General features: G+C 66.1%; 115 protein-coding genes and 1 riboswitch (2 of these 116 running past the window's edge). Of the genes, 67 read left to right on the top strand and 48 right to left on the bottom strand.

The features are described from left to right. From ACQP1G_RS41310 to ACQP1G_RS41290, 5 genes are all read left to right on the top strand, one after another. Positions 1-136: the 3' end of a hypothetical protein gene (locus ACQP1G_RS41310; protein ID WP_433195420.1), read on the top strand. Its footprint begins 1646 nt before the window's first position; the window shows 136 of its 1782 coding nt (coding positions 1647-1782); its start codon lies off the left edge, out of view; it ends in the stop codon at positions 134-136. 146 nt (positions 137-282) lie between these two features. Next, positions 283-726, top strand: a complete 444-nt coding sequence (rplM, locus tag ACQP1G_RS41305) for a 50S ribosomal protein L13 (protein ID WP_040686710.1) — start codon at positions 283-285, stop codon at positions 724-726. Then, a complete protein-coding gene (rpsI, locus tag ACQP1G_RS41300; protein WP_433195418.1) occupies positions 723-1268 on the top strand; it encodes a 30S ribosomal protein S9 in 546 nt (181 codons plus the stop codon). The genes rplM and rpsI overlap by 4 nt, the downstream gene beginning before the upstream one ends. Before the next feature lie 208 nt (positions 1269-1476). After that, positions 1477-2853, top strand: a complete 1377-nt coding sequence (gene glmM, locus ACQP1G_RS41295; protein WP_433209269.1) for a phosphoglucosamine mutase — start codon at positions 1477-1479, stop codon at positions 2851-2853. 476 nt (positions 2854-3329) lie between these two features. Next, the gene (locus ACQP1G_RS41290; protein WP_433195416.1) at positions 3330-3980 is read left to right on the top strand and encodes a hypothetical protein; all 651 of its coding nucleotides are present in this window, start codon (positions 3330-3332) and stop codon (positions 3978-3980) included. A gap of 235 nt (positions 3981-4215) precedes the next feature. Here the strand turns inward: ACQP1G_RS41290 and ACQP1G_RS41285 are convergent, their stop codons facing one another. After that, positions 4216-5868, bottom strand: a complete 1653-nt coding sequence (locus ACQP1G_RS41285) for an ABC-F family ATP-binding cassette domain-containing protein (RefSeq protein WP_433195414.1) — start codon at positions 5866-5868, stop codon at positions 4216-4218. A 181-nt stretch (positions 5869-6049) separates the two neighbouring features. Here ACQP1G_RS41285 and ACQP1G_RS41280 point away from each other — a divergent pair, with 181 nt between their 5' ends. The 5 genes from ACQP1G_RS41280 to ACQP1G_RS41260 all read left to right on the top strand — a co-directional run bounded on the left by ACQP1G_RS41280 (position 6050) and on the right by ACQP1G_RS41260 (position 9453). Further along, positions 6050-6247, top strand: coding sequence for a PspC domain-containing protein (locus ACQP1G_RS41280; RefSeq protein WP_433195412.1), 198 nt, complete (start codon positions 6050-6052; stop codon positions 6245-6247). Positions 6248-6362: 115 nt separating this feature from the next. Beyond that, positions 6363-6671: a DUF6802 family protein gene (locus ACQP1G_RS41275; RefSeq protein WP_433195410.1), complete on the top strand. Its 309-nt coding sequence runs from the start codon at positions 6363-6365 to the stop codon at positions 6669-6671. Between the two features lie 343 nt (positions 6672-7014). After that, on the top strand, positions 7015-7338 hold the full coding sequence (locus tag ACQP1G_RS41270; RefSeq protein WP_433195408.1) for a hypothetical protein: 324 nt from the start codon (positions 7015-7017) through the stop codon (positions 7336-7338). 44 nt (positions 7339-7382) lie between these two features. Further along, the gene (locus tag ACQP1G_RS41265; RefSeq protein ID WP_433195406.1) at positions 7383-9017 is read left to right on the top strand and encodes a hypothetical protein; all 1635 of its coding nucleotides are present in this window, start codon (positions 7383-7385) and stop codon (positions 9015-9017) included. A gap of 52 nt (positions 9018-9069) precedes the next feature. Further along, a complete protein-coding gene (locus tag ACQP1G_RS41260) occupies positions 9070-9453 on the top strand; it encodes a hypothetical protein (RefSeq protein WP_433195404.1) in 384 nt (127 codons plus the stop codon). 71 nt (positions 9454-9524) lie between these two features. On the opposite strand, the gene ACQP1G_RS41255 is transcribed toward ACQP1G_RS41260, so the two are convergent. From ACQP1G_RS41255 to ACQP1G_RS41240, 4 genes are all read right to left on the bottom strand, one after another. Beyond that, on the bottom strand, positions 9525-10295 hold the full coding sequence (locus ACQP1G_RS41255; protein ID WP_433195402.1) for an ESX secretion-associated protein EspG: 771 nt from the start codon (positions 10293-10295) through the stop codon (positions 9525-9527). Positions 10296-10523: 228 nt separating this feature from the next. Then, positions 10524-11681 (bottom strand): WXG100 family type VII secretion target, encoded by a 1158-nt coding sequence (locus tag ACQP1G_RS41250; protein ID WP_433195400.1) that lies wholly within the window; start codon positions 11679-11681, stop codon positions 10524-10526. A 15-nt stretch (positions 11682-11696) separates the two neighbouring features. After that, on the bottom strand, positions 11697-12188 hold the full coding sequence (locus ACQP1G_RS41245) for a hypothetical protein (protein ID WP_433195398.1): 492 nt from the start codon (positions 12186-12188) through the stop codon (positions 11697-11699). A 36-nt stretch (positions 12189-12224) separates the two neighbouring features. Beyond that, positions 12225-12797 (bottom strand): DUF3558 domain-containing protein, encoded by a 573-nt coding sequence (locus ACQP1G_RS41240; RefSeq protein ID WP_433195396.1) that lies wholly within the window; start codon positions 12795-12797, stop codon positions 12225-12227. Positions 12798-13048: 251 nt separating this feature from the next. Here ACQP1G_RS41240 and ACQP1G_RS41235 point away from each other — a divergent pair, with 251 nt between their 5' ends. Then, positions 13049-13510: a DUF6640 family protein gene (locus ACQP1G_RS41235; RefSeq protein ID WP_433195394.1), complete on the top strand. Its 462-nt coding sequence runs from the start codon at positions 13049-13051 to the stop codon at positions 13508-13510. Between the two features lie 31 nt (positions 13511-13541). Beyond that, entirely contained in the window at positions 13542-14111 is a 570-nt protein-coding gene (locus tag ACQP1G_RS41230; protein ID WP_433195392.1) for a TetR/AcrR family transcriptional regulator, read from the top strand. Positions 14112-14438: 327 nt separating this feature from the next. Here ACQP1G_RS41230 and ACQP1G_RS41225 read toward each other — a convergent pair whose 3' ends face one another. Next, the gene (locus ACQP1G_RS41225) at positions 14439-15296 is read right to left on the bottom strand and encodes a dienelactone hydrolase family protein (RefSeq protein ID WP_433195390.1); all 858 of its coding nucleotides are present in this window, start codon (positions 15294-15296) and stop codon (positions 14439-14441) included. 36 nt (positions 15297-15332) lie between these two features. Between ACQP1G_RS41225 and glmS the strand changes: the two genes are divergently transcribed. Beyond that, positions 15333-17213 (top strand): glutamine--fructose-6-phosphate transaminase (isomerizing), encoded by a 1881-nt coding sequence (glmS, locus tag ACQP1G_RS41220; protein ID WP_433195388.1) that lies wholly within the window; start codon positions 15333-15335, stop codon positions 17211-17213. Positions 17214-17935: 722 nt separating this feature from the next. Here the strand turns inward: glmS and ACQP1G_RS41215 are convergent. After that, entirely contained in the window at positions 17936-19129 is a 1194-nt protein-coding gene (locus tag ACQP1G_RS41215; RefSeq protein WP_433209266.1) for an MFS transporter, read from the bottom strand. Positions 19130-19270: 141 nt separating this feature from the next. Here ACQP1G_RS41215 and ACQP1G_RS41210 point away from each other — a divergent pair, with 141 nt between their 5' ends. Beyond that, positions 19271-19738 (top strand): MarR family winged helix-turn-helix transcriptional regulator, encoded by a 468-nt coding sequence (locus ACQP1G_RS41210; RefSeq protein ID WP_433195386.1) that lies wholly within the window; start codon positions 19271-19273, stop codon positions 19736-19738. A 340-nt stretch (positions 19739-20078) separates the two neighbouring features. Here ACQP1G_RS41210 and ACQP1G_RS41205 read toward each other — a convergent pair whose 3' ends face one another. Next, a complete protein-coding gene (locus ACQP1G_RS41205; protein WP_433195384.1) occupies positions 20079-20504 on the bottom strand; it encodes a cupredoxin domain-containing protein in 426 nt (141 codons plus the stop codon). Between the two features lie 131 nt (positions 20505-20635). On the opposite strand from ACQP1G_RS41205, the gene ACQP1G_RS41200 reads away from it, so the two are divergent. From ACQP1G_RS41200 to tsaD, 7 genes are all read left to right on the top strand, one after another. Beyond that, positions 20636-22099 carry an NAD(P)H-hydrate dehydratase gene (locus ACQP1G_RS41200; protein WP_433195382.1) on the top strand — a complete coding sequence of 488 codons (1464 nt, stop codon included), beginning with the start codon at positions 20636-20638 and terminating at the stop codon, positions 22097-22099. Between the two features lie 145 nt (positions 22100-22244). Next, positions 22245-23387: an alanine racemase gene (gene alr / locus ACQP1G_RS41195; protein ID WP_433195380.1), complete on the top strand. Its 1143-nt coding sequence runs from the start codon at positions 22245-22247 to the stop codon at positions 23385-23387. Next, positions 23384-24466: an alpha/beta fold hydrolase gene (locus tag ACQP1G_RS41190; RefSeq protein ID WP_433195378.1), complete on the top strand. Its 1083-nt coding sequence runs from the start codon at positions 23384-23386 to the stop codon at positions 24464-24466. The genes alr and ACQP1G_RS41190 overlap by 4 nt, the downstream gene beginning before the upstream one ends. Then, the gene (tsaE, locus tag ACQP1G_RS41185; protein WP_433195376.1) at positions 24459-24911 is read left to right on the top strand and encodes a tRNA (adenosine(37)-N6)-threonylcarbamoyltransferase complex ATPase subunit type 1 TsaE; all 453 of its coding nucleotides are present in this window, start codon (positions 24459-24461) and stop codon (positions 24909-24911) included. The genes ACQP1G_RS41190 and tsaE overlap by 8 nt, the downstream gene beginning before the upstream one ends. A gap of 89 nt (positions 24912-25000) precedes the next feature. Beyond that, positions 25001-25714, top strand: a complete 714-nt coding sequence (tsaB, locus tag ACQP1G_RS41180; protein WP_433195374.1) for a tRNA (adenosine(37)-N6)-threonylcarbamoyltransferase complex dimerization subunit type 1 TsaB — start codon at positions 25001-25003, stop codon at positions 25712-25714. 26 nt (positions 25715-25740) lie between these two features. Further along, on the top strand, positions 25741-26262 hold the full coding sequence (gene rimI, locus ACQP1G_RS41175) for a ribosomal protein S18-alanine N-acetyltransferase (RefSeq protein ID WP_433209263.1): 522 nt from the start codon (positions 25741-25743) through the stop codon (positions 26260-26262). Beyond that, entirely contained in the window at positions 26259-27302 is a 1044-nt protein-coding gene (gene tsaD / locus ACQP1G_RS41170) for a tRNA (adenosine(37)-N6)-threonylcarbamoyltransferase complex transferase subunit TsaD (RefSeq protein ID WP_433195372.1), read from the top strand. Before rimI ends, tsaD begins: the two co-directional genes overlap by 4 nt. Here the strand turns inward: tsaD and ACQP1G_RS41165 are convergent. Together ACQP1G_RS41165 and ACQP1G_RS41160 are read right to left on the bottom strand one after the other, a co-directional pair. After that, a complete protein-coding gene (locus ACQP1G_RS41165) occupies positions 27286-27849 on the bottom strand; it encodes a DUF6817 domain-containing protein (protein WP_433195370.1) in 564 nt (187 codons plus the stop codon). The genes tsaD and ACQP1G_RS41165 overlap by 17 nt on opposite strands. Before the next feature lie 67 nt (positions 27850-27916). Further along, a complete protein-coding gene (locus ACQP1G_RS41160) occupies positions 27917-29518 on the bottom strand; it encodes an Hsp70 family protein (RefSeq protein ID WP_433195368.1) in 1602 nt (533 codons plus the stop codon). A 725-nt stretch (positions 29519-30243) separates the two neighbouring features. Between ACQP1G_RS41160 and groES the strand changes: the two genes are divergently transcribed. Together groES and groL are read left to right on the top strand one after the other, a co-directional pair. Beyond that, entirely contained in the window at positions 30244-30543 is a 300-nt protein-coding gene (gene groES, locus ACQP1G_RS41155; protein WP_014981824.1) for a co-chaperone GroES, read from the top strand. 88 nt (positions 30544-30631) lie between these two features. Continuing rightward, positions 30632-32242: a chaperonin GroEL gene (groL, locus tag ACQP1G_RS41150; protein WP_433195366.1), complete on the top strand. Its 1611-nt coding sequence runs from the start codon at positions 30632-30634 to the stop codon at positions 32240-32242. A gap of 151 nt (positions 32243-32393) precedes the next feature. Here groL and ACQP1G_RS41145 read toward each other — a convergent pair whose 3' ends face one another. From ACQP1G_RS41145 to ACQP1G_RS41135, 3 genes are all read right to left on the bottom strand, one after another. Next, on the bottom strand, positions 32394-32645 hold the full coding sequence (locus ACQP1G_RS41145; RefSeq protein WP_433195364.1) for an RskA family anti-sigma factor: 252 nt from the start codon (positions 32643-32645) through the stop codon (positions 32394-32396). A gap of 1 nt (position 32646) precedes the next feature. After that, a complete protein-coding gene (locus ACQP1G_RS41140) occupies positions 32647-33222 on the bottom strand; it encodes a sigma-70 family RNA polymerase sigma factor (protein WP_433209260.1) in 576 nt (191 codons plus the stop codon). A gap of 329 nt (positions 33223-33551) precedes the next feature. Beyond that, positions 33552-33845, bottom strand: coding sequence for a WhiB family transcriptional regulator (locus tag ACQP1G_RS41135; RefSeq protein WP_014981828.1), 294 nt, complete (start codon positions 33843-33845; stop codon positions 33552-33554). Positions 33846-34479: 634 nt separating this feature from the next. Here ACQP1G_RS41135 and ACQP1G_RS41130 point away from each other — a divergent pair. The 3 genes from ACQP1G_RS41130 to ACQP1G_RS41120 all read left to right on the top strand — a co-directional run bounded on the left by ACQP1G_RS41130 (position 34480) and on the right by ACQP1G_RS41120 (position 37163). Beyond that, complete coding sequence (locus tag ACQP1G_RS41130; RefSeq protein WP_433195362.1) at positions 34480-35355, top strand: hypothetical protein; 876 nt, start codon at positions 34480-34482, stop codon at positions 35353-35355. Between the two features lie 127 nt (positions 35356-35482). Beyond that, a complete protein-coding gene (locus ACQP1G_RS41125) occupies positions 35483-36061 on the top strand; it encodes a sigma-70 family RNA polymerase sigma factor (protein ID WP_433195360.1) in 579 nt (192 codons plus the stop codon). Further along, on the top strand, positions 36054-37163 hold the full coding sequence (locus ACQP1G_RS41120) for an anti-sigma-D factor RsdA (protein ID WP_433195358.1): 1110 nt from the start codon (positions 36054-36056) through the stop codon (positions 37161-37163). The genes ACQP1G_RS41125 and ACQP1G_RS41120 overlap by 8 nt, the downstream gene beginning before the upstream one ends. Positions 37164-37379: 216 nt before the next feature. On the opposite strand, the gene ACQP1G_RS41115 is transcribed toward ACQP1G_RS41120, so the two are convergent. Next, positions 37380-37793 (bottom strand): DUF5319 domain-containing protein, encoded by a 414-nt coding sequence (locus ACQP1G_RS41115; RefSeq protein ID WP_040686729.1) that lies wholly within the window; start codon positions 37791-37793, stop codon positions 37380-37382. Positions 37794-38017: 224 nt separating this feature from the next. Here ACQP1G_RS41115 and guaB point away from each other — a divergent pair, with 224 nt between their 5' ends. Together guaB and ACQP1G_RS41105 are read left to right on the top strand one after the other, a co-directional pair. Beyond that, positions 38018-39562: an IMP dehydrogenase gene (gene guaB, locus ACQP1G_RS41110; protein ID WP_433195356.1), complete on the top strand. Its 1545-nt coding sequence runs from the start codon at positions 38018-38020 to the stop codon at positions 39560-39562. A gap of 368 nt (positions 39563-39930) precedes the next feature. Then, positions 39931-41103 carry a GuaB3 family IMP dehydrogenase-related protein gene (locus ACQP1G_RS41105; protein WP_433195354.1) on the top strand — a complete coding sequence of 391 codons (1173 nt, stop codon included), beginning with the start codon at positions 39931-39933 and terminating at the stop codon, positions 41101-41103. A 31-nt stretch (positions 41104-41134) separates the two neighbouring features. On the opposite strand, the gene ACQP1G_RS41100 is transcribed toward ACQP1G_RS41105, so the two are convergent. Beyond that, positions 41135-41971, bottom strand: coding sequence for an alpha/beta fold hydrolase (locus ACQP1G_RS41100; protein WP_433195352.1), 837 nt, complete (start codon positions 41969-41971; stop codon positions 41135-41137). A gap of 213 nt (positions 41972-42184) precedes the next feature. Here ACQP1G_RS41100 and guaA point away from each other — a divergent pair, with 213 nt between their 5' ends. Together guaA and ACQP1G_RS41090 are read left to right on the top strand one after the other, a co-directional pair. Next, positions 42185-43759, top strand: coding sequence for a glutamine-hydrolyzing GMP synthase (gene guaA / locus ACQP1G_RS41095; protein ID WP_433195350.1), 1575 nt, complete (start codon positions 42185-42187; stop codon positions 43757-43759). A gap of 73 nt (positions 43760-43832) precedes the next feature. Beyond that, positions 43833-44288, top strand: a complete 456-nt coding sequence (locus tag ACQP1G_RS41090; RefSeq protein ID WP_433195348.1) for a hypothetical protein — start codon at positions 43833-43835, stop codon at positions 44286-44288. Between the two features lie 27 nt (positions 44289-44315). On the opposite strand, the gene ACQP1G_RS41085 is transcribed toward ACQP1G_RS41090, so the two are convergent. The 4 genes from ACQP1G_RS41085 to ACQP1G_RS41070 form a co-directional block, all read right to left on the bottom strand. Beyond that, positions 44316-44498, bottom strand: coding sequence for a hypothetical protein (locus tag ACQP1G_RS41085; RefSeq protein ID WP_433195346.1), 183 nt, complete (start codon positions 44496-44498; stop codon positions 44316-44318). A 74-nt stretch (positions 44499-44572) separates the two neighbouring features. Further along, a complete protein-coding gene (locus ACQP1G_RS41080; RefSeq protein WP_433195344.1) occupies positions 44573-44785 on the bottom strand; it encodes a hypothetical protein in 213 nt (70 codons plus the stop codon). After that, positions 44778-46535 carry a PspC domain-containing protein gene (locus ACQP1G_RS41075; RefSeq protein WP_433195342.1) on the bottom strand — a complete coding sequence of 586 codons (1758 nt, stop codon included), beginning with the start codon at positions 46533-46535 and terminating at the stop codon, positions 44778-44780. Before ACQP1G_RS41075 ends, ACQP1G_RS41080 begins: the two co-directional genes overlap by 8 nt. 420 nt (positions 46536-46955) lie before the next feature. Beyond that, a complete protein-coding gene (locus ACQP1G_RS41070) occupies positions 46956-47600 on the bottom strand; it encodes an MspA family porin (RefSeq protein WP_433195340.1) in 645 nt (214 codons plus the stop codon). A 377-nt stretch (positions 47601-47977) separates the two neighbouring features. Here ACQP1G_RS41070 and ACQP1G_RS41065 point away from each other — a divergent pair, with 377 nt between their 5' ends. The 3 genes from ACQP1G_RS41065 (at position 47978) to ACQP1G_RS41055 (ending at position 51628) form a co-directional block, all read left to right on the top strand. Next, positions 47978-49126, top strand: coding sequence for an FG-GAP repeat domain-containing protein (locus tag ACQP1G_RS41065; RefSeq protein ID WP_433195338.1), 1149 nt, complete (start codon positions 47978-47980; stop codon positions 49124-49126). A 110-nt stretch (positions 49127-49236) separates the two neighbouring features. Beyond that, positions 49237-50652, top strand: a complete 1416-nt coding sequence (locus ACQP1G_RS41060) for an ATP-binding protein (RefSeq protein WP_433195336.1) — start codon at positions 49237-49239, stop codon at positions 50650-50652. A gap of 340 nt (positions 50653-50992) precedes the next feature. Next, positions 50993-51628 carry a response regulator gene (locus ACQP1G_RS41055; RefSeq protein ID WP_433209257.1) on the top strand — a complete coding sequence of 212 codons (636 nt, stop codon included), beginning with the start codon at positions 50993-50995 and terminating at the stop codon, positions 51626-51628. Positions 51629-51661: 33 nt separating this feature from the next. Here the strand turns inward: ACQP1G_RS41055 and ACQP1G_RS41050 are convergent, their stop codons facing one another. Genes ACQP1G_RS41050 through ACQP1G_RS41040 form a run of 3 tightly spaced genes read right to left on the bottom strand, consistent with a single transcriptional unit; the run spans position 51662 to position 54288 of the window. After that, positions 51662-52783, bottom strand: a complete 1122-nt coding sequence (locus ACQP1G_RS41050; RefSeq protein ID WP_433195334.1) for a serine/threonine-protein kinase — start codon at positions 52781-52783, stop codon at positions 51662-51664. A gap of 54 nt (positions 52784-52837) precedes the next feature. Next, entirely contained in the window at positions 52838-53689 is an 852-nt protein-coding gene (locus tag ACQP1G_RS41045; RefSeq protein WP_433195332.1) for a phytanoyl-CoA dioxygenase family protein, read from the bottom strand. Beyond that, a complete protein-coding gene (locus ACQP1G_RS41040) occupies positions 53686-54288 on the bottom strand; it encodes a TetR/AcrR family transcriptional regulator (RefSeq protein WP_433195330.1) in 603 nt (200 codons plus the stop codon). Before ACQP1G_RS41040 ends, ACQP1G_RS41045 begins: the two co-directional genes overlap by 4 nt. A gap of 380 nt (positions 54289-54668) precedes the next feature. Here ACQP1G_RS41040 and ACQP1G_RS41035 point away from each other — a divergent pair, with 380 nt between their 5' ends. Further along, entirely contained in the window at positions 54669-55442 is a 774-nt protein-coding gene (locus ACQP1G_RS41035) for a hypothetical protein (protein WP_433195328.1), read from the top strand. Between the two features lie 165 nt (positions 55443-55607). Then, complete coding sequence (locus ACQP1G_RS41030; protein WP_433195326.1) at positions 55608-57194, top strand: DNA polymerase Y family protein; 1587 nt, start codon at positions 55608-55610, stop codon at positions 57192-57194. 151 nt (positions 57195-57345) lie between these two features. On the opposite strand, the gene ACQP1G_RS41025 is transcribed toward ACQP1G_RS41030, so the two are convergent. Further along, entirely contained in the window at positions 57346-58239 is an 894-nt protein-coding gene (locus ACQP1G_RS41025; protein WP_433195324.1) for a class I SAM-dependent DNA methyltransferase, read from the bottom strand. Between the two features lie 15 nt (positions 58240-58254). On the opposite strand from ACQP1G_RS41025, the gene ACQP1G_RS41020 reads away from it, so the two are divergent. The 3 genes from ACQP1G_RS41020 (at position 58255) to ACQP1G_RS41010 (ending at position 60595) form a co-directional block, all read left to right on the top strand. Continuing rightward, complete coding sequence (locus tag ACQP1G_RS41020; RefSeq protein ID WP_433195322.1) at positions 58255-59034, top strand: alpha/beta fold hydrolase; 780 nt, start codon at positions 58255-58257, stop codon at positions 59032-59034. A gap of 80 nt (positions 59035-59114) precedes the next feature. Continuing rightward, complete coding sequence (locus ACQP1G_RS41015; RefSeq protein WP_433195320.1) at positions 59115-59681, top strand: YdeI/OmpD-associated family protein; 567 nt, start codon at positions 59115-59117, stop codon at positions 59679-59681. Further along, on the top strand, positions 59681-60595 hold the full coding sequence (locus ACQP1G_RS41010; RefSeq protein ID WP_433195318.1) for a sucrase ferredoxin: 915 nt from the start codon (positions 59681-59683) through the stop codon (positions 60593-60595). Before ACQP1G_RS41015 ends, ACQP1G_RS41010 begins: the two co-directional genes overlap by 1 nt. 178 nt (positions 60596-60773) lie before the next feature. Here ACQP1G_RS41010 and ACQP1G_RS41005 read toward each other — a convergent pair whose 3' ends face one another. Continuing rightward, a complete protein-coding gene (locus ACQP1G_RS41005; RefSeq protein ID WP_433195316.1) occupies positions 60774-61817 on the bottom strand; it encodes an SDR family NAD(P)-dependent oxidoreductase in 1044 nt (347 codons plus the stop codon). Positions 61818-62048: 231 nt separating this feature from the next. On the opposite strand from ACQP1G_RS41005, the gene ACQP1G_RS41000 reads away from it, so the two are divergent. The 5 genes from ACQP1G_RS41000 to ACQP1G_RS40980 all read left to right on the top strand — a co-directional run bounded on the left by ACQP1G_RS41000 (position 62049) and on the right by ACQP1G_RS40980 (position 67591). After that, positions 62049-62504, top strand: a complete 456-nt coding sequence (locus tag ACQP1G_RS41000) for a hypothetical protein (protein WP_433195314.1) — start codon at positions 62049-62051, stop codon at positions 62502-62504. Between the two features lie 67 nt (positions 62505-62571). Further along, a complete protein-coding gene (locus ACQP1G_RS40995; protein ID WP_433195312.1) occupies positions 62572-65934 on the top strand; it encodes an error-prone DNA polymerase in 3363 nt (1120 codons plus the stop codon). Between the two features lie 118 nt (positions 65935-66052). Beyond that, on the top strand, positions 66053-66355 hold the full coding sequence (locus ACQP1G_RS40990; protein WP_433195310.1) for a hypothetical protein: 303 nt from the start codon (positions 66053-66055) through the stop codon (positions 66353-66355). Further along, complete coding sequence (locus ACQP1G_RS40985; RefSeq protein WP_433195309.1) at positions 66331-67404, top strand: DUF4349 domain-containing protein; 1074 nt, start codon at positions 66331-66333, stop codon at positions 67402-67404. Before ACQP1G_RS40990 ends, ACQP1G_RS40985 begins: the two co-directional genes overlap by 25 nt. Continuing rightward, positions 67361-67591, top strand: a complete 231-nt coding sequence (locus tag ACQP1G_RS40980) for a DUF167 domain-containing protein (RefSeq protein ID WP_433195307.1) — start codon at positions 67361-67363, stop codon at positions 67589-67591. The genes ACQP1G_RS40985 and ACQP1G_RS40980 overlap by 44 nt, the downstream gene beginning before the upstream one ends. Positions 67592-67611: 20 nt before the next feature. Here ACQP1G_RS40980 and ACQP1G_RS40975 read toward each other — a convergent pair whose 3' ends face one another. The 4 genes from ACQP1G_RS40975 to ACQP1G_RS40960 all read right to left on the bottom strand — a co-directional run bounded on the left by ACQP1G_RS40975 (position 67612) and on the right by ACQP1G_RS40960 (position 69509). After that, a complete protein-coding gene (locus tag ACQP1G_RS40975; protein ID WP_433195305.1) occupies positions 67612-68076 on the bottom strand; it encodes a tRNA (cytidine(34)-2'-O)-methyltransferase in 465 nt (154 codons plus the stop codon). A 48-nt stretch (positions 68077-68124) separates the two neighbouring features. Beyond that, complete coding sequence (locus ACQP1G_RS40970) at positions 68125-68538, bottom strand: type II toxin-antitoxin system VapC family toxin (protein ID WP_433195303.1); 414 nt, start codon at positions 68536-68538, stop codon at positions 68125-68127. Beyond that, a complete protein-coding gene (locus tag ACQP1G_RS40965; RefSeq protein WP_433195301.1) occupies positions 68535-68786 on the bottom strand; it encodes a hypothetical protein in 252 nt (83 codons plus the stop codon). Before ACQP1G_RS40965 ends, ACQP1G_RS40970 begins: the two co-directional genes overlap by 4 nt. A 177-nt stretch (positions 68787-68963) precedes the next feature. Further along, positions 68964-69509 (bottom strand): carboxymuconolactone decarboxylase family protein, encoded by a 546-nt coding sequence (locus tag ACQP1G_RS40960; RefSeq protein ID WP_433195299.1) that lies wholly within the window; start codon positions 69507-69509, stop codon positions 68964-68966. A 286-nt stretch (positions 69510-69795) separates the two neighbouring features. Between ACQP1G_RS40960 and ACQP1G_RS40955 the strand changes: the two genes are divergently transcribed. Continuing rightward, a complete protein-coding gene (locus tag ACQP1G_RS40955; RefSeq protein WP_433209254.1) occupies positions 69796-70041 on the top strand; it encodes a DUF3017 domain-containing protein in 246 nt (81 codons plus the stop codon). A 43-nt stretch (positions 70042-70084) separates the two neighbouring features. On the opposite strand, the gene ACQP1G_RS40950 is transcribed toward ACQP1G_RS40955, so the two are convergent. Beyond that, positions 70085-70600 (bottom strand): hypothetical protein, encoded by a 516-nt coding sequence (locus tag ACQP1G_RS40950; protein ID WP_433195297.1) that lies wholly within the window; start codon positions 70598-70600, stop codon positions 70085-70087. 316 nt (positions 70601-70916) lie between these two features. Next, positions 70917-71561, bottom strand: coding sequence for a nitroreductase family protein (locus ACQP1G_RS40945; RefSeq protein ID WP_433195295.1), 645 nt, complete (start codon positions 71559-71561; stop codon positions 70917-70919). 69 nt (positions 71562-71630) lie between these two features. On the opposite strand from ACQP1G_RS40945, the gene ACQP1G_RS40940 reads away from it, so the two are divergent. After that, on the top strand, positions 71631-72020 hold the full coding sequence (locus ACQP1G_RS40940) for a winged helix-turn-helix transcriptional regulator (protein ID WP_433195293.1): 390 nt from the start codon (positions 71631-71633) through the stop codon (positions 72018-72020). Here ACQP1G_RS40940 and ACQP1G_RS40935 read toward each other — a convergent pair. Beyond that, entirely contained in the window at positions 72017-72964 is a 948-nt protein-coding gene (locus ACQP1G_RS40935) for an oxygenase MpaB family protein (protein WP_433195291.1), read from the bottom strand. The genes ACQP1G_RS40940 and ACQP1G_RS40935 overlap by 4 nt on opposite strands. 163 nt (positions 72965-73127) lie before the next feature. Between ACQP1G_RS40935 and ACQP1G_RS40930 the strand changes: the two genes are divergently transcribed. Then, positions 73128-73787, top strand: a complete 660-nt coding sequence (locus ACQP1G_RS40930) for a TetR/AcrR family transcriptional regulator (protein WP_433195289.1) — start codon at positions 73128-73130, stop codon at positions 73785-73787. Between the two features lie 101 nt (positions 73788-73888). Continuing rightward, the gene (locus ACQP1G_RS40925; RefSeq protein ID WP_433195288.1) at positions 73889-74311 is read left to right on the top strand and encodes a hypothetical protein; all 423 of its coding nucleotides are present in this window, start codon (positions 73889-73891) and stop codon (positions 74309-74311) included. 51 nt (positions 74312-74362) lie between these two features. Here the strand turns inward: ACQP1G_RS40925 and metX are convergent, their stop codons facing one another. The 3 genes from metX to ACQP1G_RS40910 all read right to left on the bottom strand — a co-directional run bounded on the left by metX (position 74363) and on the right by ACQP1G_RS40910 (position 77921). Further along, entirely contained in the window at positions 74363-75475 is a 1113-nt protein-coding gene (gene metX, locus ACQP1G_RS40920; RefSeq protein WP_433209251.1) for a homoserine O-acetyltransferase MetX, read from the bottom strand. A 106-nt stretch (positions 75476-75581) separates the two neighbouring features. Further along, positions 75582-76931 carry a bifunctional o-acetylhomoserine/o-acetylserine sulfhydrylase gene (locus ACQP1G_RS40915; protein WP_433195286.1) on the bottom strand — a complete coding sequence of 450 codons (1350 nt, stop codon included), beginning with the start codon at positions 76929-76931 and terminating at the stop codon, positions 75582-75584. An 83-nt stretch (positions 76932-77014) separates the two neighbouring features. After that, a riboswitch (SAM riboswitch) is annotated at positions 77015-77125 on the bottom strand. Between the two features lie 43 nt (positions 77126-77168). After that, positions 77169-77921 carry a TetR family transcriptional regulator gene (locus tag ACQP1G_RS40910; RefSeq protein WP_433195284.1) on the bottom strand — a complete coding sequence of 251 codons (753 nt, stop codon included), beginning with the start codon at positions 77919-77921 and terminating at the stop codon, positions 77169-77171. A 134-nt stretch (positions 77922-78055) separates the two neighbouring features. Here ACQP1G_RS40910 and ACQP1G_RS40905 point away from each other — a divergent pair, with 134 nt between their 5' ends. The 3 genes from ACQP1G_RS40905 (at position 78056) to ACQP1G_RS40895 (ending at position 82610) form a co-directional block, all read left to right on the top strand. After that, complete coding sequence (locus tag ACQP1G_RS40905; protein WP_433195282.1) at positions 78056-79549, top strand: MFS transporter; 1494 nt, start codon at positions 78056-78058, stop codon at positions 79547-79549. Positions 79550-79839: 290 nt separating this feature from the next. Then, on the top strand, positions 79840-81057 hold the full coding sequence (locus tag ACQP1G_RS40900) for an NADP-dependent isocitrate dehydrogenase (protein ID WP_433195280.1): 1218 nt from the start codon (positions 79840-79842) through the stop codon (positions 81055-81057). A gap of 419 nt (positions 81058-81476) precedes the next feature. Continuing rightward, the gene (locus tag ACQP1G_RS40895; protein ID WP_433209248.1) at positions 81477-82610 is read left to right on the top strand and encodes an MFS transporter; all 1134 of its coding nucleotides are present in this window, start codon (positions 81477-81479) and stop codon (positions 82608-82610) included. A gap of 12 nt (positions 82611-82622) precedes the next feature. Here ACQP1G_RS40895 and ACQP1G_RS40890 read toward each other — a convergent pair whose 3' ends face one another. The 5 genes from ACQP1G_RS40890 to ACQP1G_RS40870 form a co-directional block, all read right to left on the bottom strand. Then, on the bottom strand, positions 82623-83033 hold the full coding sequence (locus ACQP1G_RS40890) for a nitroreductase family deazaflavin-dependent oxidoreductase (protein ID WP_433195278.1): 411 nt from the start codon (positions 83031-83033) through the stop codon (positions 82623-82625). A gap of 66 nt (positions 83034-83099) precedes the next feature. Continuing rightward, the gene (locus ACQP1G_RS40885; protein WP_433195276.1) at positions 83100-83996 is read right to left on the bottom strand and encodes a LysR family transcriptional regulator; all 897 of its coding nucleotides are present in this window, start codon (positions 83994-83996) and stop codon (positions 83100-83102) included. Between the two features lie 53 nt (positions 83997-84049). Then, positions 84050-84622, bottom strand: a complete 573-nt coding sequence (locus ACQP1G_RS40880; RefSeq protein ID WP_433195274.1) for a hypothetical protein — start codon at positions 84620-84622, stop codon at positions 84050-84052. A 3-nt stretch (positions 84623-84625) separates the two neighbouring features. Then, positions 84626-85765 carry an epoxide hydrolase family protein gene (locus ACQP1G_RS40875; RefSeq protein WP_433195272.1) on the bottom strand — a complete coding sequence of 380 codons (1140 nt, stop codon included), beginning with the start codon at positions 85763-85765 and terminating at the stop codon, positions 84626-84628. A gap of 97 nt (positions 85766-85862) precedes the next feature. After that, positions 85863-86447 carry a TetR/AcrR family transcriptional regulator gene (locus tag ACQP1G_RS40870; RefSeq protein WP_433195270.1) on the bottom strand — a complete coding sequence of 195 codons (585 nt, stop codon included), beginning with the start codon at positions 86445-86447 and terminating at the stop codon, positions 85863-85865. Between the two features lie 126 nt (positions 86448-86573). Here ACQP1G_RS40870 and ACQP1G_RS40865 point away from each other — a divergent pair, with 126 nt between their 5' ends. From ACQP1G_RS40865 to ACQP1G_RS40835, 7 genes are all read left to right on the top strand, one after another. Further along, positions 86574-87131 (top strand): TIGR03086 family metal-binding protein, encoded by a 558-nt coding sequence (locus ACQP1G_RS40865; protein WP_433195268.1) that lies wholly within the window; start codon positions 86574-86576, stop codon positions 87129-87131. A gap of 48 nt (positions 87132-87179) precedes the next feature. Next, positions 87180-87839, top strand: a complete 660-nt coding sequence (locus tag ACQP1G_RS40860; protein ID WP_433195266.1) for a TetR/AcrR family transcriptional regulator — start codon at positions 87180-87182, stop codon at positions 87837-87839. Positions 87840-88102: 263 nt separating this feature from the next. Continuing rightward, positions 88103-89308 carry a lipid-transfer protein gene (locus ACQP1G_RS40855; RefSeq protein WP_433195264.1) on the top strand — a complete coding sequence of 402 codons (1206 nt, stop codon included), beginning with the start codon at positions 88103-88105 and terminating at the stop codon, positions 89306-89308. A gap of 56 nt (positions 89309-89364) precedes the next feature. Then, entirely contained in the window at positions 89365-89799 is a 435-nt protein-coding gene (locus ACQP1G_RS40850; RefSeq protein ID WP_433195262.1) for a type II toxin-antitoxin system Rv0910 family toxin, read from the top strand. 17 nt (positions 89800-89816) lie between these two features. Continuing rightward, the gene (locus ACQP1G_RS40845; protein WP_433195260.1) at positions 89817-90695 is read left to right on the top strand and encodes a MaoC/PaaZ C-terminal domain-containing protein; all 879 of its coding nucleotides are present in this window, start codon (positions 89817-89819) and stop codon (positions 90693-90695) included. A gap of 27 nt (positions 90696-90722) precedes the next feature. Further along, the gene (locus ACQP1G_RS40840) at positions 90723-91601 is read left to right on the top strand and encodes an SDR family oxidoreductase (RefSeq protein ID WP_433195258.1); all 879 of its coding nucleotides are present in this window, start codon (positions 90723-90725) and stop codon (positions 91599-91601) included. Positions 91602-91627: 26 nt separating this feature from the next. Beyond that, positions 91628-92923 carry an acyl-CoA dehydrogenase family protein gene (locus ACQP1G_RS40835; protein WP_433195256.1) on the top strand — a complete coding sequence of 432 codons (1296 nt, stop codon included), beginning with the start codon at positions 91628-91630 and terminating at the stop codon, positions 92921-92923. Positions 92924-93023: 100 nt separating this feature from the next. On the opposite strand, the gene ACQP1G_RS40830 is transcribed toward ACQP1G_RS40835, so the two are convergent. After that, positions 93024-93884, bottom strand: a complete 861-nt coding sequence (locus ACQP1G_RS40830) for an alpha/beta fold hydrolase (protein WP_433195254.1) — start codon at positions 93882-93884, stop codon at positions 93024-93026. A gap of 62 nt (positions 93885-93946) precedes the next feature. On the opposite strand from ACQP1G_RS40830, the gene ACQP1G_RS40825 reads away from it, so the two are divergent. The 3 genes from ACQP1G_RS40825 (at position 93947) to ACQP1G_RS40815 (ending at position 95967) form a co-directional block, all read left to right on the top strand. Next, on the top strand, positions 93947-94762 hold the full coding sequence (locus ACQP1G_RS40825) for an exodeoxyribonuclease III (protein WP_433195252.1): 816 nt from the start codon (positions 93947-93949) through the stop codon (positions 94760-94762). A 186-nt stretch (positions 94763-94948) separates the two neighbouring features. Further along, a complete protein-coding gene (locus ACQP1G_RS40820) occupies positions 94949-95437 on the top strand; it encodes a ribonuclease domain-containing protein (protein WP_433195250.1) in 489 nt (162 codons plus the stop codon). Between the two features lie 167 nt (positions 95438-95604). After that, positions 95605-95967, top strand: a complete 363-nt coding sequence (locus ACQP1G_RS40815) for a barstar family protein (protein WP_433195248.1) — start codon at positions 95605-95607, stop codon at positions 95965-95967. Between the two features lie 31 nt (positions 95968-95998). Here ACQP1G_RS40815 and ACQP1G_RS40810 read toward each other — a convergent pair whose 3' ends face one another. Further along, on the bottom strand, positions 95999-96784 hold the full coding sequence (locus ACQP1G_RS40810) for a TetR/AcrR family transcriptional regulator (protein WP_433195246.1): 786 nt from the start codon (positions 96782-96784) through the stop codon (positions 95999-96001). Positions 96785-97008: 224 nt separating this feature from the next. Here ACQP1G_RS40810 and ACQP1G_RS40805 point away from each other — a divergent pair, with 224 nt between their 5' ends. From ACQP1G_RS40805 to yhjD, 3 genes are all read left to right on the top strand, one after another. Beyond that, on the top strand, positions 97009-97941 hold the full coding sequence (locus ACQP1G_RS40805) for an oxygenase MpaB family protein (protein ID WP_433195245.1): 933 nt from the start codon (positions 97009-97011) through the stop codon (positions 97939-97941). Positions 97942-98106: 165 nt separating this feature from the next. After that, positions 98107-99141, top strand: coding sequence for a tryptophan--tRNA ligase (gene trpS / locus ACQP1G_RS40800; protein ID WP_433195243.1), 1035 nt, complete (start codon positions 98107-98109; stop codon positions 99139-99141). 37 nt (positions 99142-99178) lie between these two features. Beyond that, positions 99179-100198 (top strand): inner membrane protein YhjD, encoded by a 1020-nt coding sequence (yhjD, locus tag ACQP1G_RS40795; RefSeq protein ID WP_433195241.1) that lies wholly within the window; start codon positions 99179-99181, stop codon positions 100196-100198. Between the two features lie 383 nt (positions 100199-100581). On the opposite strand, the gene ACQP1G_RS40790 is transcribed toward yhjD, so the two are convergent. Beyond that, entirely contained in the window at positions 100582-101937 is a 1356-nt protein-coding gene (locus ACQP1G_RS40790; RefSeq protein WP_433195239.1) for a D-alanyl-D-alanine carboxypeptidase family protein, read from the bottom strand. A gap of 141 nt (positions 101938-102078) precedes the next feature. Between ACQP1G_RS40790 and ACQP1G_RS40785 the strand changes: the two genes are divergently transcribed. Next, positions 102079-103623: an MFS transporter gene (locus ACQP1G_RS40785; protein WP_433195237.1), complete on the top strand. Its 1545-nt coding sequence runs from the start codon at positions 102079-102081 to the stop codon at positions 103621-103623. Next, entirely contained in the window at positions 103613-104218 is a 606-nt protein-coding gene (locus ACQP1G_RS40780) for a TetR family transcriptional regulator (protein ID WP_433195235.1), read from the top strand. The genes ACQP1G_RS40785 and ACQP1G_RS40780 overlap by 11 nt, the downstream gene beginning before the upstream one ends. A gap of 21 nt (positions 104219-104239) precedes the next feature. Here ACQP1G_RS40780 and ACQP1G_RS40775 read toward each other — a convergent pair whose 3' ends face one another. From ACQP1G_RS40775 to ACQP1G_RS40765, 3 genes are all read right to left on the bottom strand, one after another. Then, a complete protein-coding gene (locus tag ACQP1G_RS40775; protein WP_433195233.1) occupies positions 104240-104911 on the bottom strand; it encodes a SnoaL-like polyketide cyclase in 672 nt (223 codons plus the stop codon). Positions 104912-105012: 101 nt separating this feature from the next. Continuing rightward, positions 105013-105945: a phenylalanine 4-monooxygenase gene (locus ACQP1G_RS40770; RefSeq protein WP_433195231.1), complete on the bottom strand. Its 933-nt coding sequence runs from the start codon at positions 105943-105945 to the stop codon at positions 105013-105015. 127 nt (positions 105946-106072) lie between these two features. Beyond that, positions 106073-106633 carry a DUF4396 domain-containing protein gene (locus tag ACQP1G_RS40765; protein ID WP_433195229.1) on the bottom strand — a complete coding sequence of 187 codons (561 nt, stop codon included), beginning with the start codon at positions 106631-106633 and terminating at the stop codon, positions 106073-106075. A 118-nt stretch (positions 106634-106751) separates the two neighbouring features. Between ACQP1G_RS40765 and ACQP1G_RS40760 the strand changes: the two genes are divergently transcribed. Next, a complete protein-coding gene (locus tag ACQP1G_RS40760) occupies positions 106752-106955 on the top strand; it encodes a type II toxin-antitoxin system VapB family antitoxin (RefSeq protein ID WP_433195227.1) in 204 nt (67 codons plus the stop codon). Between the two features lie 9 nt (positions 106956-106964). On the opposite strand, the gene ACQP1G_RS40755 is transcribed toward ACQP1G_RS40760, so the two are convergent. Further along, complete coding sequence (locus ACQP1G_RS40755; RefSeq protein WP_433195225.1) at positions 106965-108503, bottom strand: alpha/beta hydrolase; 1539 nt, start codon at positions 108501-108503, stop codon at positions 106965-106967. Positions 108504-108647: 144 nt separating this feature from the next. Here ACQP1G_RS40755 and ACQP1G_RS40750 point away from each other — a divergent pair, with 144 nt between their 5' ends. Further along, the gene (locus ACQP1G_RS40750; RefSeq protein ID WP_433195223.1) at positions 108648-109334 is read left to right on the top strand and encodes a JAB domain-containing protein; all 687 of its coding nucleotides are present in this window, start codon (positions 108648-108650) and stop codon (positions 109332-109334) included. A gap of 195 nt (positions 109335-109529) precedes the next feature. Here the strand turns inward: ACQP1G_RS40750 and ACQP1G_RS40745 are convergent, their stop codons facing one another. Next, on the bottom strand, positions 109530-110300 hold the full coding sequence (locus ACQP1G_RS40745) for a succinate dehydrogenase iron-sulfur subunit (RefSeq protein ID WP_433195221.1): 771 nt from the start codon (positions 110298-110300) through the stop codon (positions 109530-109532). Continuing rightward, positions 110300-111968, bottom strand: partial view of a succinate dehydrogenase flavoprotein subunit gene (gene sdhA / locus ACQP1G_RS40740; RefSeq protein ID WP_433195219.1) — the 3' portion only. 98 nt of this gene lie beyond the right edge of the window; the window shows 1669 of its 1767 coding nt (coding positions 99-1767); the start codon falls outside the window, past its right edge; it ends in the stop codon at positions 110300-110302. The genes ACQP1G_RS40745 and sdhA overlap by 1 nt, the downstream gene beginning before the upstream one ends.

The following is a 111968-nucleotide window of genomic DNA, read 5'->3' as shown; positions in this document are numbered from 1 at the left end:
CTCGGTTCTGGAATCGGAAGATTCCAGCTACGACGCGGCCGGAGCACAGTGCGCGCAGCCGAGCATCGATGTTCCCCGCTATGTGGTTCCCGGCCCGCCCGGCGCCATCGATCACGGTCCGCCGGTCGAGATCTGACCGGTTTCATACCGCTGGGGCATGGCTGGTATCGTTGCCCGTTGGCGTGTGGAAAGTATGTCGAGCCCTGGGTCTCCACCGGCCGCCGGGAACTCACTCGACTGCACGCCGTGGCTGGCAACACCGACTACAGACAGGGAACCACTGTGCCTACGTACAGCCCCAAGGCGGGTGACGTGACCCGGAAGTGGTACGTCATCGACGCCACTGACGTAGTGCTCGGCCGTCTCGCCGTCCAGGCAGCGAATCTGCTGCGCGGCAAGACCAAGCCGACCTACGCGCCGAACTTCGATGGTGGCGACTTCGTCATCATCATCAACGCCGACAAGGTTGCCATCTCCGGCAACAAGAAGGCGGACAAGCTGATCCACCACCACAGCGGACACCCGGGCGGCCTCAAGTCGCGCACTGTCGGTCAGGTGTTGGAGTCGCGCCCCGATCGTCTCGTGGAGAAGGCCGTCAAGGGCATGATCCCGAAGAACAAGCTCGGCAACGCCATCGCGGGCAAGCTGAAGGTCTACGCGGGCCCGACGCATCCGCACGCCGCCCAGCAGCCCATTCCGTTCGAGATCAAGCAGGTGGCCCAGTGACCGCTCCTGAGGAATTCAACGAGGACTTCGCCGACGACGCGGTGGTCGAGGACGCGGTGGTCGAGGACGCCAACGTCGAAGACGCCAACGTCGAGGTTGTCGACGAGGAGTACGGCTACGAGGCCGAGCCCACCACCTTCGCCCCGATCGTGATCGACCGCCCGGTGCAGACCGTCGGTCGTCGCAAGGAGGCCGTCGTTCGCGTGCGCCTGCTGCCGGGTACCGGCAACTTCGTGCTGAACGGCCGCACCATCGAGGACTACTTCCCGAACAAGGTGCACCAGCAGCTGGTCAAGTCGCCGCTGGTGACCGTCGAGCGGACCGAGTCCTTCGACATCCACGCGCGTCTCGTCGGCGGTGGCCCCTCGGGCCAGGCCGGTGCGCTGCGTCTGGCCATCGCCCGTGCGCTCATCGAGGTCACGCCGGATGACCGTCCCGCACTGAAGCGGGCCGGATTCCTCACGCGTGACCCGCGTGCCACCGAGCGTAAGAAGTACGGCCTCAAGAAGGCCCGCAAGGCGCCTCAGTACTCGAAGCGCTGATTTGGCTGCGTCGGCCGCCGTCTTCGGTCACCCTGGAGGTGTCGGAGACGGTACGGTCGGCGGGGCACCTGCACGAGAGCAGGCTCCCAGCACCGCTGGGCGCCTGCTCTCGTGCTGTATATAACTCGAGGCATTCGCGGGGCATTTTTCGGCCGCACAGGCCGTCGCTTTCGGGCGCGCCGCGGATCCACCGATGATGGGCGAGGGTATGGGACGTTTGTTCGGCACCGACGGAGTCCGCGGGCTTGCCAACGGATCACTGAGTCCGGAACTGGCGCTACAAGTTTCCGGAGCCGCGGCGCAGATCCTGAGCCGCGGCAAGAAGCGCGCGCTCGCTGTGGTCGGTCGCGATCCACGCGCCAGCGGCGAAATGCTCGAGGCCGCGGTGACCGCTGGTCTGACCGCCGCGGGTGTAAATGTGCTTTCGGTGGGGGTACTTCCGACGCCTGCCGTGGCGTATCTGACCGGTCTGTACGACGCCTGCCTCGGCGTAATGATTTCGGCCTCACACAATCCCATGCCGGATAACGGGATCAAGATCTTCGCGGCGGGCGGGCACAAACTCGATGACGCGATCGAGGACCGGATCGAGGCGCTGATCGCCGAGGACGCGCCACTGCGCCCGGTCGGCGCCGCCATCGGTCGGGTGCTGAACGCATCCGGCGCCCGGGACCATGGGCTGGTCATACCCGATCAGTACAGCCTGGCCGGAACACACGAGCGCTACGTCGAGCATCTGGTCGAGGCGACCGGACAGGATCTGTCCGGGCTGACCGTCGTGGTCGACTGCGCGCACGGCGCGGCCGCCGAAGTCGGTCCTGCCGCGTACCGCGAGGCCGGAGCCACGGTGGTCGCGATCAATGCGGAGCCGGACGGGCTGAACATCAATGATGGTTGTGGCTCAACCCATCTCGATCAGATCCAGCGCGCGGTGCGTGAGCACGGCGCGGACCTGGGCATCGCACACGACGGCGACGCCGACCGTACGCTGGCGGTCGACGCCAACGGTGCGATCGTCGACGGCGACGCGATCCTGGCCATCCTCGCACTGGCCATGCACGAAACCGACGCGCTCGCCCAGAACACCTTGGTCGCCACCGTCATGAGCAACCTCGGCCTGCACATCGCAATGCGCGAAGCCGGAATCACCCTGCGCACCACCGCCGTTGGCGACCGGTACGTACTCGAGGAACTGCGCCGCGGTGGTTACAACCTCGGCGGCGAACAATCCGGCCACGTGGTGTTCCCCGATTACGGCACCACCGGCGACGGCATCCTCACCGGACTGAAACTGATGGCCCGCATGGCGCAAACCCGCCGCCCCCTGGCCGATTTGGCGTCGGTACTGCAGACCGTGCCCCAAGTTCTGGTGAACGTTCCGGTTGCCGATAAAGCGACGGTCGCGGCCGCCCCCGAGATTCGCGAGGCGGTGCAGGAAGCCGAACGAGTCCTCGGCGACTCCGGCCGAATCCTGTTGCGCCCCAGCGGAACCGAACAGCTGGTACGGGTAATGGTCGAGGCGACCGACCCGGTGCAGGCTCAGCAATTGGCCGACGATCTGGCCAAGCGCGTCGCCGCGGTGTAGTCGCATCGCGCGATCGGCCTACTACCTCCGGAGGTCGGATTACGCGGCTGAGTAGCGCTCGGGATATCTGCTCCTTGGAATCCCCGAAACGGGGCAGCCCAGTCGACCCGGTCGGAACCTGCTGTCTGCCTGGCTGCGGAGAGTAAGCCGCAGCACATGGCGTACCGAGCACTGCCTGGTAACCCGGTCGGCAGATTATCCCGAACCCGCGCCGCCACTGCCTCCCCTGGAATGCCGCTGGTCAGCGAGGTGAGTCGAATGGTGGCTCTCGTTAACGCGGAGCCACCATTCGACTCACCTCGATGGTTCGAAAGTGACCGCCGGATGCCACGGGGCGCGCGCGATCGACCGACGGGTCTCAGGCAGTACAAGGTCTGGCACGACGAGTTGTGCACAGGAAAGCGGCTATCCACAGACTTTCTGTTTGCGCTGGTCGGGCTCCGAGACCGAGGTGCGGTTGGGGCGATAGTTGGCACATGCGACCAGGTCTGGAAGAAGTACGGGACAAGCAATTCGGGGTATTCACCTCATGGCAGGTGCTGTGCGAATACACCCGCGCGGAAATGCGTGCCTTGCTCGACCGAGGCGAGTGGGTGCGAGTCTTTCGCGGCGTGTACCGCGAGGCCGCCACCCCATCCTCCGCGCGGCTCCGCGTCGAGGCGGCACGACTGTCCATGGGAGTGCCGACCCTGATCGCCGCCTACGCCACCGCCGCCGAACTACACGGTTTCGCAGTGCCGCACAGCCAGCCCACCCACGTACTCGGCGTTCAGGATTCGCGCTCCTGCCGCCTGATCGTCCATCGCGACCACGTCGACAAAGCCGAACTCGAACTGATCCACGGCACCGTCACCACCAACGCCACCCGCACCGCAGTCGACGTAGCCCGCACCGTCAACCGATCCGAAGCGTCAGCAACCCTGGAAGCCGCACTGCGCCTCGGCGTTTCGCGCACAGCCCTCACCATCGAAGTCCAACGCCACCGCAGACGCCGCGGCTACACCCAAGCCGCCGAACTGATCGGACTGCCCATCACCCGCGCCAAATCCCCACTCGCCGCCCGCCAGCACTGCACCAACGCCGAACTATCCAACCCCGAGCGCGACGGTCCAACCGTTCCGACATAGCACCAGACGTAGCCCGGCCCGAGCGCATCTGATCTGCTGCGCTTTTCGATATATCTCACTGTGTTCCACGGGAAATGAAACACCAACCGCGATCGGATGTGAACTCGTCGTCGAAGACTGCGGCCGGACGGGTTGTAGTATGCGAGCAGGTATTCCTCGGCCTTTATGCGAGCCTCTTTGATTTCTGAATCACTCCGCCTGGTTGGTTCGAGGGAACTCGAAGGCCCCTAACGCTTCAGCTTTCGATGAGTCGGCCATCGTCCATGTGCCAGCGGCGAGTTGCCGTGACCGAGTCGAGCATGCGGCGGTCGTGGGTGACGAGAAGCAATGTGCCTTCGAAGGATTCGATGGCTTGCTCGAGTTGTTCGATGGCGGGTAGGTCGAGGTGGTTGGTCGGCTCGTCGAGGACGAGCAGGTTTACGCCGCGGGCCTGGAGCAGCGCAAGGGCGGCACGGGTGCGTTCACCGGGGGAAAGGGTTTCGCAGGGGCGTAACACATGTGGGCCGCGTAGGCCGAATTTGGCGAGGAGGGTGCGGACTTCGGCGTCCGGCCAGTTGGGCATCTCGGTGCTGAAAGTGTCGGCGAGGGCGGCACTTCCGCGGAACAGGCCGCGCGCTTGGTCGACCTCGCCGATCTCGACACCCGAGCCGAGGGCGGCAGTGCCGTTGTCCGGCTGGATCTTTCCGAGCAGCAGGGCGAGCAGCGTAGATTTTCCCGAACCGTTGGCGCCGGTCAGCACGATGCGGTCGGCCCAGTCGACCTGGGTGGTGATCGGGCCGAGGGTGAATTCTCCTCGGGTGACTGTGGCATTGGCCAGGGTGGCGACCACCGAGCCGCTGCGCGGGGCGGCGGCGATGGTCATGCGCAGTTCCCACTCCTTGCGCGGTTCGTCGATCACGTCCAGGCGTTCGATACGGCGCTGGGTCTGGCGGGCCTTGGCCGCCTGCTTCTCGGTGGATTCCGCGCGCATCTTGCGGCCCGCCTTGTCGGAGTCGACCTTCTTGGGGTCGCGCGCCTTTCTGCGGGCATTGCGAACCCCGTGCTCGAGCCAATTGCGCTGCATTTGGGCGCGGGCCTCGAGTCCGGCCTTGGTGTCGGCGTACTCATCGTAGGCTTCGCGGGCATGCTGGCGGGCGATCTCGCGCTCCATCAGGTACGAGTCGTAACTGCCGTCGTAGATCCCGACCTGTTGCTGCGCGAGATCGAGTTCGACGATGCGATTCACGGTGCGCGCCAGGAACTCTCGGTCGTGGCTGATGACCATCAGCGGTACCCGCACGCCGGTCACGAACTGTTCGAGCCGAGCCAGGCCGTCGAGATCCAGGTCGTTGGTCGGCTCGTCGAGCAGCAGAATATCGAAGCGGGACAGCAGCACCGATGCGAGTCCGGCCCGTGCCGCCTGACCGCCGGAGAGCCCGGTCATCGCAGTGTCGAGGCCGTTCGGAAGGCTTTCGGTGAGACCGAGATCCGCCGCAACCTCCTGGGCCCGCTGGTCCAGATCGGCGCCACCGAGTGCGAGCCAGTGTTCGAGGGCCGGCGAATATTCGTCCGCGCCGCCGTCTGCCAAACTCTCCGCCGCCGTATCCATGATCCGCTGTGCCTCGGCGACCCCCGTACGGCGGCAGAGGAATTCGAGCACCGTCTCCCCGGGAATCCGCTCGGGCTCCTGTGCCAGGTACCCGACCGTCGCGTCGGGCGGTGACAACGTGATGCTGCCGGTAGGGGTGGATCGGTTCGCGAGCATACGCAGCAGCGTCGATTTGCCCGCGCCGTTCATGCCGACCAGGCCGATCACGTCACCCGCGGCAAGGGTGAAGTCCAGGTCGTCGAACAGGGTTCGTTCGCCGTGGCCCGCGGACAGTCCGCGGGCGTGCAGAGTGGTGCTCACCCGAACGAGTCTGCCGTGCTCGGCCAGCGCGTCCGCATCGGGTCCCGTTGTCGGCTCGGGGTTGCACCCTGAGTGTCGACCTGCGGAAATCAGGGTCGGGATAGGTCATGCGACCGATGTCCGGCGCGGTTTGCTTCGGCAGAGTTGATGTCGTACCGAACATCACCAGAGAGGGAATTCCATGACCGCCCCCGCCCCCACCCGCCGCCTGACCCGCTCCAACAACGACAAGTGGATCGCCGGTGTCTGCGGCGGCATCGCCGAATACTTCGGCTGGAACGCCAATGTCGTTCGCCTGCTCTTCGTACTGTCCTGCCTGCTCCCCGGCCCGCAGTTCATCGTCTATCTGGTGCTGTGGCTGATCATTCCGAAAAAGTGATTGTCCCCAACAAATAGGGCTGGGAGCTGCGCTCGGGACTCGCGGATGACACTATGGACCGGTACCCACCGATCGACCGCCGTGTCACCCACGCGAGTCCCGACCAGGAGGAGTCATGATCACCTCAGGTGAATTTCCGGGCATGGATCTACCCGGCATCGACGCATCCTCCTCCCTCGACGGCCTCGGCGAAGTCGAACTGCACCACCCCACCCAGGACATCGACGGCGACGGCACCCTGGACACCGTCACCACCACCGGCCCAGAGGCCATGCAGGTGTGGACCGATTGGGACCACGACGGCATCGCCGACCAGGTGACCGCCGTGGAGAAGGACGGTGACTACTCCGCGTGGGAGTTCCATCGGCACCCCGATGGGTCGTCGGAGTGGGTGCGGACCGATCAGGGGAAGATCGGTAACTAGCCGCTGGCCCAATTACACTGTCCGACAACGGCCCCCACACCTCAGACCCTTCGTGGGTACCGTCGGCCGCAGGCTGCACTGATCCGCGCGGCAGACGTGCGGATCAGTGGAACCTGCGGACCCGTCCGCCTTCGGCCATCACGGATACGGTGACGGCCGCTCGCTGGGCCGATGGCCGGTTGTTGCCGATAGACCTACCTACTAGATTTCTGCTGATACAACCTGGGACGACGGATCCGATGGAACCGAATGCGTGTCGCGTGCGTCGAAGGAAGTATGGCGGCGTCAGTGTTTCCAGCTGAGGTCGGTTGGTCGGCAACTCGGAGAAGGAGGGGACTGGACGATGAGCGATTCGAGCATGCTCGGTGTCGAAACGGGGGAGCTCGGGCGATTCGCGAACGACCTCGGGGGGTCGGGACAAACGGTGCGAAATCGTGCCAAGGATGTGGCCGACAATTTGTTCGGGCCTGCCGATGCCGGTGAAAACTATCATGACCGGGGAAAGAAGATCCAGGACGGACTGGAGAAGATCTACACCTGGTTGGGGAACTGGTCCGAGGCGACAATGGCGACATCGGATGTGATCGGGGCATCGGTCGTCAAGTACTCGAACACTGACGACGAAAACTCGCACGACATAGCAAAGCTTGGCAATGACAAGAAATAGCTTTTGTCCGGATATGCACGGAACGGCCCGATGGGGTGGATACTATGGCGTTCAGCGTCCCTGCGAATGCGACCGTTAAGGAATATCTCGACATCGGTTCTCGAAGTTTGCTGTACTTCGAGTACTTCGAGCCGAGGTACCGGCGGGCATTCGGTGACTTGCCTGCTGGGTTTCCAGCCTATGCCCAGTTGCATAAACGTTTCTATGAGCAGAACGGGTTGAACGAGGACAAACTGCTGAACACGTCTTCGAAGCTGCAGACGGTCCTCCAGGAAGCTGGCGCCCAGTTGGACGTGCAGCGTGGGTATTCGACGACTCTTCCGTCGCTTTGGACCGGGCAGGCGGCCAACGCGGCGCTCGACATGCTCAACAAGCAAATCGGTCAGGCGGATACCAACTGGAAAGCGGCGGGGGAGGCTTGGAAGTCCATTGCTGGTTCCTTTGATGGGTTGCGCGCGGCGACGAAGCTGAAGGCTGAGGCTGTCCGCTATATCCTCGAGAACGGTGAAGGCATCAGGATTGCAGAAAAAACTCCTGAAGATATCGACAACATAATCTCTGGCAAGAGTATTGCCTGGAGTAACACCACCGAAAACAGCTTGCTCAGCAAGTTGTGGCGCGTCTTTCCGGATCTGACGGGCGGGGTTGATGCTTGGGAAATCAGGCAGGCTGGTTATGTCCGGCCGGGATCTGATTACAGCCATCGGGTTCAGGATCGGTGTAAGCATTGGCTCGACAACGTATTCAAGTCGGACTATTCGGCCAAGATCAAGACTTTTACCGATGCATGCGATTCGGCTGATCTTGGCGTCAAGCAGGTGTACGACAAGATAATCCAGGATCTGGACAAGGTCTCGGACGCGCGGTACGACCGTCCGACAGGTGCGCCGACCGAAACCCCGAGCACTCCGGGTACGCCGAGTACTCCGGGTACGCCGAGTACTCCGGGTACGCCGAGTACTCCGGGTACGCCGAGTACTCCTGGAACGCCGAGCACTCCCGGAACGCCGAGCACTCCCGGCACCCCGGGCACAACAACGAACCCGACTTCGACGAACACCACGACAAGCAGCTTGCTGTCTGGGCTGTCCTCCCTGACCTCGGCGGCGTCACAGTTGACCTCGCTCGGTGAATCCGTTGGTTCAGGACTCACGTCACTCGGCACCTCGATCAAGGACAGCGTCGACAACGCGATCGAGCAGCTGACAAAGACCTTGGAGACGAAGCAGACCGAGGACAAGGATGGCGACGGCAAGCCGGACGGCGACAAGGACAAGACCGCGGCCGAGTTCGATCTGGGTGGTAAGCACGTCAAGGTCGAGATCGGTGCGGATGGGCAGCCGAAGCTCGTGATGACCGATGCGGACGGTAGGACGCACGAGTACGGCGTGAAGCTGGATGAGAAGGGCATTCCGATCATCTCGACCGATGAGTCGAAGGGAGATGGCAGCACATCCGGCGACGAGCCAACGCAGGAAGGCGATCCCGAGAAGTCGGCCGCAGGCAACCCCTCGACCGAGGAGAATTCAACCGGCAGCCCGGGCGCCGTTCCGGGAACTCCCACCGGCAAACGGGAAGATGATGGCGAGCACACTCCGCAGCCGATGCCGGACGGGAATCCGCAACCGGAAGAGCCTGCCGACAGCGGTGCTGAACTGGCCGAGGCAGGCCCACTGTGAGCTGGTTCTTGTGTGTCAACGTAATCACTGACCGTCGAGGAGGGGCGTCATCGTGAACTACTCGGACGATATGGAGAACATCGTCGACGAGATACGCCGACGTTCGACGATGCTGTTGGACGAGTTCGAGGAGATCAACAAGCGAACCGCGGACAAGGACCGCGAACTTGCCGAACAGTCCGCTAGAGAAATGCGCCAATTCTGGGAGGACCACGCCGAAGAGATAGCGAAGGCGACGGCCGAGGTAGCGGAGCAGGAGCGGCTGGAGGTCGAGGCACGGGCGGAGCAAGAGCGTTTGGCGGCCGAGGCTCGTGAGCAGCGGGAGGCGATTGCGCGCTCGATTGCCGCTCGCAAAGCGCACGATGTTGTCACACCGATCGACGACGAGGGCGATGAGGAATCGGAGTACTACCGACGTAAGAGTTGGTTGGTCTGAAGACGGGCGACGGTTTGCGGTTCACCGAGAATGTGACGCCGCTATTGGTCCGTCGGCCTAGGCACTTGGCGTTACCAGCGGTCTTCTTCCACTTCGCGCAGGCGTTGGGTTACGTGGTCGATCCAGTCGGTGAAGTGGGTCGTTAAGTCGGAGGGGGTGGTGGGGCGGATGGTTATGTGCTGGGCGCGGAGTTCGGTGTAGCGGCCGTCGTTGGTTATGTCGTGCCATTGGACGGTGGTGAGGGGGGAGGTGAGTTTGTTGACGGGGCCGGTGTGGAGGAGGGCGGAGCCGCCGCCGTCGGCTGGGCGGTTCAGGAGGCGTTGGTAGCGCTCGCGGGGGGAGTTCCGGGTGACGCTTTCCAAATGGCCGTTGGGGCGGCGGTAGATATCGTCGGGGTGAAAGCTGGCGGCCGGGTGCGTACCTGGCGTGCAGGGTGGGAGGGAGCTGGTGAGTTGGGCGGGGAGGTGGTCGACGGGGAACAGACGGCAGCGGATGGGGCCGTTGGTGTCGCCGAAGGTGGCTTGCGCCAGTGACATTGCGTGATGGTCGGTGCGGGCGCCGACCATGCGGTAGACGCGGACGCCGCCGTTGGGGTTCTTGTGTTGGGTTGTGCCGCCGAAGATTTGGATGCGGATCGTCGAGGTGGTCAGGGTGTGCAGTGCGAGTTGGATCTCGTCGAGTTCGTCACGGGAGTAGCGCTCGCGCATGGTGACCCGATGGCTTTCGAAGTCGTCGCGGTAGACGAAGCGGCTGGTGAAGCGGAGTGGATTGGGGAAGCGGTCGTTCGCGGGGCTGAACCACAGTGCGGCGAAATCGTCGGGCTCCCAAGTCCATTCAGCCATCTAGAGATTCCCATCGATCGTGCGGTGTGCGCGGCGGACGCGGTGTGTCCGGCGCGGAATACGTATTCCTGTTGCTGCCAGTAGGTTTGTCGGCGATGCGCCGCAGGAGTCTGCTGGTCGCGTTGAGTCCCAGCAGTTGCACCGAGTGAGCCGACGAGGCCGCGGCCCGGTGGCTGCCGACACTGCATGAGAAGGTGTCGCGGACAGCCGGATCGGCTGTCCGCGCGATCAGTTGCGGGCGGGCGGAGGGGCTTCGGGGTTTTCGCCGATCACGCCACCCTCGACGGTCCTCGTGACTTCGCCGAGCAGTTCTTCGGTGTTGGCGGCGTTGATGAGGTAATCCGGTATCTGGTGGGTGCTGTCCTCATCGGATTTACCCCGGCCCGCCCCGGCCCCCATACCGCCCATTCCCATTCCGCTACGTCCGGACGAGGAGGATGTAGTGGCCGCGGCCGCAGCGGGATTGGTCGTAGTCGTGCCGGGGGTACCGGAGACGGTGCGACCAGGGCTCGGTGTTGTCGAGGTGGAACTGCCCGGGTAGCCCGGCGAGCCCGTGCTGGTCGGTGTCGAGCTCGGCGTTGTTGCGGTGCTCGGCATTGTTGCTGTCGGGGTGGTGGGAGTCGTTGTTGGCGTGGTGGGTGTGGTGGTGCTCGGATTGGTCGAGCTCGAGGTGGTATCGGTCGGGTCGGTGTCGGTGGACGTCGGCTCTTCGGTGGTCTTGCCATCGGTCTTCTCTGGACTTTCGCCGCCTGGGGTGGACGGACCGCCGGTCGTGCCGGGGCCTCCCGTTCCGCCAGGGCCGGACGATCCCGGATCGTTGCCTCCGGACTTGATCGGTCCGGAGATATCCAGAGGATTGGTCGGGTCCAATGCGGTGGGCAGCACGGGGACTCGGCCGTCGAATTCGGCGAATTTGTTCACGTAGTTCGTGAGCATGGCATTGCGGGCGCCAGCGGTTGCCTCGTTCTTGGTGCCTTCCTCCTCGTGAGCGCGGGGCGGCCAGACGTTCGCGGTCCAGGAGTGGTGATTGGCTTCGGGGATCCCGTTGGCGACCGCGCGAACTCCCTCGGCGGCGGACTGCATGTCGTTGGACATTTGGGTGATCAGTGGAGTCAGTTTGTGGGCATCGGTGACGTAGCGGGTGATGGCGTCTTTGGCTTTGTCGGCGGCCGAACCTTCCCATGCCTCCGCGATGGAGCCTTGGACGGAACGGGCGAAGGTCTCGAGCCCCTGGTCCCATTGGGTGGCTACGTTGGAGTACGTCATGGCCGCGTCGTGGGCATATTTGGGATCCAGTGGCTTGAACGCTTCCTCGATTTCGGTTCGCTCCCAATGGAATACGTTCTCGCCGTGCGGAGGGATTCGGGTGGGCTCATTGCCTGTCAACGGATCGCCCTTTCCTTACAAACCTGGCCAGGAGAAGATTTTCGGCGTCGCCGGAGCCTGCTGCGGCAGGTTCGTCTCCAAGTCCTTGTAGCGGGCCGATTGGTCGGTGTCGACGCCGGTGATGCGTTCGCGGACTGTCCGGAACAGGGTCTGGAAGTCTTCGATGACCTTGTAGTGCGATTCCATCACCGCGTAGACACTGTTATCCGAACTATTGGAGCTACCTGTGTCCTTGGACTTGTCCCGCCAACGTTTGACCATTGTCTTGGCGGACACCAGATCTCGGTCTCCCTGCGCCGTGAAATGCTCACCAAGATTCCACTTGTCCTGCCTGGAGACCTCGGTCATTCTCGTCTGGATGTCGCGGATCTGGTCTTTGAAGTATTGGCAGTCTCGGTCGATGTAGACGAATTTCTCGAGATCCAGCCGCACCGTCAGCCGACCCTCGCGTGCCTCGGTGATCAAGTTCGCCAACGGGCTCGGTGAAGTCTTGTCATCGTTCGCCATGTTGTTCCCCTCCCGGTTCGGTCCGTGAAGCTGTAGTCAGGCTGTGGCGGGCAGGCTGGGCACAACCTTTTCCGCAAGGCCTCGAGCCAGTACGCACGAGTCAGTGCTGCCTGTGTCGCGATTCGACTGCGGATTGTTCAGATTGAAATCGAGGCTGCCGTCCTTCATTTCCACGTTCACGGTGCATGCCTCTTTGATGTACTGGCCGTCGAACTGGCGGGTTGAAATCGCTCGTCTGCCATTAACGGTGAACTCGGTGGTCTCGGGAAAGTTGCGACTGCGGGTGGCATCCACGGTGAGATTGGTGGTGGTAATACTCACTCCATAGCCGTCCGACCGTATGAATGCACAGCCTCGCCATTTGACTCCAGCGCTCGTGTCGTCATTGACGACGCGAGTTCGGCGCAGCTTTTCCGAGTCCAGCACAGCCTGCGGAACGTCCTTGCATGGGTCGTAACTACTCGGCGCATCAGCGGCCATCGACGACCCCGCACCAGTAGTAGCCGTTGCGGGCTCGGCTTTTCCATCAGTCGACGCCCCACACCCCGCCAACACAACAACACCAACCGCAAACGCAGAACCGAGCACGAGCTTCCCCCTGCTGGCCATGTGAGTCCTCCCGGTCGCCGGGTGTCGATGACATCGAACAGGGCCGGACCGGCTCCCCGCCCCCTATTCAGCTGGATCGACCGTACCGAGCGCTCCACCACCGTGCAAGCGCCCCACAAGCCGGTTCCCACTGGTCGCCCACGGTCGACGATCGCGGAACACACACAGTCCGTTGACAGTTCGCGCACGACAGCTCTACGGTGAAACCGGAATCGGATTCCGATTCACTCACTCCTGACCGATAGGCCCCGATGACCACCCCAACCCACTGGACCCTCCCACGCATCCTCGTCGGCGCAGTCCTCCTCAACACCCTCGTCGGCCCCCTCCTCGCCGACCTCGTCATCCCCGGCATCGCCGACCTCCACCTCCACAACCCCGCCTGGCCCCCACACGCCAAATTCCATGACGCCCAATACATCGGCATGGGCGCACTGATCGGCGCGATCGGCCTGGTCGTCCTCTGGCAGCGCACGGGAAGCCTCCGCGCCCGGTTCTTTTTGGCCGCCGCACTCGGATCGGTCACCTGGCTGGCCATGTTCGGTGCGCTGCTCTTCCCCGGCACCGCCGCGCAGGATCCGGAGCACGCGGCCGACGCCACCAAGGTCATCGGCATGGATCCGCAACTGTTCATCGCCTTGGTGATGCTCGTCGTCCTGGCCGCCGCGATCGTCGTCGAGCGCACCCGCGCACCGATCCCGAGCCCCGTCTAACCTACGCTCCGCCAGTAGATATGGGAGATCGATGACCGACCCGAACGCCCGCAAGCTCCGCACCGACGCCGCCCGCAACCGCGACCAAGTCCTCGCAACCGCGACGGCGCTGTTCACCGAACACGGTGACGAGGTGCAGATGGCTGATGTGGCGCGCGCCGCCGGGGTCGGGGTCGGCACCGTCTACCGCCACTTCCCGACCCGCCGCGCCTTGATCGAGGCCGCCGCTGAACAGCGCTTCGCCGGAATTCTCGAGTATGTCCGCCGCACCTGCCTCCCGAATCCGGATACGAGGCAGGCGCTGGCAGGTTTCCTCGGCCATGTCGCCGAAGTGCACGAGCAGGGGCGTGTGCTGTCCGGCACCATCGAGTCGGTACTCGGTGACACCGAGCCGCGCGGCACCGTGCGCGACGATCTGGCTGAACTCGGTGCGGAACTACTGGCCAGGGGCCGGGCCGACGGCAGCATTCGCGCGGATGCCACGGTCGCCGACCTCTATATGCTCGTCGGCGCGGTCGCCACGGTCAGCCGTGACGGGTTCGGCGATTGGCGGCGGTTCATCGAGCTCGCGCTGGACGGTCTACGGCCGCCTGTCCAGTAACTATCCGCGTTGCGTGTGCCTATTGGGCGATGACGGCGGCAGCCCACGCGGATGGGGTCGTGTCGGCTACGAGGCGCGACGGTGCAGGTGTGCCCTCGAGCCACGTCGGACAGAGGGGATGGCCTCGATGACGACAGGCTTCGCCGCTGGCGACTGGCGGTTCCGACTGGGCAACAGGGGGCGGCGTGGCCGAGGTCAGCGTCTACCGGGCGGTGATGACGATCCCGGCGCGAGCGCTCGAGCGTCCGGGGTACGAGGCCTGCCCGGCAGGCTGTGATGCGGCGGCGGACTGACAAACGCGATACCGGCGGGCGCTTGCCCTTCGACCTACTTGCGCAACAGTTGCGCGAACTGAACGACCGAGAGCTTCGGCTTCTCCTGCTCACGCGTCGCTTCCGGATCGACCACCGTGGTGTGCGGGATGAGCGCTTCCGGATCGGAGAACGCCGCATATGTCTTGTCGCGCGACAGTTTGTGCAGCAGATAGCCGGTCAGGATGGCCCGCGTAGTCCGCGCGGTCTTGGCCTCATGCTTGCCGGCACCCAACGCGGCCAGCGCGCGGCGGCCTTCGATGATGCCGTTATGTGAAGCTCCATCGACTGCCCGCAATACGACCGGCCCGGCCCAAGCGGCGGCCAACGGGATCGCATTCGAGCTGACGGATTCGATATCGGTGGCTCCCGCCAGCACCAACGCGGGCGTGTCGATATCGGGCGCGATGGATTCGGCGGTCGGCGCGGTCGGCGCTGGATAGAGGGCGGCGACCGCGGCGACGCGGCGTTGTCCGGCGGCGATGACCGCCGCGCCCGCACCCATCCCGTGCCCGACCAGGGCCAGGCGGTCGGGATGCACGCTGATCGCACCGTCACCCAACCGGACGCCGGTGCAGATATCCAGGGTGGTGAGCAGATCGGTGGCCAGCCCGAGATGTGACGGGATCGGCCCGCGCTCGGTATCGGGGCCCGCGGCCACAAAACCCCAGGACGCGAGGTGTTCGAGGGTGGCGCGATAGTTGGCGGTGCCGGTCAGCCAGCTGTGGCCGAACGCGACCGCGGGCAGGTTCAGTCCGGACTCCGGGGTGAACACCACGCCGGGCTGACCGGCGATGGCGAGATTGCCGCGTAGTACGCGGTGGGGCCCCCGGCTGGTCAGGGTGCTCAGGAGTGATTTCACAGACGCCGACACGACGTGAACGTTATCCGATAAGTACTCTGGTGAGCCATGTGCGGAATCGTGGGGTACGTCGGGTACCGGGACGCCCTGGGCGTTGTCGTTGACGCGTTGCGCCGCATGGAATATCGAGGATACGACTCCGCGGGCGTCGCGATCCTGGATGGTGCGGGCGTGTTGGCGGTGGAACGCAAGGCGGGCAAACTGGCCAATCTCGAGGCCGAACTCGCCGAAATCGGGACCGACCACTTCGCGGGCACCACCGGCATGGGTCACACCCGCTGGGCTACCCACGGCGCGCCGACCGACCGCAACGCGCATCCACATCGCGACACCACCGACAAGGTGGCCGTGGTGCACAACGGCATCATCGAGAACTTCGTCCCGCTGCGCCGGGAACTCGAGGAGGCCGGGGTAGAGCTGCGCAGCGATACGGATACCGAGGTCGCCGTGCACTTGGTGGCGCGCGCGTATGCCGAGGGTTCGACCGTCGGGGACTTCGCGGCGAGTGCACTGGCCGTGCTGCGTCGGCTGGAGGGTGCTTTCACGCTGGTCTTCACCCATGCCGACCACCCGGACGTCATCGTGGCCGCGCGCCGCTCGACGCCGCTGGTCATCGGTGTCGGCAAGGGTGAGATGTTCATCGCCTCCGACGTCACCGCGTTCATCGAGCACACCCGCGAGGCCGTCGAACTCGGCCAGGACCAGGCCGTGGTGATCACCGCCGACTCCTACACGGTCACCGACTTCGCTGGCAACGACGCGCTGGCGCGCACCCGTCCGTTCACCATCGACTGGGATCTGGCCGCCGCCGAGAAGGGCGGCCACGACTTCTTCATGCTGAAGGAGATCGAGGAGCAGCCAGCCGGTGTCGCCGACACGCTGATCGGGCACTTCACTCATGACGGGGCCGGTGGCCGGATCGTGCTGGACGAGCAGCGCCTCGCCGATCAGGAACTGCGCGACGTCGACAAGGTGTTCGTCGTCGCCTGTGGCAGCTCCTATCACGCCGGACTGCTGGCCAAATATGCGATCGAACACTGGACCCGACTGCCCGTCGAGGTGGAGCTGGCCAGTGAATTCCGCTACCGCGACCCGGTTTTGGACCGTTCGACGCTGGTGGTCGCGATCTCGCAGTCCGGGGAGACCGCCGACACACTCGAGGCGGTGCGGCATGCGAAGGAGCAGAAGGCGCGCGTGCTCGCCATCTGCAATACCAACGGCGCACAAATTCCGCGCGAGTCCGATGCGGTGCTCTACACCAGGACCGGACCCGAGATCGGCGTCGCGTCGACCAAGGCGTTCCTGGCGCAGGTGGCGGCGAACTACCTGGTCGGACTGGCCTTGGCGCAGGCACGCGGCACCAAGTATCCCGACGAGGTGGCGCGCGAGTTCGCCGAACTCGAGGCGATGCCGCAGCTGGTGCAGCAGGTGCTGGAGACCGCGCCGCAGGTGCGTGCGATCGCGCGGGAGCTGGCGCAGGTGCCTACCGTGCTGTTCCTGGGGCGCCACGTCGGCTACCCGGTGGCCTTGGAGGGTGCGCTCAAGCTGAAGGAACTGGCGTACATGCACGCCGAGGGATTCGCGGCGGGTGAGCTCAAGCACGGTCCGATCGCGCTGATCGAAGAAGGGCTGCCGGTCATCGTGGTCATGCCCTCGCCCAAGGGCCGCGCGGTCCTGCACTCCAAGCTGCTCAGCAATATCCGCGAGATCCAGGCCCGCGGCGCCCGCACCATCGTGATCGCCGAGGAAGGAGATGACACGGTGCGTCCGTTCGCCGACGACCTCATCGAAATCCCTTCGGCACCAACACTGTTCCAGCCACTGCTGTCCACCGTTCCCCTGCAGGTCTTCGCCGCCGAGGTAGCGCAGGCCCGCGGCTACGACATCGATAAGCCCCGCAACCTGGCCAAGTCCGTCACGGTCGAATAGCCCACCCCGCTGAACCCCATCAGTCCAGTGCCCTGGCCCCGGTAGCAGCCCACCCCACCGAGCGCAGTCAACTGGTGGCCAGCCCCCACCGAGGGGCATATGGCGGCTCCGCCCCCGACCACAACAACCATATGACTACCCTCAACATCGAAAGCCCTACAACGCAACCACAGCCAGACGACCACGCTGGAAGCTGCTGCCTGTCCACCTGACTGCGGAAAGCCGGGTACGGCACCCGACGCGCCCAGCACTGCCGCGGCAAAACCATTGGACGTCAGCTGATCTGGGGTGGTCGATCTCGGAAGTCTGTGCAGGACAACAGGACCCACTGCAGCCCGGCGAGCCACCGCACCCCCGTGGCCGCGGCAAAGCCGCTGGACGTCAGCTGATCTGAGTCGGCCGACCTCGGAAGTTCAGGACAACAGGACCCACCGCAGCCGACTGGCTGCCGCCCCCATAGCCCCGGCAAAACCGCTGGACGGCACCGGGACGGCGGACCTCGGAAGTCAGTGCGGGACAACAGGACCCACCGCATCCCGACCAGCCACCGCCCCCAGCCCCGGCCAATGCCGCGTTCCGGCGATCGACGGTAGTCAAATGGTCGCGGTACCCAGCCGCGCAAGCTGCCATCTGACTACCGTCGGCGAGTGTTCCGACCAGACCGACGGGCGTTCGGAAGGAGGGTGCGACGGCGATCCAGGGACGGTGGGTTGGGGAGGTAGTCAGGACAGCGCTGCCACCAGGGGGTTGGTTGCGTTGGCTGATCGTGCGGTAGTGCGGCGTTCCAGGCTGCCCGACAGTATCGCGAGGCCGAGGGCTGTCACCACCAAGCCGCCGCCGATCCAGTTCGGTGCGGTGTATCCGTACCCCGCGGCGATCACCACGCCGCCGAGCCACGCCGACACCGCATTACCGAGGTTGAACGCACCGATATTCAGCGCCGAGGCCAGGGTGGGGGCGGATCCGGCCTGGTCCAGCACTCGCTTCTGCAGCGGCGGCACGGTCGCGAAGCCGAGCGCGCCGATCAAAACGACGGTGATCGCCGCGGCGAACTTGTTGTGTGCGGTGACAGTGAACAGCGCGAGTACCACCGCGAGACCGCCGAGTGAGGTGTAGAGCATCGGCATCAGGTGCCGGTCGGCGAATTTGCCGCCGATCAGGTTGCCGAGGAAGAAGCCGATGCCGAAGAGGACGAGCAGCCAGGTGACCGAACTCTCCGCATAGCCGGTGACCTCGGTCATCATCGGCGCGAGGTAGGTGATCGCCGCGAAGACACCGCCGAAGCCGAGCACCGTCATGGCCATCGCGAGCAGCACCTGCGGGTTGGCGAGTACGGCGAGTTCGTGACGCAGGCGGGCGTTGTGCGGTGCGGGCTGTTCGGGGACGAGTGCGGCGACGCCGAGCAGTCCGGCCGAGCCGACCAGTGCGACGAGCAGGAAGGTGAGCCGCCATCCGAACTGCTGGCCGAGCAGGGTGCCGAGCGGCACACCGACGATGGTCGCGACGGTGAGTCCGGTGAACATCATGGCGATCGCACCGGCCTTGCGGTCCGGGCGCACCAGATTTCCGGCGACCACCGAGCCGATGCCGAAGAAGGCGCCGTGGGCCAGCGACGCGACGATGCGCCCGGTCAGCATGAGGCCGAAAGTCGGTGCGAGCGCGGACAGTACGTTGCCCGCGATCAAGAGCAGCAGACTGACGAGCAGCATGCGCTTGCGCGATACCCGGGTGCCGAGTCCGGTCATGATCGGCGCGCCGACCAGCACGCCGAGCGCGTAACCGGTGACCAGCAGACCTGCCGTGGGGATCGACACCGTGTAGGTGTCGGCGATGTCGGGGAGTAGTCCGACGACGACGAATTCGGTGGTGCCGATTCCGAAGGCCCCGAGTGTCAGAGCGAGTAGTGCGAGCGGCATGTGCATGAGCCTCCACGTGATGTTGCGCCTGAGCTTTACGAGCGTCAACAATAATTGCAGACGCGTGATAATTGCAAGCGCGGGCTATTGCGTCGTTCATCTATCCTGGAGAGGACGAGCCACGACACAGAAGGACTCTCAATGACCGCGGATGCCGCGCTGACCGGCCTGGCCGATGGTTGGTACGCACTGTCGCTGCTGCACGATCGGATCGAGGCGCATATCGAACGCGCCCTGCAATCCGGTCACGAGTTGAGCGTGCGCGAGTACTCGTTGCTCGTCGTGCTCAGCCGCCAGCACGACGGACCCGGCGGGCACCTGCGCATGAACCAGGTCGCCGAAGCCGTGGTGCTGAGTCAGAGCGCGACGACCCGACTGGTCACGCGCCTCGAAGACCGCGGCCTGCTGCAGCGTTATCTATGCCCGGACGATCGCCGCGGCATCTACACCGACGTCACCCCCACGGGCTTGGAACTGCTGGCCCGAGCGCGCCCCACTCACGATGCGGCCCTATCGAGCGCTCTTGGCCAAGCCGCCGCCGACCCGGAATTGGCCCCCCTGGTCGCAGCCGTGGAGGCGATGAACACTGGCGCGGCACGCGGCGTGTGAATCCCACAGGCGTAGTCCATCATCGGGTCGCCGGTCGGTAGGCGCGATGACCTGGCCGTATTCGGCACGACTGCGCATCGCAGGCGATGCGCAGTCGGGACGCGTACGCGCGGTACGAATGCTGCGGACGCGGCTCATCAGCGGTACGAATGCTGCGGATGCAGCCCATCATTGGTGCGCCGGTCGATCGCTGCGATGAATCGGCCGCGCTCGGTGCGGGTGTCGAGTGCCGTTACCGGCCTGGGCCGTGTGCGCCGATGCGTGGTGGTCCTTGCCGAAGCGGCCGACAGGGCACCGTGGTTGTGCAGACCGTGCTGGAGAAGGGCTGACCGGGGCGGGGCTACTCGACAGTGACGGTGCCGCGCATCTGCGGATGCAGCGAGCACAGGTAGCGGTAGGTGCCAGGGGCGATGAAGGTGTAGCTCCACTCGCCCCTGTCGAAGATCGGGCTGTTGATGCCCATCGCCCTATCGCCGATGCCCTGCACGGTGTGCGGGACGCTGTCCTTGAACTTCCAGGTCACGGTGTCGCCGACCTTGACGGTGACGTCGGCGGGGGAGAACTTCATCTCCGCGACATCAACGGTGACGGCGGCGGTTTTCGTCTCGCCGGACTTGGTACCGGGTGCTTGGCTGTTCGCCTTCGCCGTGGTGGACAGTGTGGGTGAATTCGTTTCGGTGGAGCCGCAGCCCGACAGTAATAGTGTCGCCGCCAGGACGAACCCGGCCCCGACCTGGGTGGACATCGCGCGGCGCACCATCGGCATGACGGCCAAGCGTAGTCTGCTGACCGTGCGGGACCGCACAGCGCCATGGCGGTGCCGGTTCGACCGCGACGGCGATGCCCCCGCACCGGCGGAACCGCAGTGTCCGATCGACGCAGTGGAGGGGAGTGTTCATGTCCAGCCAGCGGGGCTATTTCACCGCCGATGCAGTGCGCGTGGCCGAGGCCGAGCTGTTCACCCGCGTTCCCGAAGGCATGCCCATGCACCGGGCGGCATACGGATTGGCGACGGTGGTCGCGGGCGAATTGCGCGCCCGGACCGGCGGTATCGCGGGCCGGTCGGTGCTGCTGCTCGTCGGCTCGGGCGATAACGGCGGTGACGTGCTCTGGGCGGGATCCATGCTGCGCCGCCGCGGCGTCACCGTGACCGCGGTGCTGCTGAATCCGGAACGTGCCCACTCGAAAGGCCTTGCCGCACTGCGCAAGGCAGGCGGCCGGATCCGAACCGCGTCGGACGCCGAAGCGTCGAGTTCGGGCGCACCTGATCTTGTGATCGATGGCATCGTGGGTATCTCCGGCCGCGGTCCACTGCGCCCCGCGGCCGCGGAACTCGTTGCCGCTCTGAATGTTCCGATCATCGCGGCGGATCTGCCCAGTGGAGTGGATCCGGATACCGGTGCGGTCACCGGCCCCGCTGTTCGCGCCGACGTCACTGTCGCATTCGGCGCTTACAAGCCGGTGCATGCGCTAGCCGCGCCCTACTGTGGACGAATCGAGCTGGTGCCCATCGGTTTACGCCTACCGGAACCGAATCTCGCGGCCTTCGAGCCAGCGGAGATCGGCGCGCACTGGCCGGTCCCGGGGCCGAGCGACGACAAATACACCCAGGGTGTCACCGGTATCTGCGCGGGCAGCGCCACCTACCCCGGAGCTGCGGTGCTGTGCACCGGCGCCGCAGTCGCGGCCACCTCCGGTATGGTCCGCTATGCCGGAACCGGTGCGGCTGAGGTGCTCGATCACTTCCCAGAAGTCATTGCCGCCCCGACGATCTCGTCCACCGGCCGAGTTCAGTCCTGGGTATTCGGCCCCGGCGCTGGCACCGACGCCGATGCCAGCAAACGGCTCGCCGAAATCCTGTCCACCGGCCTTCCCGTCGTGGTCGACGCCGACGGCCTGACCTTGCTCGCCGCCGATCCCGACCTGGTCCGCGGCCGCACCGCCCCCACCGTATTGACCCCGCACGCGGGTGAGTTCGCCCGCTTGACCGGATATGAGGTCGGCCCGGACCGCGTATTCGCCGTGCGTGGCCTCGCCGAATCCTGGCAACTCACCGTCCTGCTCAAGGGCCGCGCAACCCTGGTCGCCACCCCGGGCCGCCCGGTACTCGTCAATGAAGCGGGCGGCTCTTGGGCCGCTACCGCGGGCGCTGGCGACGTCCTTTCCGGCATCATCGGCGCCCTGCTCGCCGCGGGCCGCGATCCGGCCTGGTCCGCGGCCGCCGCCGCCCGCGCCCATGCCCTGGCCGCTAACCTCGCCGCCCACGAAGACCACCTCGACGCCGCCCCCATCTCCGCAACCCCCCTGCTCGACCACCTCCGCCCCGCCATTCGCATCCTGCGCGCACTCGCCGCTCGCTGACCGCCGCATGAGCGGCGCTGGCTCCCGCCGCCAGCGCGGCCGTGCCGGGTACTTGATCCTGGAACCTTTCCGTCCGCATTCGCGGCGCTGACGTTGAGCTCGCGGCCGTCGGATTACCAACGCGCTCGCGCGAGCGCTTCGGCGAATGGCAGGATCAGTAACCGTGGAGGCCCAAGTGGAGACGGTTGTCGATCTGGATGCCATCGCCCACAACGTGCGGATCTTGCGTGAATACGCGGGGGATGCCGCGGTGATGGCGGTGGTCAAGGCCGACGGCTACAACCACGGCGCCGTGGAGGTCGCTCGGGCTGCACTGGCGGCGGGGGCCGTGGAACTCGGTGTCACCACGGTCGCCGAGGCGGTGCAGTTGCGCGAGGCGGGCATTACCGCCCCGGTTCTGTGCTGGCTCAACAATTCCGATGCCGATTTCGGTGCGGCGATCGAGCACGATATCGAGATCGGCGTCTCATCCCTGGCCCATCTCCGGGCCGTCGAGGCCGCGGCACGCGGCACCGGCCGGACCGCCATCGTCACGCTCAAGGTCGACACCGGCCTCAATCGCAATGGCGTTTGGTCGCTCGAGTACCCGGCGGTGCTCGCGGCACTGCGGGCGCTGGTGGACGAGCAGGTGGTGCGGTTCCGTGCGATCTTCTCCCACCTCGCCCACGCCGACGAGCCGGAACACCCTTTTATCGACGTCCAGCGCGACCGTTTCGTCGATGCCATCGCCGCCGCCAAGGAATACGGCCTCGAACCGGAGCTGGTCCACCTCGCCAACTCGGCTGCCACCGTCACCCGTCCTGATCTCGCCTTCGATATGGTCCGCCCCGGCATCGCGATGTACGGCCTCACCCCGATACCCGAACTCGGCGACTTCGGCCTGCGCCCCGCGATGACCTTCCGAGCCCGCGTCGCACTGGTGAAGCCGGTCGCCGCCGGAGAGGGCGTCTCCTACGGCCACCAATGGATCGCACCGCACGACACCACCGTCGCCCTCATCCCGGCCGGATACGCCGACGGCGTGTTCCGTCCGTTGAGCAACCGATTCTCGGTGTGGCTCGGCGGCGCGTTGCGCCCGAACGTCGGTCGCATCTGCATGGACCAATTCGTCGTGGACCTGGGCGATAACGCGGCGGGCGTCACCGAGGGCGATACCGCGATCCTGTTCGGTGCGGACCAACCGCGGGCCCAGGACTGGGCGGATCTACTCGGCACCATCCACTACGAGGTCGTGTGCGCACCACACGGCCGAGTGGCTCGGCGCCATATCGGACGAGGTATCAGATGAGAAACCGCAGCACCGTCATCGGCGGCGGACTGGCCACCGCAGGTGTAGTCGGCGCGCTGGCGGGCGCACACGCCTTGCGGCGCATCGGTGCCCGGGTGCTCTGGCCGCCCCGTGCCGACGAATACCGTGACGAGAACTTCGACCTGCTCGACGAGGACCGCTCGGGCGCCGTGATCACCGAAGACGGTGTGCGCCTGGCCACCAGGGAGTGTGGTCCGCCCGACGCCCCGGTGACCGCGATTTTCGTGCACGGCTTCTGCAACACCATGGAGTCCTTCCACTTCCAGCGCCGCGGTCTGGAAAAGGTATGGGGCCCAAAGGTTCGCCTGGTCTTCTTCGATCTCCGCGGCCACGGTCGCTCCGGCACACCGGCCACCGAGAGCTGTACCGTCGCCCAACTCGGCCGCGATCTGGCGGCCGTCATCGAGGCGACCGCGCCGACCGGTCCGGTGGCCCTGGTCGGTCATTCGCTCGGCGGTATGGCGATACTGGCCGCGGCCGCGCAGTTCCCGGAGTTGTTCGCGGCGCGGGTGATCGGGATCGGTCTGCTCTCGACCGCGGCGGCCGAGGTCACCTCGGCGGGCATCACGCAGCTGTTACGCCACCCCGCGGTCGACGGCTTCCGGTTGGCCGTGCATACCGCGCCCGCGTTGGTGCAGGCCGGGCGCAGCACCGTCCGGCATGTGATCGCGCCGATACTGCACGTCAGCTCGTATCACGGGCATGCGAGCCCCACGCTGTCGCGATTCACCACGCTGATGATCGACCGCACGCCCGTCGAGACGATCGTGAAATTTCTCCGGGCCTTCGAACTGCACGACGAATCGGCGGCGCTGCCGACGCTGGCGGATCTGCCGGTGCTGGTGCTCGGCGGCGCGCACGATGTCGTCATTCCGTTCCGCAATTCGCGGGCGCTGGTGCGCGAATTGCCCAATAGCGAACTCATCCGCCTCGATGACGCCGCGCATATGGCGCACCTGCAATTCCCGGATATCGTCAACGCGGCACTCGACCGGCTGCTGGTACGCGCCGGTGTGATCGAGCACACCCCATCGATCTCGGAGGTCGCCGGTGGCTGAACGGCAGCAGCGGATCCTGCCCACGGTCGCCGATACCGAGGCCTTCGGCCGCGAACTCGCCGCCGGACTCGTCGCGGGTGACCTGGTGGTGCTCGACGGACCGCTCGGCGCGGGCAAGACCGCGCTCACTCGCGGCATTGCCGAGGGCCTCGGCGTGCAGGGCCGGGTCAGCTCACCGACCTTCATCATCGCCCGCCAGCACCGGGCCGGGCAGCGCGTCGGCGCGGCACCGGTGCCGCTGGTGCACGTGGACGCCTATCGACTCGGCGGCGATCTGGACGAGCTGGACGCGCTGGATCTCGATACCGATCTGCATCAGGCGGTCGTGGTGGTGGAGTGGGGCAAGGGTGTCGTGGAACACCTCGCCGAGCGACATCTGTACGTGATGCTCTCGCGCGAACCGAATTCCGATGTCCGCACCGCGATCTGGGAATGGGTCGGATAGTCCGCGGTCGTAGCCGATTATCGCGCTGATATAGCTACCGCGTAGCTCCGCACCGCGCGCAGGTACCACCCGGTATCGTTGGGTCAATCATGCTTGTACTAGCCGTCGACACCGCGACACCCGCCGTTACAGCGGGATTGGTGGAACTGGAGCAGGCCGTCCCCGGCGCCGGTGCCCCGGCGCGAGTGCGCACCGTCGCCTCGCGCGTCCGGGTCGACGCCCGCGCCCATGCCGAGGTGCTCACTCCGCAAATCCTCGAATGCCTCTCGGAGGCAGGTCGTTCCAGGGCCGATATCGCGGCCGTCGTGGTCGGCATCGGGCCCGGTCCGTTCACCGGACTGCGGGTCGGCATGGCGACCGCCGCCGCCTTCGGTGACGCACTCGGCGTCCCGGTCTACGGGGTGTGCAGCCTCGATGCGATCGCCGCCGACGCCGTACTCGAACCAACGGTGGTGCCGGACATCACGCCCGAGAGCGAGCTCCTGGTGGTCACCGACGCGCGCCGCCGCGAGGTGTACTGGGCGCGCTACCGTGACGGACGTCGCATCGAGGGCCCGGATGTGAGCAAGCCCGGTGACCTGGATCCCGTGCACGCCAGCATGATCGCCGGATCCGCCTCGCACGTCGACCTGTTCGACCTGCCGGTACTCCCGGCCGAGACGCCCTCGCCCGCTGGGCTGGTGCGCGTCGCGGCCGCCGAACTGCTGGCGCGCACCGCCCCGGAACCGTTGGTCCCGCTGTACCTGCGCAGGCCGGACGCGGTCGAACGGAGTTACCGCACGCTCGACCGGACGGGAGCGTGACGGCGGTGGACCCCCGTAGACCCGTGATGCGCATCGAGGCCATGGACGGCGCGGATATCGAACGCTGCGTCGAACTCGAACAGCTGCTGTTTCCGGAGGACGATCCGTGGCAGGCGGTGTCGTTCCGCTCCGAACTGGCCGGGCCGCACAACCGCTATATCGTCGCCCGCGACGATGCCGGGCGAATGGTCGGCTATGCGGGCATCGCATTGCTCGGTGATGCCGAACACCCCGAGGCCGAGGTGCACACCATCGGCGTCGATCCCGGCTGCCATCGCTGCGGCATCGGCACCGTACTGCTGGAGGCGCTGCTCGCCGAGGCGGGCAAGCGCGGCGGGCCGGTCTTCCTCGAGGTGCGCACCGATAATGCCGCCGCCATCGCGATGTACGCCAAGCACGGCTTCCACATCATCGGCTTGCGCAAGAACTACTACCATCCCAGCGGTGCCGACGCGTACACCATGCGCAGGCCGGAGCTGACCGCCGCGAACCAGGTCTGGGGCCCGCAGCCGAGCGAAGCGGCACAACCGAACGAGGTGCTGTCGTGATCGTCATGGGTATCGAAAGTTCCTGCGACGAAACCGGAGTCGGCATCGTGCGCCGCCACGTCGACGGGACCTGCGAACTGCTCGCCGACGAGGTCGCCTCCAGCGTCGAACAGCACGCCCGCTTCGGCGGTGTGGTGCCCGAGATCGCCTCGCGCGCACACCTCGAGGCCATCGTGCCCGCGATGCGCCGCGCGTTGGCGACCGCGGGTATCAGCAAACCCGACGCACTCGCGGTCACCATCGGCCCCGGTCTGGCCGGTGCCCTGCTGGTCGGCGTCGCGGCCGCGAAAGCCTATGCGGCAGCGTGGGATGTGCCCTTCTACGCGCTGAACCATCTCGGCGGACACGTCGCCGTCGACACCCTCGAGCACGGTCCGATGCCGCCGTGCGTCGCGCTGCTGGTCTCCGGCGGGCACACGCACCTGCTGCACGTCACCGAATTGGCCGAGCCGATCGTCGAACTCGGCAGCACCGTCGACGACGCCGCGGGTGAGGCCTTCGACAAGGTGGCCCGGCTGCTCGGCCTCGGCTTCCCGGGCGGGCCCGCACTGGATGCCGCTGCCGCGCACGGCGATCCGAAGGCGATCGCCTTCCCACGCGGTATGACCGGACCGCGCGATCCGCGCTACGACTTCTCCTTCTCCGGTCTGAAGACCGCCGTCGCGCGCTACGTCGAGGCGGCCCAGCGCAACGGCTTCACCGCCGAGGAGCTCCCGATTCCGGATATCGCGGCGTCCTTCCAGGAATCGGTCGCCGATGTGCTCACCATGAAGGCAGTGCGCGCGGCCCAGGATGTCGGCGTCGACACCCTCGTCCTCGGCGGTGGCGCCACTGCCAATTCCCGCATCCGCTCCATGGCCGAAGAACGCTGCGCGGCAGCCGGATTGCGCCTGCGCGTCCCCAAGCCCCGCCTGTGCACCGACAACGGCGTAATGATCGCGGCCCTCGGCGCCCACGTAATCGCAGGCGACGCAACACCATCGCCGCTGACGGTGGCGACCGATCCCGGACTGCCGGTGTCGGTCAGTCGGGTCGGCTGAGCTTCGTCCGACAGGCCTGCCACGCGTTCGAGGAGAGGTAGCCGCTGGTGCGGGCGAACAGTTGGTAGAGCGCCGGTCCGTGCTGGGCGGCGAGTTCGGCGTTGTGCGCCATGACGTCGAGTTCGTTGGCCGCCGTGATCTCCATGAACGCCCGCAGGTCGGTACCGTCCGGTTCGAATTCGCGTCCGGTGAAACGGTCGCGGAACACAACTGATGGCGTATCGAGCCGCGGGTAGACCGCTGACCGGTCACAGCTGCCGTACAGGTAGACCAGGGCTTCGGCCCGCGCACCGATCAGCGCTGCCACCGTTCGCCTTTCGGACAGTTCGAGCAGCGACTGGTTGAAGCCGTCGGTGCCGTACATCGCATGACAGAGCCCGGCGGACTCGATATCCGCGCCCGCACCCCATTCGGCCAGGACATCGGTCACCCGGATGAGATGGGCCAGCAGCGTACCGCCTGGATGCGCAATCCGATCGGCCCCGAGTTCCCGCAGAAACCGCTCGATGCGGCCCCGCCCCACCGTGTCCGCCGCGACATCGTCCACGCCTTCAGTCTTGCCGACTGCTGGGTGGCATGGCTACTGACCCCGGCAAACACCTGGCCGACGCGGCCTAGTCCGCCTGCCCCACCAGCTGTCCCGAACTCGACTGAAAACCGGGCACCAACGTCATATTCGGATCCGTCGGTCCGGCACTCGACCCCGAATTCGCCTTGGGCGGGAATGGAATTCGTGATTGTGCGGGCGCCTGCGTCGGCTCGATCGGCATCGGAGTAGGTGTCGCGGTCGATGCCCCCTGCGTCGGAGTATGTTCCGGTCCCGACGAGCCCGGTGCGTTCGGATTGCCGAACAGCGGCCCGAGAAACTCCGGGAACGGGATCGGCGGCAGGTTCGGATCCGGACGCAGCGTGGGCACGTTCGCGGTTGTGGTTGCCGCGGGTGTCGAGGCGGGCGGCTGGCTCCGGTCCGGGGTGAGCGAGGGGATGGTGGCGCCGGAGGGCCGGTTGGTGCCCTCTCGGCTCGGGCCGGTGGTCGAGGTGCCAGCGCCGGTCGGCGGCACTACCGTCACCGGCGGCATCGGTAGTTGTGCGCTGCTGGTGGTGCCCGCGGGGGAGATGTCGTCGTCGCCGGTCGGCGCGAACGTCTTCACGCCGTAGCCGATGACCAGCCCGACCACCACGATCGCACCCGCCAGCGTGCCGACAACCTTGGTGAAGGTGCCGACCGGCGCGTCGGCGGAGCCGAGCGCGACCACCGGGAATACCGACGGTTGCACCGAATCCGCCACCAGGGCGGCGCCTTTGGCGATCACCGCCTCCGGATCGTCGACGGTGTGCACCGGCACGTCCAGCGCATGGGCGAGGGTGGACAGCACCGCGGGGATATTGGCGCCGCCACCGATCACGATCACGGCCTGTGGAGCCTTGGGCGACCGCGCGAATACCGCGGCGGCGAAAACGGCCGTCTCGCGTAGCAGATCCGAGATCAGTTCCTCGAAGTCTGCCCTGGTCAGCTTGAGCGGCTGCCCGGCGACATGGTCGATGGTCACGGCGGGTGCGATCGACAGATGTTCCTTGGCGGCGCGGCCGCGGTTGGTCAGCATGCCCCGGTTGGGCCGTGTACCGCGCCGGGCGTAGTGCAGATCGACGAGGTGGTGATAGATCAGCTCATCGATGGCGGTGCCGCTGATCGTGCCGGTGCGTTCGGTGCGCAGGATGGTGAAGTCGGCCTGCTCGGCGACGGTGACGCTCAATCCGGTCGCGCCGAGATCGATGATGGCGACGGTGTCGTAACGGTCGACCAGTCCGGTGTGGCGCAGATAGGTGAGCGCCGCGGTGCCTTCCGGAACCAGCCGCAGATCACGCTGTTTGCCTGTGGCCGAACGGATTACCTGTGCCTGCTCTTTGCTGCGGTAGGCGACGGCAACACTGGTGGGCGGACGACCGGCGGCGGAATCGACACCGACCGGTTTCGCGCCCGCGAAGCGCGCGCCGACCGGATGCGCGGGGAAGGCCACGTCGTAGGAGAGTTGCGTGGTGGGGAGCTGAGTGGTCATCAGCTCGATCGAGGACGCGACGAGATCGCCGAGATCGGAGTGGGCCGCGTCCGCGGAGACCACTCGATAGTCGAAACTCTGCGCGCCATTGGACGCGGTTGCGACCAGCGCCGAGCACACGACCTCGTTACCGGCAGAGATGCCGAGGGATGTTCGCATGTCACCTCCCTTCGAGCGGATGGTCATGGTGTCGCCGACCATCTCGAATGGACAGCCGAAACGCTCGCGTGGATGACGAACGATTCGGGCGCGGGACCCGGCCGACCCGTTGTCCGGATGGGTCGCTGGGACGGCCATGGATCACGTGTGGTCTTGCCCTCTGGTGAAGCTTCTTCTGAAGAGTGTTTGTACTGTGACGCTGGTTCGGACTTGTGCTGACGCTGGCCTCGACTCGTGCTGACGCTGACCTTGCTCTGGCGAAACAGGGTATTGCTCTGTGCCGCTGGGTATTTCGTGACGCTTGGTACTCCCCCCACGGCGCCGGTTCGCGACGAACACGGCGAGCGGAGCACGACCGTCGTCAATACTGTCACAATCCGTTATCCGAACGTTACAGATTTGACGAAGTCTTGGGAAGCCCCCGGACCTCTGGGCGTGGCGCGGTCTGCGACACCGATATGGCGCGGCCAACGGTTTGGCACAGTCCAACCTTGAGCGCTGGCACTCTCATGTATAGAGTGCTAGTCGGCACTGTGTGATGTGCGTGTGCCAGTTCGACTACTGAGCAGGGGTCCCGGCACCCGCGACGACGGGGCTGATGCGCAGGGTCGAGTCCGGGTGGCCGCTGGTGACTGCTTGTGGGCCGCTCGAAACAACACCGATACCGATGGTCCGGGACAACAGTTCCGGACGACCGTAAATCCCCTGAAAGTGGAGGGCTCAACGTGGCGAGCGTGAACATCAAGCCGCTCGAGGACAAGATCCTCGTCCAGGCCAACGAGGCCGAGACGACGACGGCCTCCGGCCTGGTCATCCCCGACACGGCGAAGGAGAAGCCGCAGGAGGGCACCGTCATCGCCGTCGGCGAGGGGCGCGTCACCGATAAGGGTGACCGCATCCCGGTCGACGTCAAGGAGGGCGACACCGTCATCTACAGCAAGTACGGCGGCACCGAGATCAAGTACCAGGGTGAGGAATACCTCATCCTGTCGGCGCGCGACGTGCTGGCCGTCGTCACCAAGTAGCCGATAGGCACATGCGTTCCGCCCCGGTGTCTTTCGCGACCCGGGGCGGAGTGCGTTCGGCCCAGAACACACAGGAGCTGACAAACACATGGCAAAGCAGATCGAGTTCGACGAGAAGGCTCGTCGTGCTCTCGAGCGCGGCGTCGATAAGCTCGCCGACGCGGTGAAGGTCACCCTCGGGCCGCGTGGTCGCCACGTCGTGCTCGCGAAGGCCTTCGGTGGCCCCACCGTGACCAACGACGGTGTCACCATCGCGCGCGAGATCGACCTCGATGACCCCTTCGAGAACCTCGGCGCACAACTCGTCAAGAGTGTCGCCACCAAGACCAACGACGTCGCGGGCGACGGCACCACCACCGCCACCGTGCTGGCCCAGGCGCTGGTGCGCGCGGGCCTGAAGAACGTTGCCGCTGGCGCGAACCCGATCACGCTCGGTTCGGGCATCGCCAAGGCCGCGGACGCGGTGTCCGAGGCGCTGCTGGCGCTGGCCACCCCGGTCTCCGGCGAGCAGGCCATCGCCCAGGTCGCCACCGTCTCTTCGCGCGACGAGGAGATCGGCGAGATGGTCGGCAAGGCGCTGACCACCGTCGGCAAAGACGGCGTCGTCACCGTCGAGGAGTCCTCGACGCTGCAGACCGAACTCGTCGTCACCGAGGGCGTGCAGTTCGACAAGGGCTACCTCTCGCCCTACTTCGTCACCGATGCCGACAGCCAGCAGGCCGTGCTCGAGGACGCCTACATCCTGCTGAACCGGGAGAAGATCGGCTCGCTGCCCGATCTGCTCCCGCTGCTGGAGAAGATCGCCGAATCCGGTAAGCCGGTGCTGATCATCGCCGAGGACGTCGAGGGCGAAGCGCTGTCCACCCTGGTCGTCAACTCGATCCGCAAGACCCTCAAGGCCGTTGCGGTGAAGGCCCCGTTCTTCGGTGACCGTCGCAAGGCGTTCCTGGACGATCTGGCTGTGGTTACCTCGGGCACCGTTGTCAACCCGGACCTGGGCATCACGCTGCGCGAGGCGGGTGTCGAGGTGCTCGGCAAGGCGCGTCGCATCGTCGTCACCAAGGACGACACCACGATCATCGACGGTGCGGGCACCGCCGATGACATCGCGGCCCGCAGCGCGCAGCTGCGTCGGGAGATCGAGGCGACCGATTCCGATTGGGATCGGGAGAAGCTCGAGGAGCGACTGGCCAAGTTGGCCGGTGGCGTCGCGGTGATCAAGGTCGGCGCGGCCACCGAGACCGCGCTCAAGGAGCGCAAGTACCGGGTCGAGGACGCGGTGAGCGCGGCCAAGGCCGCTGTCGACGAGGGCATCGTGCCCGGTGGTGGCACCGCCCTGGTGCAGGCCGCCGCCAAGCTCGTCGAACTGCGCGACTCGCTGTCCGGCGACGAGGCCGTCGGCGTCGAGGTAGTGCGCACCGCACTGCGGGCGCCGCTGTTCTGGATCGCCACCAATGCGGGCGTTGACGGCTCCGTCGTGGTCAGCAAGGTCGCCGACGGTAAGGAAGGCTTCAATGCCGCCACCCTCACCTATGGTGATCTGCTCACCGACGGTGTGGTGGACCCGGTGAAGGTGACCCGCTCCGCCGTCGTGAACGCGGCGTCGGTGGCCCGGATGATCCTCACCACCGAAAGCGCCGTGGTCGATAAGCCCGCGGAAGAGGAGCACGACCACAGCCACCACGGCCACGCACACTGAGCCCACTGCTCGGCTGGCCGAATGGCAGAAGGCCCCTGGGACATCCGTCCCGGGGGCCTTCGTCGTGTGAACAATATGAACACAACTACTGCACAATAAGTCAAAAAATATCAATCACGGCAACCGGTTCGCTGCGGTGGAGGCGGGCTTCTCAGGAGGCGACCGGCGGTTGTGCGGCGGCGATGGCGGCGAGCAACCGGCCGCGCAGGGCGGCGGGTGGCTGGGCCGCCGTCGCCACCGCGAGAGCGGAGAGGGCTTCCTTCGTCTGCCGCACTTCGGCCATGAATTCCGCGCGTAGCGCCGGGTCCTCACTGTCGAGCACTTCTTGTACCGCATCGTGGTCTTCGTCGTCGATCGATCCGAGCGCGACGGCGTGCGCGAGATCGATCTGGGCTTCGTTCATCTCACGTCACCCCCAAACTTTTCTTCAGTCGTGTCAATCCGTCCCGTATACGGGACTTAACGGTCGGTAAACCTACGCCGAGATGGGTTGCGACTTCCGCGTAGGTCCGCCCGCCGTAGTAGGCGAGCGATATGGCCTCCCGTTGGGTCTCTGTCAATGTTCCTAGACCTTCGAGGACGGCCTGCTGTTCGAGTCGTCGCTCCACTTCTTCGGTGACCTCATCGAATTCATTGCCGAGAACCCTTATCCCGTAAGCGACTTCGCGCAGGGTATGGGCCTGTTCGGCGCGGACCCGGTCAACGGCTCGTCGGTGGGCGAGGGTCATCAACCACGTCACCGCGGATCCTTTGGCCGCGTCGAAACTTGCCGCGGTCCGCCAGATCTGCAGGTAGACCTCCTGTGTGGTCTCCTCCGCATAGCCGGGGTCGTGCAGTACGCGTAGCACTAGACCGAAGACGCGTGAGCATGTTCGGTCGTATAGCTCAGCGAATGCCTCCTGGTCGGACCGGCCGCAACGTTCGAGAAGGGCGGCGAGCTCGATACTTTCGGCGGCGCGTGCCGTAACCGCAGATTCCACCTGGATACCGGGTGGGATGGCTTCTCTTCGGAACGAGTCGCCCTCTGCGGCCGGCGGCCGCGTTGTCACAACGCTCCATTCTGTGTCATCGGTCACTACCGTAGCGGGTGGCTATGGCCCCACGTGCGGTGGGGTGTCAGCAAACCGCTTGTTGCCTGGCAACTTTCTGGAAAACTTCGACACGCCAGGTGTTTCCGGAGAAGACACGCCGCGACGCGCCGATGGTTATCGCGAAACGCCGGATGTACAACCGACTTCGGCTTGTGGCCGTCGCGGGTTGTTTGCTAGGCATTCGGCGCGCCGCGCCGCACGGATGGGAAGAAGTTCGTTTATACGGCCATACGACGGCGGTTGCGCCGAGCGTGCATCTCGCGCTCGGTTTCGGACATACCGCCCCAGATACCGTAGGGTTCGCTGACTTTGAGCGCGTGGCTGCGGCACTGCATGAGCACCGGGCAGGCCCGGCAGATCTCCTTGGCCCGCATCTCGCGCGCGGTGCGGGCGCGGCCGCGTTCACCGTCCGGGTGGAAAAACACCGCGGAGTCCTGGCCTCGGCAGGATCCTCGCATCTGCCAATCCCAGACGTCCGCGTTCGGTCCGGGGAGGTGGGTAGGCATGGGCATGGTGAACTCCTCGTGGTGCGAGCTCGTCAGCGTTGTCGAGCAGTTGTTCTGCAACAGTTGTGGCCACGGCGCTGGGTCGGCGGCGTGCCCTGGGCTCGCCATTGCGGTCGCTTGCGGTCGCTGCAATTTCGCGCGGCGCCGACCGTGGCGATGAGTTACGTTAGGTCCAGCCGCGAAATTCCGTCAATAGTTCGATGCAGCAGTTTTCTAAATCTTAAGCTGCGAAATTTAACCTCCGAGCTGTTTACTTTTAACACCTTTCCAGTGATACTGATCGGTTGACCAGAGGCTGGTATCTCTTCGTGTGGCGTCAGTATTCCGCATTCCCGCAGGTGGGAACGGGTTCGGTGGTTGCGCCCCCATGGTAGGGCGGTCCGCACCGACGTGGATCCTGTCACACTGTCGATCGGCGGCTCCGACCGCCCGTCGGTCGGAGATGGCAGAAACGGGGCGCTGAGGTTAATTGCGCGAAACGCATGTGAATTCCAGTCGCACGCGCTACGGGATTGCCAGGACACTTTTACTTGATGGAAACACGGCGGCGGCGATAGAAATGCTGAATAGTAGCCGGACGTACCTGCTGGGTGGTTTCTCTGCGCGTGGCCCGCTGCGGCCCTCAGGATAGAGTTCGGCCGTGTTCGCGCCACCTTCCCCTATATATATCGAGTCCGCCATGCTTGCCGATGCAGCTTTCGGCACCTGCCCCGGGTATGCCGCTGCTGAGTTGCCGGGCGCCGTGCGGCCGCTCGATAGCTGGTATCGAGCGGTGATTCTCGGTGGTCAGGGTCGCTACGCCGCCGCACGCGCGGAGTTGCGTTCGCTACCTGCCAGCACCACTGATCCGGTGTTGCTGTCGTTGGCCGCGAGTACCGAGGGTTCGTTGCTACGCCAGCTCGGCTGGCACGCCCGCGCCGCGGCCTTCGACGGTCGCGCGGCCGCGCTGATCCTGCCGTCCCGATCCAGGGATCACGACGAGCTCGGGCCGGGGCGCGTCGACGCGGTGTGCGATGCGCTGACCGGTCTCGCCGCCGACGCGCTCGGCACCGGCCGCCTCGCGCTGGCCACCCGGCTGCTCCGGCGCAGTCATGACGAGCTGACCCGTGCGGGGTCATCGGCGGGCTGGCGAGCGCTGATCCGCTGGCATTGGGTCTGTGCGGAGACTGCGCTCGCTTCCGGAGCCGCCGATACCGCGACACCGCATGCCGCGACGGCCCTCGCGCTGGCCGAGGACGGACCCTCCGTCCGGCACCGCGTGAAGTCCCGGCTCTTGGTCGCCGCGACCGCCGCCGCATCCGGTGACAGCGAACGCGCGCGCGTGCTCGCCGACGAGGTCGCCGAACAGTGTCGCGAGCACGACTTGCTGCCATTGCGTTGGGCCAGTTCGATGTTGCGCGCCGGGGTGTCCGTCGGGGGACGCGCGGTCGAGGCCGAAGCCGAAGCGCGACGGTGCGCCGAGACCATCGGCCGTCGTGGCGGGCACTTTCGTCCCATGAGTGATTCCCGAGTCTGATCAAGAGGCGACCGTGTTGCCCGTATCCGCGGGTTGTATCGCTATTGTTAGATCCGTTCCGCCCCTTCGGCGGAAGCACTGGTCATCACCGACGGTGCCACTTGTAACGCCAGGAAATTCTCTGACGATGACGAACACGGGCGAAGAGTTGGACCTCGCCGTCGCTGCCGCTGCGCAGGGCGACAGATCCGCTTTAGCTCAGGTACTCGAAATGGTCCGCCCGTTGGTGGTGCGCTATTGCCGCGCGCGGATCGGCGCCGCGGAGCGTGGACAGCTCTCTGCGGACGACGTTGCGCAGGAGGTATGTCTGGCCGTGATGACAGCTTTGCCCCGGTATCAAGACCAGGGCAGGCCCTTCATGGCTTTCGTATACGGAATCGCTTCGCACAAGGTCGCAGACGCACACCGCAACGCCGCCCGTAACAAGGCGGAGGCGATGGCCGAAGTACCAGATGTCATATCCACCGACCAAGGCCCGGAACAGCGAGCACTGGAATCCGAAACGAGCAGGCAGATGAACGGCCTGCTCGCAACGCTTCCGGAGAAGCACCGCGAGATTCTGATCCTGCGTTTGGTCATGGGTTTGTCAGCAGAAGAAACCGCAGTCGCCGTGGGCAGTACGGCGGGTGCGATACGCGTCGCTCAACACCGGGCGCTCGCGAAACTGAAGTCACAAGTGGCGAGGGCAGGTGAAATGTATGGCTAGGGATGGCGAGCGCGGTCGGGGCGACTGGAAGGCGCGACGTGGATCGCGAAACAGCGGTCCCTACGCCGGGAGCGGTGACACCGGACCGGTGGACATCGCGGCGGTGCGCCGAGACGATGCGCTGATCGATGCCATCGCTAGTAACGGGCCGGTGCAGACCGACAGCGCGGAGGAGTATCAGCTCGCAACGCTGCTGGCGGACTGGCGAGCGGAGCTGATTTCGCCGCCGCTACCGCTCGACCCGGACCTCGATGAGATCGTTGCCGCGGTCAACCAGGAGATCGGTGCCCGGCAGGTTCGTATCAGTGCGCAGTCCGGTGGGCGACTACGGCTTGTTCGTCCGATCCTCGGGACGGCGGCCGCGCTGGCGCTGGTCATCGGTGGTCTTTCGGCGTTCTCCTATGGTGCCGCGCCGGGTGATCCGCTGTGGCGGGTCAAGGAGGTCGTGTTCAGCGAACAGGCGCAGACCACCGTGGTGCAGCGTGCCGACAGCGATCTCGCGACCGCGAAAGTGGCGTTCGATCAAGGCAATCTGGATCAGGCCAGGGCAAAGCTGGAGGGCGCCAAGGCGAATGCGGAGCTGATCGACGATCCGGTCAAGCGGGACAAGCGGATCAGTGAATTCGATGCGTTGCTTGCGGAGTTGAGCAAGGTGGCCCCGGAAATCGCGAGGTCGCTCGGGCCGAGCACGTCGACGACGAAGCCGAGTTCGGTGACCGATGGCAGCACCATCACCGCGCCGACCACCAAGCCGTCCAGCGATGGTGGGTCGACCTCCGCGGTAGTGCCGCCGGTCGATACAAAGGTGCCGACGACGATGGAGCCGACGGTGTCGGACAAGCCGACAGTGCCGACGACGCCGCCGCAGGTGAGCACCACCGAACAGCCACCCATAGGGCAGACTCAGGTTCACACGACACCGGCATCACCGCCGACTACCGGGGGAACCCAGCCGCCCGCGGGCCAGCCGACCGCGGACACCGGCGCACCTGGACAACCGCCGACCCATTCGCAGCCGCCGACCGGTGGTGGCACCACCTTCGTGATTCCCACGGGTTTGCCGTCTCTGCCCGGGTTGCCCGGATCGGGACCGGCCATGTAATCGGAGTCGGCACTCCACCAAGCGCTTTGGCTCTAGAAGGGCGCTGAACCCGCAGCAGCGCTGGGGCGTACGAACATTCGGACGCTCCAGCGTGCGTGTGCGTCGACATCCGAATTACCGTGCATGAACCGATCGCCGACCGGCGGTCGGCTCTTGTCTGTCAGCTATTTCACATCGCGCCCGCGCGTCACCGCGCCTGGTACTCGGCGCGCGATATCAGCTGTCGAACCCGTCGAACCCATCGCCGTGAAAGGCCTCGTTCATCGAGGCGTCGGCGTATCCCCGGCAGTAATCCCAGGTGACATACGCCTCCGGCATCGGGTCGTAGGCGGGCTCATGCGGGCGCACCGTGCCGTCGACCAGCAGTTGAAGCAGGTTGGCGCGCAGCATGTCCCAGTCGTGGTAGTGGTCTTGTCTGCAGTCTTCGCAGCTGACCACCAGTCCTCGGATGCCACGGTGCGCTAGTAGTGCCTCGTACACTGCAAGGTCGGCGAGATCCTCCTCGACCGCAAGGCGCTCGTGGGGATCCAGCGGTTCGCCGGGCTCGATTGCGTCGAGCGCGGCGGACGGGTCGGAGGGGTCTCCGGCGAACGGATCCGGCGGCAAGCCAGGTGGTAGATGGTCACGCACACCCCCACGGTACGCAGAACAGGGTGCTCTTCGCCAGCTATGTGGCGCGCCAGTTTCGGTGGTGGGCTCAGTTCATAGGTGTGTTTGCGGGACAGATACCATGGGGTGCAGGCCCCGGCCAGCACCCGACATCGCTGGCGGAGCCGCCACCATCCATTCCATCCAGTCCACGACGCCGGTCTCCGGCGTTCGTTGCTTTCGACGTCCAGGAGGGGTCGATCCGAATGAGTAATCCCGTATCGGGCGAACGAATCGCGGTCCGCCCTCCTACGGGTGGTGACGATCCGAACAAGATCGCCATGCTCGGCCTCACGTTCGACGATGTGCTGTTGCTACCGGCCGCTTCGGATCTCATCCCCAGCTCGGTGGAGACCTCCAGCCAGCTGACCCGCGAGATCCGGCTGCGCACTCCGCTGTGCAGTTCCGCGATGGATACCGTGACCGAGGCACGGATGGCCATCTCCATGGCGCGCGCCGGTGGTATGGGTGTGTTGCACCGCAACCTGGCCGCCGCCGATCAGGCCGCGCAAGTCGAGACGGTCAAGCGGTCCGAGGCGGGTATGGTCACCGATCCGGTGACCTGTCGCCCCTCCGATACCCTGGCCGAGGTCGACGCCATGTGTGCGCGCTTCCGTATCTCGGGCCTGCCGGTGGTCGACGAGACCGGCGCGCTTGTGGGCATTATCACCAACCGCGATATGCGCTTCGAGGTGGATCAGAACCGCCGAGTCGCCGAAGTGATGACCAAGGCGCCGCTGATCACCGCGCAGGAGGGCGTCACCGCCGAGGCCGCACTCGGCCTGCTGCGCCGCCACAAGATCGAGAAGCTGCCGATCGTCGACGGCAACGGCCGCCTGCGCGGACTCATCACCGTCAAGGACTTCGTCAAGACCGATCAGTATCCGAACGCCACCAAGGATCGCGACGGTCGTCTGCTCGTCGGCGCCGCGATCGGCGTCGGTGAGGACTCCTGGTCGCGTGCCATGACTTTGGCAGACGCCGGGGTGGACGTGCTCATCGTCGATACCGCACACGGCCACCAAGCCGGTGTGCTGCAGATGGTGACCAAGGTGAGGGCCGAGGTCGGCGATCGCATCCAGATCGTCGGCGGCAACGTGGCCACCCGGGCCGGCGCGCTCGCGCTGGTCGAGGCGGGCGCGGACGCGGTGAAGGTCGGTGTCGGTCCCGGCTCCATCTGCACCACCCGCGTCGTCGCCGGTGTCGGCGCGCCGCAGATCACCGCGATCCTCGAGGCCGTCGCCGCGTGCAAGCCGCACGGCGTTCCGGTGATCGCCGACGGTGGCATCCAGTTCTCCGGTGATATCGCCAAGGCCATCGCGGCGGGCGCGTCCACCGTGATGCTCGGCTCGCTGCTGGCCGGTACCGCCGAATCGCCGGGTGAGCTGATCCTGGTGGGCGGCAAGCAGTTCAAGAGCTACCGCGGCATGGGCTCGCTCGCCGCGATGCAGGGACGCGGCCAGGCCAAGTCCTATTCCAAGGACCGCTACTTCCAGGACGACGTGCTCGCCGAGGACAAGCTGGTGCCCGAGGGTATCGAGGGTCGGGTGCCGTTCCGCGGACCGGTCAACCAGGTGATCCACCAGCTCGTCGGCGGGCTGCGGGCGGCCATGGGCTATACCGGGTCGCAGTCCATCGCGGATCTGCAGCAGGCACAGTTCGTGCAGATCACGGCGGCGGGACTCAAGGAGAGTCACCCGCACGACATCACGATGACCGTCGAGGCGCCCAACTACACTGGTCGCGGCTAGCCTGCTCGACGGGTTGTGTACTGGGCGCAATGGTCCGTGCATGATTGACCGTGTTCGCGGTCGTTGAGGTACACAGCCAACGGCCTCGCGAGGCGAAGGGGGCAGGATCACGAGTCCTGACCGGCCGCCCCGGACGTAGTCGCCTGTTCGCGATCGACGGCTCGATATGCGACCACGACGGAGCGAGTCTTACGAGATGACCCGTTCGCGGCCCGTCGTGCGCCCGAGTCGTCGAAGCGCATGCGCCGCGGGCGCGAGTCTCGACGGCTCTTCCGGGGGCCGCGAACACGCAGTGCCGCAGGCGCTGCAGATCCAACAGAGCCGCGAACACGCCGCGCCGGAGGCGCGGCCAATACTAAGGAGCACGCGTGCGCGACATGGTCGAGATCGGTATGGGCCGGACCGCCCGGCGTACCTATGAACTGGATGATGTCGATATCGTCCCGTCGCGGCGGACCCGTTCGTCGAAGCAGGTATCGCTGGCGTGGCAACTGGACGCCTACCGGTTCGAGATCCCGTTCCTGGCGCACCCCACCGACGCGCTGGTCTCACCGGAGTTCGCCATCGAACTCGGCAGGCTCGGCGGACTCGGTGTCATCAACGGTGAGGGGCTGTGGGCCAGGCACGCCGATGTCGCCGCGAAGGTCGATCAGCTGCTCGAGTTGGTCGCCAAGGGTGGCTATGAGCGTGCCGTCGGATTGTTGCAGGAGCTACATGCCGCGCCGATGCAGCCGGATCTGCTGGCCGCCGCGGTCGCACAGGTGCGGGCCGCCGGCGTGACGGTGGCGGTGCGGGTCAGCCCGCAGAACGCACGCGCGCTGACCCCCGCGCTGGTGCAGGCCGGTATCGACCTGCTCGTGGTGCACGGCACCATCATTTCCGCCGAGCATGTCGGCGACGGTGAGCCGTTGAACCTCAAGACCTTCATCGCCGAACTCGACGTGCCGGTGGTCGCCGGTGGCGTCAGCGATCACAAGACCGCACTGCATCTGATGCGCACCGGCGCCGCTGGCGTCATCGTCGGCTACGGCTCCTACCCGGGTGCGACCACCACCGGCGAGGTGCTCGGCATCGGGGTCCCGATGGCGACCGCGATCGCCGATGCCGCCGCCGCGCGCCGCGACTACCTGGACGAGACCGGCGGACGCTATGTGCACGTGATCGCCGACGGTGATATCGCGACCTCGGGCCACCTGGCCAAGGCCATCGCCTGTGGCGCCGATGCGGCCATGCTCGGTGTGCCGCTGGCGCTGGCCGCCGAGGCGCCGGGGCGCGGCTGGTTCTGGCCGTCCTCGGCCGCGCATCCATCGGTACCGCGCGGTTCGCTGCTGCATGTGGAGGATCCGTGGGATCTGGGCGGCGAGCTGTCCGGCGATATCGGCGAAACCGTGCGCCCGAGTCTGGAACGGGTCCTCTTCGGTCCTTCCGACGATCCGTTCGGCTCACTGAATCTCGTTGGCGGCCTCCGCCGTTCAATGGCCAAGGCAGGCTACTCCGACCTCAAAGAATTCCAGCGGGTCGGCCTGAGCGTTCGCGCGTAACCAAACGCCGACGGTAGTCGAATGGTGGCTCTCAGAGCCGAATGCGACCACCTTTCGACTTCCCTCGCCGCTGAGGCGGGGTGGGGGCGGTGCGGGCGCGGAGGAATTGCTGGATGGCGTGGTTGACGGGTTCGGGGTGGGTCATGGTGACGGCGAGGCGCGCGCCGGCGATTTCGACGAAGGTCGATGCGGTGAGGCCGGTGGCCAACTGCTGGGCGCGCTCGCGGGTGATACCGCTGTCGGTGGCGTGAATCACCAAGGCGGGGCAGGTGATTTCGGATAAGCGGTCCAGCAGCGAGTCGCGGCCGAGCAGGCAGCCCGCGGCGACCTCGATGCCGCGGCGGTCGCGGACCAGCCAGCGCTTGGTCCAGATCGACCGGTACCACTCGTCATCGCCGATCAGCCAGTACGCGAGTTGTTCGACGGCCTCCTGCCGGGAGCCGTTGTCGTACCACTCGTCCAGGAATTTCTGGGTGGCGGTGGACTGTTCGGGCGTCGGACCGTGCGCCTCGGTGCTGATCAAGATCAGCGCAGAAACTCGCTCGGGTGCGATGAGTGCGGTGCGCAGCGCGGTGAACCCCCCTTGCGCGGTGCCGCCGACCACCGCGCGTTCGGCGCCGAGATGGTCCAGCACGGTGAGGGCGTCGCGGGCGGCGGTCCAATAGGTGAACGGTAGCCCCTCGTCCCTGGTGCGGCCGTGTCCGCGCGCATCCCAGGACACGATGCGGAATTCCGGTGCGAGCGCGGCCATTTGGGATGCGAACATCGTTCGGTCCATGAAGAATTCGTGTGCGAGCAAGACCACCGGGCCGTCGCCGCCACTGTCCTCGTAGTGGATGTTGGCGTCTATCGCGCGGGCGAAGGGCACGGCATGAGGATAACCAGCGGCGCGTGGGTGCGCGGGACGATTCAGCCTCGCACCTGTTCGCCTGGCTGGCGCTCGGCTCCGAGTCGAGGATGCCGCGCTGTGCCGATGGTTCGCGCGCTGACCTCTGCGCCTGGCTGGTGCTCGGCTCCGTCGTCGGGGAACCCCGGCTGTACCGATGGTCAGCTCGCTGCGCTGCCTCACTAAACTGGGTGGGTGGCAGAAACTCAGAGACCGGTCCTCGTCGTCGACTTCGGCGCACAGTACGCCCAGCTGATCGCGCGGCGGGTCCGTGAATCGAGTGTGTTCTCGGAGGTGATCCCGCATACCACCACGGTGGAGGAGATCGCCGAGAAGCAGCCACAAGCGGTGATTCTGTCCGGCGGACCGGCCAGCGTGTACGCAGAGGGCGCGCCGCAATTGGACGCTCGGCTTTTCGATCTGGGTATTCCGGTATTCGGCATCTGCTACGGATTCCAGGCCATGGCACAGGCGCTCGGCGGCACCGTCGCGCACACCGGCACCCGCGAATACGGCCGCACCGACCTCAATATCGACGGCGGTGTGCTGCACGGTGGCCTGCCGACCAAACAGCCGGTGTGGATGAGCCACGGCGACGCGGTCACCGACGCGCCCGAGGGCTTCGAGGTCACCGGCACCAGTGCGGGTGCTCCGGTCGCCGCATTCGAGGATCGGGCCCGTAAGTTCGCCGGTGTGCAGTACCACCCGGAGGTGTTGCACTCGCCGCACGGCCAGCAGGTGCTCAGCCGCTTCCTGCACGAACTCGCCGGGATCCCGGCCACTTGGACCCCGGCCAATATTGCCGATTCGCTGATCGCTTCGGTGCGCGAGCAGATCGGTGACGGTCATGCGATCTGCGGGCTGTCGGGCGGTGTGGACAGTGCGGTCGCCGCCGCACTGGTGCAGCGTGCCATCGGTGACCGGTTGACGTGTGTGTTCGTTGATCACGGCCTGTTGCGCGCTGGTGAGCGCGAGCAGGTGCAGCAGGACTTCGTCGCCGCGACCGGCGCCAAGCTGGTGACCGTCGACGCGGTGGACAAGTTCCTCGGTGAGCTGAAGGGCGTCACCGATCCGGAGGAGAAGCGCAAGATCATCGGGCGGGAGTTCATCCGGTCGTTCGAGGATGCGGTCTCCGAGGTCGTCGCCGCCGACGGTGCGGTATCGGATTCCGGCCCGGCCGTCGAATTCCTGGTCCAGGGCACCTTGTACCCGGACGTCGTCGAGTCCGGCGGCGGATCGGGCACCGCGAATATCAAGAGCCACCACAATGTCGGCGGTCTGCCCGACGATCTGGAGTTCGAACTCGTCGAGCCGCTGCGGCTGCTGTTCAAGGACGAGGTGCGCGCGGTCGGCCGCGAACTCGGGCTGCCCGAGGAAATCGTTGGCCGCCAGCCGTTCCCGGGCCCCGGCCTGGCCATCCGCATTGTCGGCGAGGTGACCGCGGACCGGCTGGACACGCTGCGGCAAGCCGATGCCATCGCGCGCGAGGAGTTGACTGCCGCCGGCCTGGACCGCCAGATCTGGCAGTGCCCGGTGGTGCTGCTCGCGGACGTTCGCAGCGTCGGTGTGCAGGGCGACGGTCGCACCTACGGTCACCCGATCGTGTTGCGCCCGGTCTCCAGCGAGGACGCCATGACCGCGGACTGGACTCGCCTGCCCTACGACGTGCTCGAGCGGATCTCCACCCGCATCACCAATGAGGTGGCGGAAGTCAACCGGGTGGTCCTGGACGTGACGAGCAAGCCGCCGGGCACCATCGAATGGGAGTGACCCGCGATCGGGACTGATCGAGGCGATTTCGGGAGTACCGTCACCCGAATAGACCAGTTTCCAGGGGGTCCGGATGGCAGCGAAGAAGCCGCTCTGCACAGTCAACGCGGTTGTCGAGGCCCCGTGCGGGGTCGTGGCCGCGCTGCTCACCACGGTGAGCGCGGGTCCGGTCGGCCCGGATAACGCCTTCTTCCTCGCCACCGGGCCGGATCCAGCGATGCAGCTGCGCGGCGGCCCGAACGAATTCCGGGCCGCGCTCGCGGGTTCTCCCAACGGGATCCGCGTCGAGGTGGATCGGGCGCAAGCGATGCTCGCGGTGGAGGGGCAGTGGTGGTTTCGCGCCGAATGCCGAGTGTTGCCGCATCCGAAGGGATCTCGGGTGACCCAGCAGGTGTTCAACGTCGCCACCAGTCGGCGGTGGATGGTGCCGATGATCGCGCGCGGTGTCGAGGGGAAACAGCGGATGAGTATGCAGCGGTTGCTGGAGCGGATCAGCGAACATCTCGGCTGTTCAGCCTTTTTGGAGTAGCGCCGAGGGCGGTGCTGTCCGGCAGTGCTATTCGGTGTGGTCGGTTCCGGTCGGTGCTGCTCGGTTCGTTGCACCGCCGAGGACGAGGTGCCCGAGTAACAAGCCACCGCCGAGGTAGCTCCGACTCGGTGTCAATGGCATGAACCGCCCCAACGGAATTCCCAGGTGATCGGTAGGTTCGTCGTCGATGTCGAACTGTTCCATGGGCATTGGCGTTCTCCTCTGCCGGAAAGAAAATGGCCCGTCGGAGGCGGGCCATTTTTGTCGGTTCATTCGGTTGTCGATCAATGTGGTTTGCGTGGGGAGATGACCAGCAGGATGCCGACCACGATGGCTGCGATCACGACGACCCAGCCGAGCGAGACCACGCCGGTGGCGGTCATGGTGGCCGGGCCGATGAAGGCCCAGATGCTGACACCGAGGGCGAGCAGGCCGACGATCAGTAACGAGGCGGACGGTCCGCGCTTGGTCGGGTTGTTATCGGTTGGGTCAGCCACGGTGCACCTCCGCATTGCCGGTTCGGACATGGACTTTCAGGTCGAGCACCGGTGTGCCGGGAGTGTTCGGGCCGGTGATCCCGGTGGGGCAGTGGACATCTCCCAGATTGACGGTGCAGTCGGTGCGCACCGTCATGTCCGCGGGGAGCAGGATCTCGGCGTCACCGAGCTGAACCGCGACCTCGACGGCGCGGTTCTCGCTCAGCTTCAGCGACCGCAGGTCCAATACACCTGTCCCTATGGTCAACTCGTACTTCGGCGCCAGATCGGTCATCGCGGTCGGCGTCCAAGTGCGATCGCCGACGGTCGTGCTGTCGAATTCGATCGGGCCGATCATCGAGGCCAGCACCACGAATCCGGCGAGTGGCGCGGTGAGGACCAGCAGGCCGTAGCCGCGGCGCAGGAACGCACCGAGCACCAGACCGAGACCGATTACCGCCAAGGCGACCGCGCCGATGCGGCCGGGTGTCATCCAGTCCATACCCGATGCGGCCATCGCGCCCGCACCCGCGGCGGCCAGGATGGCCAGGCCGAGCACCACCGGGGTGAGCCGGGAGCGGGGACGCTTGGGCGGGGGTACGACGATGGTGCGGGTCGGGGTGGGTTCGGGGAGGTCCCAGGCGAGTGGGGCGACGCCGAGCGGGTCCCAGGAGGGTGGGGTTGTCCCGGTCGGTGTCGGCCGCGCGAGAGCCGAGACCGGGGTCCCGGACGTGCTTGTGCCGGAGGCAGATTCGGTTTGCGACGAGCTGCCGCCGATGTTCGTGGCGGTGTTGCTCGCGCCGGGCGTGGTGGCTTTATCAAGAGGCTGTGTACTGGCTCCGGCCACGTCGGACGTCGTGCTCGCGCCGGTCGAGTGTGCGGCCGCGGTTCCTATCGGTGTTGTGCCGTTGTCGAGCGCGGTGGTCGCTACATCGCCCTGGGGAAGCACCGCGGTTTCTCCGTCGCCCTTGTCCAGCAGCACCGTGTCGGCGCCTTCTTTGCCTAGGAGAACCGTCTCGGCATCAGCTGGCGTAGCGTCCGCATCGACCGGCGTGCTGCCCTTTTCGATGAGTTCGGTTTCGGCGTCGTGCGATAAGACCGTGTCCGGATCCGCCTGCTGCGCCGGGGCACTCGCAGGCGGTGCCCCCTGGGCCGGAGCGTCCGGGACATATGTGTCCGGCAACGTCGTGTACGGGGTGTACATGCTGGTCGGCGGGACATCGGGGGAGTAGAAATCACCGGGGCCCGTGCGCTGCGGGAATACGGCCCCGGGATAGCCGGTCGCGGGATAACTCGTCGCGGTGAGACCTTCATCGAAGCCCCCGAGCGCGCTGGTACCGGGCGGTGGCTGCGGATTGCGCATATGCAGCATCCACCAACCGGCCAGCATCAGCGCCATGCTGATCAGGCCCGAGCCCGCCAGTCCGACGCCGACCGGCCCCATGGTGGTCACCGCGATGGCGAGTGCCACGATCAAAACGATGGTTTTGGTCTGCGACTGCGAGCTGTGCCCCTTGCCGACCAGCGACTCGGCCGCGGACGACTGATCACCCGCCTCGCTCAGCAGCAGCCAGGCGAGCAGATACAACACGATGCCCGCACCGCCGAAGATCGTCGACACCACCAAGGCGACCCGGATGAGCACCGGATCGATGCTGTACCGCTGCCCGAATCCGGCCGCGACGCCTGCGATCGGACCTTGCCGCGGCAACCGGACGGGCCGCGTCTGCCACATCTGGTGAAGCTGATCGCCGAAGCTCGTTTTCGTCATGGTTTCCATGGTGGTGCTGACCAGCGCTTCGGCGCATCGGGGGGAACCCTGAAACTATGGCTGATACTTTTGGACCAATCGGTCTCTTGTTCATTAGCCGCAGGGCGGACGGTAGGGAAGTTGGGGCAGGTAGCGCTGCCACAGCTCGGGAGTCATGAGGGTGGCGGTGGCATGACAGATGCGTTGGTGCGGCTGTCGGGGTGCATGATCGGTCGAACATCAGCGACGAGCGCTCCGGCGGGGATGTACCCACCTGGACCGGGCGGTCCGGTTTCGAGATATCCCACAGCGCCAGCCTGGTGCGCAGGGCAGGTAGCTGCGGTGTTCGAGGAGCGCCGACAATTTGGCCGGTTCGGGGTGCTTGCACGGGTCGAGCGGCGACGCGATCGTCGATCGCATCGCCGCTCGAGTCTTGGTGGGTTACAGGAAGATTCGATCTCCTGTCACCGCGTCGGCGGCGGTGACCTGGGGCGAGACAGCCGTGAGGGTTATGTAGGACTGGATGGTGAGTGGGCCGCCGCAGTTCTTCACCAGTAGGTGGTAGTCGTGGCTGACCAGATAGCCGGTCCCGCCTGGAACCAGTTCCTTCGTGCCCACTTCGATCGGCTTGATCTCACCGGGTGCGATCGACATATCGAGCCTGACTCCGGCGTAGATCTTCGGGCCGATGCTGGCATCGAAGTTCGGTGACATCGAGTCTGCGCTGCCGCTGACACCGATGCTGAACCCGGCGTCGAAGCCGATCCCGGCCTGGATGCCGATCGTGAGATCGAGATCGACCGCACAGGCGACGAGGTAGCCCACCTTCATGGTCCCCGTCGCATTCGTGGGGACCGTGCCGTAGAAGGTGTTGTCCAGGAATACCTCTCGGTTGGTCGGCATGCCGTTGAGCGGCGGTACCGGGCGGAATTGCTCGTCCATGTGACCGACGGTCATCTCGAATCCCGCTGGGCCCGAATAGTTCTTCTCGTGTGGCGCCATCCCCTGGGCGTTGGCGAATGGTGCACCCGCCAAGGCCATTCCGACCAAGGTGGCGGCGGTGACCAGTACCGACTTGATATTCATGGTTCCTCCCCGAACCTGTGCTCCGCCCCGCGGAGCGAGTGCCGCCGTCTCCGGCCGCAGTGTTGAGTGGGACGTTTCGCCCCGAAAGAAACGTATGGCGCAGCGCTGTGCGTTGCCTAAGCCATTGATCGGTCGACGAGCGGAAAAGTGCTGGTAGCCATGCCTGGCGGCAGTTATCCGGTCCGGCGGTGCCCAGGTCGGCGGCGGATCCGTCGGTTGTCCGCTCCGGGCGACGCAAGACGCCGGAGATCGATATAAGAACGGCAGGTCAGCGTGGCTTTCTTGTCCGGACCGGACAGAAATCGGCGGCCTGCGCATGATCACCACGTCTGAGAAGACCGTAGCATTCTGCCGATATCGGACAACCGGGAGAAACAGTGTCACGCACCAGGTTCGTCGTCAGCGCTTGCGTCGCTACGGCATTGGCGGGTACCGCCTTCACCAGCACTCCGGCATCCGCTGATGTGCTCCCCAACCTGACTGGCCCCGCGGTTCCCGCGATCGCCGACCTCAACGACGACGGCTACACCGACGTCGTATTCAGCGATTTCGTGCTCGGGTTCGGAGTCTCGGTTTTCTTGGGAAGGCCCGGCGGCGGCTTCGAGCCCGCCGTCCGCTACGCCACCGGCGGTCAGGCGGACTACGTCGCCATCGCGGACTTCGACCACGACGGCAAACTCGATATGGCCGTTACCAACTTCACCTCGAGCGACGTCTCCATACTGATGGGCAACGGCGACGGCACCTTCGCCAACGCCGTCGACTACGCGACGGACCTGGCCCCCGGGGCGGTGGTCGTCGGCGACTTCGACCACGACGGCAACCCCGACCTGGCCACCTCCAACCAGGCACCGTCATGGTCGGTGCTCCTGGGCAAGGGCGATGGCACTTTCTCCGCGGCACACACCCTTTCCAGCAACCTGGGCGTCGGCTCCGGATCCGCCGATGTCGCGGACTTCGACGGGGATGGCAACCTCGACCTGCTGCGAGGCAACTACGTCAACAGCACCATCCAGATCTACCGCGGCCACGGTGACGGCACCTTCGCCGCCCCGACCACGTTCAGCGAGGGTGCCTTGACCGCCTGGTACGGCATGACGCGCGATATCAACGCCGACGGCAAGCCCGACATCCTGTTCTCCAACCTTGTCGCGGGCACCGTGTCCACGCTGTTCAACAACGGTGACGGCACCTTCGGCGCGCCCACGGCATATCAAACCGGCGGTTTGCTCCCGCAGTGTTTCGACCTCGCCGATATCAACGGCGACGGCATGCTCGACATGGTGGTTGCCAACGGCGGCACCTCCAGCATCAGCGTGCTGCTCGGGACCGGCAACGGGACCTTCGGTTCGCCGCACACATACCCCTCCGGCGGGCTCGTCCCCTTGTCCACCCCGATTCTCGCCGACTTCAACGGCGACGGAAAGATCGACACGGTCATCGGCAACACCGGCTCGGGGAACATCACCCTGCGCTATGGCAACGGTGACGGCACCTTCGGCCCCGCTATCGACTACTCGGCCTGATCGACCGCCACGGGCTCCGGCGGGCCGGGCCCTGTCACCGATAGATCAGGGTGATTCCTGATGGTCGGGTGTCGGTGGGCCGTGCCAGTATCGAAGGTATGTACCCGTCCATGCCCGCGTTCGATGCTGCCCGAGGGGATGACCCCCGCAGTGCCGCGTGGGGCGCTGGGCCGGGTGCGGGCGTCGCGCCCGGGTTTGCCCCGGGGCCCGGGCGCGGCTTCGGCCCGGCGCCGGTGCTGCTGTACACCGAGCCGCCGTATCCCACGCTGGTGCGGCGCTCGGGTGGCCGGATCGTCGGCGGTGTGGCCGGTGGTATCGCCGATCACCTCGGGCTCGACGTATTCAAGGTGCGGATAGCGTTCGTATTGCTGTCCGCGCTGGCGGGGGCGGGGATCGTCGCCTACGGGATGCTGTGGATCTTCACCCCGGGCGGCCATGATGCGGCGAAGCCGACCGGTCGGGAGCGCCGTCAGGCGATCGGGCTGGCTCTGCTCGGCATCGGGCTCGCGGTCGGGGTGTCGTGGTTGTTCAGCGGAACCGCGGCGAAGGTGATCGTGCCGATCGTCGTGGTTGCGGTCGGTGCGGCGCTGGTGTGGCGCGAGTACGACACCGACGGTCCGCGGTCGCTACTCGGGCTGCCCGCGCGCCCCTCGGTGGTGACCTGGTCGCGCATCGTCGCCGGCATCACGATGATCGTGCTCGGGCTCGGTGTGGTGGTGCTGGCCAGGATCGATCTGAGCTCGCTCGGTTCCGCGCTGATCGCGGTGGCGGTCACACTGGTCGGTGCCGGACTGTTGACGGTACCGCTGTGGCTGCGGATGATGCGGGCGCTGAATGCCGAGCGCTCGGCCCGCATTCGCAATGATGAACGCGAGGAGATCGCGTCCCACCTGCATGATTCGGTATTGCAGACGCTGGCGCTCATCCAGCGTCAGGCCGACGATCCACAAGAGGTGGTCCGGCTGGCGCGCAGTCAGGAGCGGGAACTGCGCCGCTGGCTCTTCGAGGATTCCGCTCCCGCACAGTCGAGTCTGGCCGCCGCGCTGCGCACGATCGCGGGTGAGGTGGAGGACCAGCACGGGGTGAAGGTGACCCCGGTGACCGTCGGCGATGTGACGATGGACGGTGACGACAGCGGATCCGGTCTGCCGAAGGAGCATTTCACCGCACTGCTCGGCGCGAGCCGGGAGGCGCTGGTGAATGCTGCCAAACATGCGGGCGTCCCGGAGATCGATCTGTTCGCCGAGGCGGAACCGCATCAGGTGAGCGTCTTCGTGCGCGATCGCGGGGCCGGATTCGATATCGCGGCGGTGCCACAGGATCGGCAGGGTGTCGCGAAATCCATTCGCGCCAGGATCGAGCGGCGCGGAGGTTCGGTGGAGATCCTGTCCACGCCCGGCCGGGGTACCGAGGTGCGGATCATCATGCCGCGCACCGATTCCGGTGATCAGGATCGGGCCGACGACGTGCCGGTCGGCGACGAACAGGGTGATGGGGCACGCCAGCCGGTTCGTAACGGTCGATGACCCGTGCCGTCCAGCGGTGGGCTCTGTGCTGACGGCGTGCGGCGGCAGGGCGAGTTTCAGGGTCTGCCGTGAGCCGATGGTGTCTCATCGACGGAACGCGAGATCGGCGACGTGGTCGAGGCGTTTGGATATCGGGGTGTCGCCGAGGCGAGTCCGGTCCGGTTGGCGAGCAGCGTATTCGAGACGTCGCATTGGCTCGCTCCGATGACGCGGTGCGGGTAGTGACTCGGATGGCGACAGATGCGATGGCGGTTGTGGTACCGATGAAGTGCGGACGGCCTGCGGGTGGTCCGTGCGTCAGGGTGGTCGATCCACCGAGGATGAGGAGAAGTAGGTGACCGTGCGGGTCTTTCTCGTCGATGATCACGCCGTATTCCGCTCGGGCGTGCGGGCGGAGCTGAGCCGGGAAACCGATATGGAGGTGGTCGGGGAGGCCGGTGGCGTGGCCGAGGCGGTCGCCGGGATCAATGCGGCGCGGCCGGATGTGGTGCTGCTCGATGTGCACATGCCCGACGGGGGTGGGGTCGCGGTGCTGTCCGGTATCGATGACGGTCCGGTGTGCTTGGCGTTGAGCGTCTCCGATGCCGCTGAGGATGTGATCGCGGTGATCCGGGCGGGCGCGCGCGGCTACGTCACCAAGACGATCTCGGGATCCGAACTGGCCGATGGCATTCGGCGGGTCGCCGGTGGCGATGCGGTATTCAGTCCGCGACTGGCCGGGTTCGTGCTGGACTCGTTCACCGGGAGGTCACCGGTGCCGGAGCCGCCGTTGGATCCCGAACTGGACTCGCTCACTCCGCGTGAACTGGAGGTGCTGCGCCTGCTCGCCCGCGGCTACACCTACCGCGAAATCGCCGAAAACCTCTACATCTCGGTGAAAACCGTTGAGACCCACGCCTCCAACGTCCTGCGCAAAACCCAGCAGTCCAACCGCAACGCCCTGACCCGCTGGGCCCACCGCCGCCGCATCGACTGAACCATTAGCGCTCTGCCGATCGTCGGGCGGCGGCTACATCATGGCGATGATGACGGCGATGATGAGGATCAGCCCGATCAGGAGTCCGATGGCGATGGCCAATGGCGCATTGCTCGGCTCTTTCGGCTTGGCGCGTTGCGGTGCGGCCGCGGCGGTGGGGCTCGCGATATTGCGCTGCGGGCGGGGCAGCGGGGTCGAGTGCGGGCTGCGCAGGCCCGATGCCGAATTGCGGGCGGCCCATGCCGGAATGGTGCCGTCCTCGGTGCGCACCGGGGCGCCGAGGATATACGGACCGGTGCCGGGACCGAATGCGGCGGTGAGGATTTCATCGCGCGCCTCGGCCATCGTCGGCCTGCGCTGCGGTGCGGGTTCCATCATGTGCAGCAGGGCGTTGGTGAGCATGCCGCTGCGGCTGGGCGGGATGATCTGGGCCATGGCGGCGCGATAGACCACGGCATCGGTGTCGTCGTCCATGCCGAACGGCGGTTGCCCTTCGATCGCGGTGTAGAGCGTGGCGCCGAGGGAGAACACATCGCTGGCCGTGGTCGGCTGCGCGCCGCGCGCCACCTCCGGGGGCAGGTAGGCCGGGGTGCCGGTGATCACGCCGTCCGGTTCGTCGGAATTGTCGGTCGCACCGCGCGAGATGCCGAAGTCGCTGAGCTTGGCCATGCCGACCACGGGGCCGCGGTCGGCGACGAGGATGTTGCCCGGTTTGATATCGCGGTGCACGATGCCCGCGGCGTGTGCGGCCGCCAATGCATCGGCGACCTGCGCCCCGATCTGCGCCACCTCGATCGGCGGCAGCGTGTTCACCAGCGCCAATGCCCTTGCGACGCTACGTGATGGCAGATGTTCCATCACCAGCCACGGCTCGCCCGCCTCGAGCACCACGTCGTACACCGCAATGGCATGCTCATGCGACAGCTTGGCCGCGACCCGGCCCTCGTGCATGATCCGGTTACGGATCTCATTGGCTTCCGCCTCCGGGAGCCCGGCGGTGGTGAGCACCTGTTTGATCGCGACATCCCGGTTGAGTAGGCGATCGTGTGCGAGCCAAACCGCGCCCATACCGCCGCCACCCAGCTTCGACTGCAGACGGTAGCGGCCAGCGACCAGATAATCGGGGCCGACAATGGGGCGAGCGCGTTCGGTCACGGGTGCGAGGGTAGCGGAAAATGGGGTTAGCTGGCCTGATTCGAGGCCGACACCCTATTGCGTCAGTAGCCGATCCGGGTGCATACCGTCCACCATGCCGATGAAGGGCGGGTGGATGCTGTAGCCGAGCATGCGCCGGATTTCCGGTGATACCGCGCGCACCGTATCGCGACTTGTCGAGAGGGTGAACGCTTCCTGAGTGCGCAACCACGGCTCGCAGTACTGCGCGGTGGCGGCCAAACGCGAGCGCGCCGAGTGGTTCGCGCCGCCGCCGTGCCAGAGGGTGCCGAGGAAGAAGACGCACGATCCGGCGGGCATGACGCCGGGCACGCGCACGTCGTCCTGCTGCGGTGTCCGACCGTCCGGCCAACGGTGACTGCCCGGGATCAGCATTGTCGCGCCGTTCTCGGCGGTGAATTCATCGATCGCCCAGATGGTGGCCGCCGACAACGCCTTTCGCGGTCGCGGCACCGGGTAGAAGCCGTCGTCGGGATGCAGGAGTTGGGCATTCTCGCCGGGGGCGATATTGATGATCTGCAACTGTGACAGCAGGTAGCCGGGTAGTAGGAGCCGATCCAGCAGGGCGAGCACGCGGGGATGGTCGACCAGCCCATCGACCATGCGCGTCTTGCCGAGCACGCTGTAGAGCCGCTGAGTGTGGTGTCCCTCGAACGCATTTCGTCCATTCGGGCCGAGGAGGGGCAGCAGTTCGGTGCGCAGGGCCGCACATTGCGCCGCGTCGAGCAGTCCATCGAGGATGACGTAGCCGTCACGGTCGAGGGCGGCGAGATCGGCGTCCACCTGTGCGGCTGGGACGTCGCGCGTCGCGTGCACCGCGCGGTGGGTTCGGGACAGGTCGCCGGTGAGATCCTCGAGTCGTTCGACCTCTGGCTGGGTGTTGCTCATCGTTGTTCTTCCTTCCCCGAGCCGGTTGCTCCGGCCACGAATTCCCACACTTGGTCGGCGACGACGGCGCGGTCCGGTCGCGGGTTGCGGGTGAGCGCCACCGCCACGGCCATGTTCACGCCGCCGAGGACGGCCGCGACGAGTAACTCCGGGTCGCGGTCTGCGGGCACCGCGCCTTGGCGCTGGCCCTGAGCCATATTCCGGATGCCGACCTCGATCGCCTGCTGCAGTCGTTGGCGTTCCACACTCGCCGCCTCGGCGTCACCGAATCGGCCGAGTGCGACGGGGGCGAGCGGATCGTCATAGAGGAAGTTCACCCAGGCAACGACGCGCGCGTGTTCGCGTTCGCGCCAATCCTTTCCGGCGAACTCCGCATAGGTGACCTGCTCGCCGAGGCGGTCGTAGAAGTCGGTGATGACGGCGGTGAGCAGTCCGCTGCGCGAGCCGAAGTATCGGTAGGGCAGTCCGACGCTGACTCCGGCGCGGCGGGCTACGGCCGCCACCTCGAGTTCTCCGGTTTCGCTCAACTCCGCATGCGCCGCCTCCAGCAGGCGCCTACGTGCGGTCGCGCCGCGGCGGGACCATTCTTGGTCGCTCATGACTCCGCCTCGCTGGCGCTCGGTTCCGTCATGACCGACATGTCGGCTGTGTTGATGTTCGCTCGCTGCGCTCACTCATGACTCCGCCTCGCTGGCGCTCGGTTCCGTCATGACCGACATGTCGGCTGTGTTGATGTTCGCTCGCTGCGCTCACTCATGACTCCGATCTTAAGTTGAGTTCAACTCAAAAACAACGGCATCGTTGCGAAGTAGTCGAGGTCGGTGTGCGCACTTGACGGAAGTCGGGGGCGGGTTTCTACTGAGCGGATATCGAACGTATATTCGATAGCGATCGATAGCTGAGTCGGTGCTGAACCTTGATCGTGAGGGTTCACTCCGCGTGCTTCGCCTCGGGTCCATCGTGGAAGTAGGTGGTTGTGATGGGTTCGGCTGAGGATTCAGGGGCGGGGAAGCGGCGGGATGGGATGCCGCCGCGGGATAAACCGACACTGGATGAGCTGCGCCGACGGATGGTGGCGATACCCGGACGCGGGGAAGCGGCGGCCGAGCGGATACCTCGTGCCGCCGAATTGCACCGGGAGGCGCTGGCCGTGCCGCCTGCCCTTGCCGAGCTGTTGCCCGATGGCGGCCTGATCAAGGGTTCGGTCGTGGCCTACTCGGGTGCGAGTTCGCTGCTGGTCGGGCTGCTGGCCGCGGTGACCGAGGGGGGCGGACATGCCGCGGTGGTCGGGGTGCCCCGGCTCGGGCTGCTCGCCGCGGTCGAGATGGGCGCGCAACTGCAACGCCTCGCCGTCGTCGCCGATCCCGGCCCGGATCCGGTGGAGGTGGCCGCGGTATTGCTCGACGGTCTCGATCTGGTGGTGCTCGGCCTCGGCGGCATGGCCGTCGCCCCATCTCGCACCCGCGTCATCGCCGCCCGCGCCCGCAGCAAGGGCGCCACCCTGGTGGTCACCGACGGTCGCTGGCCCAACCCGTCCCTGCGCCTGGACACCCGCGTCGCCGGGTACGGCGGTCTCGGCGCTGGCCACGGTCGACTCCGCTCGGTGCGTCTGGAGGTCGCGGTCCGTGGCAAGGCGGGCCCGCCATGCCACGGCCGAATCGAACTGCGCCCCAGCACGAGTCGCGTGGAGTGGGTATCGCTGGAAACGGTCGCCGATGAGGCGACGATCGAGGCACACGGTGCGGCGTCATGAGCCGGCCCGGGGTCACCGCCGCGCCATGAGTTCATCTGCGCGAAGCGGTCTTTCCATCGATTCGGAGTCTCGACGCGGCGGCGGGCCGGGCACCCCATCTCGTGATCGGGCACCCCATGCAGCGGGTGCCCGGTTGTCACACGGGGTGCCCGCAGAGGTGGGGTGGTGATTCGGCCGGGTCGGGGGCGGGTGTTGGGGCTGTGGTGTCGGGACTGGGGGGCGGTGACGGCGGCGGCGGTGGCGCGGGTGCCTGCTACGCGGCCGGTGGCGGTGTTGTTCGGCAATAAGGTGGTGGAGTGTTCGGCCATTGCCAGGGCCGAGGGGGTGCGGCGCGGACTGACCAAGCGGGAGGCGCAGTCGCGGTGTCCGAATGTGTATGTCGCGCAGGCGGATCCGGATCGGGATGCGCGGTTGTTCGAGCCGGTGGTCGCGGCCATCGATGCGACGGTGCCCGGTGTGGAGGTGCTGCGTCCCGGGCTGCTCGTACTCGGTGCGCGGGGTGCGGCACGGTATTTCGGGTCCGAGGAGGCGGCGGCCGAACGGCTCGTCGATGCGGCGGCCGCGGTGGGGGTGGAGGCGCAGATCGGCATCGCCGACGAGTTGTCGACGGCGGTGATCGCGGCGCGGTTTGCCGCGATCGTGCCGACCGGCGAGGGTGCGCGGTTCCTGGCGCCGCTGCCGGTGCGTGAACTCGCGCTCGAACCGAGCCTGGCCGCACCGGAGCGCATCGATCTGGTGGATCTGTTGCACCGCTTGGGACTGCGACGGATCGGTGATTTCGCAATGCTGACCTCGTTCGAGGTCACCTCGCGCTTCGGCGCCGATGCCGTGCTCGCGCACCGCTGTGCCAGGGCCGTGCCGGAGCGGCCGCCGTCCGCGCGCCGTCCGCCGCCGGATCTGGCGGTGCAGTACCGCTGTGATCCGCCGATCGATCGGATCGATGCGGCCGCCTTCGCGGGCCGCATGCTCGCCACCCAGCTGCACGAGGCGTTGTCGCGTGCCTCGATGGCCTGCACCCGGTTATCGATATCGGCGGAAACCGAGGCGGGTGAACAACTTTCGCGCATCTGGCGGTGCGCCGAACCGCTGACCCCGGATGGCACCGCGGATCGGGTGCGCTGGCAGCTGGACGGCTGGCTCACCCGCCGCGACCGCCCCACCGCACCGATCACACTGCTGCGCCTGGAACCCGTCGAAGTCGTTGCGGCAAGCGCACTTCAGCTCGGCCTGTGGGGTGGCGTCGGCGAGGAGGACGAGCGGGCCCGCCGCGCGTTGATCCGGGTGCAGGGTCTGCTCGGCGGCGAGGCGGTCCGGGTCGGCGTGCTCAGCGGTGGGCGCGGACCCGCCGAACGCATCACCATGGTCGCACTCGGTGACGAGCCGGTTCCGGCCACTGACCCGGCTCTGCCCTGGCCCGGCCGCCTACCCCGCCCCGCACCCGCGGTGATCCTGGTGAACCGCCCGGTGGTGCAGCTGGAGGCCGCCGACGGAACCCCGGTGCAGGTCACCGACCGCGGCCTGTTCACCGCCGACCCGACCCTGCTGCGCTGGGGCAGCAAACAGTGGCAACTCGCGGGCTGGGCGGGTCCGTGGCCGGTGGACGAACACTGGTGGACTCCGGAATCCGACACCCTCTGCGCCGGAATCGCCGCCCGCATCCAGGTGCAGCTCGCCGGTGAACCGGCCGATGTCCGTGTCCTACTGCTCATCTATAACGACCGGACTTGGCGTGCGGAAGGGCTTTACGACTGACGATGCACAGATGTGTTGCGCGGCTGGCTGTTACGCGATCACACCATGCGCGAACGACCAGCGCTGGCTCCGGTTCAGCCGGGAATCCAACAGATCGCTGCCGGGCACGACTGTCGCCGATAGGGTGCCGGATCGGTCGGGTGACAGCCGGTTACGGGCGCGACCACACCAACGCGAGCGTGAACGGATGTCCGCGCAGCTCAGCCCATTTCGGCTTGGCCGCGATCCACGCGTCATCCACGAGTGCCTCCGCCATCTCGGTGAGCACCCACCCTGCCGACAACGCCGCCGACACCTGTTCGCTGATCAAATGCAGATGCGTACTGATCGCGACCGGCTCACCCGTCGCGGGCGTGTAGTGCGTCGGCATGCCGGTCACCATCATGAACTGCGGGTGATAACTGACCGTGACGCATTTGCCGTCGGGTGCGGCCAGCCGCCAGGCCTCGGCGTAGTAGGGCCGCAGGTCGTCCAAGTGCTCATCGATCAGTGAGGAGATCACCAAATCGTATGTGCCACTGGCTAATCCGGTATCACGTACGTCGGCCTTGGTGAGCGTGGTGTGCACCCCTCGCCCGCGTGCTCGCTCGAGCATCCCCGCGCTCACATCGACGCCATCGATCCGCCGAATTCCCCGCTCCCGCAACCAAGCTCCGGTCCGCCCGGTCCCGCAGCCGAGATCCGCGACGCGCCGCATCGCGCTCCAGTTCGGGGTTCGCAGCCGATCCAGCAGCGCGAGATCCATCTCGTCCATGACAGTCTGCTCATACGTAGGCGCCCACCCGTCATACCCGGCGGCGACGTCAACGGTCCGATAGTTGCGGCGATCGAAGTCCGCGAAGGAGGGCATAGTCGGAGTATTGCCGTGATCCCCCGGAATCCGCCAGGTGATTTCCGGTCCGGGCAGCTTCGCACTCGCCAGGTAACTTCGCGAGACCGCTACACGAAAGCAGCCGCCGTCGCAGGCCGCCGCGTCGGTGGGGTTCTCGGTGATTGCGGAGCTGGTGGTGCTGGTGGGGCTGATGGGTAGTGATGCGCGCGACAAGTCGGGGGCGGGTGCATGGCGACGCCGGTAGCCTCGGAAATCGTGGATCTCACGGTGACCAGGGCTGCGTTCGACGGCGTGCAGATCGCCTATCGGGATTCCGCGGTCGGCGCTGGCGTGCCGGTCGTGCTGGTGCACGGTATGGGCGGGGACGGGCATACCTGGGATCGGTTCGCGCACACGTTGGCACGGGCCGGGCGGCGGGTCATCATTCCCGATCTGCGCGGGCACGGGCGTAGCGCGCACACCGAGTCGTATCTATTCGCCGAATTCGGCGACGACGTGCTGAACCTCTGTGACCGACTCGGATTGGAATCGGTGGATCTGGTCGGGCATTCGCTGGGTGGCTACGCGGTCTCGTGTGTCGCGCAGGAGCGGCCCGAGTTGGTGCGGCGGCTGGTCATCGAGGAGTGTCCGATGCCACTGCGCTCGGGCGACGAAGAGGTGAAGCTGACCCATCGCTTTCCGACGATTCCGGAACTCTGGCATGCCACCACCAGCCTGATCCGGCATCCGCGCGCGGTACTTGCCTTCGATCGCTCGATGACGCGGACCGCGCTCGAGCAGTTCCGCAAACCGAATCCGGAGTGGTGGGACCGGCTCTCCGATATCACCGCGCCCACCCTGGTGCTGCGCGGCGGCCCCGGCGGCATGGTCGATCCGGAAAAACTGTCGATCCTGCGCACTACCATCCCGGACTGCACGGTGGCCGCCTTCACCTGCGGCCACAGCATTCACCGCGACCGCTACCGCGAATTCGAGGACGCCGTCCTGCCATTCCTCGCCGTGAACTGAGTGCACCCCACCTGCCCGCTTTGTCCCGGATTTCGTGGTGTGGGCCGCGGTGTCGGGGCGGCGGATTCTAGAGTGAAGCGATGTCCGCGCTAGACCGTCCGGTTCTGTTCTTCGCCGACGAGCAGTCGTTCCGCGACTGGCTCACGGACAACTACGCCTTGGTAGACGGGGTCTGGCTGCGCTTCGCCAAGAAGGGCTCCGGACGCGTCTCGCTGAACCATGCGGGCGCGCTGCGGCAGGCGCTGTGCTTCGGCTGGATCGATGGGCAGGCGCGCGGCGAGGATGAGCAGTTCTGGCAGGTCGGCTTCACCCCGCGACGTAAGCGCAGCCCGTGGTCGCTGCGCAATATCGGGCTGGTCGCCGAGTTGATCGAGCTGGGGCTGATGCATCCGGCCGGACAGGCCGAGATTGATCGGGCCAAGGCGGACGGCCGCTGGGATGTGGCCTATGGCGCCGATACGGTGCCGCCGGACTTCCTCGACGCGCTCGCGCGAAATCCCGAGGCCGAGGCCTTCTTCCGGACACTGGGCAACCAGCATCGGGCCGCTGTCGGCTATTTGCTCGCCGACGCCGTGAGACCCGAGACCAGGGCGCGGCGCATCGAGAAGTTCGTGCAGAGATTCGCCGACGGACAGACGTTGGACTGATGGGATTCGAAGGAATGCTCTGCTCGGCGGCGGCCGCGGTCGATGTGCCCCTGCCCGGCACGGCAACTCGGGTGACGGGGTGGTTGTGTGTCGAGCAGCCGGGTGCGTGGGGCCGGGATGTGATCGGTGACGAAGTGCTCGGCCAGGAGATCACGGCGGAACTGGCGGCCCGTACCACTGCTGCGAAGGTGCGCCCGACGCTGATCCGGCGACCCGGCCGCAGCGAATTCACCGGCACCCGAACGGTTTTGATCGCCAGTTCGGGTCCGCGGGGTTCCTGGTGTGAACGCTTCGAGATCACCGACCTGAAGCAGTTGCTGGAGCTGGACCTGCACCTGGTGAACGGACCATCGCCGGGAATCGGTGCGCCCGTGCGTGATCCGTTGATCCTGGTCTGCGCGCACGGGAAACGCGATCAATGCTGTGCGCTGTTCGGCCGTCCGATCGCCGCGAATCTGGCCGCGGACTATCCGGACCAGGTCTGGGAGTGCTCGCACACCGGCGGCCATCGCTTCGCTCCGGCCATGGTGCTGCTGCCCTCCGGCCTGACCTACGGCCGCGTCGATACCGCGGCCGCCATCGCGGCGGTCGAGGCCGCGCGCCGCGGCACGGTCTCATTGGCCGGTCTGCGCGGCCGTAGCGGGTATGGGCCGGTCGAGCAGGTCGCCGAAATCACGGTCCGCGAACAGGTTTCGGCGGGCGTCGATGATCTCATCGTCGACCTCGAAACCGATTCCGCCGCAACCGATCCCACCCTCGCTGGGGTCGCGCTGGTAACTCATCGCGACGGCCGCCGCTGGCGTGTGACGGCTCGCACCGTCGGATTGCCTGCGCGCCAGGCCAGTTGCGGCGCCGCCCCGAAACCGGTCACGGCGGTCGTGGCCGACCAGATCCACTCCTTGACCATACGCTGACCGCCCGATCCAGCACCTGGATCGGCGCCGCGGCCGAGCACACGTATCTACTTCCCCGATCCGTCCTCGGCTGAGAACGACGAACGGGACATGGCCGCGGCGGTCAGTGGTAAACCACCGCGACCAGGTCCCGCTCGCGGCGACCTTTATCGCCCCCTGCGGGATGAAGGTCGCGGGATCACCAGTGGGTGCCGGGGACCCAGCGGGCGGCGCGGCGCAGGGCGGTGCCGGTAACCCGGCGGGCTGCCGACTGGTGGCGCGGTTCCCGGCGTGAGGCAGGCGATTGCGCCGGTTCGTCATCCGTGGCGTCCACCTGCTCGCCCTTGGCGGCGGGTGAGTCGGGCAGGGCGCGGTAGTAGCGGTGCAGGATGCGGTCGCGAATTTTCGGGGTGAGCAGCGCACCGTATTCGGCGATTGTGCCGAGCGGGACGTCGATGCGCTTGGGACGCTCGGTCAGTGCGCGCACGATGGTGGCCGCGGCCCACTCTGGCGACTCCGACGGTCCCTGAGCACCGCTCGGGGTGATCATCGGGGTGCGCACCAGTGGCATATGGATGGTGGTGAAAGTGACACCGTCGGCCATGGTTTCGACCGCGGCGACCTCGGTGAACTTATCCAGCGCCGCCTTGCTCGCGAGGTAGGCGGAGAAGCGCGGGGTGGCCACCTGCACGCCCGCACTGCTGATATTGACGATGTGGCCGAACTTGCGCTCGCGCATCTGCGGCAGCAGCGCCAGCGTCAACCGCAGTGCGCCGAAGTAATTGACCGCCATGGTGCGTTCGAAATCGTGCAGCCGGTCGGTGGAGCGGTGGATGGCGCGGCGGATGGAGCGGCCCGCGTTGTTCACCAGCATGTCGACGTGGCCGTGTTCGTCCAGAATGGTCTTGACGGCATGGTCGACGGAATCGGAATCGGTTACGTCGCACTGGTATCCGTAGGCGGTGCCGCCCTCGGCCCGGATCTCCTCGACCACGGCCGCGAGTTCGTCGGCGCGCCGGGCGAGCAGGAAGACGATGGCGCCCCTATCCGCGACGGCCAGCGCGGCGGCCCGGCCGATGCCGGAGGACGCGCCGGTGATGAGTACATGCCGCCCCGTGAGGTCGTGAGTGCGGCGGTTGCGCCGGACCTGCCCGCGCGGGTCGGCGTCGTCAGCGGAAGCTCGGGGGCCACCCGTCTCCCGGCCGCCACCCCCCACGGAATCGCTACGCGATGCTGTATTCATCGCTGCTCCTTTGCAGGTCGAGTTGGCATGAACTTACTCCGAAGTAAGTTTACCTGCCAAGTGCGCTCTGCTCGATTGGTGACATTCGCGGGCCTTCCGTGGTTGCGCAAGCCGCTGCCTCCGGGCGCTTCGCGCACGCCGCCGTGTCGCGTCGAGCGGTCGAATCGCCGGGCGCGCCGAGGTGCTCGAACCGGTGTCGAATCTATCGAACATATGTGCGATACTCTGCGCATGGCGGACGATCGGATGGCGGAAATCTTTGCCGCGGTGCGGCTCTCCGGCAGCGACCCGGAGGCGGCGCGGCGGATGCTGGAGGAACTGTGGGACGAGCTCGGCGACGGTGGGGATCCGTTGCAGCGCTGTGTGATTGCGCATCACCTTGCCGATCTGCAGGGCGCGGCCGAAGGCGCGCTGCGCTGGGATCAGCGCGCCCTGGCCGCGGTATTCGGCCCCGGCGTTCCGCTCGATGAGGGGCTGCGCGGATTCCTACCTTCGCTCTACCTGAATCTCGCCGACAGTCATCGTCGCGTGGGTGACTTCGATGTGGCCTATATGCAGTTGACCATCGCGCGCGGGCACCTCGACGTCCTCGCCAATGACGCCTATGGCGCCGTGATCCGCTCCGGTCTGGACAAGGTCGAGGCCGCGTTGGCCGAGAAGTCGATGGCGTCGCTTCCGGCTATCTGATTCGACCGGTACCCGCACCTCCCGCGCAGTTCGAATGTATGTTCGAATAGTGAGGAGGTGATGTGTCATGGGTTGGAGCAATGGCCCGCCGACCTGGGCGGAGATGGAGCGGGTGCTGTCCGGGCGACCCGGTCGGACGAATCCGGATGCGATGTATCCGGGCGACGGCGGCGACAGTCCGGCGTGGTCGCGCAAGCGTGGGGAGTATCGGGCCGAACCGGTCGAACCAACCGCTGAACCGGTGGTGCCCTACGCCGAGTTGCACGCGCATTCGGCCTACAGCTTCCTCGATGGTGCGAGTCAGCCGGAGGAACTGGTGGAGGAGGCGGTGCGGCTCGGGCTAGCGGCGATCGCACTCACCGATCACGACGGCTTCTACGGAACCGTGCGCTTCGCCGAGGCGGCCAAGGAATGGGGTATACCGACGGTATTCGGATCCGAATTGTCGCTCGGCACCGCGGAAGACGCACCGCAACTGGGGAATTCGCTCGGACATGTCAGCGCCCCTGATTCGGCGCCGCGCACCGGCTCGCCGGACCCCGCCGGTCCGCATCTGCTGGTGCTCGCACACGGTCAAGAGGGCTATCGCCGACTCTCCCGCGAGATCGCGGCCGCGCATATGGCCGCAGGGGAGAAGGGCATCCTCCGCTACGACCTGGACGCACTCACCACGGCGGCGGGCGGGCACTGGCACATCCTGACCGGCTGCCGCAAAGGCCATGTCCGTCAGGCCCTCGACCGCGACCTGCTCACGGGGGACACCCGTCTGGCGCGGGCGGAGGCCGCCCTGCGCGACCTGACCGAACGCTTCGGCGGCGACCGGGTGAGCGTGGAACTCACCCATCACGGCATTCCGGAGGACGACGAACGCAACACCCACCTCATCGCACTGGCCGACCGCCTCGGCCTGCCCGTATTGGCTACCACCGGAGCGCATTTCGCCGCACCCGCCCAACGTCGCCGCGCCATGGCGCTCGCGGCGATCCGGGCGCGCCAGAGCCTCGACGATATCGCGGGCTGGCTGGCGCCGACCGGTGGCGCGCATCTGCGCTCCGGTGCGGAGATGGCGCAGTTGTTCGCCGCCTGTCCGCAGGCGGTGGCGAATGCGGTGACGCTGGCCCGTGAGTGCGCCTTCGATCTGAAGTTGATCGCACCGAAGCTGCCGCCGTTCGACGTGCCCGACGGCTACGACGAGGCGTCGTGGTTGCGTGAACTCACCCTCGCGGGCGCCGCTCGACGCTACGGTCCGCCACCGGAAAATCCCAAGGCGTATCGGCAGATCGAGCACGAACTCGCGATCATCGAGCAGATGAAGTTTCCCGGCTACTTCCTGGTGGTGCACGATATCGTCGGCTTCTGCCGGGATAACGACATTCTGTGCCAGGGCCGGGGTTCGGCGGCCAATTCGGCCGTCTGCTACGCGATCGGCATCACCAATGTCGACCCGGTCGCCGCCGATCTGCTGTTCGAACGATTCCTCGCCCCGGAGCGCGACGGCCCGCCCGATATCGACGTCGATATCGAATCCGATCGCCGCGAAGAGGCGATTCAGCACGTCTACACCAAATACGGCCGTGAATATGCCGCGCAGGTGGCGAATGTGATCACCTATCGCGGCAAGTCCGCGGTCCGCGATGCCGCACGCGCACTGGGCTTTTCGCCGGGACAGCAGGATGCCTGGAGTAAACAGGTGAGTCGCTGGACCGGAGTCGGCACCGAGACCGGTACCGACATTCCCGCGGAAGTGCTGGAGCTGGCCACCGAAATCGAGGGTCTGCCGAGGCATCTCGGCATCCACTCCGGCGGCATGGTGATCTGTGACCGGCCCATCGCCGATGTCTGCCCGGTCGAATGGGCGCGCATGCCCGGTCGCAGCGTGCTGCAGTGGGATAAAGACGATTGCGCCGCAATAGATCTGGTGAAGTTCGACCTACTCGGCCTCGGCATGCTCTCCGCGCTGCACTACATGATCGATATGGTGCGCGAACACAAGGGCGAAACGGTTGAGCTGCACAAGCTGGACCTGAAGGAAGCCGCTGTCTACGAAATGCTTTCGCGTGCCGATTCGGTGGGGGTGTTCCAGGTGGAGTCGCGGGCACAGATGGCCACGCTGCCCCGGCTGAAGCCGCGGAAGTTCTACGACCTGGTGGTGGAGGTGGCGCTGATCCGCCCCGGCCCGATCCAGGGTGGCTCGGTGCACCCCTACATCCGTCGCCGCAATGGCCACGAGAAGGTGCGCTATGACCATCCGGCGCTGGAGAATTCGCTGGAACGTACCCTCGGCGTCCCGTTGTTCCAGGAACAGCTCATGCAGATGGCCATCGATGTCGCCGGTTTCACCGCCGCCGAGGCCGATCAGCTGCGCCGCGCCATGGGCTCCAAACGCTCCCCGGAACGCATGGAGCGCCTCAGGGGCAGGCTGTATCAAGGCATGCGCGACCTGCACGGCATCACCGGCGAAGTCGCCGACCGCATCTATGAGAAGCTCTACGCCTTCGCGAATTTCGGCTTCCCGGAAAGCCACTCGCAGAGCTTCGCCTCGATCGTGTTCTACTCGGCATGGTTCAAACTGCACTATCCGGCGGCCTTCTGCGCCGGACTGCTGCGCGCCCAGCCGATGGGTTTCTACTCCCCGCAGTCGCTCGTCGCCGACGCGCGCAGGCACGGAGTCCTGGTGCACGGACCCGATATCAACGCCAGCCGCGCCGAACCCGCCCTGGAAAACCACGGTGACGAGGTGCGTCTGGGTCTCGCGACGATCCGCCACATCGGCACCGACCTGGCCGAGCGCATTGTCGCCGCACGCTCGGCTGGCGCGTACACCTCGTTTCTCGATTTGACCGGACGGGTAGAACTCACCGTTGCCCAAGCCGAATCTCTCGCCACCGCAGGTGCTTTGGGCTGTCTCGGCATCACCCGCCGCGAGGCCCTGTGGGCGGCGGGCGCCGCGGCGGGCGAACGCCCCGACCGACTCCCCGGCACCGGCGCCGCCACCACCGCACCCGCCCTGCCCGGTATGAGCGAACTCGAATTGGCCGCCGCCGACGTCTGGGCCACCGGCGTCTCCCCGGGCAGCTATCCCACCGAATTCCTCCGCCCCCAACTGGATGCGCTCGGCGTCATCCCGGCCGCCGGGCTGCTCGACGTGCCCGACGGCTCCCGCGTCCTGGTCGGCGGCGCGGTCACACACCGCCAACGCCCCGCCACCGCCGCCGGTGTCACCTTCCTCAATCTGGAGGACGAAACCGGCATGGTGAACGTCGTCTGCTCGGTCGGCCTTTGGACCCGTTACCGCCGCTTGGCCCAGGGCGCCACCGCCCTGCTCATCCGCGGCCGGGTCCAGAACGCCGAGGGCGCGGTCAGCGTCGTCGCCGAACATCTGCAGCGCATGGACCTGCGCGTCGACTCGAAGTCGCGCGACTTCCGTTGAGGTCCAGAACATTCCGTTCACATTGGCGGCCTGCTCCGGTACCGGCTGGATGACATCCCAGTGTTCGACCAGCTTTCCGTCGTCGAGGCGGAAGATAGAGAGCACCCTCAATCAGCGCGTGGCCATGCCGTTCAAGCGGGAACTGACCGAACGCACGGCCGCCGCGATCCGACGCTGTACGGATGCCGGTTCCGCACCCGCCGACGACCCGGTATCGGTCATGTTGGACCTGCGTGCTGCGGTGCACGGCGCGGTGTCGATGCGGCTCAACGAACCGGGCCGGTCCTGGCCGCCGCTCGCCGATCAGATCGAACTGGTCGGTATCGCTCCGATCTCGGGGAGACGGCCCACGACGAGCTTCGTGACCGAATTCACCGCAGCGGCTAACCTGCGTCCATGCGGAAGCTTGCTGTGCTGGTGATCGGCCTGCTGGGTGTGGCGTTGCTGGTCGGCTGTGGTGATGACAAGGGCGACGACAAAACCGGTTCGGGGCGGTCGAGCATGGCGACCGTGGCGCCGATGGCGCCGCCACCGAGTCTGCGCGAGGGTTCCCCTGCGAAGGGGGATACCGGTGCGAACACCGTCGAGTCGCGCAAGGAGGTCATCACCGGCAGCGTCGATATCACCGCCGGGGATCCGATCAAGGTGGCCGGTCAGGTCACCGATCAGGTGCGCGAGGTCGGCGGCCGGGTGGACAGCCGCACCGAGCAGCCGGGGACCGACGACACCGATCCGGAGGCGACCCTCACCGTGCGGGTGCCCGCGGATAAGACCGACAAATTCATCGATGGCCTCGGCGGGGTCGGCCGGGTCACCCGGATGAGCACCAACCGCGATGACGTCACCATGCAATGGGAGGACCTCGACGCCAGGATCAAGGCGCTGCAGGCCTCGGTCGACCGGTTGCGCACGCTCATCGCCGGAGCCACCAATACCGCGGATCTCATCGCCGCCGAGCAGGCGCTGTCGAGTCGTCAGGGTGAACTCGACAGCCTCACCGCGCAGAAGCGCCACCTCGACGATCAGGTCGCGTTATCCACGCTCACCATCGACATCACCACCGAGGACAAGAAATCCGAGGAGGGTCCGTCCAACTTCTGGGACGGCATCGTCTCCGGCTGGCATTCGCTGGTGGATTGGCTGAAGGACGCGGTCGTGTTCACCGGCAAGGCGATTCCGTGGCTCGGGTTCGTCGTGGTGATCGGCGCGGTGGTGTGGGGTGTGGTGCGAGGCGTGTGGGGTGCTCGCAAGGGCGGGTCCGCGAGTCCGAAAGAATCCACCGGCAGATCCGAGAACTCTGCGGCGGTGGTCGGTGCTGCGACCGGGGCGGGCACAACGGCAGCCGAAGGTGCCGACGCGGGTGTGAGTGCCGGAACCGGTGCGGGCACTGGGACGGCGAAAGGTGCTGGGACGATAGGAGATACAGGTGCCGACGGTGGTAAGGGCGACGATCAGACCGAACAGCCGTAAGGGCCCACTCGTCGAAACCCTCGACGACGGCACCCTCCAGCTGTACGTGCGCGCCCCCGCCGTGGCAGGCAAGGCCAATAAGGCCGCCATCGAACTCCTGGCCGAGCATTACGGCGTCCCCAAATCCGCCGTCCGCTTGGCCGCCGGCGCGACCTCCCGCTTCAAACGCTTCGAAGTCGACCTCTGAAACCCGCACCAGCGCAGGCGTTATACCGCGCCGGGAAAGCCGACCTGGCGCCAAGCCTCGTACACGGCGACAGCGGCGGCATTGGAGAGGTTCATCGAGCGGCGGCCGGGCAGCATCGGAATGCGCAGTTGGTCGGTGACGTGCGGATCGTCGAGCACTTGCGCGGGCAACCCCGTCGGCTCGGTGCCGAACAGCAGCACATCACCTTCGCGATACTCCACATCGGTATACCGCCTGGTCGCCTGCGTCGTGAACGCGTACACCCGCTCGGGCCGCACCGCATCCCACGCCGCCGCGAGAGTCTTGTGCACTGTCACCGAAGCCAGATCGTGGTAGTCCAACCCGGCCCGCCGCAACTTCGCCTCCGAAAGGTCGAACCCCAATGGTTCGATCAGATGCAGCTCACACCCGGTCCCGGCAACCAGGCGAATCGCATTGCCGGTATTCCCCGGGATGGCTGGCTCGTGAAACATCAATCGGAACACAACGCATCAGTCAACCAGGTGGTCGCTGCCGTCCATCGGACGAGTCGGTTAGTCGGGTAGCAGCCGGAGAGGCGCAGGGTGACGGGTTCGGACAGCGCTGAAGTGCCGACGATCCAGGGTTGCGACCTCATGCACGTCGAGTCGTTCGGCGACGGCAAGGACGGCGGCATCGACAGCTCCCAACGGGAAGTCGGCGTATTTGCGAACCAGTTCGGCCATCCGCAATAGGTCGGCTCGGGTGAGGTCGACAAGTTCGACTTCTTCGTTGGCGATCGATTCCAGGAACGTAGCCTCGACCGAGGGTCCAACGCGAGTTTCCAGGAAATAACAGACTTCAGCGAGCACCGGGCTCGGCACGAGCAGCGGCCCAGGATGGGTCTCCAGGAGATCTAGGCAGCGTCGATGATCCGCGTCGTTCTTGTTCAGCACAGCAACGAGTGGGCCTGTGTCGCAGACGATCACTTGGCTTGTTTACCACGTTCTTCGCGGAGCAGATCCTCCGACCTCGCGGCGAGATCAGGCTCGGCGTCCATCATGCCGGCGAATGAAAGATGCCGTCGCCGCTCGCCCGTGGAGTCGGTGGTAGGCGTTTGCTGCGTGGCATCGGTGACAACCAATTGCAACGCGACGGCTCGCAGTGCGTGCGCTTGGTCCGGCGTGAGCCGATCGACCAGGCGATGCAGGTCGTCGTAGTCGTGCGCTGCGGTCATATCGTTGATTTTAGTGGCAAGCCACTTTCCGTGTCGTGACAGCAATGCCGGAGATTGTCATTACGGCGGCACAGCCCGCGTGACGTTTCGCGGAAGCCGATACACGGCTCGTGAAACATCAGATGGAACACCGGTGCAGTCAACCAGGTTGCCCGGGCCTGCCGGGAACGGCGTGACCTACTTCGCCGGGCGCTCCGGCAGTGCGCATGCCCCGCCTTCGGCCATGCCGGTCGGGCGCACACCGAGCCCCTGGTTGTGGCGGGCGCGTTGGTTCTCCCAGGCGATGGTGGCGGCCAACTCGGCGAGCTGCGCTTTCGATAGGTGGGTCAGCAATTGGGTGCGGAGGTCGTCGAGTCCGATGGCCGGGGTGGCGGTCATGGCTTCGGCGAAGGAGATGACGAGCTTTTCCAGGTCGGTATAGGCAGCACTGGTGCGGTAGCGCGGCAGGTCGAAGAGCTGCTGTTCGGTGAGACCGCTCGATTGCGCCAGTGCCGACCCGATATCCAGGCAGAACTCGCAATTCACCAGCCCCGCGGTCTTCAGTTCGGCCAGCTCTTTGAGCCTTGGATCCAGCTGGTTGCTGAACAGCAGTGCCGTCTCGTATCCGACCGTGCCGAACAGGATCTGTGGTCGTCGGATGAGCCAACCGAACAGGTCGGATCGGTTCCGTTTCGCCTGCCGAACCGCCGCCAGATAGTGCCGAATCCGGGTCAGTGCTCGCATTGTCCGTACCCCTTGTGCCGGATGGATCTCTTCCTATCGAAACTACGCCGCGTAGTAGACGAGGGCAATCACTGATTCCGCATGCGTCACCGGGTCCGAAACCTGTTGCGGGACAGTAGCCATGAACGGCCACTCGGCGAGTGGATGCGCCGACATGTCGCACTGATGTGAGCGCCCGCATGTCGTCTGCAAGAATCGGGGCGTGACCGACGTGGACTCGTCTGCCGCAGAGCGGCAGTCCGACAGGAACAGCCTGGGTGGGCAGTTCCTGCGCTGTCACCTGCCGATGCTGGTCGTAACGGCGGTCATTCTGCTCGCGGTCGTCTTCGTGGCCTGGGACCGCTGGCGTCGTGGCGCGCTGTTCTTCGGCGGTGCTGCGCTGCTCGCGGCCACGTTCCGGTTGTGCCTGCCGACTGCGCGGGTCGGACTGCTCGCGGTGCGCAGTAAGCCGTTCGATGTCGCAGCCCTGAGCATCCTCGGCGCCGCCATCGTCTTCATTGCCGCCACCATCAACACCCTCGGCGTCGGCTGAGACGCAGCAACTTTCGCCGCGGCGTCGAAGCCGGTGGGACGCGCTAGTTGTGGCAGGTGTCACGGTCGTTGTAGAGCAGCAGCTGGGTGACCTTGGCATCGGCTGGCATATTTCGGTAAATGCCGAGGAAGCCGTAGTGCGCGGGGTGGTCCGGGACCGCGGCCGAGCTCCAGTTGTAGCCGATCTCGAGCGTCGGATAGGCGGCGCGGACTTCATCGACGGTGGAACCGATGCCGATGCCCTCCGGGGTGCGGGCCGAAAGTTTGCCGGGCATGATCGCGACTATCTCGCCGTTGTTGGTGAAGCCCTGCCAGCCCGCTCGTGCGGTGTATCGGCCGCAGCCGGGCGGATCGTTGGTGTCGTTGAAGGCGGCGACTTCCCCGGTGGCCTCGGCCTCGGTGCGGTTCATTCCGAGTCGCAGCTTGCCGAAGCCGAGCGGGCCGAGGATGGTCGGCGCCGGGGCCACCGTGGTCGACACAGCTACCGGGCTGGTTGCGGCGGGCTCGTCCGAGCAGGCCGTAGCACCCATGAACACCGCGCCCAGCAGTGCGAACGTCATAACGGCACGATGAATACGCATGGTCTTACCCCCAATTTCGTCCATGAACCGGAATGCCCGCCGACTCGATCGGGCGCGATATCGGCTCAGTCTGCCCATCGGCGACTTGCCCCGTCAAGGCGGCATCCATAGCCCGAGGTGCACCCTATGCGTCACCGCCGGTCCGCGGTGTCGCCTGAGGCGCAACGACTTTCGCCACAGTGCACCACCTCGCGACGCCCCTCCTCGGCTGACCCCACCGGCGTCGCGACGGCCGATCGACCGTGAAATGGTGGCCCCGCGTGATCACAAAGCCGCCATTTCACAGAGCCGATTGTCAGCTCGACGGGTAGCGCTCGGTGAACACCGTGTGCTCGCGCGCGCGACGGCCAGGGTGCGGCGGGGTGGTGTCGCTGTAGCCGACTGCGACCATGACCGCGATGGCGAGGTCGGGACGGTTGTCGATGCCGATGGCCTTCTCGACCAGGTCCGGGTCCCAGCCGTTCATCGGCGCGGAGGCCAGGCCGAGGCTGGTGGCGGCGAGCATGACGTAGGTCGCGGCGATCATCGCATTCTTCACGGCGTTCTCGCGGAGCAGTCCACGCTGTTGCAGCGAGTGGAATTCGGTGCGCGAGGCGAACATCGCGGTGAACTCCGCATTCCACGCGCCATTGCGACCGGCCAGTTCGGTGATATCGGCATTCTCGTCCGCCCAGGCCGCCGTCTCGGCGACGAAGACCAACACCACCGGCGCCTCCAGTGGTTGCGGCTGGCCGAAGGCGGCGTTCGACAGGTCGCGGCGGCCGGATGCGCTGGTCACCACCACGATCGACCGGTCCTGCATATTCCAGGCGGTCGGCGCCTCCACCGCCAGATCCAGCAGTTCCTCGAGTAGTTCGGACGGCACCGGATCCGGGCGGTAGTGGCGGACGGTGCGGCGAGTGCGGATCGCGGCGGGAACCGAAAGTGTCTGCGTGTTCATGATTCTTACTATTGGAGAGTGGCGCACTATTAGGAAGACAGCACTTAATAGTGCGCTACACTCCGAAAGGTGCGTACGGTGATCGAGGCCAGTGGGCTGCCTGCCGATGTCTACTCGGCGAAATGCCCCACCCGACAGGTGCTCGACCATGTCGCGGGCAAATGGACCGTGCTGATCGTGGACGCCCTCGCCGAGGGCACCATGCGCTACACCGATCTACACCGCCGCATCGAGGGCATCTCGCAGAAAATGCTCACGCAGACTCTGCGGCAACTCGAAACCGACGGATTCGTCACGCGCACAGTGCATCCCACCGTTCCACCCCGTGTCGACTACGACCTCACCGAGCTCGGCCACAGTCTGCGCACCCCGATCGCGGCCCTGCGCGACTGGATCGAGGTCAATATCAATCGCATCGAGGAAGCTCGCCGCATTGCCGCGGATTCGGGGCCGCGCTAGCTCGCCTCGGCGACCGCGCGCCGCCCACGTCCGCCATACAACTGCCGCGCCTCACTTGGCGTAACCGTCTCCAGCCGCGTCGGCGGCTCACCCTTCAGATGCTGTTCCAGAATCTGACCGGCCATCGGCGCGATGAACGGCGCGGCGACGATCAGCCCGAACGAGTTGAACGCTTTCGTGCCCCACACGATGGTTTTGGCGGCCGGGCGCACCAGTAGATCCACGATTCCCGGCCGATCGAAGCGGCCGAGCCTGCGCATCCATTTCGGCAGCGTGGCAACCGATGCCAGCGACAGCAACCGGCTGCCGAGCGCGTAGCCGACCCCGGCGCCATTGCGCGGGGAGGTCCACAGCAGGTGATGCATGCCCTCCTCGGCGCGTTCGGAGGTGCACAGGCACGGGCGGACCCTTGCGAAGTATGCGCGCACCTCTTCGCGCGAGCGCGGCACATCCTCCGGTTTACAGGTCTGCAGTTCGGCGGCGATCGCGCACTCCTGCCAGTACCGCGCCTCTTCTTCCGGACCGAGCGGACCCGGACCGAACACCTCGTACGCCTTCAGCACCGAATGCCAGCCGGTGATGTGGATCCACAACTGGGTTTCGGGGCTGTTGGCGCTGTAGCGCTGGCCGCTGATCGGTTCGATGCCGGTCATCGGCGCGTGCACCTGCATCAGGTGTTCCGACGCTTGGATGGCGGTGCGACCGTCCGCGATCGCGACCAGCAGGAAGTAGGAGAAGGTGTGGTCGAGGCGGCTGCGCGGATCGGTGTAGATGCCCTGCGAATCGGCGACGGCCGCGGTCAGGAACGGATCGAAGTGCTCGAGCACCACCGCGCGCTGGAAGCCGATGACGGCGGTTGGTGCGGTCCAGATCTTCCAACTGGGCGAATCCGGGCCGAAGAACCCGTAGTCGTCTCGGCGAAGAGTGGTCGGATCGAAGGCCATCTGCTGCTCCTTTGCCTGCTCGCCCTCCTGAGCGGCGAATGCAACGCAACCGTAGCAATTATGACCGAGCAATACAACGGGCCCGTAGCATTTATTTCCGGGTGGATTCCACAACGGCAGGCCGATGCTGACAGGATGAACGTTGGACGGAGGTGAATCGACAGTGACGAAAGCGCGCACCGCGCCGGACCGGCCGCGCCGGCGATACGCGCCACGCCTGCCGCCCGAGGAACGTCGCGCCCAACTGCTCGACGCCGCCTACGCGGTGCTGAGCCGAATGGAACTGCACGAACTGAGCATGGAGGCGGTCGCGCAGCAGGCGGGCGTCGGAAAACCGGTGCTGTACACCGTGTTCAAGACCCGCGCCGAACTCGTTGCCGCGCTGCTGGAACGCGAACGCGTGCGCGGCCTCGAACAGGTGGCCGCCACATTGCCGACCGATCTGCTCGGCGCGGATCCCGTCGTGGCCGCCTCCGCGACCGTCGAGGCGTTCATCGGTGTCGCATTGGAGAATCCGACGCGCTGGCGACTGATCCTCGCCGGACCGGGCAGTGCCCCCGACGAATACCGTGCGGCACTTGCCGATTCCCGCACCGGCGTTTTCGATCAGGCCGAGTCCCTGGTCCGCATGGGTATAGCGCTGGATTCACGATGGGCGGGAATGGATTCCGGACTGCTCACCAACTCGCTGCTGAGCATCGCGGAAATGCTCGGCAGGCTCGCGGTCAGCGCGCCCGAGGAATACCCCCGCGAGCGACTCGACGGCTTCGTCCACTCAATCGTCGGATTGCTGGTCGGCACGCCCGCTGACCAGGACGTGTGACTGCATTCCGATTCGGGTTGAATTATGTTGTAGTACAACCCAATTTGGTTTCTCACCCCAGAAAATAGGGGCCCACGGACGGTAATGGCATGATTTCGATCATGACCAATCGACGACTCTCCCTCCTCGCGCTGACCGCGCTTCCGGCCGCGGCGATAGCGCTCACCTCGGGTGCCACCGCTGGCGCGATCCCCGGGCTCGAACCCCCGGTGATGGAAGAGGTCTTCGCGTTGACGGGAACAGTATCGGCGAAGTTCCACAACCCGAACGACCAAGGTGTGTGCTGGGTCTACAACGCCGACACCGGGGAAATCTTCGGCGGTAACAACCCCACCTCCTTCGCCATCCCGAACGGCAAGATGGTCCAGTCCTCCTTGGGCAACGGCAACCTCCCCACCGGCCAGATGCACGTCCGCGGCGCCTGCGCCTTCGACCGCCCGACCGGAAACCATGACGACGCATCCACCACCGACATCATTACCGTCGACGTAACCGGCAAGCCGAGCACCGGCAGCTTCGGCTGAGCCCGCGCTTATCGGCACTGGCCTACCGTGCCGGATTCCGGCGGCGGTAGGTCAGCTGGTGCGGGTCTCCCGGGCCAATCGCATGGTCTCGGTCAGTAGTTTCGATACCGCGGCGGCTTCGGTGAGGAAGCCATCGTGTCCGTCGCGGGAGTGCACGATTTCCAGACCATCGCAGCCGGGTAGGCTGTCGGCCAACTCCTGTTGAGTTCGCAACGGGTACAGGCGATCCGAATCGACACCGCCGACCACGCACGGCACCGGGGTGGCGGCGAGCGCGGCCGCGACTCCGCCGCGCCCGCGCCCGATATCGTGGCGGTTCATCGCCTCGGTGAGCAGCACATAGGTGGCGGGATCGAAACGGCTACAGAGCTTTTCGGCCTGGTGGTCCAGATAGCTCTGCACCGCGTAGCGGCCGCCGTTCCACGGATCCTCGTCGCCCTGCGCGCCGTTCTCGAAGCGGTGATCGAGTTCGCCCTCGGTCCGGTAGGTCAGGTGCGCGATGCGCCGCGCGATACCCATACCGGTCATGGGGGCGCGGTCGGTGTCGTGGTAATCGCCGCCCTGCCAGTCGGGATCGGCTTTGATGGCGGCGATTTGCGTTGTCTGCGTACCGATCTGGTCGGCGGTGGCGCGCGCGCCGACGGCCAGCACCAATGCGGATCGGACCCGGTCCGGAGCGCCGACCATCCACTCGAGCACGCGCATACCGCCCATCGAACCGCCGACGACGGCGGCAAGGCGCTCGATTGCGAGCCGATCGAGCAACGCCGCTTCCGCGGTCACCTGATCCCGAATGGAGATCTCGGGAAACCTTGCGCCCCAAGGCTTTCCGTCTGGTGCCAGCGAGGAGGGGCCGGTGCTGCCCTTGCAGCCGCCGAGCACGTTCGTCGCGATGACGCACCATTCGTCGGTATCCACCGGCGCACCGGGACCGACCATGCCGTCCCACCAGCCGGGCAGCGGGTGGATATCGTCGGGCACCCCGACGACGTGCGAGTCGCCGGTCAGCGCGTGCTGGACGAGCACCACATTGTCCAGCGTGGGGGAGAGCTCGCCCCAGCGCTGCACACCCAGATGGACGTCCGGGATGACCGCGCCGTTCTCCAGCCGCACATCTCCGATGTCGATGATGCCGAGCCGCCCGTCCGGCGGTGGCAGGGCCACCGCGGACGAACGGGCGGTACTCGGTTCGGCGCTCGAGGTCACGACTCCGACTCGCTAGCGCTCAGTTCCGTCGTGACCGAGGGTGCTGTGTCGGTGGATCGCTCGCTCACGATGTCGCCGCCGCGAAGCCGGCTCGTAAATCGGCCAGGATGTCGTCGATCCCCTCGATACCGACCGCGAGCCGGACCAGCCCCGGGGTGACGCCGGAGGCCAGTTGCTCCTCGGCCGTCAACTGCGAGTGCGTCGTCGACGCCGGGTGGATTACGAGAGAACGCACATCCCCGATGTTAGCGACATGGCTGTGCAGGGCTAACGCGTCCACGAACTTCTTGCCCGCATCGACGCCGCCGCGCAGTTCGAACGCGACGATCGCGCCCGCGCCCTTCGGTGCCAGCTCGGCGGCGCGTTCGTGCCACGGTGAGGACGGCAGTCCCGCATAGAACACCGATTCCACGGCCGGATGCGCGCTCAGGAATTCGGCCACCGCCTGTGCGTTGGCGACATGGCGCTCGAGCCGCAGACTCAGCGTCTCGATGCCCTGACTGATCAGGAACGCGTTGAACGGCGACACCGCCGCGCCCAGATCACGCAGCAGTTGCACCCGCGCCTTGAGTGCGTAGGCCGGAGCACCGAGATCGGCGAAGACCGCGCCGTGGTAGCTCGGGTCCGGGGTGGTGAAGCCCGGGAAGCGGGATTCGCCCTGCGCGTCGCGCACGGTCCAGTCGAAGGCGCCGCCGTCGACGATCACGCCAGCGACCGCCGAACCGTGCCCGCCCAGGTACTTGGTCGCCGAATGCACGACGATGTCCGCGCCGTGGGCCAGCGGCTGGATCAGATACGGGGTCGCGACCGTATTGTCGACGATCAGCGGCAGGCCCGCCGCGTGCGCGATCGCGGAAATGCCGCGGATATCGAAGATCGCGCTGCTCGGGTTGGCGATGGTCTCGCCGTAGAAGGCCTTGGTATTCGGCCGGATCGCGGCGCGCCACTGCTCGAGATCGTCCGGATCCTCGACGAAGGACACCTCGATGCCGAGTTTGGGCAGCGAGTAGTGGAACAGGTTGTAGGTGCCGCCGTAGAGGTGCGGGCTGGAGACGATGTGATCGCCAGCCGCGGCGAGATTGAGGATCGCGTAGGTCTCCGCGGCCTGACCGGAGGCCAGCAGCAGTGCGGCCACACCGCCCTCCAGGGCGGCGATGCGCTGCTCGACCACGTCTTGGGTCGGGTTCATGATCCGGGTGTAGATATTGCCCGGTTCGGCCAGCCCGAACAGCGCGGCCGCGTGATCGGTGTCACGGAAGGCGTACGAGGTGGTCTGGTAGATCGGGAGTGCGCGTGCGCCGGTGATCTCGTCGGGGGTCTGGCCCGCGTGGATCTGCTTGGTCTCGAAGGACCACTGCGCCGGATCGATCCCGGCGGCGTCGTTATCGGCCACGGACGCGATGGGGTCACTCATGTCTTGCTCCAAAAGGGTTGTTCGCCAGCAGGTTTTATCGGGGTGCGGGTGACGGACAACAACACATGGGGGGAACCTCCTGAAGTGCGCGCTTGCTCTCGACTTTCGAGAGCCCGGTCATCACCCGGAGCACCCCACCGCTGCTGGAGGGTTGCCGTCCAGCAAGCCGGGGCTTCGCGCTGGCACTCATGACCTGACCGACATGGTAACCGGCGGGCGGTGAGTGGCCGAAATCCGTTACCGGTTCTCCGCCTGACCGGTGTCGATGCACCCGGTGCACACCCGTATGAATTCGTCGAACGATGTGGTGAACGCAGTGCGGGCCTCGGCAGCGGCGGCCGAGGTATCCGCGCCATCGAAGATCGAGTGCGCACATTCCATGCTGAGATGACCGATCAGCTGCCATGCGCCGACCACCAGTCGCACCGGCAGCGCACCGGGCTGGGTACCGAGTCGCTCGGCGATCGCGTCGGCGATCGCGGCGTGCTTATCGTCGGCCAGTTCCATGCTCTGCGCGCTGACCGTCGGACTGCTACGCAGGATCCGCTGCATCTGCTGGAAGCGCTGGAACGAGATCGGTCCGTCGACGCTCTCCGCGGCCCTGTCGACGACCTGCAGGAACGCCTCGCGCAGCGATTGCAGTTCATTGCCGGTGACCGGAAGTCCGCGCAGGCATTCGGCGATGGCGAGGCCGAAATCCTTGACCGGCCCGAGGACGATGTCTTCTTTGCTGTCGAAGTACCGGTTGATGGTGCGCGGTGACACGTCCGCGCCGTTCGCGATTTGCTCGACCGTCGTCGCGTCGAATCCCTGTGCGTCGCACAGGTCCAACGCCACCTCGATGATGCGCAACCTGGTCTGCTGCTTCTTGCGTTCGCGCAATCCCGCGCTCGCGCCGGCGCCGGACGTACCGGGCCCTGGGTTTGCTGGGGCGCGCACAGCGTCGTCGGCTGCGGCGCTCGCGCCGATCGGCGTCGATGACTCGAGCATGTCCCCATGCTATCGCAATCGGGACATTTCGTGTCCTTAACGGTCAAATGTCCGAGTGCGACATTTTTCTCTTGACGACAAATGTCCTTCGATGACAGGATGGCAGCACTACTTCGGACGGCTAGGAGAACACAGTGAGCGAGACTGCGATAGCGGTGGAAGTTCCGGAAAGACAAACCAGCTCGACGCGGTGGCTGGCCCTGGGGGTGATTGCATTGGCCCAGCTCATGGTGGTTCTCGACGCCACCATCGTGACCATCTCACTGCCCTTCGCCCAGCGGGATCTGGACATCAGTGACGGCAACAGGCAGTGGATGCTCACCGCGTACACGCTGATCTTCGGCGGTCTGCTGCTGCTCGGCGGACGGCTGGCCGACTACATGGGGCGGCGGCGAATCTTCATCGTCGGCCTGGTCGGCTTCGCCGGGGCATCCGCGGTGGCCGGTCTGGCGCAGAACGGCGCCGAGTTGTTTGCCGGGCGTGCGCTGCAGGGCGCGTTCGCGGCATTGCTGGCACCGGCGGCGCTGTCGTTGCTCTCGGTGACCTTCACCGAGGCGAAGGAGCGCGCGACCGCTTTCGGTGTCTTCGCCGGAATTTCCGCGGGTGGTGCCGCGCTCGGCCTGATCGCGGGTGGCGCGCTGACCGAGTACGCCTCCTGGCGGTGGTGCCTGCTGGTGAACACCCCGATCGCGTTGCTCGCGCTGCTCGGCGCGCTGGCGTTCGTTGTGAAGGATGTGCCGATACCGCGCACCGGCGGCTATGACGTACCGGGTGCGGTCACCGTGACGCTCGGTCTGATCGCCATCGTGTACGGATTCAGCCGGGCCGCCGAGGACGGCTGGCTGGCCGGGAGCACCCTCGGGCTGCTCATCGTCGGTGTCGCACTGCTGATCGCCTTCGTCGCCATCGAGCGTCGCTCGTCGAATCCGCTACTGCCGCTGCATATTCCGGGCGAGATCAACCGCGGTGGCGCCTTCCTGGCCGCATTGCTGATCCCGATCGCGATGTTCGCGATGTTCCTGTTCCTGAGCTACTACTTCCAGATCACCCTCGGCTACTCGTCGCTGAAGGCCGGCTTCGCTTTCCTGCCGTTCCCGGCGGGCATCGCGATCTCCGCCGGTGTCACCAGTGCGCTGCTGCCGAAGCTCGGCCCTCGTCCGCTGATGGTGGCGGGCGCCGTACTCGGTGTCCTCGGTCTGGTGTGGCTGGCGCAGCTGGGCTACGGCGATAGTTACGCGGCCAGTGTGCTGCCCGCGCAGGTGCTGATCGCGCTCGGCATGGGCCCGCTGTTCGTCGGTATGCAGACCGTCGCGCTGCATCAGGTCGAGGAGGAGGACTCGGGTGTGGCCAGTGCGCTGCTGAACGCGGCACAGCAGGTCGGCGGTGCGGTCGGTACCGCTCTGCTCACCACCATCTCGGTGCAGACGGCCAAGACCTTCGCGCAGAACAACCCGACGGTCGACAATCTGATGGCCAGGGCCTCGATCCACAGCTACGACGTGGCCTTCTACGTCGGCGCCGGGTTCTTCCTCGCCGCAATTCCGGTGATCGCGTTCATGATTCGGGACAAGCCGGAAAACCTGATCGAGGGATCCGAGGAGGACGCGCGGATTCCGGTCGCGGTCTGATCCTGAAATAGCTTGTCCGGGTATCCGACGGGGTACCCGGACATTGCTATTTCGGCGGTGGTGCACGTCACTGCCGACCTACCTGTCGGTAACAATTTCGGACGGCTTCACATGGGGGGCTGCCCGCGCGGTGAGAACATTGGCAGCAGTACGCTTGTCTTGTTTGCACCACACGCTTCGCGGACAACGCGGGGCATATACGTTGTCTGTTGGAACAGCTGGGGTCCGCTCACAAGCGTGTTCGCCTGGCCGTGCAATAAGGGCACCATCCTAGGAGGACACGAAGATCCATGTCCAAGATCAAGGTTGAAGGCACTGTCGTCGAACTCGACGGCGACGAGATGACCCGGATCATCTGGCAGTTCATCAAGGACAAGCTGGTCCACCCGTATCTCGATGTGAACCTGGAGTACTACGACCTCGGTATCGAGTATCGGGACAAGACGGACGACCAGGTCACCATCGACGCGGCGAACGCCATCAAAGAGCACGGCGTCGGTGTCAAATGTGCCACCATCACCCCCGACGAGGCCCGGGTCGAGGAATTCGGCCTGAAGAAGATGTGGCGCTCACCCAACGGCACCATCCGCAACATTCTCGGCGGCACCATTTTCCGCGCGCCGATCATCATCTCGAACGTGCCGCGTCTGGTCCCGGGTTGGACCAAGCCGATCATCATCGGCCGTCACGCATTCGGCGACCAGTACCGCGCCACCGACTTCAAGGTGTTCCAGGGCGGCACGGTCACGCTGACCTTCACCCCGGAAGACGGCAGCGAGCCGATCGTGCACGAGGTCGTGCAGATGCCCGAAGACGGCGGCGTCGTGATGGGCATGTACAACTTCAAGAAGTCCATCGAGGACTTCGCGCGCGCGTCGTTGAACTACGGCCTGCAGCAGAACTACCCGGTGTACATGTCGACGAAGAACACCATCCTGAAGGCCTATGACGGCATGTTCAAGGACACCTTCCAGGAAGTCTTCGACGCCGAGTTCAAGACCCAGTTCGACGCCGCGGGCCTCACCTACGAGCACCGCCTCATCGACGATATGGTCGCCTCCTCCATGAAGTGGGAGGGCGGCTACGTCTGGGCCTGTAAGAACTACGACGGCGACGTGCAGTCCGACACCGTGGCCCAGGGCTTCGGTTCGCTCGGCCTGATGACCTCGGTGCTGCTCACCCCGGACGGCCGGACCTGTGAGGCCGAGGCCGCGCACGGCACCGTCACCCGGCACTACCGCCAGCACCAGCAGGGCAAGCCGACCTCGACCAACCCGATCGCGTCGATCTTCGCCTGGACCCGCGGCCTCGAGCACCGCGGCAAGTTGGACAACACCCCCGAGGTGATCGGCTTCGCGCAGACACTCGAGGATGTCGTCATCAAGACCGTCGAGGGCGGCCAGATGACCAAGGACCTGGCGCTGCTCGTCGGCGGCGATCAGGGCTATCTGACCACCGAGGAGTTCCTCGGTGCGCTCGATGCCAACCTGGCCCGCGCCCTGCGCTGAGCTACCCCGCCTCTCCGCGCCTTTTGCCGGTCGTGCGTGCCACTGAAGTGTCATCGCGGGCCGGCGGAAGAGCGCGGGGTTGGCTTCGGGGCGTACCCGGTGAGTTACCCATGTGCTCACGAAATCAGTTGTTGCTCGGGCGATGTCATCGACTCGATGCCAGGCGCGACCTACGGGCACCCGCACCACTCGTTGGTACGGGTGCCCGCATTGTTTCCAACGGGCGGTTGCCCCGAGGGTGCCCGTATGGGCGGTATAGCGTCGATCCGCACGTTTTCTCGAACTCTGACGTGGGCGAACTCACGTTTGCGCGGGAAGCGGAAGCGGTCGCCGGGCGGTTACATGAATACGTGACCAGTTCCGTTGCCACGCAGACTCCAGTGCCCGAGGCCGAGCGGACGGACTGGCATATTCCGGCGATGCTGGCGCTGGCCCTCGGCGGATTCGGAATCGGGACAACCGAATTCGTCACCATGGGGTTGCTGCCCAATATCGCCAGCGCTATGCACGTGTCCGAGCCGACCGCGGGGCATGCGGTGTCGGCCTATGCGCTCGGTGTGGTCGTCGGTGCTCCGTTGATCGCCGCGCTGGCCGCGCGGGTGCCGCGCAAACGTCTGCTCGTCGCCCTGATGGTGGCGTTCACCATCGGGAATGCGGCGACCGTCATCGCGCCCTCGTTCGAAACTCTCGTCATCGCACGGTTCGTCTCCGGCCTGCCGCACGGCGCGTACTTCGGTGTCGCCTCGTTGGCCGCCGCCACATTGGCCCCGGTAGGACAGCGCGCGAAGGCGGTTGCGGCGGTTATGCTGGGATTGAGCGCCGCCAATGTTGTCGGCGTTCCCAGCGCCACCTGGCTCGGCCAGCATCTCGGCTGGCGCGACGCATTCGTCGTGGTCGCGGTGATCGGTGTCGCTACCGTCGCCGCCCTCATCCGGTTCGTCCCGGAATTGCACGGTATCCGGATCACCAACCCGATGACCGAACTGGGTGCACTCCGTCGCCCGCAAGTGCTGCTCACCCTGCTGGTCGGCGCGATCGGCTTCGGCGGCATGTTCGCCGTCTACACCTACATCACCACCACGCTGACCGATGTCGCGGGCATGCAGCTCGCTCTGGTTCCGTTCGTGCTCATGCTCTTCGGCCTCGGCATGGTCGCGGGCAATATCGTCGGCGGTATCTTCGCCGACCGCGGCGTCGACCGGGCGATCTTCCTCTCGATGATCGCCATGGTGGTCGTCCTGGCGGGCTTCCTTGCCGCCGCGCACAATCCGTACACCGCGGCCGTCGGCGCCTTCTTCATCGGCGCATCGGGCGCGGCGCTCGCGCCAGGCTTGCAGACTCGGCTGATGGATGTCGCCGCCGACGCGCAGACCCTGGCGGCAGCGCTCAATCACGCCGCCCTCAATATCGCCAACGCCGCGGGCGCGTGGCTGGGCGGGCTCGTCATCGCGGCGGGTCTCGGCTATACCGCTCCGGCCACCGTCGGCGCGGGTCTGGCCGTACTCGGCGTCGGATTGTTCGCCGTCACGGTCTGGACTGCGCGTCGAACGTAATCGGAGCCGCGGTCAGGCGTTCGGTTCCAGCGCGACGACCGGAATCACCCGATCGGTCTTGGTCTCGTATTCGGCGAAGCCCGGCATAGCCGCCACCATTGCGGCGTAGAGCCGATCGCGTTCCGGCCCCCCGGTGATCGGGGTGGCGGTGGCCTCGATGGTTTCGGTGCCGATTTCCAACGTGACCGTCGGATTCGCCAGCAGATTGTGGTACCAATCCGGGTTGACCGGTGCTCCGGCCTTGGACGCGATGATCACCAGACGGTCGCCGTCGCGGATATAGGCCGTCGGATTCGTCCGTGGCAGCCCGGTCTTCGCGCCCTTCGTGGTGAGCAGCAGCAGGTCCTTGCCCTCGAACGGGCCGCCTACCTTGCCCTTGTTGGCCCTGAACTCCTCGATGATGCTCGTATTCCAGTCGGTCATCTACGCTCCTCGATCGAAGATCGTTTCGAGGCAATCGTCGCGGATGCGGGCGTAATCCGCAGGCATTCAGCTGTGAACGAGACAGCCCAGATCGCGAACCACCCGAGCGAACGCACGGATCTGCTCGGTCTCGGAATCGCTGCGCCAAACCGGTGCCCATCGAACCGTGTGGGAATCGGTGATCGGCACGTACGCGATGCCGGGCCGGTTGTAATAGCGGGCGATATGGCTCATGCAGCTGGTGAAGACGTCGCTGGTGCTGGCGGTGGTCAAGATGTCCTCGAGCGTCGAGATCGGCGCGACACGGTGGATCGGCCGCCCCGACGGGGTGTAGAAGGGACTGACGCTGTCCTCCCAGTAGTCGGGCAGTGGTGCGATGGGTTCCAGTACGCCGCGGTCGCCGAAAACTTCCAGCGACAACCCCTTCTCGCCCGCCAACTCGTGGCGATCGGGCATCATCGCCACCATCGGCTCCGCGGAGATGATCGGCCCCACCGTCAGGCCGGGTTCTTCGACGGGCAGCCAGGCGATGACGATGTCGGCTTCGTCGCGACTCAGTGGGCCGAACTGGTCGCCGAACTCGCTACTGCGGATCTGCAGCTCCCAGGCCGGGTGTTCGCGCCGGAAGGCGTCCCAGAACGGCTGGTAGTCATAGGGGTTGTAGCCGATCATGGTGACGCGCAGCACGCCGGAGATGCCCTGCGCGGTGCGCCGGGCATGTTCGATCGCCCGGACCAAGCCCCGATAGTTCGGGAGCAGCTCGACGCGGAGTTGGCGGCCGAGCGGGGTGAGCTGGACGTTGCGCGGATTGGATCGGTCCACCAAGCGACCGCCGATGCGGCGTTCCTGACTCTTGATGGATTGACTCACTCGCGCCTGGGAAAGGTGTAGCCGCTGGGCGGTCCTGCCGAAATGCAGCTCCTCGGCCAACATAAGGAAGATCTCGATATCTCGGAGCTCCATCGAGATCCTCCCGATCGGTATGTTCAGTGTGCGATCTGAACGTTACGTCGTCGTCAGTGCTCGCGCAGCGGGGCGCCGCTGTGCTTCGCGCCTGCGATTACGCCGATCAGCACCGCCTCCTTGTCACCATCGTTGCGCCAGGCGTGCACCACACCATTGAGGATGAGCCAGTCCCCGGGCGCCAACCGAATCTCGTTGTCCTCCAGCACGCATACCGACTCCCCCGCGAGCTGCATCAGGCAGTCCATCGATGCGGTCGCGTGGAACCCGGTGAAGTCCGGTGCCGCACCGTAGGTTTCGGGCGGGTTCGGATCGTCGACAACAGCGACCGAGGCGGAGATCTGTGCCATCGCGGCGGCGGCGGCTTGGACCGGATCCGAGGAGTCGGCCCAATTGTCCGGGTCGAAGCGTGGTGGGAAGGTCAGCCGGATGACATGGAGACCCCCGGGAAGGGGTATGAGTGGACCCGCGAATTCGGGTCGGTCGCCTCTGTCGGGGAAGGCGGGCGATGCGTCGGCCGCCCAGATGGAATCCGGGCCGTGACCGCTCGATGGGAGTTCCGCATCACTGACGACGACGGCCTTGCCGTCCGTATCGTGGCCGGTGACCACGCGTCGAAAACCCATATCTCAGATGACTTTCCGGAAGAAATTGCGGATATCCGCGAGTAGCAGGTCGGGCGCCTCGTAGGCGGCCCAGTGCCCGCCTCGGCCGTATTCGTGCCATTGCACAATGTTGGCGTGATCGCGCTCGGCGAACTTGCGCGGCGGCTTGAAGTCGTGGCCGAAGCAGGCGAGCCCGATCGGCACAGTAGTCGGGGTCGAGTATTCATTCTCGAAGTAGAACCGGCACGCGGGCGCCGAGGTGTTGGTGAACCAATAGATCGAGACATTGGTCAGGATCTCATCTCGGGTCATGGAATCGGTGAGCAACTGTGCGCTCCAGGCGAGTTGGCCGACCGGCGAATCGGAGCGCGCGTGGCCGAGAAGCTGCGGCCGGGCCTGCCGGGGGACGTCGTTGCCGGAGTACTCCCGGAATTTGCGGCCGAATTGGATGAGCATCAGCTCCTGGTCGCTGAGTCCGTCCAACTCGCCCGGCTCGCCCTTCGGGAAGGAGAAGATCTGGTCGACGTGCACGCCGACCACGTTCTCCGGTGCGAGCCTGCCCATTTCGGGTGCGACGGTGGCGCCGCTGTCATTGCCGTGCACACCATAGCGGTCATAGCCGAGCCGGATCATCAGCTCGTTGAAGATCGCCGCGATCCGTACCGGATGCCAGCCCGCCGCACGCGTCGGCCCGGAGAACGCGAAGCCCGGATAGGACGGAATCACCACGTGGAAGGCGTCCGCCGGATCACCGCCATGAGCGCGTGGATCGGTCAATTCGCCTACCAAGCCGAGGAATTCGGTGAACGTGCTGGGCCACCCATGGGCCAGCAGTAGCGGCATCGCATCCGGCTCCGGCGACCTGACATGCACGAAATGAATCTTCTGCCTGTCGATTTCGGTGGTGAACTGGGCAAAGGAGTTGAGTCGCTGCTCTTGTGCGCGCCAATCGAAGGTGTCTCGCCAGTATTCGAGCAGCGGACCGACATACGACAGCGGAACTCCGTATTCCGAATCGGGCCGTACCGATACGCCGACGTCCGCCCGGCCCGCCATTGCCATGGCGGGCAGTTCCGCGATGAGCCGGGTGTGCAGCAGGCGGAGGGCGAGGTCGTCGAGATCGGCCTGCGGTATGTCGATGCGGAAGGGTTTGATCCCGGACAATTCGGCTCCAACGGGTCGTTCCAATATGCCGCTTCAGCCTGTGCCAGCGGCAATGCGGGAACAACGCCGTTTTTCGAGCCGGTCCGATCACTTCTACTTATCGAACGGCGCCGATGCTCAACAGGCGGTCGACCAGGATGTCGACGTACTCGTCGGTGAGCGGACCGGTGCCGAAGAGGGTGCGGGTGTACATGGGGGCCAGGATGATGTCGACAACCTGGAGGACGTCGGGGGTGTTCTCGCCGCGGGCGGTGGCCCGGTCGAGCATGCGCTGGATCTGCTCGACGCGTTCGGCGAGGAACCGGTCGCGGGTGCGTTCGCCGTCCGCACCCGTATCAATGAGGGCCAGGATCGTGCGCAGCAGTGCAAGTCCGTTGGGGCCGTTCATATCTCGGGCCGCCTGCGCGGCATAGGCGCGTAGGTCGCGGGCGAGGGAACCGGTATCCGGCATCGATGACTCGGTGGTGAGCCGGTCGACGGTCACCTCCATGGCCAGCGCCTCCAGATTGCCCCAGCGCCGGTAGATGCTGGTGTCGGCCACACCGGCGCGTGCCGCGATGTCGGCGACGGTGAAGTTGCCGTAACCGCGTTCGGCGACCAGTTCGGTGACCGCCTGATGTACCGCCGCGCGCACTCGGGCGCTGCGACCTCCGGGGCGGCGGGCGCTGGGGTGTTCGTCCATACCTTCCAGCTTAACGCAGTTGGCACTTGCGTTTGTTCGTGAAGGCGCGCTACCGTGTTCTTAATGCCGCTGCGAACTGCGTTTAGGGGTGGCAGTGGACCGATTCGAGACCTTCCGGAGTTCGACATGAACATGATCAATCGCATCGACCGCGCCATCGATATGACCGGTCTCGTCATCAAAGGCATTGCTACGGAACGTATGAGCGCGCCGACGCCGTGCCCGGAGTGGGACCTGCGCGAACTGCTCAACCATGTGGTCGGTGGCATGAATATCTTTGCTGCACAACTCGAAGGGGTGACTCCCGATCGTGACCACCACGACGATTGGCTCGGTGCCGATCCGCAGGCCGCCTATGTCGAGGCGGCCGTGCTCGACCGTGCGGCCTGGCATCGCCCCGACGCGCTCGCGCAGACGGTGCGTCTCGGTTTCGGTGCGGTGCCCGGCCCGATGGCGGCGGTCATCCACTCGACCGAAGTGCTTGTGCACGGTGTCGATCTGGCGGTGGCCACCGGACGGGAGCGACTGCTCGACGAGCGGTTGTGCGAGGAGATGCTGGCGGTTATGCGCGATATCGGCATGGACAACTTCCGCGGGCCCGGTATGTTCGGCTCGGAGGTCGCAGCGTCCGCCGACGCCCCCGCGTATCGTCGGTTGGCTGCCTATACCGGACGGGAACTCTGACGGGACGTATCAACATACAGATCTGTATGTAAGTGTAGAATCGCCGGAATGACCAGGTCCGAAGCGTCCAAGCAGCAGCGTCGCACTCAGGAACAGCGCAGTAGCGAAATGCGTACCCGGTTGCTCGACGCGACCATCGACTGCCTGGTCGAGTTCGGATATGCGGGGACGACGACGCCGCGGGTCGCCGAGCGGGCCGGGGTCACCCGCGGGGCTCAGGTGCATCACTTCGGGTCCAAGACCGATCTGGTGGTGGCCGCGATCAGTCATCTGGCGCAGTTGCGTGCGGAGACCGCGATGCGGGAGATGTCCAAGGTGCAGGGCGGCGGTGATCCGGTCGGTGCGGCATTGGACTTTCTGTGGGAGTTGCATCAGGGGCCGCTGTTCATCGCCACTGCCGAGCTATGGGTGGCGGGCCGGACCGATCCGGTACTGGCCTCGGCGATGGAGAAGGTCGAGCCGTTCGTCAACAATGCGGTGCTGATGGCGGTCGCCCGATTTGTACCGGATGAAATGCGGCGCAAGGAAGCTCGCGATTTCATCTACACCGCGATGGACGCGCTGCGCGGAATCCTGGTGTCCAACTTCATTGATCCGGATTCCGAACGGGCGCACCGGCGTTGGCGGCGAGCTTCGGTACATCTGCGCGAGGTGGCGGGCGCGGCGCTGGCCGCACGGCCGCTGCTGGAGCAGCCCGCCGCCGAATAGGCAACGGCCACCGGGCGGGTGGGTGTTGCGCCGCCGATTACCCCTTGGCTGATGGCGCGAAGTCCGCTTTTGGCGGTATGTCGCTGCTAGTTGTTCTGAGCTGGGAATTCTGTCGTTTCGAGCGTTCTGCTGGGCAATACTCTTGTGCAGTTACATACAGCTCTGTATGTTTGTTTCTGTTCGATCCGGCTGGATCGGTCGTCGCTGGTCGCTGATTCCGGCGGGATGGTCGCACCCGGATCAGGTACTACGTGAGGAGTTCGATGGCGAACAAGGTCTACGTCGTCGGCGTCGGCATGACGAAGTTCGAGAAGCCGGGCCGTCGCAAGAACGACGATGGCAGCGCTTGGGACTATCCGGATATGGCGCGGGAATCCGGCACCAAGGCGCTCGCCGACGCCGGAATCGACTATCGCGAAGTCGAGCAGGCCTACGTCGGGTATGTCTACGGCGAATCCACTTCCGGTCAGCGCGCGGTCTACGAACTCGGTATGACCGGTATTCCGGTGGTCAATGTCAACAACAACTGCTCGACCGGTTCTACCGCGCTTTTTCTTGCAGCACAGGTGATTCGGGGCGGACTGGCGGACTGCACGCTGGCGCTCGGCTTCGAGAAGATGCAACCGGGTTCGCTCGGCTCCACCTGGGACGATCGCGAGCAGCCGATGGCCAAGCATGTCATGGCGCTGGCCGAGATCTCCGAGGTGCTGTTTCCGGTGGCGCCGTGGATGTTCGGCGCGGCCGGTCGCGAGCATATGAAGCAATACGGCACCACCGCAGAGCATTTCGCGAAGATCGGCTACAAGAACCACAAGCATTCGGTGAACAACCCGTATTCGCAGTTCCAGGACGCGTATTCACTCGACGACATCCTGGCCTCGCGGATGATCTACGACCCGCTCACCAAACTGCAGTGCTCGCCGACCTCGGACGGTTCCGGCGCGGTCATCCTGGCCAGCGAGGAATTCGTGAACTCGCACGATCTCGCGGCGCAGGCGGTGGAGATCGTCGGCCAGGCGATGACCACCGACTTCGACTCCACCTTCGACAACACCGCCAAGAACCTCATCGGCTATGACATGAATGTCCGAGCCGCGCGCAAGGTTTATGAGCAGGCCGGGCTCGGCGCGGAGGACTTCCAGGTCATCGAACTGCACGACTGCTTCTCCGCCAACGAACTGCTGCTCTATGAGGCCCTCGGGCTCTGCGGCGAGGGTGCGGCCGGGAAGCTCATCGACGACAACCAGACCACCTATGGCGGCAAATGGGTCGTGAACCCCTCCGGCGGGCTGATCTCCAAGGGGCATCCGCTCGGCGCAACGGGTTTGGCGCAGTGCTCCGAACTCACCTGGCAGCTGCGCGGCACTGCGGACAAGCGGCAGGTCGACAACGTCACGGCCGCGCTGCAGCACAATATCGGCCTCGGCGGCGCCGCGGTCGTCACGGCCTATCAGCGGGCCGACCGCTGATCTCTGTTCAACGAAAGCCGTCACGCAGCAACGACATTCACTTGAGGAGTAGCCCCATGGGTCACATCGAAGCCACCAAGGACGTCAATGCCACCCCCGACGCGCTCTGGGCGGTCGTCTCCGACCCGCAGACCTGGGACAAGTGGTTCACCATCCATGAGCGCTTCATGGAAGAGCCGCCCGCCACCTTGGCCGAGGGAGCCAAGCTGGTCGCGAAGATCGTCATGCTCGGCATGGCGAACAAGTTGGAATGGACCGTCGTAGCGGTCGAACAGCCGAACAAGCTCACCCTCGGCGGCACCGGAATGGCCGGGGTGAAGACCGAATTCACCTTCGATATCCGCCCCAAGGGCGATGGCAGCACCATCCTGGTCTCCGGTGACTTCGAGGGCGCGCTGATCAAGGGCGCACTCGGCAAGGCGGTCGAGAAGGACGGTCTCGTGCAACTGGACAGGTCCCTCGAGCAGCTCGACGCGCTGGCCTCGGCCTGATCCGGCAGGAGCGGGTGATGACGGCGGAGGCCGCAGCGGCGCGGCCGGTGGAGTTCGACGCGAGCGGGCTCGAAATCTGGTGCGATGACGAACATTTCGAGGTCACGCGGGAACGTATCGCCGAATACGCCGCAGCGACCAATGATCCGATCGCGGCGCACTTGGCAGGTAAGGCGGCCTCGCCGATCTTCGGCATCGTTCCGGTTTTCGAGGCCATGATGATGCCGGTGATCGATGTCGCGCCGATGGACATCTTCGGCCGAGTTGTGCACGGGGAGCAGGATTTCCACTTTCACCGCGCGATCCTGCCCGGGGACGAGCTGGTGTCGCGGGCCAAGGCGATCGGCTATGCCAGCCGTTCGAACGGCAGCACTATCACTATCCGCATCGAATGCCACACCGCGACAGGTGAATTGGTCAACGAGCAATATCTGACCGCATTCTTCCGCAATATCGACGCGGGTAAGACGGTCGGTGCGGCGGCTCCGGCGCACAAGTTCGACGAGAGCCTGCGGGCGCAGGATCCGGTCGCGGTGGTACCGCAGCACGTCGACCTCGACCAGACCTATCGCTATGCACCGGCTTCCGGTGATCCGGTGCCGCTGCACCTCGACGAGCAGGTCGCCAAGGATGCGGGTCTGCCCGGGATCATCGCGCACGGCCTGTGCACCATGGCCTTCGCGTCGTGGGCGGTACTCGCCGAGGTAGCCGGTTCGGATGTCAACCGGCTGAAGCGATTTGCCGTTCGCTTCGCCAAGATGGTCTTCCCCGGCGACGACCTGGAAACCCGAATCTGGAAGGTCGGTTCCACCGACGGCGTCACCACCTACGCCTTCGAGACCGTTCGCGGTGCGGACGTAGTACTCAGCGACGGTCTCGCCGAAGTCGCCGACTGATCACCGAACACATTAGGAGCCATACAGATGGGTGCACTAGAAGGAAAGGTCGCCGTCATCACCGGCGCTGGCCGCGGCATCGGGCGTGCGCACGCACTGCTGTTCGCCAGCGAAGGTGCGGCGGTCGTCGTGAACGATCTCGGCGGCAACAATGCCGGTGCGGGTTCCGATGTCGGTCCGGCCCAGGAAGTCGTGAACGAGATCATCGCCGCGGGCGGTAGGGCGGTCGCCAACACCGACAGCATCGCCACCTGGGACGGCGCGGCCAACATTGTTGCGCAGGCGATTTCGGAGCTGGGCGGCCTCGATATCGTCGTCAACAACGCGGGCATCCTGCGCGATGCGTTCATCGCTGGCATGGACGAGGCACAGTGGGATGCGGTGATCGCCGTACACCTCAAGGGCCATGCCGCGGTGTTGCACCACGCCGCCGCGTACTGGAAGGCCCAGAGCAAGGCGGGCAACCAGCCGAATGCCGCGGTGATCAATACCGCCTCCGCATCCGGAACGACCGTTCCGAATGCGGGTCAGAGCAACTACGGTGCCGCCAAGGCCGCAATCGCCGCGCTCACCCTCATCGCGGCCGACGAACTCGCGCGCTACGGCGTCCGAGTCAATGCCATCGCGCCGATCGCACGCACCCGGCTCACGCTGGCCACACCCGGCATGGGCGAAATCATGGCCGCCGAGGCGGCCGCGATCGGGGACGGCGATTTCGACGCGTTCAGCCCGGCCAATATTTCCCCGCTGGTGGCCTACCTGGCGACCGACAAATGCCCGATCACCGGCAAGGTTTTCGCAGTGCAGGGCGGCGCGATCTCCGAGCTGGCAGGCTGGCATGACGTGAAGACGATCGAGACCGAGGGGCCCTGGCTCATCGACGATATCGCCGCTCGGCTGCCTTGATCTCGCGGGAACGTTAGGAAACGACGATGTTCGAATGGTCCGAGACCGACGAGATGATCCGCGAGGCGGTACGCAGCTTCATCGATAAGGAGGTTCGCCCGCATCTCGACGCGCTGGAGAGCGGCGAGCTGACCCCGTACCCGATCATCCGGAAGTTGTTCAGCGATTTCGGGATCGATGCGATGGGCGGTGAGGCGATCCAGCGGCTGCTGGCCAAGGAGCGCAAGAAGGCCGAGGCGCTCGCCGCGGGGGAGCCGTTGCCGGAAAAGTCCGAGAAGTCTTCCGGCGGTAGCCCGTTCGCTGGTCAGGAATCGCTGATGGCGGTGTTGATCGGCGAACTGTCCGGTGTGTGCATGGGGCTGGTCACCGCGATGGGTGTCAGCATCGGTCTCGGGGCCACCACCATCCTTTCGCGCGGCACGCTGGCGCAGAAGCAGCGCTGGCTTCCTGACATTGTCACCATGAAGAAAGTTGCGTCATGGGCGATTACCGAGCCCGATTCGGGTTCGGACGCGTTCGGCGGGATGAAGACCTACGTCAAGCGTGACGGCGAGGACTACATCCTCAACGGGCAGAAGACCTTCATCACGAATGGTCCGTACGCCGATGTGATGATCGTCTACGCGAAGCTCGACGAGGGCAATGCCGCATCTTCTGGTCGCACCGCAGGCTCCGCTCCGGTCGACAAGCGCGAGCGCAAGGTGCTCACCTTCGTCCTCGACAGGGGCATGGATGGCCTCACCCAGGGCAAGCCGTTCCGGAAGATGGGGTTACACGCCTCACCCACCGGTGAGCTGTTCTTCGACAACGTTCGGCTCGGTAAGGACCGACTGCTCGGCGAGACCGAGGAGCACAAGGGCGGTGACGGCCGGGAGAGTGCCCGCTCCAGCTTCACCGCCGAACGCATCGGCGTCGCGTTCATGGCGCTCGGCATCATCAACGAATGTCACCGGCTCTGTCTGGATTACGCGAAGAGCCGCAAGCTGTGGGGCCAGGAGATCGGCCGCTTCCAACTGGTACAGCTCAAGCTGGCCAAGATGGAGATCGCCCGAATCAACGTGCAGAACATGGTCTTCAATACCCTCGAGCGCGGCAAGGCGGGTAAGCCGCCGACCCTCGCCGAAGCCTCGGCGATGAAGCTCTACGCCTCCGAAGCCGCCACCGACGTAGCCATGGACGCGGTACAACTCTTCGGCGGCAACGGTTACATGACCGAATACCGCGTAGAACAACTCGCCCGTGACGCCAAATCCCTGATGATCTACGCCGGCAGCAACGAAATCCAGGTCACCCACATCGCCAAGGGCCTACTCGCCCAGTAGCGCGGACGGCACATGCCCTTCGTCGTCGGCACACGTGCGATCGCATATATGAGGTGACGAAGGGCATGCGCCGGTAGTCCGGCTCATCGCCGCGTGCGGGTCAGACCGCGCGCAGGTGGGTGCGGCTGGCGTAGATATGTTCGGCTATCAGGGTGGCTATGCGGTCGGGGGCCTCCAGCATCGGGACGTGGCCGACGCCGTTGACGAGGATGCGGTCGGCGGAGTCGGGGAGTTCCTGGAGGAAGCAGCGCGCGTAGACGCGGTTCGGGATGATGCGGTCGTATTCGGCCATCAGCAGGCGGACGGGGGTGGGGAGGTTCGACAGGTCCTCCAGTGCCGGGGCACGCATAGTGCCCAGGATCATCGGGATCATGGCGTCGCAGTGCAGGGCCGCGGTGATCATGGCGGCGACGTCGCGTCGGGCGACGGCCGCGACATTCTTGCTCACCGCGAGCAGCGCGAAGCGTTGCGCGATCGGGTTGTTGATCGCGAATCCGCCCAGGCGTTTACCGATTTCGACGATCGGCACCAGGGCCAGGAACTTCGCGCCGACGCGGAACTGGGTGAGCGAGGGCGACTGCCAACCACCCGCGGGTGCGATCGCGGTCAGGGTGCGGGCCCGCCCGCGCCGGGCCAATTCGAAGCCGACCCAACCACCGAGCGAGTTGCCCGCGATATGGCAGGTGCGCCAACCGAGTTCGTCGAGTTGATCCTCGATCCGGTCGGCGAGGGCGTGGACATCGATGGACCAGCCGTCGATCGGTTCGCCACCCCAGTGGCCGGCGAAGGTCGGGGCGAATACCTCGCAATGCGAGGACAGCCGCAGCGCGACCTGTTCCCAGCAATGCGGCGAGAGCATGAACCCGTGCAATAACAGGACCGGATCACCGGACCCTACGTGCAGCGCCTTGATCGGCGCGAGACGGGCGGAGGAGTTGGTGGTGCCTGACTTCATCGTCATCACCCCTTCCTGGACGGCGATGTCCGGGGGAGTTCATCTGACCAGCATTGTACGGTCGTCACGTGGCCAATATCATCTCCACGATCAATGTGAACGGCGTCCGTGCGGCGACGGGTAAGACGGGCAAGGGGATGCTCGAGTGGCTGGCGGCCACCGAGGCCGACATCATCTGCCTGCAGGAGACACGGGCAACCGATGAGCAGACGCGCGCCGCGCTCGCTCCGGCGTTGGCATCCGGTTGGCATCTGACGCATGCGGAGCCGGGGGCGAAGGGGCGGGCCGGGGTCGGCATCCTGTCTCGTCGCGAACCGCGCTCGGTGCGCATCGGAATCGGGAGCTGGCAGGACGGAACCTGGCATCCCAGCGCCGAATTCACCGGTAACGGACGCTACGTCGAGGCCGAATTCGATGAGTTGACCGTGGCCAGCGTGTATGTGCACACCGGCGAGGCCGATACGCCGATGCAGGCGGAGAAGTATCGCTTCCTCGACGAGATCGGTGCCCATATGAAGGCGCAGACCAGCGATTTCGTGATCTGCGGCGACTGGAATGTCGCGCATACCGAACTCGATATCAAGAACTGGAAGGGCAATCTGAAGAACTCCGGGTTCCTGCCGCAGGAGCGCGCCTGGATCGATGAGATGCTCGCCGCCGGATACCAGGACGTGGTGCGCAGCCTGCATCCCGGCGTGGCAGGCCCGTACAGCTGGTGGTCCTACCGCGGCCGCGCCTACGACAACGATGCGGGTTGGCGCATCGACTACCACTTGGCGCGCGGGGCGGTGGCCACCCGGGCCAAGCAGGCGGTGGTCGAGCGTGCCGCGACCTACGCCGCGCGCTGGTCCGACCACGCGCCGGTGACGGTGCAATACCGATGATGCGCGCGGCGAAGATGGTTCGCGCCGTCGATCAGTCGGGTCGGGGACACCGCGGGCGTCGATGAACCCGACGGCGAGAACGATATGTGAACGTGTGCGGGAGTGCGGCAGAGTATCGATGAACCCGACGACGAGGTCGATTTGTGAATGCGGCGCGCCTGCGCCCGGGAGTGTGGTGGAGTAAATATGAGCATCTCGTCGAAGCGGATGCGTTCGCTCGCTGCGCTGGGCGTGGCGGTGCTGGCGCTGGTGATCGGATTGCTCGCGTCGCGCGGGGGCGGGGACGATAAACCGTCCGCGAGTTCGGTCACCTCGACCGCTCGTAATGCGAGCCAGGTGGTCCCGGCGCGCGGACCGGATTCGACCACCGCGCCCGCCGTGGCCCGAGCGCCCGGGGTGCCGGAGCGTGCCTACACGACCCTGGCCGAAATCGATGCGGGACGCTGGCCCGATTCGGCGAACGCACCCGGCACCAAGGGCGGCGACCGCTGGATGAACCGCGCGGGGACCCTGGCCGCGAAGGACTCGGCGGGCAAACCCATCACCTACCAGGAATGGGATGTGAACCCCAAACAGCCCAACCGTTCTCGCGACGCCGAGCGCATTGTCACCGGCAGCGATGGTTCGGCTTGGTATACCGGTGACCACTACGAAACCTTCACGAGGATGCGCTGATGACCCGGTCGATTCCGTTGTCGCAGTTCCTTGCCCGTCCTGAACCGCGTGGTGCCGCTGGCTCTGAAACAGGCGGTGTGGCCCGCCCGGAACGGAGAAGTTCCCGGACTGCCGGGCCCCTTCCCGCGGTGGGTGCCCTACCCGTCGACGCTCCGACACTCAGCGGCGTGCGCTACGACGCCCCCTCCGGTTACGCGGTGCGTGAATTGCGCGGTCCCAAGATGCGCACCGTCGAAGGCGTCTTCGATGAATTCGCCGCGGCCTTCCAATTCCCGTACTACTTCGGCGCGAATAAGGACGCCTTCGACGAATGTCTGCGCGACCTCGATGACTTCGTCGGCTCCGCCACCGGATATGTTGCCGTGATCCGCGATTCGGCCGACCTGCTGGCCGATGATCCCGCCGAACTCGACTGGTTCACCGAAACCGTCCGCGACGCCGCGGACTACTGGTCGAAGAAGGACATAGTCTTCCGTGCCGTCTTACAAGGCGACCCCGACGACCTCCCCGCCATCCGCCTGAGTCTCTGATCTGCCGTCATCCCTGCTGTGACGGAAGCCTTCAGGTGAGGCGGCGGGCGAGGTCCTCGCCGAGGAGGACGAAGACGTCGGTGGTGTGGTCGATGAGTTCGTCGCGGGTCAGGGGGAGGTCGTCCTGTAGCCAGGCGGTGAGGGTTTGGATCAGGCCGCCGACGAGGTAGGTGGCGCGGAAGTCGATGGTGGGATCGGGGTTCGGGTCGGTGACGCCGTAGAAGTCGATGCCTTCGGCGGCGACCAACCGGGCGAATACCCGCACCGTCTGATTTGTGCGCGCGCGCAGTTCCGGCGTCGCCATGCCCGCGATCAGCGCGACGCGCGCCTTGCGCGGATCATCGGTGAGCAAATGAATGCCCGCGGCGATCGCGGCATGTGATTTGGCGCGGGTATCCGCCGGTGCGGCCTGCAAAGCGCCGATGATCGCCCCGGCCATCTCCTCGGCGATCCCGTCGATGAGTGCGGCCAGCACCGCGTCGCGGCTGTCGAAGCTTTCGTAGTAGTACCGCTCGTTGAGTCCGGCCTGCGCGCACAGTCCGGAGACGGTCAGCTTGGCGATGCCCTGGGTGCCGATGATCTCCAGCGCGGCATCGAGCAGCGCCGCGCGCCGCTGGGCGCGCCGCTGGTCAGCGGAGACGCCACCGTAGGTCCGCCGCGCCGGCCCACCCGTCGCCCCACTGCCGCCGGTGGAGTCGCTGGGGGATGCCGGCCCACCCGTTGCCCGACCGCCACCCCCTGTGGACTCACTGGGCGATGCCGGCCCAGCTGTCGCCGGACCACCACCCCTTGCGGAATCGCTACGCGATGCAGTCACATGGCGATTCTGGCACGGGTGTGGTTGCGGCCGACCGGATCGCGGTCCGATGCGGCGGCCGAATCCGGTCCGGACACAATCTGGCAGAGCCTATTGCCAGATCATTAATTCTGGAGGATTCTATTGTCAGATGCTGTGGATCCCGGCGTGCGCCGGGATGACGGGCGGTCCGGGTCACCGAAGCCCGTCGCGTCCGACGGCACGCGCTCAATGAGGAGGCAGCGATGTCCGAACCCGGCTACTTCGCCGACAATTCGATGGCCCGACGGGTCATGAGCAAGCGCGCGGTGGGTCTCACCTATGGTCAGCGCGCCTTGGTCATCGGTGCAGTGCACCCGCTGCTGTATGTCGGGACCGCCGAGAACACCGAGCACCGGATGACGCCCTACACCCGACTCGCGTTGACCGGCAAGCTCTTCGAGGCTGTCTTCCTCGGCAGCAAGGACGAGGCCGATCGGGCGCTCGCCTTCACCGCCAAGAAGCATGCGAAGGTCGTCGGCGAACTGCCCGAGGATGCGGGCGCACATCATCCGGCGGGTACCGGCTACTCCGCGCTCGATCCGCATCTGATGTACATGACCATGGCCTTCGCCTTCGACTCGGCCGAGGTGATGCACGATCTGCTGGTCCGCCCGCTGACCGACGGCGAGCGCGAGGGCTTGTACCAGGACTACGTTCGCTGGGCCGAACTGTTCGGCATGCCGCGCGAGGCCGCGCCGGGCAGCTACCGGCTGTTCCGTGCATCCTTCGACGACTACCTAGCCTCGGACGAGCTGTACCTCACCGACGAGGCCCGGCTGGTCGGCTCGTATCTGGCCGGTCAGCGTGTGCCCTATCCGCAGCGCAGGCCCTTGCGTCAGGTCGCCGACGCGTTCTTCCTGCTGGTGCAGGGCAGCTTGCCGCCGCGGATCCGCAAGATGTACGGGATGCGCTGGGGACTTCCCGAACAGCTCGCCTTCCGCGCGCTGGCCCAGGGCGTGCGCACCGCGCATATCGCCCCGCCACTGGTGCCGCCGGTGCTGCGCGGCACGCTGGCCGGTCCGAGCGCGCCGGTCTACAGATTGGTGTCCAAACGCGAACACGAACTTCTCGGCACCGGCCGCCCGAGCATGCCCGGTGTCGACCCACGCAACTGGGCGGCGCGAAATTCCGCATGACCGCCCCGGCGTGAGCGACGGGCCCGGAGACGGTAGCGGAGCAGACCCGCGAACGCCGCCGATCGAACACCGCGTGAGCGACGGGCCCGGCGGCGGTAGCGCAGCGTTACCACGTCGGGGACCCGCGAACGCCGCCGATCGAACACCGCATGCGAAGATCGGGACATGTCCAGTCCTGCTCAGACGAACCCGGCCGCTGAACGCAAACAGCGGGTGCTGTCCGGGATCCAGCCCACCAGCGCGTCCTTCCATCTCGGCAACTACCTTGGGGCGCTGCAGTACTGGGTGAGCATGCAGGACGACTACGACGCGCTCTACTTCATCCCGGATATGCACGCGATCACCGTGCCTCAGGATCCGAAGGAACTGCGCCAGCGCACCAAGGCGGCGGCCGCACAGCTGCTCGCGCTCGGCATCGACCCCAAGCGCTCCACGCTCTTCGTGCAGAGCCAGGTTCCCGAGCATGCCGAGCTGACCTGGGTGCTCAGCTGCATCACCGGATTCGGCGAGGCCAGCCGGATGACCCAGTTCAAGGACAAGTCGGTCAAACAGGGCGCGGAGAACGCCAGCGTCGGACTGTTCACCTATCCGGTGCTGATGGCCGCGGACATCCTGCTCTACCGCCCGCATCAGGTGCCGGTCGGCGAGGATCAACGCCAGCATCTGGAGCTGACCCGAAATCTGGCCCAGCGCTTCAACTCTCGGTTCAAGAAGACGTTCGTGGTGCCGGAGGCGCATATCGTCAAGGGCACCGCGAAGATCTACGACCTGCAGGACCCGACCTCGAAGATGAGCAAGTCGGCCTCCACCGACGCCGGTCTGATCAGCCTGCTCGACGATCCGAAGATCACCACCAAGAAGATTCGTTCCGCGGTCACCGACACCGAGCGCGAGATCCGCTACGATCCGGAGACCAAGCCGGGTGTCAGCAACCTGCTGGTGATCCTCGGTTCGCTCAGTGGCACCCCGATCGTCACGCTGGAACGCGACTATGCGGGTAAGGGTTACGGCGATCTGAAGTCCGACGTCGCAGACGCGCTGGTCGAATTTGTCACCCCGCTGCGGGCGAAGGTGGAAGAGTATTTGGCGGATCAGGGCGAACTCGACCGCATCCTCGCCGCCGGTGCCGAGCGGGCGCGCGAGATTGCTGGCAACACCCTCGCACAGGTATACGACCGGGTGGGCTTCCTGGCTCGCTAGGGGCGGCGCCTGCGAGGTCTCTCGAAGGGGCTGACAGGTGCAGGTGATCGACAACATCAAAGCTGGGCTCGAGCACCGGATCCAGTCGCGGCCGTGGCTGGATCATCTGGTGCGCGCGGGCGAGCGGTATCAGCGGCAACGCGGCGACTACTACGCGGCCGGGATCACGTATTTCACGGTGCTGTCACTGTTTCCGCTCTTGATGGTCGCCTTCGCGGTCGCCGGATTCGCGCTCTCGGGTCATCCGGATGTGCTCACCGATCTACAGAACAAGGTCATCGAGAACATTCCGGGATCGCTCGGGACCCAGCTCAATGATCTGATCGATAAGGCGATCCGATCGCGCGGTACCGTCGGCACGCTCGGTCTGCTGGTGGGTGTCTACACCGGGCTCGGCTGGATGGCGAACCTGCGGGCGGCATTGACCGAACAGTGGGAACAGGCGAGCCCCGAAGGCAATTGGTTGCTGAACAAGCTCTCCGACCTGGGCGCACTGATCGGACTCGGGCTGGCGTTCGTGGTATCGATCGGCCTGTCCGCGCTGGCGTCGAGCACGCTCGGTGCGCGACTGCTGATCGGGTTCCATCTGACGGATCTGCCGGGGGCGCGGCTGATGCTGGTGCTCACCTCGACACTGCTCGGCTTCCTCGCCTCCTGGGCGGTATTCGCCTGGATAATCGCGCGTCTGCCCCGGGAGCCGGTCACTCTTCGCAGTGCCGCGCGGGCTGCGGCACTGGCCGCACTGGTCTTCGAAGTCTTCAAATACGTCGCATCGTTCTATCTGCAAGCGGTACTGTCCAGCCCCGCGGGCGCGGCCTTCGGCTCCATCATCGGCCTGATGGTGTTCACCTACATCACCTATCGAATCCTGCTGTTCGCAACCGCCTGGGCTGCAACAGCATCGGAAAACGAGCCCGAAGCCGAAATCTCCCCGCCCGGTGCTGCGGTGATCATGCCCCGTATGAGCTCACCCGGCCTGTCGATGGGCACCGGTGCGGCATACTTCGGTGCGGGTGCCCTTGCTGCGCTGGTCCTTTCGGTTCTGCGCCGCCGCTGACCGCGGTCGCTGACAGCGGAGTGGTGTGAGCCGCCGACCGGTGTTCCAGGCTTCTGGCGGTGCGAGGGATTCAACCGGCGAACAGGCGGTCCGGGCACCCCCTGTGCAGATCGGGCACCCCATGTGTGGGGTGCCCGGCTGAAAGACGGGGTGCCCGGATCCAATCGCGGCAGCGCCGGTCGGCAACGGCCGAATCGCTATTTACGCGTACTCCTTCGCCATCTGCCTGAGCAGAGCCGAGCTGGCAGCAGCATCCATCGCGCTTCGCCGAAGATGTCTCGATCGTCGTGGGCCCAGCGTTGCTTGTCGTGTCGGACCTGCCGGACTGCTGGGCGGCCGCGTGTGACTGTCTGTGCATGCGCTGGGGCACAGCGCCGTTGGCCTCAGCGGTGACGGTTGACGCGGCGGGCGCCCAGTAATAGGCCGAGCACCAGGATCGCACCGCCGACCAGCAAAAGTGTGCGGGTGCCTGTGTCGTTATCGGGTTCGTCCGCGGGCTGCGCCTCGTGGTCGGTGTCCTTCGGGGGTGGGGAGGCAAGTCCCACAGTGGCTTTGGCGGATGCGGACTTGGCCTCGGGGAGCTTTCCGATGGTGGAGCTCTTCGGCAGGGCGAAGCCGTAGTCGAGGAGGCGGGCGGCCTGCTCCCATGGACGCAGCGGCAGCACGTCAGCCTTCAGCAGCGTCACTACCAACCTGCGGCCGTCGCGTTGGGCGGCGGCGACGAAGGTCTGCCTGGCGTCGTCGGTGAAACCGGTCTTGCCGCCGATCGCGCCATCGTAGTTGTAGAGCAGTTGGTTGTCGTTGCCGATGGGGAAGCCCGGATGGTCTTTGTCGTCAGGGTTTTTCGGGTCCTTGGGGAAGCCCGGGAAGTCGACCTGTTCGGTGTGGATGAGTTCGGCGAACAGCGGGATGGTCATCGCCTCGCGGAACAGCACCGACAGGTCGTAGGCCGAGGTGCTCATGCCGGGGCCGTCCAGGCCGGACGGGCTGGCGGTGCGAGTGTCCAAGGCGTACAACGACTTTGCCAGTTCGTTCATCTTCTGTACGGCACCGGCGTCACCGCCGAGTTGGGCGGCGATGGCGTGTGCGGCGTCATTGCCGGAGGCCATGATCAGCGCCTGCACGAGCTGGCGGTTGGTGTAGCGGCCGCCGGGGCCGATGCCGACACGGGTGCCGTCGGCGTTCGCATCTTCCTGTGTCCCGGTGACGGATATGTCCAGATCGAGGGTGCGCAGCGCGACCGTCGCGAGCAGCACCTTGATGGTGCTGGCTGGTCGGTACCGCCCATGCGGATCCTTGGCGGCGAGCACCTCGCCGGTATCGAGATCCGACACCTGCCAGGCCGTCGCCGAAATATCCTTGGGCACGGCAGGTGCGCCGCCGGGGATGACGACGCCGCATTCGCCCAGGCGCGAGCCGCCGACCGGCGGAATCGGCACGGATAGCGGTGTCGGCGTCGATTGGCCCGGTTCGGGCACCTCGGATTCGTCGATCGGGTTGGGCGGCTTCGTCTTCTGCGGGCAGCTGTCGGTATTCGGGGTGGTGAACGGCGTTGTCGTGATGGTCGGCGGTGTCGCCTGTGACGGCGTCGTCGCACCGCCCCAGGTCACTGCGGCAGCGGCCAGCACGGCACCGAGGCCGAGCGCGGACAGGCGGCGAACATCCCGGATTCTCGTCGGCGCAGAGCCTACGGAACCGCGATTCTGCCTGGCGGAAGGGCGAAGGTCCCGGATCGTCATCGGCTCAGAGCCTACTGGGTGGGGCGGGTCGATGCCGGGCTGGCGCGGCCGTCCCCAGCATGGCGCGTTTCGGGTATTGACAGTAACTAGTAAATGAGAGCTACTATCAAAAAGTAGTAACTATCAATTCAGGGAGGCGCTATGCAGACAGACTCGACTCGCCGCTGGCTGGCGCTGGGGGCGCTGGCCGTGGCAATGCTGACCATCGGCCTCGATATGACCGTGCTGACCGTCGCGCTGCCCACCCTCGCCATCGACCTGAACGCGAATACCGGTGCACTGCAGTGGTTCAGCACCGCCTACACGCTGGCGCTCGCGGCCGTGATGGTGCCCGCTGGCGCACTCGGCGACCGCTATGGCCGCAAGAAGCTGCTGCTCGGCGCGCTGGTGCTGTTCGGAGCGGCCTCGTTGGCCTGCGCCTTCGCCGCCACCGCAGGTCAGCTCATCGCGGCCCGGGTGGTGCTCGGTGTCGCGGCGGCGGTCATGATGCCGCTATCGATGGCGGTGCTGCCGGTGTTGTTCCCGGACCCGGCCCAGCGCGCCAAGGCCATGAACATCTGGATCACCTCGACCGCACTCGGGCTGCCGCTCGGGCCGATTCTCGGCGGCTGGCTGATTGATAACTTCTGGTGGGGTTCGGTATTCCTGATCAATGTCCCGATGGTGGTGATCGGCGCGGCGGCTGTCGCGGTTCTGGTTCCGGAATCTCGCAACCCGCAGCAACGGCCCCTGGATCTGCCGGGCACCGTGCTCTCGATCCTCGGAATGCTGGGTGTCACTTACGGATTCATCCGGCTCGGTGACAAGGGCTGGGGCGATGGGCTCGGTTGGGGTGCGCTGCTCAGCGGCGCGGCGGCAGTCGCGGTGTTCATCGGGTGGCAGCGGCGCGCCAGCTTCCCGCTGGTCGATCTGGGTCTGTTCCGCAGCCCCGGATTCCGCTGGGGTGCGACGTTCACCGTGATCATCACCTTCGGCCTGTTCGGCCTGTTCTTCACCGTGCCGCAGTACTACCAGGCGATCCTCGGCGTCGACGCGCTCGGCAGCGGGCTGCGGCTGCTACCGATGATCGGCGGACTGCTGATCGGTTCGCGGCTGTCGGACCGGCTGCAGCCGAAACTGGGACCCGCGCTCATGGTGGCCGCGGGTCTGGCGGTGCTGGCGCTCGGCCTCGGTCTGGGCGCGATGACCGAGGTGGGGACGTCGTACTGGTTCGTCGCCCTCTGGGTCGGTTTGACCGGTGCGGGCATGGGCCTCGGACTGCCGGTCGGCATGGCGGTCGCGATGGACGATCTCGAGGTGGCCCGCGCGGGTGTCGGCTCGGCGTTGCTGCAGGCGCTGCGGCAGGCCGCGGGCACCATCGCGGTGGCACTGCTCGGCACCGTGCTGGCCACCGTGTACCGCGGTGATCTCGGCGCGCTGAATGTCGACCCGGTCGGTGACAGCGTGAATGCCGGTGTCGCGGTGGCGAAGTCGACCGGCAACGCCGCCATGTTGGAACAGGTGCAGTCGGCGTTCATCAGTGGGATGAGCGCGATGCTGTGGGTTTGCGCGGCCATCTGCGCCGTGGCGGTGCCGCTCGCGCTGCGGGTGCTGCCGCGGCGGGCCGCGTCCGCACCGGAGCGCGCGGAGGCGACACCGGACGCACTGGTGGGTGTCAATGGGCCAGAATCGACACATGTCGGTTGAGCTACCCGCTGACGGGACGGCCGCGCAGGGCCTGCGTGAGCGGAAGAAGGAACGGACCCGCCGGACGATTCGCGAAGAAGCGTTCCGGCTGTTCCGGGAGCAGGGATATGCCGAGACCACCATCGAGCAGATCGCCGCGGCGGCCGAGGTATCACCGAGCACCTTCTTCCGCTATTTCCCGACCAAGGAACAGCTGGTGCTCGCCGACGATCTCGATCCGCTGATGATCGACGCGCTACGGGCGCAGCCGAGAGATATCCCGCCGCTGACCGCCTTCCGCGACGCGGTGGCCGGTGTCTTCGCGAATCTGCCCGCATCGGAGTTGGCGTTCGAGCAGGAGCGGCAGGCCCTGCTGTATCACGTGCCCGAGCTGCGCGCGGCCATCGGCTTGGAACTGCAGCGCGGTATCGACCTGATGGCAGGTCTGCTCGCCGAGCATGCGGGTCGGGATCCGGACGATTTCGAGGTGCGGGTGGTTGCGGGTGCCGTCGCGGGCATAGCGCTCGGTATTGCGCCGCTCGCCCCGCTCAACGCCGACAACCTCGGCCGGGCACTGGATTTTCTGGAGGCGGGGTTACCGCTCGGCAAGCAGTAGCCTGCCGAGCGGCCGAAAACTTCAGGCGGACTTGGTAACCGGGCATCCGTGTGCCAGCGGGCCGAGCAGCTTGTTGTTGTCGTAGAAGTGCTCGAGTTCCAGGATGCGCAGGTCGTCGCTGACCCTGGCGATGGTCACGCCGAACATCTCGATCAACTCACCGGTGGGCTGGTTGCCCTTGTACTCGCCGTCGTAGCGGCCCCAGTGCCGCCAGCGGAAGGTGACCGCGGGCGGTCCGGCCAGCACTTCGAGGACCTCCCAGAAGAAGCCGCTCGGGAATGCGGTGTGGAAGATCTCGTGCGAGGACTCGAAGGTCTCCTGCTCGACCTCGTAGTACGGGTTGTCGCCGATCAGGATGTTGTAGCTGCCGATCCTGGCGAACTCCTCGGCATCCTGCCACGGTCCGCCGTTGACCCGGCCGCGGTAGTGCTCGGCCACCAGCGAGACCCACGTCGCCGGATCCTTCTTGTGCGAGACCTCCATCTCGAAGACCCGCACCAGATCCTCGACGATGGCCTCGAGCGAGCCGGCCTCGTGTTCGGTGGTCCGCTCGCGCGGCACGATTTCGTTGGTCAGGTGGTAATCGGGTGCGTTACCCCGCCAATCCTCGGCGGGCGTGGCGGCAACCACCGCATCCCGGCCCTGCAACCACAGCGGCATCTGCGGTGTGGAATCCGTTGCATCAACTGTCATCTCGGCTCTCGCCCCTTCATCGGAGATCGGACGCGAGGCAGGCTAACAGCCGGTCGGTGTGATGTCGCGGCGTGTCTCGGGGCGTGAGATTCAACCGAACTCTAGTGTCTCCCAGCAACATTCGAGTTTAAACGGTGATGTGTCACATTGCGCTTATCGTGCAGCGCGCGCTGCGGCGAATCGTCGTCCATGGTGGCGAAGAAACCGCCGATCACATCCTCGATCTCCGAAATCGACTGTGCACAATAAAGAATCGGCTGGTAATGGGTGATGTCGTAGACCGCGGTCCCCATCATCGCGATGTCGAGCGGTCGTAGCTCGGCCTGGCGGAACTCCTCGATCTCACCATAGGAGGAAAGCAATCCGGCTCCGTAGCAACGGATTTCGCCCTTCTCCCGAACTACGCCGAATTCCATCGAGAACCAGAAGACGTCCGCGAGGAACTTCAGCGCCGTCTCGGTGGTCAATCGAGCTACCGCGGCGCCGACCGTCTCGTAGATGGCGGCGAAGCGCGGGCTGGCGATCTGATTGGCATGCCCGATGACCTCGTGGATGGTATCGGGTTCCGGGGTGTACAGCGGGGCCGAATGGTGCCGAATGTACTGGGTGGAGTGGAAGATCCGATCGGCGAAGGAACCGAAGAATTCGCGCAGCGGAACCAGGCCCGCCGCGGGGGCATAGCGGAATCCGGTGAGCGGGGTCAGTGCCGCGGACACTTCGTCGAGCTGTGGAATGTGATCGGTCGGCAGCGCCAGCCTGGCCGCGGCCGCGAGCACCTCGGCAGCGGCGTACTTCTGGTGTTTGCGGGCGAGCTCCGCCGAGACGATGCGCCACACCTGCTGTTCCTCATCGGTGTAGTCAATGTGCGGCAACGGCTTGCCCGGTGCGTAATCCAGCGCCATCGCGGCGATCGCATTGCGGCGGGCCCGGTAGTCCGGGTCGTGTACGCCGGGGTGCTCGTCGCTCAGGTGCACAACGACATCGCCGTCGCCGGACCGGGTCACCGGCGAGTACAGCTGAGCTTCGGTGAACATACCTCGATGCAAGCACCGCCAGGCCGTTGCGACAACAAAAGCCCGCCCAGGTGGTCAAACTGCATAGCTGGGCGGGCTTTTTCGAGCTAATACCGGCGGCGTACCGGCGTTTGCGGCGGCGAGCTGATCAGTGATGACCGTGCAGCGAATGCACCACCGCATGCCCCTTGCCGCGCCCGATCATCCACTTGTTGACCGGCGTGGTGAGTACGAACGCGACCACCAGGGAGAAGGCGAGCGTCGCCCAGAACATGACCGTGTCCAGGTGTGCGTCCATCGCGCCGGGCACGGCGAGGATGACGGCGTTGTCGACGATCTCCATGACGGTGATCGACACGGTGTCGGCGGCGAGTGCGGTGGTGACCGCCGCCGCAAGTGGCAGCCCCGCCTTCAGGACACCGCGCATGGTCAGCGCGTAGCCGAAAAGGAATGCGAGCACGATCGCCAGCACCATGGTCGAGGTGTTGTTCCAGCCGAACGCGGTTCCGATCACCATGCCGAGGATTTCGCCGATCGCGCAGCCGGTGAGGCAGTGCAGGGTGGCTTGCGCGGCCATCCGCCATGACGCGGGAGCGTGATGTCCGGTGTTTGCGTGAGCGGTGTGTGCTGCGGTGGCACTCGGCGAGGAATGTCCTGCGTGCCCGGCGTGTCCGTGGTGGTCGCCGTGCGTTCCGTGCTCGTACTCCATGCTGGGAACTATACCCCCGTAGGGTAATGAGTCAAATGTGGACTTCGACGTTGTATTCGATTTGCCACACGGGAGCGGGCGACATAAAGCAATATGGCGAATGTACGAAGGAGGGCGCATGAAAACCGTGCGGATCGATCTCGACCAGAAATTGCTCGCCGCCGCGGCCGCCATCATGGGCACGTCGACGAGTAGCGCCACCATCAACGAGGCGCTGCGCCGAATCGTTGTGCACGAGCGGCAGCTTCACCATCTGGAGCGTTTGGCCTCCGGTGTGCTGCTGGCCCTGCCCGGTCCCGAGGTGATCACGGCAGACGGCTGACCGGTCGGTCTACTGAGCCGGGCAGCGCAGCCCTTCCCGGGGCGGGGTCAGATCGATCAGGTATTTCAGGACCGGTTCGTCGACGCAGGTGACGCCGTCCAGGAACGAACCATGTTGAATGCCTTCGTAAGTGACCAGGACAGCACCCAGTGCCCGGGCGAGATTCGTCGCGCCCTGATAGGGCGTGACCGGATCGCCGGTGGAGGAGACGACCACGACCTTCGGTAGCCCGGTCACAGTGGGAACGTGCGGGCGACTGGTCGGGGGCACGGGCCAGAATGCGCAGGCGTCCAAGGGAATCCAGTCGCTGACGTTGCCGCTGTCGAAGGCGGGGGCGGCGGCGCGGACGCGACGGTCCAACTGCAGCGCGCTCGCTCGATCGGCGATCCGCTCGTTGTCGAGGCAGCGAACCGCGGTCGAGTAGCCGGTATCGATCACCTCGGGCGCGAGATAGTCGTCGGCCAGGGTGAGCAGGATATCGCCTTTGCCCTTGGTCAGTTCGGTCAGGCCGCGGGTCAGCACGGGCCAGGCCCGCGAGGTGTACATCGTCGAGATCACCCCGGTCGAGGCGTCGGAGTAGTCGAGGCCGCGGCCGTCGGTGGTGGCGGCGGGCCGGTCGGTCAGCGGCCGCAGCAATGCGGCCATGCGCTCGGACGTTTTGGTCGGGTCGGTGCCGATCGGGCAGTCCGGCGCCTTGACGCAGTTCGCGGCGTACACGTCGAACGCGTGCTGCAGGCCCGCGTAGACGATGACCGGATCGGCGATATCGGTGGCCGGATCGGCGGCGCCGTCGAGGACCATGGCCCGAACCCGGTCCGGGAACAGTTCGGCGTAGGTCGAGCCGAGCCGGGTGCCATAGGAGGCCCCGAAGTAGGTCAGCTTCTCCTCGCCGAGCACCGCTCGGATGATGTCGAGATCGGCGGCGGACTCGCGGGTTCCGACATGCGACAGCAGATCCAATCCGGTGCGCTGCACACATCTGGCGGCCAAATTCATGCTGTCGTGTTCGGCCCGCGACATCCAGAAGGGCAAGTATTCGGTGGTGCGACCGGCACGTTCGGCCGCCAACTCTTCGGGAGTGTCACAGACGAGCTTCGGCGTCGACGCGCCGAGCCCACGCAGATCGCTGCCGATCACATCGAAGCGTTCGGTCAGCGGCGTCCGCGCGAGTTCGGCGGGTAGCGTCAGGCCGATACCGCCGGGGCCGCCCGGATTGGTCAGGATCGAGGCGATCTTCGCCCCGCGGGCAGGCAGTCGCGAAATCGCGAGGTGCGCCGTATTACCGTCTGGCTCAGCGTAATTGATTGGTACCACGACCCGAGCGCATTCGAGTCCGGCCGAGGTGAGGTCCGCGCCGCCGTCGAAGCCCTCGCACGAGCCCCACACCAGTGTTTGGCGGTAGTACTTGCCCAGCCCCGGCGTATTTTCGAGGTGCGGGCTCGGAGCGGTCTCGGCCTGCGCGCCGCACGCGGCCCCGAGTACGAGCACCGCGGCGAGCCACGCCGATCGTCCAATTCGCCGCGCACTCCGATTGCGCCAGTTCAGCATTCGATCCCCATCGTTGGAACTGCTCGACTCAGTCTGCCCGACCCGGTGGCGGTGCGCAGGCCATGGTCGCCGTCGCGGCCGAACCACGCCGACCTGTCGGTGGTGGCTGGCATGATGCGGAGATCGCATCGCATTCGAGGGGGAATGATGTCGGTATCCATCGCCAAACTGCCATTCGGTCAACGACCACGGGAGCGGCTGCTCACTCTTGGCCCGCACGCACTCAGCGATAGCGAGTTGCTTGCCGTGCTGCTGCGCCAGGGACGGCGCGGGGAGAGCGCCCTGGATATGGCCGCCGAACTGCTCGCCGAGCACGGCGGTATCGCCGGACTGGCAGCCGCGCGGCCCGAGGAACTGTCGCGGCGGGCGGGCATCGGGGTGGCGAAGGCCGCCGCGATCATCGCCGCCTTCCACCTCGGCACCAGAGCGCGCGACAGCCCGGACACCGCGCCGCGCCTGGACGGGGCCGCCGATGTTGTCCGGGTCGCGCTGCCGCTGTTCACCGGCGCCCGCGTGGAACGGCTACTGGTGCTGGTGTGCGATGCCCAGAATCGATTGCGGCACAAGGTATTCGTCGCCGAGGGCGCCATCGATCAGGTCGCCGTGCCGGTCCGCGAAATCCTGAACACCGTGTTGCGCCACGACGGCCGCTCCTTTGCCGTCGTGCACAACCACCCCTCCGGTGACCCGGCCCCCAGCTTCGACGACCGCCGCGCGACCACCCTTCTGGTCGAATCCGCCCGCACCGTCGGCCTGCGCTTCCTGGACCATGTGGTGATCGCGGGAGCGAGGTGGGCGAGCGCGGCGCCGCTGAACCGACCCAGTGAGTGACTCGGCCGCGCTCGGCGGGGCAGTGCGGGGCTCGTCGTACCAGCGTGGGTGTCGGCTCATCGATGCTCGCCATGCCGTCGTGCCGCGCTTTCAGTTCTTCGATCATCCCCGCAGCCGCCGTTCAGCGCATACGGCGGAGACGGCGAAGGCCGCCTGCATCTTTCGATGGAGGCGGCCTTCGGATGCCGGTAGGGGTCAGCGGGCGAAGAGGAGTGCGCGCTTGACTTCCTGGATGGCCTTGGTGACCTCGATGCCGCGGGGGCAGGCGTCGGTGCAGTTGAAGGTGGTGCGGCAGCGCCAGACGCCTTCGACGTCGTTGAGGATGTCGAGGCGTTCGCGGGCGCCCTCGTCACGGCTGTCGAAGATGAAGCGGTGCGCGTTCACGATCGCGGCCGGGCCGAAGTAGCTGCCGTCGCTCCAGTACACGGGGCAGGAGGTGGTGCAGCAGGCGCACAGGATGCACTTGGTGGTGTCGTCGAACCGGGCGCGGTCGGCCTGGCTCTGGATGCGTTCGCGGGTGGGCTCGTTACCCGAGGTGATCAGGTAGGGCTTCACGGCACGGAACGCGTCGAAGAACGGCTCCATATTCACCACGAGGTCCTTCTCCACGGGCAGGCCGCGGATCGGCTCGACGGTGATGGTGATCGTTTTGCCGCTCTTGGGCAGCATGTCCTTCATCAGCACCTTGCAGGCCAGCCGGTTGACACCGTTGATCCGCATGGCGTCCGAACCACAGACACCGTGTGCGCAGGAGCGGCGGAAGGTGAGCGTGCCGTCCAGGTAGGACTTGATGTAGATGAGGACGTTCAGGAACCGGTCGGTCGACAACACCGGCACCTGGAAGGTCTCCCAGTGCGCGCCCTTGTCGTCCTCCGGATTGAACCGGGCGACCTTCACGTCGACCATGACCGAGCCTTCGGGGACCGGTGCGGCCTGCTGCGGGGGTGTTTCGAGTACGGCAGTCATCAGTACTTACGCTCCATCGGCTCGTAGCGGGTCTGCACCACCGGCTTGAAGTCGAGGCGGATATCGGAGATGAGCTCCGCCCCCTCCTTGTAGGCCATCGTGTGCCGCATGAAGTTCACGTCGTCGCGGTCCGGGTAGTCCTCGCGGGCGTGTCCGCCGCGCGATTCCTTGCGGTTGAGCGCGCCCACCACGGTGACCTCGGCCAGCTCCAGCAGGAAGCCGAGCTCGACGGCCTCGAGCAAGTCGCTGTTGTAGCGCTTGCCCTTGTCCTGCACCGTGATTCGGGTGTAGCGGTCCTTGAGCGCGTGGATATCGGTGAGCGCCTGCTTGAGGGTGTCCTCGGTGCGGAACACCGCGGCGTTCATATCCATCGTGTACTGCAGCTCGGTGCGGATATCGGCGACGCGCTCGTTGCCGTGATCGGAGAGCAGCATTGCCAGCCATTCCTGCACCATCTGCGCCGGATTCTCCGGCATCTCGACGAATTCGGTGCGCTGGGCGTGTTCCGCGGCGGCGATGCCGGAGCGGCGGCCGAAGACGTTGATGTCCAGCAGCGAGTTGGTGCCGAGACGGTTGGAGCCGTGCACCGAAACGCACGCGCACTCACCGGCGGCGTACAGGCCGGGCACCACATCGGTGTTGTTGCGCAGCACCTCGCCGCGGATGCGGGTCGGGATGCCACCCATCACGTAGTGACAGGTCGGCATGACCGGCACCAGTTCCTTCACCGGGTCCACACCCAGGTAGGTGCGTGCGAATTCGGTGATATCGGGCAGCTTCTCCTCGAGCACGTCCTCGCCGAGGTGGGTCACGTCGATGTAGACGTAGTCCTTGTTCGGTCCCGCGCCGCGGCCCTCCAGCACCTCGAGCACCATCGAGCGGGCGACGATGTCACGCGGCGCGAGGTCCTTGATGGTGGGGGCGTAGCGCTCCATGAAACGCTCGCCGCTGGCATTGCGCAGGATGCCGCCCTCGCCGCGGACCGCCTCCGAGATCAGAATGCCGAGACCGGCAAGGCCTGTCGGGTGGAACTGGTGGAACTCCATATCCTCGAGCGGGAGCCCCTTGCGGAACACGATCGCCATGCCGTCGCCGGTCAGCGTGTGCGCGTTCGAGGTGGTCTTGTACATCCGGCCGGAACCACCGGTGGCGAAGATGATCGACTTCGCGTGGAAGACGTGCAGTTCGCCGGTGGCCAGCTCGTAGGCGACCACACCGGTCGCGACCGGACCGCGATCGGTCTCGGACATGACCAGGTCGAGCACATAGAACTCGTTGAAGAACTCCACGTCGTGCTTGACGCAGTTCTGGTAGAGCGTCTGCAGGATCATGTGGCCGGTGCGGTCGGCGGCGTAGCACGCGCGGCGAACCGGGGCCTTGCCGTGATCGCGGGTGTGGCCGCCGAAGCGCCGCTGGTCGATCTTGCCCTCGGGCGTGCGGTTGAACGGCAGACCCATCTTCTCCAGGTCCATCACCGCGTCGATGGCCTCCTTGGCCATGATCTCCGCGGCGTCCTGGTCGACCAGATAGTCACCACCCTTGACGGTGTCGAAGGTGTGCCATTCCCAGTTGTCTTCTTCGACGTTGGCCAGCGCGGCGCACATGCCACCCTGGGCAGCGCCGGTGTGGCTGCGGGTCGGGTAGAGCTTCGTCAGGACGGCGGTGCGG

This window comes from Nocardia sp. CA-107356 (assembly GCF_050946365.1).
In the GTDB taxonomy this organism is placed as follows: Bacteria; Actinomycetota; Actinomycetes; order Mycobacteriales; family Mycobacteriaceae; genus Nocardia.
The sequence above is the reverse complement of the archived record's forward strand: the minus strand, read 5'-3'. Positions and strand labels throughout refer to the sequence as shown.

What these genes read in the sequence shown, in the direction of transcription:
- ACQP1G_RS41040 (WP_433195330.1), bottom strand. Translation starts at nt 54,288, where the DNA reads ATGAGCGACCAAGAATGGTCCCGCCGCGGCGCGACCGCACGTAGGCGC.
- ACQP1G_RS40925 (WP_433195288.1), top strand. Translation starts at nt 73,889, where the DNA reads ATGACCAATCGACGACTCTCCCTCCTCGCGCTGACCGCGCTTCCGGCC.
- rimI (WP_433209263.1), top strand. Translation starts at nt 25,741, where the DNA reads ATGCGCATCGAGGCCATGGACGGCGCGGATATCGAACGCTGCGTCGAA.
- ACQP1G_RS41120 (WP_433195358.1), top strand. Translation starts at nt 36,054, where the DNA reads ATGGCTAGGGATGGCGAGCGCGGTCGGGGCGACTGGAAGGCGCGACGT.
- ACQP1G_RS41190 (WP_433195378.1), top strand. Translation starts at nt 23,384, where the DNA reads ATGAGAAACCGCAGCACCGTCATCGGCGGCGGACTGGCCACCGCAGGT.
- ACQP1G_RS40750 (WP_433195223.1), top strand. Translation starts at nt 108,648, where the DNA reads ATGATGTCGGTATCCATCGCCAAACTGCCATTCGGTCAACGACCACGG.
- ACQP1G_RS40765 (WP_433195229.1), bottom strand. Translation starts at nt 106,633, where the DNA reads ATGGAGTACGAGCACGGAACGCACGGCGACCACCACGGACACGCCGGG.
- ACQP1G_RS40755 (WP_433195225.1), bottom strand. Translation starts at nt 108,503, where the DNA reads ATGCTGAACTGGCGCAATCGGAGTGCGCGGCGAATTGGACGATCGGCG.
- ACQP1G_RS41230 (WP_433195392.1), top strand. Translation starts at nt 13,542, where the DNA reads ATGACCGACCCGAACGCCCGCAAGCTCCGCACCGACGCCGCCCGCAAC.
- glmS (WP_433195388.1), top strand. Translation starts at nt 15,333, where the DNA reads ATGTGCGGAATCGTGGGGTACGTCGGGTACCGGGACGCCCTGGGCGTT.
- ACQP1G_RS41290 (WP_433195416.1), top strand. Translation starts at nt 3,330, where the DNA reads ATGCGACCAGGTCTGGAAGAAGTACGGGACAAGCAATTCGGGGTATTC.
- ACQP1G_RS40860 (WP_433195266.1), top strand. Translation starts at nt 87,180, where the DNA reads ATGACCAGGTCCGAAGCGTCCAAGCAGCAGCGTCGCACTCAGGAACAG.
- ACQP1G_RS41060 (WP_433195336.1), top strand. Translation starts at nt 49,237, where the DNA reads ATGCCCGCGTTCGATGCTGCCCGAGGGGATGACCCCCGCAGTGCCGCG.
- ACQP1G_RS40895 (WP_433209248.1), top strand. Translation starts at nt 81,477, where the DNA reads ATGCTGGCGCTGGCCCTCGGCGGATTCGGAATCGGGACAACCGAATTC.
- groL (WP_433195366.1), top strand. Translation starts at nt 30,632, where the DNA reads ATGGCAAAGCAGATCGAGTTCGACGAGAAGGCTCGTCGTGCTCTCGAG.
- ACQP1G_RS40880 (WP_433195274.1), bottom strand. Translation starts at nt 84,622, where the DNA reads ATGGGTTTTCGACGCGTGGTCACCGGCCACGATACGGACGGCAAGGCC.
- ACQP1G_RS41160 (WP_433195368.1), bottom strand. Translation starts at nt 29,518, where the DNA reads ATGCGAACATCCCTCGGCATCTCTGCCGGTAACGAGGTCGTGTGCTCG.
- ACQP1G_RS40760 (WP_433195227.1), top strand. Translation starts at nt 106,752, where the DNA reads ATGAAAACCGTGCGGATCGATCTCGACCAGAAATTGCTCGCCGCCGCG.
- ACQP1G_RS40900 (WP_433195280.1), top strand. Translation starts at nt 79,840, where the DNA reads ATGTCCAAGATCAAGGTTGAAGGCACTGTCGTCGAACTCGACGGCGAC.
- ACQP1G_RS41000 (WP_433195314.1), top strand. Translation starts at nt 62,049, where the DNA reads ATGGCGGACGATCGGATGGCGGAAATCTTTGCCGCGGTGCGGCTCTCC.
- ACQP1G_RS41200 (WP_433195382.1), top strand. Translation starts at nt 20,636, where the DNA reads ATGTCCAGCCAGCGGGGCTATTTCACCGCCGATGCAGTGCGCGTGGCC.
- ACQP1G_RS41255 (WP_433195402.1), bottom strand. Translation starts at nt 10,295, where the DNA reads ATGGCTGAATGGACTTGGGAGCCCGACGATTTCGCCGCACTGTGGTTC.
- ACQP1G_RS41245 (WP_433195398.1), bottom strand. Translation starts at nt 12,188, where the DNA reads ATGGCGAACGATGACAAGACTTCACCGAGCCCGTTGGCGAACTTGATC.
- glmM (WP_433209269.1), top strand. Translation starts at nt 1,477, where the DNA reads ATGGGACGTTTGTTCGGCACCGACGGAGTCCGCGGGCTTGCCAACGGA.
- ACQP1G_RS40960 (WP_433195299.1), bottom strand. Translation starts at nt 69,509, where the DNA reads ATGCGAGCACTGACCCGGATTCGGCACTATCTGGCGGCGGTTCGGCAG.
- ACQP1G_RS40965 (WP_433195301.1), bottom strand. Translation starts at nt 68,786, where the DNA reads ATGACCGCAGCGCACGACTACGACGACCTGCATCGCCTGGTCGATCGG.
- ACQP1G_RS41005 (WP_433195316.1), bottom strand. Translation starts at nt 61,817, where the DNA reads ATGAATACAGCATCGCGTAGCGATTCCGTGGGGGGTGGCGGCCGGGAG.
- ACQP1G_RS40775 (WP_433195233.1), bottom strand. Translation starts at nt 104,911, where the DNA reads ATGACAGTTGATGCAACGGATTCCACACCGCAGATGCCGCTGTGGTTG.
- ACQP1G_RS41235 (WP_433195394.1), top strand. Translation starts at nt 13,049, where the DNA reads ATGACCACCCCAACCCACTGGACCCTCCCACGCATCCTCGTCGGCGCA.
- ACQP1G_RS41240 (WP_433195396.1), bottom strand. Translation starts at nt 12,797, where the DNA reads ATGGCCAGCAGGGGGAAGCTCGTGCTCGGTTCTGCGTTTGCGGTTGGT.
- guaB (WP_433195356.1), top strand. Translation starts at nt 38,018, where the DNA reads ATGAGTAATCCCGTATCGGGCGAACGAATCGCGGTCCGCCCTCCTACG.
- ACQP1G_RS41270 (WP_433195408.1), top strand. Translation starts at nt 7,015, where the DNA reads ATGAGCGATTCGAGCATGCTCGGTGTCGAAACGGGGGAGCTCGGGCGA.
- ACQP1G_RS40785 (WP_433195237.1), top strand. Translation starts at nt 102,079, where the DNA reads ATGCAGACAGACTCGACTCGCCGCTGGCTGGCGCTGGGGGCGCTGGCC.
- ACQP1G_RS40945 (WP_433195295.1), bottom strand. Translation starts at nt 71,561, where the DNA reads ATGAACACGCAGACACTTTCGGTTCCCGCCGCGATCCGCACTCGCCGC.
- tsaB (WP_433195374.1), top strand. Translation starts at nt 25,001, where the DNA reads ATGCTTGTACTAGCCGTCGACACCGCGACACCCGCCGTTACAGCGGGA.
- ACQP1G_RS41125 (WP_433195360.1), top strand. Translation starts at nt 35,483, where the DNA reads ATGACGAACACGGGCGAAGAGTTGGACCTCGCCGTCGCTGCCGCTGCG.
- ACQP1G_RS40885 (WP_433195276.1), bottom strand. Translation starts at nt 83,996, where the DNA reads ATGGAGCTCCGAGATATCGAGATCTTCCTTATGTTGGCCGAGGAGCTG.
- ACQP1G_RS41015 (WP_433195320.1), top strand. Translation starts at nt 59,115, where the DNA reads ATGTCCGCGCTAGACCGTCCGGTTCTGTTCTTCGCCGACGAGCAGTCG.
- ACQP1G_RS40935 (WP_433195291.1), bottom strand. Translation starts at nt 72,964, where the DNA reads ATGGCCTTCGATCCGACCACTCTTCGCCGAGACGACTACGGGTTCTTC.
- ACQP1G_RS40855 (WP_433195264.1), top strand. Translation starts at nt 88,103, where the DNA reads ATGGCGAACAAGGTCTACGTCGTCGGCGTCGGCATGACGAAGTTCGAG.
- ACQP1G_RS41205 (WP_433195384.1), bottom strand. Translation starts at nt 20,504, where the DNA reads ATGCCGATGGTGCGCCGCGCGATGTCCACCCAGGTCGGGGCCGGGTTC.
- ACQP1G_RS41070 (WP_433195340.1), bottom strand. Translation starts at nt 47,600, where the DNA reads ATGAATATCAAGTCGGTACTGGTCACCGCCGCCACCTTGGTCGGAATG.
- ACQP1G_RS40780 (WP_433195235.1), top strand. Translation starts at nt 103,613, where the DNA reads ATGTCGGTTGAGCTACCCGCTGACGGGACGGCCGCGCAGGGCCTGCGT.
- ACQP1G_RS40870 (WP_433195270.1), bottom strand. Translation starts at nt 86,447, where the DNA reads ATGGACGAACACCCCAGCGCCCGCCGCCCCGGAGGTCGCAGCGCCCGA.
- ACQP1G_RS41145 (WP_433195364.1), bottom strand. Translation starts at nt 32,645, where the DNA reads ATGAACGAAGCCCAGATCGATCTCGCGCACGCCGTCGCGCTCGGATCG.
- ACQP1G_RS40890 (WP_433195278.1), bottom strand. Translation starts at nt 83,033, where the DNA reads ATGACCGACTGGAATACGAGCATCATCGAGGAGTTCAGGGCCAACAAG.
- ACQP1G_RS41020 (WP_433195322.1), top strand. Translation starts at nt 58,255, where the DNA reads ATGGCGACGCCGGTAGCCTCGGAAATCGTGGATCTCACGGTGACCAGG.
- ACQP1G_RS40950 (WP_433195297.1), bottom strand. Translation starts at nt 70,600, where the DNA reads ATGACGTTCGCACTGCTGGGCGCGGTGTTCATGGGTGCTACGGCCTGC.
- ACQP1G_RS40985 (WP_433195309.1), top strand. Translation starts at nt 66,331, where the DNA reads ATGCGGAAGCTTGCTGTGCTGGTGATCGGCCTGCTGGGTGTGGCGTTG.
- ACQP1G_RS41135 (WP_014981828.1), bottom strand. Translation starts at nt 33,845, where the DNA reads ATGCCCATGCCTACCCACCTCCCCGGACCGAACGCGGACGTCTGGGAT.
- ACQP1G_RS40830 (WP_433195254.1), bottom strand. Translation starts at nt 93,884, where the DNA reads ATGACGATGAAGTCAGGCACCACCAACTCCTCCGCCCGTCTCGCGCCG.
- ACQP1G_RS41075 (WP_433195342.1), bottom strand. Translation starts at nt 46,535, where the DNA reads ATGACGAAAACGAGCTTCGGCGATCAGCTTCACCAGATGTGGCAGACG.
- ACQP1G_RS40820 (WP_433195250.1), top strand. Translation starts at nt 94,949, where the DNA reads ATGAGCATCTCGTCGAAGCGGATGCGTTCGCTCGCTGCGCTGGGCGTG.
- trpS (WP_433195243.1), top strand. Translation starts at nt 98,107, where the DNA reads ATGTCCAGTCCTGCTCAGACGAACCCGGCCGCTGAACGCAAACAGCGG.
- ACQP1G_RS41035 (WP_433195328.1), top strand. Translation starts at nt 54,669, where the DNA reads ATGGGTTCGGCTGAGGATTCAGGGGCGGGGAAGCGGCGGGATGGGATG.
- ACQP1G_RS40790 (WP_433195239.1), bottom strand. Translation starts at nt 101,937, where the DNA reads ATGACGATCCGGGACCTTCGCCCTTCCGCCAGGCAGAATCGCGGTTCC.
- ACQP1G_RS40745 (WP_433195221.1), bottom strand. Translation starts at nt 110,300, where the DNA reads ATGACTGCCGTACTCGAAACACCCCCGCAGCAGGCCGCACCGGTCCCC.
- ACQP1G_RS40835 (WP_433195256.1), top strand. Translation starts at nt 91,628, where the DNA reads ATGTTCGAATGGTCCGAGACCGACGAGATGATCCGCGAGGCGGTACGC.
- ACQP1G_RS41045 (WP_433195332.1), bottom strand. Translation starts at nt 53,689, where the DNA reads ATGAGCAACACCCAGCCAGAGGTCGAACGACTCGAGGATCTCACCGGC.
- ACQP1G_RS41090 (WP_433195348.1), top strand. Translation starts at nt 43,833, where the DNA reads ATGGCAGCGAAGAAGCCGCTCTGCACAGTCAACGCGGTTGTCGAGGCC.
- ACQP1G_RS41010 (WP_433195318.1), top strand. Translation starts at nt 59,681, where the DNA reads ATGGGATTCGAAGGAATGCTCTGCTCGGCGGCGGCCGCGGTCGATGTG.
- ACQP1G_RS40865 (WP_433195268.1), top strand. Translation starts at nt 86,574, where the DNA reads ATGAACATGATCAATCGCATCGACCGCGCCATCGATATGACCGGTCTC.
- ACQP1G_RS40845 (WP_433195260.1), top strand. Translation starts at nt 89,817, where the DNA reads ATGACGGCGGAGGCCGCAGCGGCGCGGCCGGTGGAGTTCGACGCGAGC.
- ACQP1G_RS41265 (WP_433195406.1), top strand. Translation starts at nt 7,383, where the DNA reads ATGGCGTTCAGCGTCCCTGCGAATGCGACCGTTAAGGAATATCTCGAC.
- alr (WP_433195380.1), top strand. Translation starts at nt 22,245, where the DNA reads ATGGCAGGATCAGTAACCGTGGAGGCCCAAGTGGAGACGGTTGTCGAT.
- ACQP1G_RS40955 (WP_433209254.1), top strand. Translation starts at nt 69,796, where the DNA reads ATGCTGGTCGTAACGGCGGTCATTCTGCTCGCGGTCGTCTTCGTGGCC.
- ACQP1G_RS40805 (WP_433195245.1), top strand. Translation starts at nt 97,009, where the DNA reads ATGTCCGAACCCGGCTACTTCGCCGACAATTCGATGGCCCGACGGGTC.
- ACQP1G_RS40910 (WP_433195284.1), bottom strand. Translation starts at nt 77,921, where the DNA reads ATGCTCGAGTCATCGACGCCGATCGGCGCGAGCGCCGCAGCCGACGAC.
- ACQP1G_RS40995 (WP_433195312.1), top strand. Translation starts at nt 62,572, where the DNA reads ATGGGTTGGAGCAATGGCCCGCCGACCTGGGCGGAGATGGAGCGGGTG.
- ACQP1G_RS40770 (WP_433195231.1), bottom strand. Translation starts at nt 105,945, where the DNA reads ATGTTCACCGAAGCTCAGCTGTACTCGCCGGTGACCCGGTCCGGCGAC.
- ACQP1G_RS41085 (WP_433195346.1), bottom strand. Translation starts at nt 44,498, where the DNA reads ATGCCCATGGAACAGTTCGACATCGACGACGAACCTACCGATCACCTG.
- ACQP1G_RS41210 (WP_433195386.1), top strand. Translation starts at nt 19,271, where the DNA reads ATGACCGCGGATGCCGCGCTGACCGGCCTGGCCGATGGTTGGTACGCA.
- ACQP1G_RS40840 (WP_433195258.1), top strand. Translation starts at nt 90,723, where the DNA reads ATGGGTGCACTAGAAGGAAAGGTCGCCGTCATCACCGGCGCTGGCCGC.
- ACQP1G_RS41215 (WP_433209266.1), bottom strand. Translation starts at nt 19,129, where the DNA reads ATGCCGCTCGCACTACTCGCTCTGACACTCGGGGCCTTCGGAATCGGC.
- ACQP1G_RS41275 (WP_433195410.1), top strand. Translation starts at nt 6,363, where the DNA reads ATGATCACCTCAGGTGAATTTCCGGGCATGGATCTACCCGGCATCGAC.
- ACQP1G_RS40850 (WP_433195262.1), top strand. Translation starts at nt 89,365, where the DNA reads ATGGGTCACATCGAAGCCACCAAGGACGTCAATGCCACCCCCGACGCG.
- ACQP1G_RS40915 (WP_433195286.1), bottom strand. Translation starts at nt 76,931, where the DNA reads ATGAGTGACCCCATCGCGTCCGTGGCCGATAACGACGCCGCCGGGATC.
- ACQP1G_RS41280 (WP_433195412.1), top strand. Translation starts at nt 6,050, where the DNA reads ATGACCGCCCCCGCCCCCACCCGCCGCCTGACCCGCTCCAACAACGAC.